Source organism: Rhodanobacter sp. FW106-PBR-R2A-1-15, assembly GCF_058789735.1.
The window spans coordinates 57,672-173,014 of record NZ_JBYTEM010000001.1 but is presented as its reverse complement, the minus strand read 5'-3'; the positions used below and the strand labels follow the sequence as shown (position 1 = coordinate 173,014).

Sequence of the window (115,343 nt, the reverse complement as noted above, 5' to 3'; positions counted from 1 at the left end):
GACTCGCTCACATGAAACAGTCACTGGCGTGACTGTTTCATGTTCGGGCATCGGGCAACCGCTCCCTGCGTTGCCTCAACTCGGGCATCCATGCCCTCGCCATGCCCCCGCCCTGGCCGACCTGAGAGGTTGAAAAAATCACAACCTCTCAGGCCTGTTCGCAGGTCCGCGCGCACGCCGGTGCCGTTGCAGCCACCGGCGGCGCCGGGCGACGGCGCGCATTGGCCAGCACCACGCCGCCGATGGTCACCGCGCCACCGACCAGGATCAGCGCGTTCGGCACCTCGTGCAGCCACAGCCAGCCGATCAGCAGTGCGATCGGCGGCGACAGGTAGATGAAGCTGCTGACCCGCGACGCCGAGGCGCGGTTCACTGCCATGTTCCACGCCAGGTAGCCGACGAAGGTCGGCGCGATGCCCAGCCACAGCAGTGCGCCGATGTGCGCCCACGATGCAACCCGCAGCGCCTGCGGCAGGTGCCAGCCGAACGGCAGCGCGGCGAGCGTGCCGGCGAAGAACGCGAACGCGGTGACGCCCAGCATGCTGTTGCGTGCGAACAGCGCTTTCTGGCCGACGAAGAAGATCGCCGAGACAGCCACGCAAACCAGCACCAACAAGGCATGCGGATCCATCTCCACGCGCTGCCCGCTGGCCAGCACCACCAGCACCGTGCCGAGCAGCGCCACCGCCAGGCCGATCCAGGTGCGCAGCGTCAGCCGTTCGCGCAGCCACAGCGCCGACACCGCCGCGGTCGCGGCCGGCACCAGCGAGATCAGGATCGAGGCGGTGCCGCTGGCGATCCGTGTCTCGGCGTAGTTCAGGCACAGGTGGTAGACGGTGAGGCCGAGCACGCCAAGCAGGGCCAGCAGCGGCCAGTCGCGCCGCGCCGGCAACGGCACGCGCTTCACCCACAGCAGCGCAGCAAAGCACAGCGAGCCGATCAGCAAGCGCGCGAACGCCACCTCGCCCGGGGTGAACGCGGGCAAGGCATAGGCGATCGCGGCGTACGCCGACGACCAGGTCAACAGGGCAATCGCGATGGCGGCCAGGGCGCGGCCATCGAGACGTTCAACGGTATCCATGGGGACGGATTCCTGGGTGGGGGAAGTGCGCATCCTAGTCTTGGCGCTCGGGTCGGGGAATAATGCGCCGAATCGCTTTCCCGCTATTTCGCCAGCGATCGGCATCATTTTTTCGGGGTCCCGCCTTGGAATCGAAAGTCATCGAAGCGAAGCCGGAACTGGACGGCAAGGACTGGCAACTGCTGGAGGCGCTGCAGCAGGACGCGCGTCTGGGCTACGCCGAACTGGGCCGCAAGGTGCGCCTCTCCGCGCCGGCGGTGGCCGAGCGGGTGAAGCGGCTGGAGGAGGCCAGGGTGATCAGCGGCTACCGCGCCAGCGTCGATCCCAAGCGGCTCGGCTACGGCATCAGCGCGATGATCCGCCTGCGCTGCGACGGCGCCGCCTACGCGCGCATCGGCGCGCTGGTGGAGGACATTCCCGAAGTGCTCGAATGCCGCCGCCTGGCCGGCGAGGATTCGGCCCTGCTGCACGTGGTGGCCATGTCGATCGGCCACCTCGAAGCCGTGCTCGACCGCCTGCTGAAGACCGGCGCCAGCACCAGCACCACCACCCTGATCGTGCTGCAGACGCCGCACGAACACCGCCCGCTGACCCGCGCGATGTGGAATGCGGCACGGGCCATGTCCGACGACTGACCCGCACCCCGCCAGCGACCGACCCCATGACCGACCCGACCAAGCCGACCGACGACAGGCGCCCACTTTCGCCCGACGAGGCGCCCGTCGACCCCGAACGCCGCCGCCTGCTCGGCGGCATCGCGCTGGCCGGCGCGGCATTCGCCGTCGGCGGCTGCACGCCGTTCGGCGGGCGCACGCCGGCGCCGACCGCCGCCGAGGCGGCACTCGATGTGCAGCTGCGCCGGCACATCCGCCACGTGGTGGTGCTGTACGCCGAGAACCGCAGCTTCAACAACCTGTTCGCGGGCTTCCCCGGCCTGGCCCGGCCGCTGCAGGCACTCGACTCGCCGGCCTACCGCCAGCGCGACCGCGACGGCCGCCTGCTCGATACGCTGCCGCCGATCTGGGGCGGCATGGTGCCGCGCGCGCAGACTGTCGATGGCCGCCATTACCAGATCGGCGAACACGCGCTCGGCAGCCTGCCGAACCGCCCGTTCGCCCTGGCCACGCCGGACGGTGCGCCGCTGCCGCAGAGCGTAATCACCCGCGACCTGGTGCACCGCTTCTACGAGAACCAGCTGCAGATCAACGGCGGCCGCAACGACGGCTTCGTCGCCTGGGGCAACACCGGCGCGATGACCATGGGCCACTACGCCGATAGCGCGGCCCACCTGCGGCTATGGCGGCTGGCCCGCCAGTACACCCTGTGCGACAACTTCTTCATGGGCACCTTCGGCGGCTCGTTCCTCAACCACCAGTACCTCGCCGCGGCACAGCCGCCTTACTACCTGCACGCCGACCGCAGCCCGGCGAAGTTCCAGATCGCCACGCTGGAAGACGGCCCCACCGGCATCCGTCCGAAGCTGGCCGAGGACTCGCCGGCCAGCGCGATGCAGGGTCGCGCGAAATTCGCTACGGGCGACGCGCTCACCCCCGACTTCTGGGCAGTCAACACCCTGGGGCCGGCCTACGCGCCGGCGTTCGGCCACGACAAGCGCGACCCGCGTTTCGCCGACGCGGACAGCCCGAACACCCTGCCCGCGCAAAGCCACCTCACCATCGGCGACGCGCTATCCGCGGCCGGGGTCGACTGGGCCTGGTACGCCGGCGGCTGGCAACGGGCGCTGGACGGCCATGGCGACGGCGACCACCAGGCGTTTCCGGAAGTGCCCAACTTCCAGCCGCACCACCAGCCGTTCAATTACTTCCGCCAGTTCGCGCCGGGCACGGCGGCGCGTGCGCAGCATCTGCGCGACGCCGGCAGCGGCAGCGAAGCGGCCAGCAACCACTTCATCGCCGCAGCCGCCGCCGGCACGCTGCCGCCGGTGGCGTTCTACAAGCCGCAGGGCGATCTCAACATGCATGCCGGCTACGCCAGCGTGGACGCCGGCGACCGCCACCTGGCGCAGGTGGTCGAGGCGCTGCAGGCCAGCCCGCTGTGGCCGAACATGCTGGTGCTGATCACCGTCGACGAGAATGGCGGTTGGTGGGACCACGTGCCGCCGCCGAAGGGCGACCGCTGGGGGCCGGGCTCGCGCATCCCTACGCTGGTGGTGTCGCCGTTCGCGAAGCAGGGGTCCGTCGACCACGCCGTCTACGACACCGGCTCGATCCTGCGCTTCATCACCCGCCGCTTCGGCCTCAGGAAACTGCCCGGCCTCACGCTACGCGAGGAAGCGATGATCGCCGCCGGCGGCCCGCCGCCGGGCGACCTCACCGCCGCCCTGCAATTCGCCTGACACAACAAGCTCCCTCCCCTGCAAAGCAGGGGAGGGTTGGGGAGGGGTGCTCTTGCTCTTGAGTCAAAAGCTCCACCCCTCCAGCCTCCCCTGCGACCGAAGGAAGTCCCTTTGGGGCACGCAAGGGGGAGGAAAATCCACAAGAGGCCCCGCCATGCGCGAGATGTACCCCGAGATCGAGCCGTATCGCAGCCAGCACATCGCCGTCGATGCGATCCACCGCCTGTACGTGGAGGAATGCGGCAACCCCGCCGGCCTGCCGGTGGTGTTCCTGCACGGCGGCCCGGGCGCGGGGTTATCGGCCTACCACCGGCGCTTCTTCAACCCGGCGTACTACCGCATCGTGCTGTTCGACCAGCGCGGCGCCGGGCAATCCGCGCCGTTCGCCGAACTCACCGACAACACTACCTGGCACCTGGTCGCCGACATCGAGGCGACCCGCGAGCAGCTGGAGATCGAGCGCTGGGTGGTGTTCGGCGGCTCGTGGGGCTCGACGCTCGCGCTGGCCTACGCACAGGCGCACGCCGAGCGCGTGCTGGGGCTGGTGTTGCGCGGCATCTTCCTGGGCCGGCCGCAGGAGCTGCGCTGGTTCAACGAGCTCGACGGTGGCGCCGCGCAGATCTTCCCCGAGCGCTGGGCGCGCTTCCTCGATTTCATCCCCGAGGCCGAGCGCGGCTCGATGCTGGACGCCTACTGGAGCCGCCTCACTAGCGACGACGAAGCCACCCGGCTCGCCGCGGCGCGGGCATGGAGCGCGTGGGAGGGCGGCAGCACCACGTTGCTGCACGACCCCGACGCCGGCGGCGACTTCGAGGACCCGCACAAGGCGGTCAGCCTGGCCGTGATGGAAGCGCACTACTTCCGCCACAATATCTTCCTCGAACCCGACCAGCTGCTGCGCAACATCGGGCGCATCCGCCACCTCCCCGCCGCCATCGTGCACGGCCGCTACGACATCATCTGCCCGATGAAGAGCGCCTACGACCTCAGCCAGGCCTGGCCCGAAGCGCAGCTGCACGTCGTGCTGGCCGGCCACAGCGCCACCGACCCGGCGATCGTCGACCAGCTGGTGCAGGCCACCGACCGCCTGGCGGACCGCTATTGCTGAAGCCATCCGCAGCCAGGGAGGGAAGCATGCGCGTACTGGTCACCGGCGCCTACGGTTTCATCGGCGCACACATCGTCGCGGCGCTCACTGCGGGCGGCCATGAAGTCGTCTGCGCGGTGCGCGGTGCGCGCGTCGACACGCGCTTTCCCGGACTGCGCGCGATCGCCTGCGACATGACGCGTGACCTGCGCTGCGAGGACTGGCTGCCGCGGCTGGACGGCATCGATGCGGTGGTGAACTGCGCGGGCATCCTGCGCGAGCGCGGTGCCGACACCTACGCCGCCGTGCACGAGCAGGCACCGCTGGCACTGTTCCAGGCCTGCGTGCGGCGCGGCGTGCACCGGGCGATCCAGATCTCCGCGCTGGGTGACCCTGCCGACGGCGACTTCGTCGCCTCCAAGCACCGCGGTGACGCGGCACTCGCCGCGCTGAAACTGGATTGGCTGGTGCTGCGCCCCTCGCTGGTCTACAGCGCGCGCGGCTCCTACGGCGGCAGCTCGCTGCTGCGCGCGCTGGCGGCCCTGCCCGGCGCGCTGCCGTTGCCGGCGGGCGGCACCCAGCGCTTGCAACCCATCGCCGCGGAGGACGTCGGCGTCGCCGTGATCGCCGCGCTGGCGCACCCCGATGTCGCGCGCCGCATCATCGAGCTGGTCGGGCCCGAGGTGATGCCCCTGCGCGACTACCTGCTGGCGTGGCGGCGCTGGCTGGGTTTCGGCCGCGTGCGCATCCTGCCGCTGCCGCTGCCGCTGGCGCGCTTCGCCGCCGCGCTGGGTGAGCGGCTGGGCGACGGCCCGCTCGGCCGGACCATGCTGCGCATGCTCGAGCGCGGCAACTTGGGCGCCGCCGACGCCGTGGCGCGCCTGCGCGACACGCTGGGCCTGTCGCCACGGTCGCTGCAACGCGCGCTCAACGAGGCGCCCAGCCAGGTGCAGGATCGCTGGCACGCGCGGCTGTACTGCTGGCTGCCGCTGCTGCGCGTGCTGCTGGCCCTGCTGTGGCTGGGCTCCGGCGTGGTGGGCTGGACGACCTCCGCGCACGAGATGCAGGCGTTGGCCGCCGGCAGCCCGCTGGGCGGCGAGGCGGCGCTATGGCTGACGCGCCTGACCGCCAGCGTCGACCTCTCGCTGGGCGCGCTGTGCCTGCTGCGCTGGCGGCCGCGGCCGGTGCTGGGCGCGATGCTGGCGATGCTGCTGGGCTACACGCTGGGTGTCGGCCTGCTGTGGCCTGCGCAGTGGCTGGCGCCATTCGGCGGCCTGCTGAAGAACCTGCCGCTGATCGCGGCACTGGCGATCCTGCTGGCCACGGACGAGCGCCGATGAACACCTATGTTCTGCTGAAGACCCTGCACATCCTCTCCTCCACCGTGCTGTTCGGCACCGGGCTCGGCACCGCCTTCTTGATGTGGTTCACCCATCGCAGCGGCCAGCTCGCCGCCATCACGGTGGCGGCAAGGCTGACGGTGCGTGCGGACTTCCTGTTCACCACACCGGCGGTGATCGCGCAGCCGGTCACCGGCGTGCTGCTGATGCGCGAGCTGGGTTTCGGCTTCGCCACGCACTGGCTGCAGGCGGCCATCGCGCTGTACCTGCTGGCCGGCGCCTGCTGGTTGCCGGTGGTGTGGCTGCAGTGGCGGGCGCACCAACTTGCCGATACCGCGCTGCGCGACGGCACGGCGCTGCCGCCGGCCTACCATCGCTGCATGCGTACCTGGTTCGCGCTGGGCTGGCCCGCGTTCCTCGCGGTGATCGCCACCTTCTGGCTGATGGTGGCCAAGCCACCGCTATGGGGCTGAGCCTCATCCGCCACGACTCCCGGATGCGACGGCGGCGGCACGCCTTCCCGTGCGCGCGTCAAGGCACCAGCGCCTGCCGGTGGGCGGCGGCCCAGCGGCGGAAGCCGGCGTCGTCGAGCGGGCGGCTGATCAGGTAGCCCTGCAGCCCGTCGCAGCCCATCTGTTCCAGCGCCTGGCGCTGGAACGCGGTCTCCACGCCCTCGGCCATCGCCACCATACCCAGCCGGTGCGCCATGTCGATGATGAAGCCGGCCAGCGGAGTGCCGGCATCGGCCTGCAGCTCGCCGACAAAGGCACGGTCGATCTTGATGACGTCCAGCGGCAGGCGTTGCAGGTAGCTCAGCGAGGAGTAACCGACGCCGAAGTCGTCCAGTGCCAGCTTGAAACCGGCGCCGGCAAGCTGGCGCAGCGTGGCCTGCGCGCCGTCGAAATCCTGCAGCAGGGCACTCTCGGTCAACTCCAGGGTCAGCCGCTCCGGCGCGACGCCGGCTTCGCGCACCTGCGTGACGAGCCGGGCGGCGTAGTGCGGATGGGCGAGCTGCCAGGCGCTCACGTTGACCGCCAGAGTCCTGCCGCAGGGGGCGCCGTCGCGATCCCAGGCGCGCAGGTGGGCGCAGGCCTCATCGACGACCCAGGCGCCGAGCGCGTGGATCAGTCCGGTTTCCTCGGCCAGCGGAATGAACTTCTCCGGCGTCACCTCGCCCAGTTGCGGGTGCCGCCAGCGCAGCAGCGCCTCGGCGCCCAGCAGTTCGTCATCGACGCTGATTTGCGGCTGGAAATGCAGGGCAAACTGCGTGCCCATGCAATCCTGCTCCAGCGCCGCGCGCAGGCCACGCTCCAGGCTCAGGCGGCGGTCGGCCTCCTGCTGCATCGGCGGCAGGAACACCCGCACCGTGTTGCGCCCGGCCGCCTTGGCCCGGTACAGCGCAATGTCGGCGCGGCGCAGCAGGTCGGCCACATCCTCCTCGCCGACGGGATACACCGCCACGCCCACGCTGGCCCCCACCCCGAGCACGCGCCTGCCCTCCATCACCGGCTCGGACACCAGCGCGATCATGTCCTGCGCGACCCGTTCGGCACGTAGCTGCATCTCGGGCGGCGTGCGCTCGCGCAGCCCCAGCATCAGCACGAACTCGTCCCCGCCCAGGCGCGCCAGCATCGCATCGGGTGGTGTCGCGGCGAGCAGGCGCCCGGCCATGGCCTGCAGCAGGCGGTCGCCGACGTGATGGCCGAGGCCGTCGTTGATGGTCTTGAAGTTGTCCAGGTCGATCAGCAGCAAGGCACCGCAACCGCCGTACGCCAGCGCGTCGGCATGCCACTCGGCCAGACGCTTCAGCGCGCTGGCGCGGTTGGGCAGGCCGGTGAGGCTGTCGTGGTAGGCAAGGTGGCGCAGGCTCTGCTCGGCGGCACGGCGGGTATGTTCCTCGACCTCCAGCCGTCGCCGGGTATGTTCGAGCTGTGCCGTGCGCTGGCGCATCTGCGCCGCCAGCGACAGGCTCACCAGCAGCACGAAGGGCAGGAAGGCGAAGGCGTCCAGGTACGGAGCCCGGTACCTGAGCAGGTCGACCGCGATATCGCCCCACAGCAGGGCGATGAACTGCACCAGCAGGCAGCCGCCCAGCAGCACGGCACGCAGCGCATCGCCCCCGCGATACTGCGCCCACGCGCGGCCGAGTGCCCACAGGAAAACCGCGTAGCTGGCCGCATGGAACGCGACGCCCCAGGCCGACCCCGCGCCGGTGACGCGGTACAGCCGCTCGCCCCAGGGCAGCACGATGGGCTGGGCGGCTTGCAGCTGCGAGAAGAACAAGGTGGTCGGCGCCGTCTGGTTGGCCCACAGGAAAACCGCCGTCAGCAGGCTCATCCCGACCAGCGCGCGCCAGCGGGTGCCCGCACCGGTGTAGGCGCGGATGAACACCACCATCGGGACAAAACTGGCGATGGCTGCCGCGATCATCCAGCGCAAGGCGGCGGTGGCCTGCGCCAGGTCGTGGGCGCCGAGCAGCAACACGTTGCACAGCGCCAGCACGGCGATGCACAGGCACAGCGCCGCGTAGGAAAGATAGATGCCCTCGCCCCGCCGCCACAGGCCGATGACCATGAACTGCACGCCGGAGGCGAACGCGATGCCGGTGGTGGCGATCAAGGCCGCGATGAAGTAGCCGGTCGCCGGTGCATCCGCGCCAATCAGCATGCTTCCTCCCCAGGTCCAGGCCACCGACGCGCAGCCGTCGGTCATGCGCCGCTCGCTCGGCAAGCTTGCACCTTTCGCCGGCAAGAAAAAAGTTCGTGCAGCGCGCCCTCCGCCACCGGGCCCGGGGCTTCCGTCGCGGGCCAGCCAAGGCGCCGCGATGGCATACTCACCTTTCCCCCGCACCCGGAGCCGCTGCATGCGCCTGCTTTCCGTCCTCGCCCTCGGCACCCTCGTGCTGCCGTTGGCGGCCCGCGCCAACGACCCGAACTCCTATGCCCAGCCCGAGCAGGTGCGGGTGACTCATCTGGACCTGGACCTGGCGATCGACTTCCCACGCAGGCAGCTCGACGGCCAGGCCACGCTGAAACTGGACTGGAAGAACCCCAAGGCGCAGTCGCTGGTGCTGGACACGCGCGACCTGAAGATCAGCAGGGTCGAGGCGCTGGCCGCCGACGGCAAGACCACCCCGCTGACCTACGCGCTGGCCCCGCGCGACAAGGTGCTGGGCAGCAAGCTGACCATCGCCACGCCGAAGCATCCGGCGCAGGTGCGCATCGTCTACACCAGCTCGCCCGAGGCGTCCGGCCTGCAGTGGCTGACGCAGACGCAGACCGCCGACAAGACGCTGCCTTTCATGTTCTCACAGTCCGAGTCGATCCATGCCCGCTCGTGGGTGCCGCTGCAGGACTCGCCGGCGGTCCGCTTCACCTACAAGGCACACGTGACCGCGCCGAAAGAAGTACGCGTGGTGATGAGTGCGCTCAACGACGCGAAGCATCCGCTGGACGGCGATTTCCGCTTCGAGCAGCCGCACCCGATCCCGTCCTACCTGCTGGCGATCGCCGCCGGCGACCTCGCGGTGAAGGAAACCGGGCCGCGTTCGGCCGTCTATGCCGAACCGTCGGTGGTCGACAACGCCGCGCACGAGTTCGAGGACACCGAGAAACTGATTGCCGCCACCGAGCAGCTGTACGGCCCGTATGCGTGGGGCCGCTACGACATCCTGGTGCTGCCGCCGTCGTTCCCGTTCGGCGGCATGGAAAACCCGAACATGACGTTCGCCACGCCGACCGTGCTGGTCGGCGACAAGAGCCTGGTCTCGCTGGTCTCGCATGAGCTGGCCCACTCGTGGTCGGGCAACCTGGTGACCAGCACCGCGTGGCGCGACATCTGGCTCAACGAGGGTTTCACCACCTACGTGCAGGGCCGCATCACCGAGGCGGTGTACGGCAAGGCGCTGGCCGACGAGGAGGCGCTGTTGTCCGCCCGCGCGCTGCAGAAGGGCATCGGCGCGATGGCCGCCAACGCGCAGAAGCTGGCGCCCGACCCGCGCGGCATCGGCGCCGACGATGCGCTCTCCGACGTGGCCTACGACAAGGGCTCGTGGTTCCTGCGCACGCTGGAGCAGCGCTTCGGCCGCGAGCACTTCGACGCCTACCTGAAGGGCTACTTCCACCACTTCGCGTTCCAGAGCATCACCACCGAGCAGATGCTCGACTACCTGAAGCCGAACCTGATCGAGAAGTACCCCGGCAGGATGGGCTGGGACGAGGTGAAGGTCTGGGTCTACGACGAAGGCATCCCGAAGGATGCGCCGCTGCCGGATTCCCCACGCTTCAACGCGATCGACCGCGAACGCAGCGATTTCCTGGCCGGCTCGCTGGCCGCCGACAAGCTCGACGCGAAAGGCTGGAACACGCAGGAATGGATGTACTTCCTCGACCGCCTGCCCGACGCGCCGCCGCTGGCGAAGATGCAGGAACTCGACGCCGCCTGGCACCTCACCGGCACGCCGAACGCGGAGATCGGCATGCGCTGGTATAGCCACGCCATTGCCGCCGGCGACAAGGCGGTGTGGGACGCCGCCGCCGAGCACATGACACGGATCGGCCGCATCTACCTCTCCACGCCGCTGTACAAGGCCTTCGTGAAGACGCCGGAAGGCCTGGCTTTCGCCGAGCAGGTCTACGCCAGGGCCAAGAGCGGCTACCACCCGCTGACCCAGCAGGTGGTCGAGGGCATCATTGCCAAGGCAAAGAAAGCGAAGTAACCCAAGCTCCTCCCCCTGCTCGGCAGGGGGAGGTCGGGAGGGGGTAGCTTTTGATCTTCGATCAAGATCAAGAGCACCCCACCCCAGCCCTCCCCTGCTATGCAGGGGAGGGCGTGAAATCCGCACCTCACCAAGGAGTGCTCATGCCGCCATCGACGAACAGCACCACCCCGCTCTGGAAACGCATGCTGCTGCGCCGGTTGAAATTCCTGGGCTGGCTGGTGGCGCTGCTGGTCATCGTGCTGGGCGGCAGCTACCTGTTTGCGCCGCAGTGGCTGCTGCAGGCGCACGTCACCCGCGAGGTGATGGCGGCGCACCTGGAGAAACATTCGGTGCAGGCCGGCGACACGCACTGGGTCTACTACGAAGGCGGCCAGGGGCCGACCATCGTGCTGCTGCACGGCTTCGACGCGGACAAGACCCTGTGGCTGCAGACGGCGAAGCTGCTGACGCCGCACTTCCACCTGATCATCCCCGACCTGCCCGGCTGGGGCGAGTCCTCGCGGGTGCCCGGCGCCAGCTACAACATCGACGCCCAGGCCGGGCGCCTCGACGCGTTCGTGCAAACCCTGGGCCTGCAGCGCTTCCTGCTGGTCGGTCACTCGATGGGCGGTGCGATCGCCGGCGTGTATGCCAGCGACCATCCCGAGCATGTGTCCGCGCTGGCGCTGCTCGACGCGTTCGGCCTGAAGGGCAAGGTGAACGCGTTCGACCGCGAGGCGCTAGCCGGCAGGAACCCGTTCGTGTTCGACGACCGCACCGGCTTCGAGCGTGCCACCGCGCTGGCGTTCGACAAGCCGCTCGACCTGTCCGGCCGCTTCGTCGATGTGTTCATCCAGCGCAACCAGCGCGACCGCGCCTTCATCGAGCGCAGCTTCAACGAGCTGCGCGATCCGGGTCAGTACCTTTCGGTGCAGAACCGGCTGGGCCGGCTCAGCATGCCAGTGCTGGGCATGTGGTGCCACGACGACAAGATCGTGGACATTTCCGCGCTGGACAGCCTGCGCAACGGCCTGACCGCCGCCAGCGCGATCAGCACCAGCACCATCAACGGCTGCAACCACATGCCGATGCTGGAAAAGCCCGAACAGACCGCGCAGATCCTCACCGGCTTCGCGCTGTCGCACTGAGCGGGATGCGGCAGCCACCTGCAGGATGCTGAACGGAGCGCCGCCGCCCTGCCATGACATAATGAAACGCGTGTGACACCGTGGGAGAATGCCGACGTGACGCCGCGGCCTGGCGTTCCCGTGCGCAGGAAGGCAGGACGGTGCAGCAAGCGATGAAACGGAATCCCTGGCGCATCTTCGTCGACGCGGTGGTGCGGATGTCCGCCACCCGCGCCAACTACTGGACCGAGCTGGGGGTGGATGTCGTCCTGTGTCTGGCGCTGCTGGTCGCCGGTTGGCGACTGCACGCGGGCGGCGCGTGGAGCGCACTGCTGGCGCTGCTGCTGGGCCTGTTCGCCTTCAGCTTCATCGAGTACTTCTTCCATCGCTGGATGTTCCACACGCGGATCCCGCTGTTCACGCAGGGTCACGACATGCATCATCAGCGGCCACTGGGCTACGATTCGCTGCCGTTCTTCCTGCCGCCGACAGTACTGCTGGCGCTGGCCGGCGTAGTCGCGCTGGTCATGCCGACCGGCTTCGCCCTGCTGCTGGCCAGCGCGATCACCTTCGGCTACATCGTCTACGGCCTGAGCCACTTCATCATCCACCACGTGCGCTTCAAGCAGCCGCTGCTGCGGCGCTGGGCCGGCGCCCACCACGTGCACCACTATCACCCGGACTGCAACTTCGGCGTCACCACGCTGCTGTGGGATGTGCTGCTGGGCACGAAGTACGTGCGCCGGCCCAGGAACCACTGAGCCGGCCGCACGCGGACGTCAGTCGGCCACGTCGTCGACCAGCCGGTCGAGTTCGGCCTTGAGGATCGCGCCGTGCTGGCGCAGCCAGTCGCGCTGCTCGCGCCAGTCCGGAAACAGGTTCTCGACCTGCGCCCAGAACCGCGGCGAGTGGTTGCGTACCTTGAGATGGCACAGCTCGTGCACCAGCACGTAGCGCAACGCCGTCGGCGGCGCCAGCGCCAGCGCGAGGTCGAGATTGATGCGGTCGCGCGTGTCCAGGCTGCCCCACAGGCTTTTCATCGGGCGGATCTTCAGCGCGGTGGGCGCCAGCCCCAGCTGCGGCACGTAGCCGGCCAGCCAGCGCGAGACGTCGCGGCGGATCAGCGCTTCCAGATGCGAGGCGAGCAGGCCGCGGGCGATCGGCAGCGCGCGGGTGTGCGGACGCGGGATCACCAGCGTCAGCCCCGCCGCATGTGGCTCGACCTTCGGGTAGGCGCCTTCGATCCAGTCGAGCGTCGCCGTCTCGCCGCGCAGCGGGAAGCTGCACGGGTAGCCCACGCGCAGCGGCGGCAGCGGCTTCACGATCAGGTTCAGCTCGTCGAGCTTCTGCTCCAGCCAGTCGGCGTGGCTGCGCAGGAACGCGCTGACCTGGGCCGGGTGGGTGCCTAGCGGATAGGTGACCCTCGCGCCCTGCGGCGTCACCGTGAGGCGCAGCCGACGGGCACGCGGATGGGCGGCCTTCAGCACCCGGATGATGCTGCCGCCCACGGTGGCCAGTTCCAGCCAGTCGCCTTCCAGATGCTGCGCCATGATCCTGCCTGCTTCTTGCCCGGCCCTGTGCTGATCAACGGGGGAATCCGCCGCCCGCAAGCGGCCGGACGCCAAGTATGGCGCGCCGGACGTTCCGGCGATATGGCTTTCTCGTTCAGCTATCGGCCGGGCGCGGCAGCCCGAACCACTCCTCCAGCTTGCCCAGCAGACGCTCCAGCTCCAGCGTCAGCAGGGCGAAGCCGGCATCCAGCTCGGCATGGGCGTCCTGCTGGCTGTCGCCCAGCTCATCCATCACCACGTCGAGGAACTTCAGCTTGCGCACGATGAGGTCTTCGCCCAGCACGAAACTGATCCTCTCATCGAAGGTGAGACCGAGCATGAACACCTGCTTGCCGTTGCGCAGGTGCTCCTTGACCTCCTCGGCGTCCAGGTCCTGCCGGCGGCAGCGTGCGATCGCGCCGGTGGCGGTGGCCGGGTCGCGCAGCTCGCACTCATCGCCCAGGGTGAGCCCGGCCGGCAGGTTGCCGGTGGCCAGCCAGTCGGTCATCAGCACGCGCGGGCCTTCCTCCGGCGCCAGCGGCACCGCCGGGAAGCTGCCCAGCGCCTCGCGGATCTGGGTCAGCGCGTTCTCGGCCGACTTGCGGCTGGAAGTGTCCAACACCAGCCAGCCGTGCTTCCGGTCGACATAGGCAGACATGCGCGAGTTGCGCACGAACGCGCGCGGCAGCAGTTCGGTCAGCAGGTCTTCCTTGATCCGCTTGCGCTCGCGGCCGCCGACCTTGCGGCCTTCCTCCTCGGCGATCTTCTGCACCTTGCGTTGCAGTTCGTCGTTGATCACCGCGGCCGGCAGCAGCTTGTCCTCGCCGCCCACGGTCAGCAGCGTGCACTGCTTCACCGTGTGCGTGAGCGGCTCGCCCTCGCCACGGCCGACCGGCGGCACGAAACCCTTGGTGAACATTTCCAGCGGCCCGCACGGGCGCAGCCGGTGCTCGGCCAGCACTTCGTCGATGCGGTCGAGATCGGCGGCGACGGCGGGGGAAAAACGGAACAGCGTGAGGTTGCGAAAGAACATTCGGTATCCGGTTCAATGCTGCGAGAAGCAGCTGGTTTAGCCGTCATTCCGGCGAAAGCCGGAATCCAGCGCCTCGACATGGTCAAAGGCACTGGATTACTGGCCGCTTCCTGCGGCCAGCCCTTCGGGCCGCCTGTGGCGTTCGCTTCGGCATCCTGCCTTCGCGAGCCGGCTTTCGCCGGGATGACGATCAGGAGTATCAGCGGGAAACGGCAGCGACCGCCGCAGCCACCGTGTCGAGGTTGGCCCGGTTCAGTGCGGCCACGCAGATGCGGCCGCTGTCCAGCGCGTAGATCGCGTGCTCGTCGCGCAGCCGGTGCACCTGCGCCTTGCTCAGGCCGGAGTAGGAGAACATGCCGGCCTGGCGGTTGATGAAGCCGAAATCCGCGGCGCCGAGCGCGGCCAGTTTCTCGACGAAGCCCGCGCGCATGGCGTGGATGCGCCCGCGCATGCCACCCAGCTCCTGCTCCCAGCGCGCATGCAGTTCCGTGCTGCCGAGCACGCCGGCGACCAGCGCGGCGCCGTGCGTGGACGGGCTGGAATAGTTCGCGCGGATGGTCTGCTTGATCTTCGACAGCAGCCGCGCCGCCTCGTCGCGGTCGGCGCCGACCACCGACAGCGCACCGACCCGCTCGCCGTACAGTGAGAACGACTTCGAATACGAGTTGGCCACCACGAACGCCTTGATCCCCGACGCGGCCAGCAGCCGCACGCCGGCGGCATCGGCGTCGGCGCCCTGGGCGAAGCCCTGGTAGGCCATGTCGACGAACGGCAGCAGCCGGCGTTCCTTCAGCAGGTCGATCAGCTGCTGCCACTGCGTCGTGTCCAGATCCACGCCGGTAGGGTTGTGGCAGCATGCGTGCAGCAGCACCACGGTGCCCGCTTCGAGCCGGCCGAGGTCTTCCAGCATGCCGGCGAAGTCCAGCCCGTGGCTGGCCGCGTCGTAGTAGCGGTAGTCGACCAGGGCGAAGCCCGCGGTGCGGAACACCGCGTGGTGGTTGCCCCAGCTGGGGTTGCTGATGGCGATCTTCGCGCCCGCCCCGGCCACCTGCTTGAGCAGGTCCGCCGCCACCCGCAGCGCACCGCTGCCGCCGACGGTCTGTGCGGTGGCCACGCGGCCGGCCGCCAGCAGCGGCGAGTCGACGCCGAACACCAGCCGCTGGGTCGCCAGGTTGTACGCCGGCATGCCGTCGATCGGCAGGTAGCCGCGCGGCTTCGCCGCGGCGGTCAGCGCCTGCTCCACTTCGTGCACGCTCGGCAGCAGCGGGATGCGACCCTGCTCGTCGACGTAGATGCCCACGCCGAGGTTGATCTTGCCCGGACGCGGATCGGCCAGGTAGGTTTCGGTGAGACCCAGGATCGGATCGCCCGGGGCCATTTCAACGGATGCAAAGAAGGACACGGCGGTTACTCGACAGGTGGATGGGAAGAATGTCCAGGCGCGGCCGCGGCGTCCGTCGCGTCGGTCGGCCACACGGCCGCTACGCCCAGCGCGAAATCGAACAGCGTGCGGTCCGCCAGGTGCGAGGGCGACACATGGCCCAGTGCGCGGAAGATATTCTCGCTGCGCCCGGGCTGCTGGCGTTCCCACTCGGCCAGCATGCGCTGCACCGCCTGGCGCTGCAGGTTGTCCTGCGAGCCGCACAGGTTGCATGGGATGATCGGGAACCGCTGCTGCGCCGCATACTCGGCGATGTCGCTTTCGCGGCAATACGCCAGCGGGCGGATCACCACGTGGCGGCCGTCGTCCGAGCGCAGCTTCGGCGGCATCGCCTTCAGCTGCGCCTGGTAGAACAGGTTGAGGAAGAACGTGGCGAGGATGTCATCACGATGGTGGCCGAGCGCGATCTTGGTAATGCCGTTTGCCGCCGCCCAGGTGTACAGCGCACCGCGGCGCAGCCGCGAACACAGGCTGCACAGGGTCTTGCCGGCCGGGATCACCCGCGTCACCGTGCTGTAGGTGTCCTGCTCGATGATGTGGAACGGCACGCCGCACGATTTCAGATATTCCGGCAATACGTGCGCGGGAAAACCCGGCTGCTTCTGGTCCAGGTTCACCGCGATCAGCTCGAAGCGCACCGGCGCCTTTGCCTGCAGCTGCAGCAGCAGATCCAGCAGGGTGTGCGAATCCTTGCCGCCGGACAGGCACACCATCACCTTGTCGCCGTCCTCGATCATGCCGAAATCGCCGATCGCCTGGCCGACCTGGCGACGCAGGCGCCGGGCCAGCTTGCCGCTCTCGGCAGCCGACGGACAGGGGATCTCGAACTGGACGGACATGACGACCCATCGGACGGAGAAGAACGCCTATTGTAGCTGCCCGGGCGCCCCGCTACCGCCCCGCAAACGGCGTTAAACTAGGAAAATCGCCCCAGCAGTCGTCATCGCCATGCAGGTTCAGGATCACGCCGAGATCGTTCATCTGCTGGCCGAGTTGCGGATGGAGCACCGCGACCTCGACGCGGCGATCGAGCGGCTCGACGCGGCGATCGGCCGCGATGAGCTGCAGCTGACCCGGCTGAAGAAGCGCAAGCTGCTGCTGAAGGACAACATCGCCCGGCTCGAGAGCAAGCTGATCCCCGACCTCGACGCCTGAACACCGGACTCCCCATGAACCCGTTCGCCCCGCTCCGCCTGCACGACGAGTACGTCGTGCTGGAACCCCTGAGCCTCGACCACGTGCCCGCACTGGAAGCCGCCGCGGCCGACGGCGAGCTGTGGAACCTCGCGGTCACCAGCGTGCCGCCACCGGGCCAGGCGCACGGCTACGTCGAGAAGGCACTGCAGGGCCAGGCCGAGGGGCACATGCTGCCGTTCGCCGTGCGCGAGGCCGGCAGCGGCGAGATCGTCGGCAGCACCCGCTACTACGAGATCGACGCCGCGCTGCCGCGGCTGGCCATCGGCTACACCTGGTACGCCAGGCGCTGGCAGCGGACCCACCTCAACACCGCCTGCAAGCGCCTGCTGCTGGAGCACGCGTTCGAGGCGCTGGACTGCGTGGCGGTGGCCTTCCATACCGACGAGAACAACGAGGACTCGCTGCGCGCGATCGAGCGCCTCGGCGCGCAGCGCGAAGGCGTGCTGCGCGCCCACAAGCGCCGCACCGATGGCAGCCTGCGCAACACCGTCTGCTTCAGCATCCTCGCCGACGAGTGGCCGAACGTGGGGAACTGGCTGGGCATGCGGCTGAACCGGCTCGCCGCATCGTAGGGCGGACACCGCCCGCCCGGCTGAACCGTAGGAGCCCGCTCGCGAGCGATGCTCTTTCGAATCCCGAATCCCGAATCCCGAATCCCGAATCCCGGCTTTCAAGGCATCGCCCGCGAGCGCGCGCCTACAGCAGGCGGTTGACCAGCCGGTCCAGCCGGACACGGTTCACCCGGCGCAGCAGACGGCGCACTTCGGCCGGGTAGCGCCGCGGGCTTTCCAGCGCACGGTCATCGCTCAGCCGCGTGGCATGCCGGCGCAGGGCCGCCCACTCCGCCGCGTGTTTCGCCTGCAGCAGATGCGCCGGGTCGCGCAGTACCAGGCCGTTCTCCAGGTCCAGCGACCATGCGCGCGGGTTGAGGTTGTTGCCGGTCAGCACGGCCACGTCGTCGTCGATGAACAGGCCCTTCAGGTGGTAGCTGTTGTCGCCGTCGCGCCACAGATGCAGGTTGAGCTGGCCGCTGTCGATCTGCCGGCGATGCGCCCGCGCGAAGCGGCGCAGGTTGTTCTCGTACAGGTACGGCAGCAGGCCGATGGTCTTGAATGGCTGCCCCGGCGGAATGTAGAAATCGTTGGCGATCTTGTCGCCGACCATGATGTCGATACGGCAGCCACGCCGCAGCAGCTGGCCCAGCAGCACCCGCACCGGCCGCGGCAGGTTGAAGTAAGGCGTCAGCAGCAGCACCCGCTCGCGCGCGCCGCGCAGCAGGTCCAGCAGCGTCGCGTTCAGCGCGTTGTCGGCGCGGCCGAAGCCCAGCAGCGGCGTCACCGCGACCTCGCCGGCGCCCAGGATATCGGGCGGAATTGCGTACGCGGCGCGCTGCAGGTCCTGGCGCAACTCGCGGATGGCCGGCTGCAGCGATCGCGTGGACGGCACCTCGACCACGTCCAGCCGCTGCACGGCTTCGCTGCCGATAAAGTGCTGCTGCACGAACCCGGCCATCGCATCGGCCAGGCCGGCATGCTGCAGCAGGTGGTAGCGGTCGAGCCGGTAGCGCCCGTGCCGGGCCAGGTAGACATCGTTGAGGCTGGCACCGCTGTACAGTACCGCGTCGTCGATCACGAAGCCCTTCAAGTGCAGCACGCCGAATAGCTCGCGGTTCTGCACCGGCACGCCGTAGACCTCGACGCCCGTACCGAACCGCGCGGCGGCCTCGCGGTACATGCCCGCGTTGCCTGCGCTTTTCTGCTTGCCGATCAGGCCGCGCTGCGCGCGATGCCAGTCGACGAACACGGATACCTGCAAGCCCGGCACACGCCGCTTCGCCTCATGCAGCGCATCGAGCACCTCGCGGCCGCCGTCGTCGTCCTGCAGATACAGCGCCACGATCACGACGCGCCGCGTGGCCTGTGCGATCAGCCGCAGCAGCGTCTGCCGGAACGCGGCCGGATCGGGCAGCACGGCGATGGCTTCGGCGGGCACCGCGAAGAACGGCAGATCGGCGTGTGAGCGCGGTTTGCGCCGGAGCGGCAACATGCGGCGCGCGAGACGACCCGGTGCGGTGAGCAACTTGTTCATGGCGGAGTCGGCAGGCAACAGCGCGCATCATCGCAAACCACGCCTGGCATGCCTACCGCCGCTGCCTGTCGGCCGCGCGCGACTGCACCTCGATGGTGGCGGTCATGCCGGCGGCGATCAGGGTGTCGTCCGGCAGGTGGCTGGTGTCGATCGCGATGCGCACCGGCACGCGCTGGGCCAGCCGCACCCAGTTGAAGGTGGGGTTGACGTCGGCCAGCAGGTCGTTGCCGGTGGGGTTGTCGCGGTCGGTGATGCCGCGCGCGATGCCGGTGATGGTGCCCTTCAGCCTCACGCCGCCGGCCATCAGCCGGATGTCGACCGGATCGCCCACGTGCAACTGCGGCAGCTTGGTTTCCTCGAAGTAGCCGTACAGGTAGTAACTGTGGCTGTCGATCAGCGCCAGCCGCGGACTACCGGTGGCAGCATAGTCGCCGACGCGGACATCGAGGTTGGTGACGTAGCCGTCCACCGGCGCGCGTACCTCGGTGCGTTCCAGATCGAGCCGCGCCCGATCCAGCGCGACCTGCGCCTGCTCCACCGCGGCCTGCGCCTGCTCGCGTACCGCCGACGCCTGGCTGCCGCCGGCCCGAGCCTGCGCCCAGGTGGCGCGGGCGGAATTGGCGACGGCCGCGGCGTCGGTGCGTTCCTCCCGGGTGATGACGTCGCCCAGGTGCTGGCGGCGCGCGGCCTCTTCCGCACGCATCTGGTACTCGGCCTTGCGTGCCGCGGCACTGGCCAGCGCTGCGCTGATGTTGGCGCCGGCGGCACGGGCGCTGGCCTCGGCAGCGTCCAGGTTGGCCTGCGCCTGGTCGACCGCGTAGCGGAAACGGGCGGGGTCGATGGCGAACAGCAGGTCGCCCTTGCGCACCAGCTGGTTGTCGCTCACCGCCACGGCGGAAACCAGGCCGGAGACATCCGGCGCGATCCGCACCACTTCGGCGCGCACGCGACCGTCGCGTGTCCACGGCGAATACAGGTAGTGCTTCCACAGGGCGTGGCCAAGCAGGGCGGCGACGATGACGACGACGCTGGTGACGGCAATGCGCAGCAGCAGGGGTTTGTTGTTCATGGGCATGGACTCAGTGGATCAGCAGCAGTCCGGCGGCGCCGAACAGGCAGACGAACAGCGCCAGCCGCACCAGTGACGGATGCAGTACGTAGCGGTACAGGCCGAGCCGGCCGATCACCGCGTCGAGCAGCCACATCAGCAGCAGGCAGCCGCCGAAGACCACGACAAGGCTGGGCATCATGGCTCCGCCGATCACTATTTCAAGAGGCATGGGCAGGCTCCGCCGCCGTGGGCATGTACGGTGCCAACGCCGACTCGTCGTCGCGCAGCACGCTGCGCAGTTGATGCAGGTGCAACAGCATGCGGCGACTGCCGGACTGTGCGCCCGGCTGGTTGCGCAAGATTCCCATGATCGCCGCGGCGACGGCCTGCTCGGCCTGCTGCCAGCGCACGTGGTCCGGCGCCTCGAACAGCCTTGCCACGGCCTGCACCGCCTGCTGCGCAAGTTGCTCCACCGTAGCCGGCAACAGGCTGCCGGCCATGTCCTGGCGCAGTTCGATCAGGCCGCGGCCGCACTCGTGCACGGTCAGCGCCCAGGCCAGCAGGTCGCGCGACTCGCGGCTGTCCGGCCGGGTATACGTCACCACCTGCAGGAACAGGTCGCGATTGACGCTCTCGAAGCGGTACGCCAACCCCGCCAGCGGCGCACTGGCGGCCTGCACCACCTGCCGGCGCAACTGGCGCAGCTGGCGCGCGCGCTGCCAGCCGCTGCCGGTGATCGCGGGAATCACCATGAAGGCCACCGCGCTGAGCGCGAACCCGGCCAGCTGCGCGATCGCCTCGTTGAGGAAGAACGCCGGGTCGTAGCTCATCTGGTTGGTCAGCAGCATGCTGGAGACGAAACCGATGCCATAGCCCACGCCCGTGGTCGAAACCGCCGGCTTCGACTGCACGTAGTAGCCGGGAATCAGCAACGGCAGCGTGGCCATGACGAACATGGCGTAGCCGTCGCAACTCGGCAGCAAGCCGAACGTGACGACGAATGCCGCCGCCATGCCCAGCCCCTGCGCGAACAGGGTGCGGAACGCCGTCGAAACCGGGTTCGGCGCCATCGACAGCAGGCCGGCGAAGATCGTGGCGATCAGCATCGCGCTGGCCCCATGCGGCCAGCCGCTGGCCAGCCAGAACGCGCTCAGCGCGGTCATGGTGAAAAAAGTGCGCAGCACCGCCAGGCCGGCGCCGACATGGTCGTTGCCGCGGCGGAACTGCACCCGCTCCACGTTGCCGCGCAGGCGCTTGGCACGCAGCGAATTCTCGACCAGGGTGAAATCGCGCAGCTCGTCGGCGAAGCGCTGCAGCAGGATCGCGCCGGTGTCGAAATCGGTCTGCGCGACTTGCGGCAGCGTGGCGCGCAGTTGCTGCGCCAGCGCCGGCACGCTCCGCTCGCAGGCCTGCAGCCGCGGCGCCAGCACCGCCGGGTCGTGCTGCTGCGCCGGTTCCGGCGACAGTGCCTGGCCGATCGGCTGGTACAGCGCGACCAATGCATCGGCGACGTCGGCCCGACCGCTGCGCTGCAGCCGGTTGATCAGGTGATGCACCGACTGGAAGGTGGTGGTGGCCGCCATGTAGAGCTGGTTGATCAGGCGGATGCGACTGCTGCGCGCGCGCGCCTCGGGGTCCTCGAAGATCACCGCGGCGCGCAGGTTTTCCAGCTGCACCGCCGCGCGCACGAAGCGCAGGTAGGCTTGCTCCATGTCGGCGCGGGCGATCGCGCCGCCGGTGCTGTTGCGGGCAAAATCCAGGAAGTGGCCAAACTGTTCGCGCGCACTGCGTCGCAACACCTCGCGCAGGCGGCCCGGCAGGACCAGGTCGCTGACCGCGCCGGCTACGATCACGCCCAGCAGCACCTCGCTCACCCGCATCACCGCCGAATCGAACACGTTGAGCGGGTTGGTGATCGCCGGCATGGTCACGATCGCGGCGCTGTAGCCGGCCAGCATGAAGCCGTAGGACATGAAGTTGCGGTACAGCGTGGCGCCGCCGGCGCACAGCGCCACCCATAGCGACAGCGACAGCAGGAACAGCTCGCGCTGCTGCGGGAACAGCGCCATCAGCAGCACGCCGAACACGCTGCCGGCCAACGTGCCGATCGCCCGGTAGAAGCTCTTGGCCAGCACCATGCCGCTCTGCGGATGCATCAGCAGCAGCACGGTGATCATCGTGGTCGAGGGCTTTTCCAGCTGCAGCCACATCGCCAGCCAGGTCGCCACGTACAGCGCCAGCGCGGCCTTGAGCACGAAGATCCACGACTGGCCCTCGCCGGTGAGGAAGTCGGCCAGCCACGGCTGGCGCGATGGTCGCTGCGCGGATTCGACGGCGGCGGCGGACATGTCTCAGCTCTGTCCGAGGTGATCCAGGAACTTCCTCAGCAGCTTTTCCAGCTGGGCCAATTCGCGCGGCGACAGGCCGGCGCCCTGCCGTTCCAGCAGACTGCAGACCCCGGGCAGGAAACTCTCGACCATCGCCACGCCCGCCTCGGTGAGGGTGAAGGTGACCTTGCGCCGGTCCTCGCTGCTGCCGTCGCGCCCGATCAGCCCCTTGTCGCACAGTGCGTCGCCGAGCCGCGTGATGTTCGCGGATTTTTCGCCCGCCGCCTCGGCCAGCTGCGTGGGGTTCAGCGCGTACCCCTCGGTGCCGTACAGCATCATCAGCAAGTTGTATTCCGGATGGTTGATGCCCCACGGCTTGAGCAGGGCATTGGCGTCGTCATGCAACTGCTTGTAGGCGTGCTTGACCAGCCGCACCAGCACCGCCGGCTCGCGCGGAAATGCGGGGTGGCGGCGGCAGGTGACGGCAAGCCGTTGCTCGGTGGCGAGGAAACTGTTCATGGGATGGTTCAACTAGCTGCTATGGATTCTATCAATTTATGTAATATCAATATGTGTATGTTATGCATGTCCCCGCCGCCAGGCAAGCAGCCGGCGCCGCGGGCATGAAAAAAGGCGCCCCAAGGCGCCTTCCGATGATCGGACGGGAACTGCTCAGCCGCCGTGAATGGGGAATGTCTGGGTCTGTCCCGGCGCCGAGCTGGACCTGGCCGGCACGCCGGTCGGCGCGGGCCGGTTGGCGCCACACTGGTACGCGCCCCACGGCTGCGAGCCGTCGGCCGGTTCGGCCAGCGGCTTGATGGTGTCGGCGTGCATTTTGGCGGCTTCGTTGCGGGCCATCACTTCCAGTTCGTCGCGCACCTTGATGTCGTTGCGGTCGACCGGGCCGACGCGGCTCATCACCGAGACGGTGACCTTGCCCAGCTCGCGGCAGGAGGAGACGTCGCCGCTCCACGCCGTGCGCACGTTCTTGGCGGCGTCGTCCAGGGTGATGCCCCAGCTGCAGGCGCCGAGCAGGAGGACGGGGACGAGCAACAGCAGGGTCTTGCGCATGGGTGGCTCCGCGACGGTGGCTTGGACATGAAGGAGGCCGGGCGTTGCCGGCCCAGCCTCCATCCTAGCGCGGGGACGGCGGCGCGTCCCCCAACCGATGCACAACGCGTGGCGGCGGCGGATACCAGCGCCACGCACGGACTCATTTCACCGGCTTGCCGTCGGCGTCGAGTACCTGCACCTCGCCGAGCTTCAGCGCGCGGATCGGCGCCTCGATCTTGTTGAGGTCGCCGACGATCACCCAGGTCAGCTGGTCGGGGTGGATGACCTGCTTCGCCGCCGCCTCCACCGACGCATCGGTCTGCGCCTCGATGCGCGACTTCAGGGTCTGCACGTAATCGTCCGGCCGCTTGTACAGCGCGATGCCCTGCAGCGCGCCCATCACCGCCGCGGTGGTCTGGTAGCTGCCCGGCATGCTGCGCACGTCGCCGACCTTGATCTTGCCGATCTCCTGCGCGGTCAGCGGCTGGTCGCCGATCACCGCCTTCGCCTCCTTCAGCATCTCGGCCACCGACGGCGCAGTCTTGTCGGTCTGCACCGGCGCATACAGCATGAACGGGCGCTGGCCCTGCGCGTTCTGCAGGAAGCTGAAGGCGCCGTAGGCCCAGTGCTTGTCCTCGCGCAGGTTCATGTTGAGGCGCGAGGTGAAGGTGCCGCCGAAGGCCCCGTTCATGGTCTGGATCTCCAGGTTGTCGGGTGCCTCGGTGGACGGCGCCAGGCTGCCGGCGAGGATCAGGCTCTGCTGCGCGCCGGGGCGGTCGACCAGGTACACGCGCACCTGCTTCGGCGGTGCGACCTTGCCGATGTTCTTCGCCGGCACCTTGCCGACCGGCGCCTTCCAGTTGCCGAACGCGGCGTTCAACGGCGGAATGATCCTGTCCAGCGTGGTGTCGCCGGCGACCAGGATGCGCAGGTTGTCCGGGCGGATGAAGTCACCCATGAACGCGCGCATGTCGGCGGCGGTGATCGACGTGATCGACGCCTCGGTGCCGGTGCCGGTGAACGGGATCGCATAGGCGTGGCCCTTGCCGTACAGCAGCGGCGGCAGGGTGCGCAGCGCGATGCCGGTGGGCTGGCTCTTCTCCTGCGCGATGCGCGCCAGCCACTGGCCGCGCAGGCGGCCGATGTCGGCCTCGCGGAACGCCGGGTTGCGCACGATGTCGGCGAACAGCTCGAGCGACGGCTTCAGCTGGTCGTCCAGGGCGTTCAGCGTGGCGTTGCAGTAGTCCAGCCCGCAGCCGCTGGCGATGATCGCACCAAGCCGCTGCTTGCGCTTCGCGATCTCCACCGAATCGAGCGTTTTGGTGCCTTCGTCCAGCATCGACATGGTAAAGCTGGAGGTGCCGAGCTTGCGGCCCTGGTCGGCGGCGTAGCCGGCGTCGAACAGCAGTTGCAGCTGCACCGCCGGCACCGTGTGGCGCTCGGCCAGGATCACCTCGACGCCGTTGTCCAGCTTGCCGCGCTGCAAGGCGGGGAAGCTGAGGTCCGGGAAGACGCCGACCTCGGGTACGCCCTTGCTGCGGTCGAGATCACTCTTCACCAAGCGGTAGTCGCCCTTCGCCGACAGCACCGGCGCCAGCGCACCGCTGGCTGCGGCGCGGCCGGCCACGGTGGCCATGTCGGTGGCTTCGACCTTGCCCGGCGCCACGGTCAGCGTGTAGTCGCCCCTGGCGATCCACTTGTTCGCCACCGCGCTGACCTGCGCCGGCGTAGCCGCCATGTACTCCCTGAAGTCCTTCAGGTACGCGCCCGGGTCGTCGCGATACAGCTGGCCCTGGGCCAGGATCGAGGCCTGCGTGTTGACCTTCTCCAGCCCGCGCACGAACGAGGCGCGGGTTTCCGTCTTGACCCGCGCCAGCTCGTCGGCGCTGGGGCCGTCCTTCAGGAATTTCCGCCACTCGTCGGCAATCGCTGCCTCGACCTTGGCCGGGTCGGCGCCTTTTTTCACGTCCACCTGCAAGTTGAACAGGCTGGCCAGCACGTGCTGCTCGACGTCGACCGAGACGTCGTCGGCCAGCTTGTCCCGGTAGACCAGCCGCTGGTACAGCCGCGAGGTCTTGCTGCCGCCCAGCACGGCGGCGGCCAGTTCCAGCAGGTTCTCGTCGCGACTGCCGCGGCCGGGCACGTTCCACTCGCGATAGATGCGCACCTGCGCCACGTTGTCGGTCATCGAGCCGCGCGTGGACTGCGTGCGCGGCGCCACCCACGGCTGCGGCCGCGGCACCTGCGGGCCGGCGGCGATGTCGCCGAAGTACGTCAGCATCTTCTCCTTCGCCAGCGCCGGCGTGATGTCGCCGGACAGCACCACCACCGTGTTGGCCGCGCCGTAGTAGTCGCGGAACCACTGCTTGACGTCGCCCAGCGAGGCCGTGTTCAAGTCGTCCATCGAGCCGATGGTGTCGTGGTGGTACGGGTGGTTGGCCGGGAATGCCTCGGCCTGGATCAGCTCGCTGGCGCGGCCGTAGGGCTGGTTCTCGCCCTGGCGCTTCTCGTTCTGCACCACGCCGCGCTGCTCGTCGAGCTGCGGCTGGCCGATCGCGCCGAGCAGGTGGCCCATGCGGTCCGATTCCATCCACAGCGCCATGTCCAGCGCGCTGGTGGGCACCGTCTCGAAGTAGTTGGTGCGGTCGAGCCAGGTGGTGCCGTTCTGGTCGGTGGCGCCGGCCAGCTCGAACGGCTTGAAGAATTCGTCCTTGTGGTTCTCCGAGCCCTGGAACATCAGGTGCTCGAACAGGTGCGCGAAACCGGTCTTGCCCTTCGGCTCGTACGACGAACCGACGTGGTACCACACGCTCACCGCCACCACCGGCGCCTTGCGGTCCTCATGCACCACCACGGTCAGGCCGTTCGGCAGGATGAAGCGGGTCCAGGCGAGCTCGGGGATCTGCTGGGTCAGCGCGACCGCGACAGCGCTGTCGGGAGTGGGAGCGGCCAGGGCCAGCGGTACACCGCCAACCAGGTTGAGCAGGCCGGCGACGAGCAGCACAAGGGGCTTCTTTTTCACGGGTGAACCTCCTTTTCACGGACAAGTCCACGCAGGCTAGCGGCACCCCGATGGCATCGCAAATGACTTGCGGCACAGGTCGCCGCCGACCTGTCCGGCTGTCCGCCGGCGGGCGGACGACTGTCCGCGGACAATCCTGCGCCCGCGCCACCGGGTTGTTGAACCGCGCCAAATCAACAACTTGTACACGTAACGCGACCTGGCACGGGGATTGCTCCAACGGCTTGGCAAGGACTTCCCTTCATTCATCGGAGCCATGACCCATGAAATTCGAGACCTTGATGTTGCACGGCCTGTTCATCGCCTGCCTGGCGGTCTGCGGCCTGATCCTCGGCGCGATGATGACGATCGCCCCGGGTTCGGTGCAGCTCGCTACCCACGGCAGCGTCGCGGCGATCCTGCTGGCCGGGCCGACCAGTTGCGCGTTGCCCGCGGACGGCGTGGTCTGTCCGCTGGTCGGCGGCTGAGCGTACGCCGCAACCCAGCCCGCACACGCGATAATGGCGGGATGCTCCATATCATCCTGTTCCGCCCCGAGATCCCGCCGAACACCGGCAACGTGATTCGCCTGTGCGCGAACACCGGCGCGGCGCTGCACCTCATCCGTCCGCTCGGTTTCGCGCTCGACGACGCCCGCCTGCGCCGCGCCGGGCTGGACTACCACGAGTACGCCAGCGTCGCGGTGCACGACGACCTGGCCAGCTGCCTCGACGCGATCGGCGCGCCGCGGGTGTTCGCCTTCAGCACCCGCGGCCGCGTCGCCCACGTCGACGCCCATTTCGCCGACGGCGACGCGCTGCTGTTCGGCTGCGAAACCGCCGGCCTGCCGGGTGAGGTGCTGGAATCCATTCCCGCCGAACGGCGCCTGCGCCTGCCGATGTGTCCGGACAGTCGCAGCCTGAATCTGTCAAACACCGTCGCCGTGGCCGTCTACGAAGCGTGGCGCCAACTCGGCTTCGTTGGAGCGGCTGGGAGCAGGGAATAGGGAATGGGGAATAGGAAATAAGAGCAGAAGAAAGAGCGCCGGTACTCGCGGCATCTTTCAGGCTGGCCATAAAGCACTCTACCTATTCCCTATTCCCCATTCCCCATTCCCTCTTACCGCGGCGCCCGCGCCGCCCCGCTACAATCGCCGCATGAACGCCGCCACTCCCAACTCCTGGTTGCCGCAACCGCTGCGCAAGCTCGCTGGCCGCGCGCTGGAAACCGCGCTGAACCATACCTTGTCGCTGGACCCCGACACGCAGCAACGGCTGGCGGCGTTGAACGGTCGCAGCGTGCAGTTGCACCTGCGCGGGCCGGAAATCGCGCTGGCGGTGACCGTCGACGACGCGCGGCTGAAGGTGGGCCCGCCGCACGAAGACAGCCAGCTGAAGGTGGCCGCCACGCCGGGCAGCCTGCTGGCGATGATGTTCCGCCGCGACGACGGCGGCGTCGCGCCGGGCAAGGTGGAGATCGCCGGCGACGCCGAGCTGGCACGCCGACTGGAAAAGCTGGCCGGCAAGTTCGCCCCGGATTTCGAGGAAGCGTTCGCGCGCACGTTCGGCGACGTGCTCGGCGTGCCGCTGGCGGCAGCCGTGCGCAAGGGCCTCACCCACGCCCGCGAGACCGCCAGCCATCTCACCGAGGACAGCGCCGACTGGCTACGCGACGAGGTTCGCGTGGCCATGGCGCCAGGCGAAGTCGAAGGGTTCCTCGACGGTGTGGACGACGTACGCGAACGCAGCGAACGGCTGGAATCGCGCGTGCAGCGCCTCTTGCAGCGCCTGCAGGACCACGCCGCGTGACGCCGCTGAAGGTGGTGCCGCGCCTGCTGCGGGTCGCCTCGGTGCTGCTGGCGTACCGGCTCGACGAACTGGTCGATGCCACCCACCTGTACCGTCCGCTGAAGCTGCTGCGCCCGCTGGTGGCGCGTCCGCGCATCGACATCCGTGGCCTGCCGCGCGGTGCGCGCCTGCGCCACGCGCTGACCGAGCTGGGGCCGATCTTCGTCAAGGCCGGCCAGGTGCTGTCGACCCGCCGTGACCTGGTGCCGTCGGACATCGCCGACGAGCTGGCGCTGCTGCAGGATCAGGTCGCGCCGTTCCCCGGCAGCGAAGCACGGGCCATCGTCGAGGGTGAACTGAAATTGCCGATTGGCCATCTATACGCCCAATTCGACGAAATGCCGCTGGCCTCCGCCTCGATCGCCCAGGTGCACGCCGCCACGCTGCACGACGGCCGCGAGGTAGTGGTGAAGGTACTGCGCCCCGGTATCGACGCGCAGATCGCCCGCGACGTGAAGCTGCTGCGCTCGCTGGGCGAGCTGGCCCAACGCTGGCACCCGAACGCCGACAAGATCCGCCCGCTGGACGTGGTGGCCGAAGTCGAAAAGATGCTGGAGAACGAGCTGGACCTGCAGCGCGAAGGCGCCAGCGCCAGCCTGCTCAAGCGCAATTTCGCCAGCGGCACCGACCTTTACGTGCCCGAGGTGCACTGGGAGCTGACCAGTGCGCGCGTGTTGACGCTGGAGCGCGTGCACGGCATCAGCTCGGACGACATCGCCGCGATCGACGCCGTCGGGCTGGACCGCAAGGCGCTCGCCGCCAAGGGCGTGCGGGTGTTCTACGAGCAGGTGTTCCGCGACAACTTCTTCCACGCCGACGCCCACCCCGGCAACATCTGGGTCGACCCGTCGCGCGTCGGCGAACCGCGCTTCATTGCGCTGGACTTCGGCATCATGGGCTCGCTGCCCGAGGCCGACCAGTACTGGCTGGCACAGAACTTCATCGCGCTGTTCGAACGCGACTACGCGCGCATCGCCAAGCTGCACGTGGACGCCGGCTGGATGCCCGCCGACGTGCGCCTGGACGAGCTCGAAGCGGCGGTGCGCACGGTGTGCGAGCCGTACTTCACCCGCCCGCTGGCACAAATCTCGCTGGCCGAGCTAGTGGTGAAGCTGTTCCAGACCGCGCGCCGCTTCCAGCTGACCCTGCAGCCGCAGCTGATTCTGCTGCAGAAGACCCTGCTCAACATCGAGGGCGTCGGCCGCATGCTCGATCCGGAGATCGACATCTGGGCGGTGGCGCATCCCGTGCTGAAACGCATCCTGCGCGAACGCTACAGCGTGCGACACACCTTGCGCGAGGTGCGCAGGCGGCTGCCGGAATGGCTGCACGAGGCGCCGCAATTCCCCGGGCTGGTGCGCGACGCGCTGGGCCGGCTCGCGCGCGGCGAGCCACGCGTGGCGAGCGATCCGCTGGCGCTGAAGCTGAGCCTGGACATCGCCCGCCGCCAGCACAAGCTGCTCGCCTGCGGCCTGCTCGGCAGCGCCTCGCTGATCGGCTCGACCCTCTTGTGGACACTGGCGCCGCAACACGGTATCTGGCTCCCGCTGGGCGCCGGCATCGCAGGCCTGCTCGCGTTCGCGATCGGCTGGCCACGCTCGCGCTGACCGCTTCCGTAGGAGCCCGCTGGCGGGCGATGCGGTTGCCTTTGCGAATCCCGAATCCCGAATCCCCAATCCCGGCTTTCAAGGCATCGCCCGCCAGCGGGCTCCTACACACAAAAAGCTCAGGCAAATGCTCGACATTCTCTACCAGGACGATGCGCTGATCGCGGTGAACAAGCCCGCGAACCTTGCCGTGCATCGTTCGAAGATGGTCGGCAACGCGGAGGAGTTCCTGATCGACCTGCTGCGCGAACAGGTGGGTGACAGCGTGTACCTGGCGCACCGGCTCGACCGCGCCACCAGCGGCGTGCTGCTGGTGGCGCGCAGCAAAGAAGTCGCCGCCGCGCTGGGCGGGCAGTTCATGGGCCGCCTGATGCACAAGCGGTACCTCGCCGTGGTGCGCGGCTGGCCGGAACCAGCCGAAGGCGTGATCGACTACCCGCTGCCCGGTTCGCGCGAAACCGGCCCGCGCCGCGAGGCGCGCACGCACTACCGGCGGCTGGCCACGGTCGGGGTGCCGATCGCGCTGGGCCGCTACCCGCAACAGCGTTACGCCCTGCTGCTGGCCGAGCCGGAAAGTGGCCGCTTCCGCCAGATCCGCAAGCACCTGGCGCACATCCACCACCCGGTGATCGGCGACTGCCAGCACGGCCGCGGCGACCACAACCGGCTGTACAAGCAACACTTCGGCTGCCACCGGATGCTGCTGCACGCGTGGCGGCTGGACTTCCGCCACCCACAGACGAGCGAGTCGATGTCGCTGCAGGCGCCGCTCGATGGCGAGTACCGCACCTTGCTGGAGCGCTTCGACTGGTCGACTGCGCTGAAAAATCCGTAAGAGCCCGTTGGCGGGCGATGCCTTGAAAGCCGGGATTCGGGATTCGGGATTCGGGATTCGCAAAGGCAACCGCATCGCCCGCCAGCGGGCTCCTGCCGCACCAGCGGCATCCCCGTTTCGGCCCACCGATTCGATCCCCTACACTTCCCGCATGCTGACCATCAGCCGCACCCTCACCCTGCCCGAATCCGAACTGGTCGAGCGCTTCCTGCGCGCGGACGGTCCCGGCGGGCAGCACGTGAACCGCACCGAAAGCGCGGTGGAGTTGCGCTTCGACGTGGCAAGCTCGCCCTCGCTGCCGGACGAAGTGCGCGAGCGGCTGCTGGCCCGGCGCGATCGCCGGCTCACCGCCGACGGCGTGCTGGTGATCCAGGGCCGCCGCTTCCGCGATCAGGGGCGCAACCGCGATGACGTGCGCGAGCGGCTGGCCGAACTGATCCGCGGCGCGCTGCTGCCGCCAAAGAAGCGCGTGGCCACCAAGCCGACCCGCGCCTCCAGGGAGCGCCGCCTGGCCGGCAAGCAGCAGCGCGGCAAGATCAAGCAGACGCGTTCGCGCAAACCGGACCTCGAATGAGGGGACGCCTGTTTACGCCGGACCAGTTGCCGGCGCAAATGCCCAGGTTGCGCGACGGCTGGCAACGCAAGACCTGCCGCGCCGTGCTGCGCCTGCGCGGCTGGAGCCTGGCCGGCGAGTTTCCCGATGTGCCGAAACTGGTGCTGATCGTCGCGCCGCATTCGTCCTGGTGGGACGGCGTGTGGGGCCTGCTGCTCAAGGTGGCGATCGGTGCCGACGTGCACTTCATGGCCAAGCAGGAACTGTTCCGCGGACTGCTCGGCGGCCTGCTGCGCCGGCTCGGCGGCATGGCGATCGACCGCGGCGCCGCCAGAGGCGTGGTCGAGCAGATGATTGACCAGTTCCGCCAGCGCGAAAAACTCTGGCTGGGCATTGCGCCGGAAGGCACGCGCAAGCCGGTGAAGCGCTGGAAGAGCGGCTTCTGGCGCATCGCCCGCGAGGCCGGCGTGCCGATCTTCCCGGTGGCATTCCATTACCCCGACAAGACCATCCAGCTCGGTCCGCTGTTCGACACCAGCGCCGACATGGAAGCGGACCTCGCCCGCCTGCGCGCGTTCTACGCGCCGTTCCGGGGCAAGCACCGCAACATCTGACCACCACGCGGCGACCGGTTCAGGACTGGAACTGGCGTTTCCGCAACGCCGCGGGGTTGTTGCTCAACGCCCCGAATGCCCAGGCTCATCGTAGTCGCGGTGGGTCAGCAGGCCGGGGCGGATCAGGTCGACGAAGGCGCGCGCCTCGGCGCTGAGGAACTTGCCCTTGCGCATCACCACGCCGTAGCCGCGTTGCGGGAAGTACTGCTTCATATTGCGTACGGCGAGCTGCGCGTGGTCGGCGGCGGTGATGCAGATGCCGGTGACGATCGAGATACCCATGCCCATCGCCACGTACTCCTTGATCACGTCCCAGCCGCCCACCTCGATCGCCACGTGGTAGGGAACCTGGCGCTGCTGGAACACCAGGTCGACCAGGCGGTAGGTGGACAGCCGCTGCGGCGGCAGGATCAGGCCGTACGGCGAGATGTCCTCCAGCGTGATCTTCTCCTTCGCCGCCAGCGGATGGTCCGGCGGCATGATCAGCATCGGGTCGTAGTGCTGCACCGGCGCCCAGGCGATGTCGTTGGGCACGTCCAGCATCGAGCCGACCGCAAAGTCGGCCTCGTCCGCACGCAGCAGCGCCAGGCCGTCCTTGCCGGTGACGTTGGCCAGCTGCAGTTGCACGGCCGGGTACTGCTCGCGGTAGCGGCGTACCAGCTCGGGCAGCAGGTACTGGATGGTCGAGGTGCCGGCAGCGATGGTCAACCGGCCGGCCTGCAACCCCTTGACCCGGGCCTGGAAGTCACGGTCCAGCGTATCCCAGCCCTCGACCAGCGGTCGCGCCAGCTCGTACAGCGCCTCGCCCGCGTCGGTGAGGTTGATGCGCCGCCGACGGCGTTCCAGCAGGCTCACCCCCAGTTCGCGCTCCAGCGCCTGCAACTGCAGGCTGATGGTGGGTTGCGACAGGAACAGCGCCTCGGCGGCCCGGGTCAGCGTGCCCAGCTTCACCACGCTGACGAAGGCGCGCAGCTGCTTGTGGCGGTTGCCCTTGTAGTAGAAGCGGCCCGCGTCGGCGGGCTCGCCGCCAGCGCGCTTTTTTGCTGCGCTGCGGTGTATTTTTTTTGACTTGTTTGGCGTGCCCGCGTGCTTTTTCATCGAATGATTTCAGTCAATTGTGTTACAGATTGAATTTATCAATATTTATGATTGAAACATTCACTTTGTCAAATACATGATTGCTGGCCTAGCTTCGAGTCACCCACGACACGGAGCAAACCCATGGCAGTCCCACAGGAACGGCTTGACCTCGGCACCGTCGAGATCCACGCCGATCCGGCACGTTACGCAGGCATCCTGACCCCCGCGGCGCTGGACTTCCTGGCCCGGTTGCACCGCCGCTTCGAGCCCACCCGGCAGCAGTTGCTGCAGGCCCGGCGCGAGCGCCAGGCCGGTTATGACGCCGGCGGCCTGCCGGATTTTCGTGCCGACACGGCATCGATCCGCGCAGCCGAGTGGACGGTGGCGCCGATCCCGGCTGCGCTGCAGGACCGCCGCGTCGAGATTACCGGCCCGGTCGAGCGCAAGATGATCATCAACGCGCTCAACTCTAGCGCGAAGGTGTTCATGGCCGACTTCGAGGATTCCTCGGCGCCCACCTTCGCCAATCAGCTGGACGGCCAGCTCAACCTGCGTGACGCGGTGAACGGCACGATCGATTTCACCTCGCCCGAGGGCAAGAGCTACCGCGTCAACGACAATCCGGCCGTGCTGGTGGTGCGCCCGCGCGGCTGGCACCTGCACGACAAGTTCTTCAGCGTGGCCGGCGAACCGATGGCCGGCGCGCTGGTCGACTTCGGCCTGTTCGCGTTCCACAACGCCCGCGCGCTGCACGGCAGCGACCGCGGCCCGTATTTCTACCTGCCGAAACTCGAAGCGATGGAGGAAGCCGCGCTGTGGGACGCGGTGATGGCGGCCACCGAGGAAGAGCTGCAACTGCCGCTGGGCAGCATGAAGGCCACCGTGCTGATCGAGACGCTGCCGGCGGCGTTCCAGATGCACGAGATCCTGCACGCGCTGCGCCGCCGCGCGGTCGGGCTCAACTGCGGCCGCTGGGATTACATCTTTTCCTACCTGAAGACTTTACGCGGCCACCGCGACCGTCTGCTGCCGGAGCGCGGCCAGGTGCAGATGACGGTGCCATTCCTGAGGGCATATTCCGAGCTGCTGATCCAGACCTGCCACCGCCGCGGCGCGTTCGCGATGGGCGGCATGGCGGCGCAGATCCCGATCAAGGGCGACGAGGCCGCGAACGAGGCCGCGCTGGCCAAGGTACGCGCCGACAAGCTGCGCGAGGTCAAGGCCGGCCACGACGGCACCTGGGTGGCGCATCCCGCGCTGGTGCCGGTGGCGCAAGCGGTGTTCGACGAATACATGCCCGCGCCGAATCAACTCGGCGTGCTGCGCGAGGACGTGCGGGTGAGCCGCGAGCAGTTGCTCGCCGCGCCGGCCGGCACGGTCACCCGCGCCGGCTTCGACAACAACGTCGAGGTCTGCCTGCGCTATACCGCCGCCTGGCTGGATGGCCTGGGCTGCGTGCCGATCCACCACCTGATGGAGGACGCTGCCACTGCCGAGATCGCCCGCGCGCAGCTGTGGCAGTGGCTCCATCACGGAGATCTCGAATTCCCCGACCACGCGCCGATCGACTTCGCCCTGTTCGACCACGCCGTCGCCGCGCACACCCATCGCCTGCGCGACAGCCGGCACCCCGGCGCCGCGCGCGCCGACGCCGCCGCCGCGCTACTCGGCGCAATGACCCATGCCGACCAGCTCGGCGACTTCCTCACCGTGCCCGCCTACGAACAACTCTGACGATTACCCCTTCTCCCTCGGGAGAAAAATCGGCAGGACTGCCGATTTGCACGGCGCAAGCCGCCCGAAGGATGAGGCACAGGGATGTGCCGAATGAAGGTGCCCGAAGGGCAGATGAGGGTACGCACGGGGCGAATCAGCACGCTTCGCCCGAACCCTCTCCCAACCCCTCTCCCAGCGGGAGAGGGGCCTAAAACAACCGGAGCCACGCCATGAAGACCACCACCCTGCCCACCGCCGAACAGATCACCCTGGACTGGAACAACAACCCGCGCTGGACCGGCGTGCAGCGCAATTATTCCGCCGAAGACGTGGTGCGCCTGCGCGGCACCGTCGCAGTGGAACACTCGCTGGCCCGCCGCGGCGCGGAGCGGCTGTGGAAGTCGCTGCACCAGGAAGATTTCGTCAACGCGTTGGGTGCGCTCACCGGCAACCAGGCGATGCAGCAGGTCAAGGCCGGCCTGCAGGCGATCTACCTCTCCGGCTGGCAGGTCGCCGCCGACGCCAACGTGGCCGGCGAGATGTATCCCGACCAGTCGCTGTACCCGGCCAACTCGGTGCCGCTGGTGGTCAAGCGCATCAACAACACGCTGCTGCGCGCCGACCAGTTGCACCACGCCGAGGGCAAGGACGACTGCGACTGGCTGGTGCCGATCGTGGCCGACGCCGAGGCCGGCTTCGGCGGCGTGCTGAACGCGTTCGAGCTGATGAAGGCGATGATCGAGGCCGGCGCCGCCGGCGTGCACTTCGAGGACCAGCTGGCCTCGGTGAAGAAGTGCGGCCACATGGGCGGCAAGGTGCTGGTGCCGACCCGCGAGGCGGTGGACAAGCTGAACGCCGCGCGCCTGGCCGCCGATGTCGCCGGCGTGCCCACCCTGCTGGTGGCGCGCACCGACGCCGACGCCGCCGACCTGCTCACCTCGGACGTCGACGCCAACGACCGCCCGTTCATCACCGGCGAGCGTACCGTCGAGGGTTTCTTCCGCGTGCGTTCCGGCCTGGACCAGGCGATCAGCCGCGGCCTCGCCTACGCGCCGTACGCCGACCTGATCTGGTGCGAGACCAGCAAGCCGAACCTGGATGACGCGCGCCGCTTCGCCGAGGCGATCCACGCGAAGTTCCCATGCAAGATGCTGGCCTACAACTGCTCGCCCAGCTTCAACTGGAAGAAGAACCTGGACGACGCCACCATCGCGAACTTCCAGAAGGAACTGGGCGCGATGGGCTACAAGTTCCAGTTCATCACCCTGGCCGGCTTCCACAGCCTGAACTACGGCATGTTCGACCTCGCCCACGGCTACGCGCGGCGCCAGATGAGCGCGTTCGTGGAGCTGCAGGAGAAGGAGTTCGCCGCCGCCGAGCGCGGCTTCACCGCGGTGAAGCACCAGCGCGAGGTGGGTACCGGCTACTTCGACCAGGTGACCCAGGCGATCCAGCAGGGCCAGTCCTCGACCACCGCGCTGAAGGGTTCGACCGAAGAGGCACAGTTCAAGCAGGCCTCGGCGGCGTGAAGGGCACGCGGGAGCGCACTCTGTGCACGATGCTCTTCGTCACGTGGCGGAAAGCTTGCGCACAGGGCGCGCTCCTGCCTGCTGTACCGGCGCGAAAGACCAGGAGCAAGTGGAGAGGAACGAGAAGTGAGAGAAAGGCATGTACCTGCTTTTGCTCACCGCTAGGTACCGACCGCGTCCAGGGATGCTCTGATCAAGTTCCTGTTCGTCATCCCGGCGAGGCGCCTTTCAACAGCCGGAGGCTGGTCAAGCTGGGATGAGGGCTTGTTCAGGCCTTACCTAGAACCGCCGGTACTGCAGCGCCTCGGCCAGGTGCTCGCGCTCCAGCAAGGCGGCGCCGCCATCGAGGTCGGCGATGGTGCGGGCCACCCGCAGCACGCGATGGTAGGCACGTGCGGACAGGCCCAGTCGTTCCAGCGCCGACTCGAACCAGCGCCGCTCGGCCGGCCCCAGCGCGCAGTCGCGCTCCAGCTCGCGCGTGCTGATCTCGGCGTTCGGCCGGCCCGCGCGCATCAGCGACTGCCGGCGCGCCTTGAGCACGCGCGCACGCACCGTGGCGGAATCCTCGTCGCGTTGGTTGCGCGGCGTGCCCAGTTCAGCCAGCGGTACCGGCGGCACTTCCACGCACAGGTCGATGCGGTCGAGCAATGGCCCGGAAATGCGCGCGCGGTAGCGCTGGATCTGGTCCGGCGTGCACTGGCAGCGCGGGTCGCCGGCGTAGCCGCAGGGGCACGGATTCATCGCCGCCACCAGTTGGAACTGGGCGGGAAACGTCGACTGCCGCGCCGCCCGCGAGATCACGATGTGGCCCGACTCCATCGGCTCGCGCAACACTTCCAGCACGTGCCGGCTGAACTCCGGCAACTCGTCCAGGAACAGCACGCCGTTGTGCGCCAGCGAGATCTCGCCCGGGCGCGGATACGGACCGCCACCAACCAGCGCCACCGCCGACGCGGTGTGGTGCGGCGCGCGGAAGGGCCGCCGCCGCCAGTGCTCCGGATCGGTGACCTGGCCGGCCACCGACAGCACGGCGCAGGTTTCCAGCGCCTCCGATTCGGACAGCGGCGGCAGGATGCCGGGCAGGCGCTCGGCCAGCATGGTCTTGCCGGTGCCGGGCGGCCCTATCAGCAGCAGATGATGGCCGCCCACTGCGGTGATCTCCAGCGCGCGGCGCGCCTGCAGCTGGCCGCGTACGTCGGCCAGGTCCGGGCCGCCGTTGGCGCCGCCGTCGCTGGGAATGCCCACCGGCATCGACAGCTCGTGCGCGCCGCGCAGCCAGCCGCACACCTCGGCCAGCGTGTCGGCCACGCGCACGTCCATGTCGGACACCAGCGCCGCCTCGCTGGCGTTTGCGCGCGGCACCACCACGCGGCGGCCGCGCGTGCGCGCGCGCAGCAGCGCCGGCAGCACGCCGGACACGCCACGCAGGGAGCCGGTCAGGGCCAGCTCGCCGAGGAACTCGCAATCGTCCAGCTTCTCGCGCGGCACCTGTCCGCTGGCGGCGAGGATGCCCAGCGCGATCGGCAGGTCGAAACGGCCGCCATCCTTCGGCAGCTCGGCCGGCGCGAGGTTCACCGTGACGCGACGGCCGGGATATTCGAAGGCGGTGTTCTGGATCGCCACCCGCACGCGGTCGCGCGCCTCGCGCACTGCGGCCTCGGGCAGGCCGACGATGCTGGTGCTTGGCAGGCCGCCGGAAAGGTGTACCTCAACCATCACCTGCGGTGCGGCGATCCCTTCCTGGGCGCGACTGAGGGTGACGGCAAGACTCATGCAACCCCGGACTGGCATTGCATGGGGGATCGGTCGCTGACAGGCACGGGCATCTGGCGGCTCCATCAGCAGCGCTGAATAAATAACCGCCTCCGATCGTTCTCGGGGTGAGGGTGACGGATCGGAGGCGGCTCCCGGGAGGCGGTAGTCACTGACCCGCGCGGGCAGCCAGCGTGGCCTCCAATTCGGCCACGCATCGCTCCAATTCGTCGACCTTGGCGCGGGTACGCGCCAGCACCTGGGACTGGACTTCGAATTCTTCGCGGGTGACCAGGTCGAGGCGGCGCAGTCCTTGCGCCAGAACATCCTGGAAGTTGGTTCGCAAATCCTGATGCGCCTGTGCCACCCCTGGCGGTACCAACGACACAAGTCGCAGGGCAATCTTGTCGATATCCTGCCTATCCATCATGGATAGCGCCTCGAACTCGTCGAGGTAAATACTAGGTGAACGGAAATTGGACGCGCCATCGGTATGCTCCATCAAAAACTGTAGGGATTGTCTTACACGTGCCACGCGCGGCGCGACAATGATGCACCGTGCAGGCAAAATGCAGCCTCGACCCAACCGATACCTTTCAAGGAAGCCTCCATGAAGCTGGTCGTGGCGATCATCAAGCCGTTCAAGCTGGACGATGTGCGCGAAGCGCTGGCCGAGGTGGGCGTGCAGGGCGTCACGGTTACCGAGGTCAAGGGCTTCGGTCGCCAGAAGGGCCACACCGAACTGTATCGCGGCGCCGAGTACGTGGTCGATTTTCTGCCCAAGATCAAGCTGGAAGTGGCGGTGGTCGACGACCAGCTCGATCGCGTGATCGAGGCGATCCAGGCCTCCGCCCGCACCGGCAAGATCGGCGACGGCAAGATTTTCGTCAGCACGCTGGAACAGGTGATCCGCATCCGCACCGGCGAGCTGGATCACGACGCGCTGTAACCCACGCCGCCTGCGCAGGCACTCGCCGCAGGCGGCACGCATTCGACTTATGCACAAGTTGTTGGGTCGACCCTGCTCTGGTCACCCGATATGTTGTGCCTGTCGGTGCCCGACCAGATGCGACATCGGTCGGGCTTAAAAGGGAATCCCGGTATAACTCCGGAACTGCCCCGCAGCGGTAAAGCGGAAACGAACGCACCCACATGCACTGGCCCTCGGCGGCTGGGAAGCAGGAGCAAGTAGGCGGATCGCCTCGATCCACGTCCGCAAGTCCGAAGACCTGCCGGCACAGCGGGACGAACGTGTCCTGCTGCGTAGTGACGGCTTCCGCGGGGAAGTGCGTCGTGAAGCCGGTCGCCGTCGGGCCAACGGCTGGCGCGTCGCCTCCGGACTCCGTCGCTATCAGGCCCTGCGCGCGGGAGCAGGCGTTTGATGTCCAGCCGGAGCCACCTGCCATGCAAGCCCTCGATACCGCCGAACGCGAGCGCGCCGTCGCGCCCGCCGAATCCCCCGTCGCCAGCGAAGCCGACACCACGTTCGCACTGACCCCGCCGCACAGCGCGGCCTCCATGCACGTGACCAAGCGCAATGGCGGCCAGGAAGCCGTCGACGTCAACAAGATCGTGCGCGCGGTGACGCGCAGCGCCGAAGGCCTGCACGGTGTCGACCCGCTGCGGGTCGTCCTGAAGACCATCGGCGGCCTGTACGACGGCGCCACTACGGCCGAGCTGGACCAGCTGTCGATCCGCACCGCCGCCGCACTCACCGCCGAGGAACCCGAGTACGGCCAACTGGCCGCGCGGCTGCTCGGCGCGTACATCGACAAGGAAGTCAGCGGCCGGGAGATCCAGAGCTACTCGCAGTCGATCGCACGCGGCGCGGAGTTGGGCATCCTCAACGACCGCCTGCGCGATTTCGTGGGCGCCAACGCGCGCAAGCTCAATGACGCGATCGACCCGCTGGCCACCCGCCGCTTCGAATACTTCGGCCTGCGCACGGTGTACGACCGCTACCTGCTGCGTCATCCGCAAAAGCGGCTGGCGATCGAGACGATCCCGTCGATCCGGCAGAAGGGTGCGTTCTGCTTCAAGTGGATCGACTCGATCCAGGACCTGCACCGGCTGCAGACGCGCGAGCATCGTCGCCAGTTCCTGCTCAACCTGATCTGCTTCGCCGCCTGCATCGAGGGGCTGTTCTTCTACGCCGCGTTCGCCTACGTCTACTACCTGCGCTCGCGCGGGCTGCTGCATGGGCTGGCGGCCGGCACCAACTGGGTGTTCCGCGACGAGAGCGGGCACATGGCGTTCGTCTTCGAGGTGGTACGCACGGTGCGCGCGCAGGAACCGGAGCTGTTCGACGACGCCATGCGTGCGCAGGTCGAGGCGATGATGGAAGAGGCGATCGCCTGCGAAACGCAATTTGCCAAGGACGTGCTGTCGGGCGGCGTAGCCGGCATGTCGGTGAAGGACATGCGCCAGTACCTCGAATACTGCGCCGACCAGCGCCTGGCCCAGCTCGACCTGCCGAAGCAGTACGGCGCTAAGAACCCATTCGACTTCATGGACCTGCAGGACGTGCAGGAGCTGGCCAACTTCTTCGAGCGCCGCGTGTCCGCCTACCAGGTCGGCGTGCAGGGCAAGGTGGCGTTCGACCTGGCGTTCTGACGCCTGCGGGACTGGCCCGCGACTTGCCTCCCTCACATGCGGTTGTCACAATCCGTACCCTAAGATGCGCCTCGCCGCTGGCGGCAGCCGGCGCATCGTCATCGACCGCCTCCCTCCGTGGGAGGCGTTGTCGTTCCGGGGGACACACACAAAAACCATTACGAGGGAACCATGGCTTCCATGATCCGCGTCCGCACGCTTCCGCTCGCCGTCGCCTCGCTGCTGGCGATCTCTCCCGTCTTCGCGCAGAACATCACCACCTCCGGCGCCATCGGCCGCGTGCTCGATGCGCAGGGCAAGCCGGTGGCCGACGCCACCGTGACCATCGTGCACGTGCCTTCGGGCACCACCAAGGCAGTGAGCACCGACGCCGACGGCCGCTATGCGGCACAGGGTCTGCGCGCCGGCGGCCCGTATACGATTACCGCGTCGAGGCCGGGCGAGGCGGGCGCCGAGCAGGACAACGTCTACCTGCAGCTGGGCCAGCCCTCCGCGATCAACCTGGCGCTGGGCGGCGGCAGCGAGTCGGCACGCACGCTGGGCGCGGTGACGGTGAGCGCCTCGACGCTGGCGCAGACCTTCACGTCCGAGAACAAGGGTCTCTCCACCAACATCTCGCAGCGCCAGCTGCAGGCTACCCCCCAGGGCAATCGCTCGATCGACGACGTGGTGCGGCTGGACCCACGCGTGAGCGTGACCGACCAGGGCACCGGCGCGATCTCCGCCGCCGGCATGAACAACCGCTACAACAACATCGCGGTGGACGGCGTGACCCAGGGCGACCCGTTCGGCCTGAACGCGAACGGCCTACCCTACCAGAAGTCGCCGATCTCGCCGGAGACCATCGCCGAGTACAACATCTCCACGGCGAACTATGACGTCGTCTCCGACGTGGTCGGTGCCGACGTCAACGCGGTGACCAAGTCCGGCACCAACGACTTCCACGGCGCGGTCTACTACAGCTACCGCAACGCCAACCACCTGGTGGGCGATGCCGGCTGGCTGCCCAGCGGCAACCCCGGCTACCACTACAAGGGCTACCGGAAGGACGCCACCTACGGCTTCAACGTGGGCGGCCCGATCCTCAAGGACAAGCTGTTCTTCTTCGTCTCCGCCGAACACGAGAAAACCACCGGCATCGGCGCCGATTCGGCCAATGGCCTGGACGACTCGCTGGGCAACGGCCCGTCCACCAGCAACAAGGTCTCGCCGGGCGACCTGCAGAAGATCATCGACACGGCCAAGCAGCTGGGCCTCACGCCCGGCGGCTTCGGCGGCCCCACCGGGCTGACCTACGACGACAAGCGCTACCTGGGCAAGATCGACTGGAACATCTCCAACAACCACCGCGCCAGCTTCACCTACCAGCGCACCAAGGAGATGCTGCCGGCGGTAGGCGGCAACAGCCCGTCCAGCGTGGGCCTGACCAGCTACACCTACACCAAGGCGATCACCACCGACAATTACGTCGCGCACGTGTTCGACGACTGGACCGACAACTTCTCCACCGAGGCCAAGGTCGGCTACCAGAAGTACGTGCAGGACACCACCGCGCCGTTCCAGCAGCCGGCGGTGAACGTCAACCTGTCGCCCACCGGCAAGGGTCCGTCGGTGAACCTGGGCGAAGAGCGTTACCGCCACTACAACCACATCGACACCAAGAAGACCTCGGTCTTCCTGGCCGGCACCTATGTCCTGGGTGACCACGCGATCAAGGGCGGCATCGACTACCAGCGCAACAAGATCAACAACCTGTTCGGCCAGGCCGAGTTCGGCGTCTACACCTTCTGGGGCCTGACCAACTTCGCCGCCGGCAACTACAACAAGTACGAGCTGTATCACCCGGCGCCGGGCTACGCGTTGAACGACATCGCCGGCAAGTGGACCTACAGCCAGTACAGCCCGTTCCTGCAGGACACCTGGCAGGTCAACGACGCGCTGTCGGTGCAGTACGGCGTGCGCGTGGACATTCCGCATACCAGCGACAAGCCGGTCTACAACGCGGCTTTCGCGCAGGCTTTCGGTTTCGCCAACAACTACACGGTCGGCTCCTCCAACCGCATCGTGGAGCCGCGCCTGTCGTTCAACTACCTGTTCGACAGCAGCTACAAGACCCAGCTGCGCGGCGGCGTGGGCCTGTTCCAGACCAACCCGCCGACGGTGTGGATGACCAACCCGTTCCAGAACAACGGTGTCACCCTGCGCAACTACACCTCGTTCAACCCGGCCAGCGCGCCGTTCAGCCCCGACCCGCTGCACCAGAACATCCCTGCCGGCGGCGGCGCGGGCTCGATCGACACCATCGACCCGAACTTCCGCCTGCCCAGCGTGTGGAAGATGAGCCTGGCGCTGGATCGCGAGCTGCCGTGGTGGGGCATGCTGGCCTCGGCCGAATACCAGCACATCAAGGTGCGCGACGGCATCCTGTACGAGGCGGTGAACTATGGCGACCCCACCGGCACGCTGCCGGACGGCCGCCTGCAGTTCTGGAAGACGCCGGGCGAAGCACCCACGTCCAAGGATGCGCTGGCCAATCAGAACCGCGCCTTCAGCACCTCTTCCACCTTGCTCACCAACACCCATCGCGGCAAGTCCGACAGCCTGACGCTGGCGCTGGCCAAGCCGTTCTCGGACAGCTGGTCCGGCAATGTCAGCCTCACCTTCAACCATGCCACCGACGTCGATCCGGGCACCGATACCATCGCCTACAACGGCTACCAGCGCGTGGCGCGACTCAACCCCAACAGCAACGTGCTGGCCACCTCCAACTACAACGTGGCCAAGGTGCTGAAGGCCTCGCTGACCTGGCAGCACGCGTTTTTCGGCGACTACCAGACGCAGGTGTCGGCGTTCTACAGCGGCCACACCGGCCTGCCCTACACCTGGGTGTTCCAGAACGATGCCAACGGCGACAGCGTCTCCGGCTGGGATCCGGCCTACATCCCGTCGGCCAACGACCCGAAGGTGGCCTACGCGCCCGGCACCAGCCAGCAGGTGATCGACCAGTTCCAGGCCTTCCTGGCCAGCGAGAAATACCTCAAGGACCACCGCGGCCAGATCGCCGGCCGCAACGGCACGCGCACCGCGTGGGTGAACGAGCTGGACATGAGCTTCTCGCAGGAAGTGCCCGGCATCTTCAAGGGCAACAAGGGCGAGCTGCGGCTGGACGTCTACAACATGCTCAACCTGCTCAACAAGGACTGGGGACAGCAGCGCAACACCGGCATCTACCCGACCCGCACGCTCGCCAGCTACGCCGGCGTGAATGCGCAGGGTCAGTACGTGTACACGCTGCCCACCGACAAGAGCGGCAATTACCAGCCACAGCAGCTGCAGACCTACGACGGCGGCTTCTACGACCCCAGCCGCGTGGTGTCGCGCTGGTCGGCGATGCTGACGCTGCGCTACAAGTTCTGAGCGACCCGCCGCAGCACGGAAAAGCCGGCGCCTCGATGGCGCCGGCTTTTTTTTCGGACCAAGGCAAGGCCGTGCCGCCGCCCACGGGATGGCAAGCCTACGATGTGGTTCTGCCGAGGCGGCAAGGCTTACCTGATCGACGACCCCGCCTACGTGCAACACGCCAAGGTCGCGGGGTCGCTCTTCGTCAAGTCGAGATCAAGAGCGTTACCCCCTCCTGACCTCCCCCTGCTGCGCAGGGGAGGAACCGGGTGCGGCGCCCAGCGCCACAAGCGAGACCAAGGCGTCCCACCGGGCTGCCTCCAGCAAGAACCGGGCATAACGCTCAGCGCCAGGGCCACGCCTTCAGCTGGTACTCGTGTGGCGGGGTGCTGCCGGCGAGGTACTGCACGAAGTAGTCCCAGCGTCGGCGGGTGGCGTACGGGGTAGCTTCGGCGTAGCCGTGGTGGACGTTGGGGATCAGCAGCAGGTCGAAATCCTTGTTCGCCTTGATCAGCGCGTCGGCCACCAGCAGGGTCTGGTAGGGCGGCACGTTGTCGTCCATGGTGCCGTGCACCAGCATCAGCCGGCCCTTGAGGTTCTTGGCGAAGCTCTGGTTGGCCTGGGCGTCGTAGTTGGTCTTGCCGTCCTTGTCGGTGACCAGCAGGCCCTGCCACTTCTCGGCCCAGTCGTCCTCGTAGTTGCGGTTGTCGTGGTTGCCGCTCTCGGCCCAGCCGACCTTGAAGAAGTCGGGGTAGTGGAACATCGCCGCGGCGGTGGCGTTGCCGCCGCCGGAGTGGCCCCAGATGCCGACGCGGTCGAGATCGATCCACGGGTACTTCCTGCCGAGTTCTTTCAGACCAAGCACCTGGTCAGGCAGGGTGTTGTCCTGGACGTGCTCGAAGTAGGCGTCGTGGAACGCCTTGGAGCGCCACGGCGTGCCCATGCCGTCAAGCGCGATCACGATGAAGCCCAGCTCGGCCATCGCCTGGTGGTCGGCACGCGCGGAGGAGAAGCTGCGCCCGCGCACCGAACCGGTCTGCGGGCCGGGATAGATGTAGTCGATGATTGGGTATTTCTTCGCAGGGTCGAAGTGCGTCGGCTTGAACATCATGCCGTACAGATCGGTCTTGCCGTCGCGGCCCTTCACCGTGAACGGGATCGGCGGCACCCAACCCGCAGCCTTCAGGCGCGTGATGTCGGCGACGGCTACGCTGGTCAGCGTGCGGCCGCCCTGCGCATCGCGCAGCACGGTGACCGGCGGCGTGGTCGGGGTGGAGTACACATCGACGAAGGCCTTGCCGTCCGGCGACAGCGTCACCGCGTGGTCGGCCGCCTCCGGCGTCAGCAGCACCGGCTTGCCGCCGTCCAGGCCCACCTTGAAGAACTGCTGGTAGTACGGGTTCACACCCGCGGTGCGGCCGACGCCGCGGAACCACACGGTGCGCATCTTCGGATCGAGCTTCAGTACCTCGGTGACATTGCCGTCACCACTGGTGATCGCGCGCTTGAGCTTGCCGGTAGTGAGATCGTACAGATACAGATGGCCCCAGTTGGTGCGCTCGGAGAACCAGATCGCCTCTTGGGTTTCCGGCAGATAGCGCCAGTTCACCGCGCCGTTGCCACTTTCGTAATACGTCGGCACCACTTCCTCGAACACCGTGCGCACCTTGCCGGTGGCGGCATCGGCGATGCGGAACCACTCGTGCTTGTGGTCGCGCGAGGTGGAGACGAAGGCCAGCGTCTTGCCGTCCGCCGCCCACTTCACGTCGTCCCAGCCACCGTCGGGGCCGCAGCTGGCGTCATCGCACAGGCTGGAGCGGTGCTGGTCGGGCGGCATCTTGAGGCGCGTGACCTTCTTCGCGGCGACATCGATGATCACGCGCTCGATCATCGTCACGTCCTTGTCGCCGACCAGCGGGTACTTCCACTTTTCCAGCTTCGGGTGGCCGACGTTGGTGCCGACCAGGTACATCTCGCCGGTCTTGCGCTGATCCTGCTGGAAGGTGGCGATCCGCTTCGAATCCGGCGACCACTCCACGATCGCGTTGTCGGTGTGCTTCCAGCCGGCGTTGTCGGTGGCGTAGCCGAAGTCCTCCACGCCGTCGGTGGTGAGCTGGGTTTCCTTGCCGCTGGCGACGTCGCGCAGCCACAGGTTCCAGTCGCGGATGAACGCCTCGCTCTGCTTGTCCGGCGACAGCGCGCCCGGCTCCTTGCCGGTCTTCACCAGCGTGGCGCGATCGACGCAGCTCGCCTCGACCGCGGCGAGGTCGCATACATAATGCTTGCTGCGCACGGCGACATCGATCTTCCCGTCCGGCCGCGCCTCGTAGCCGGTGACCGACAGTTTCGCCGCATCGGCGGGCTTGCCGTCGGCCTTGCCCAGCGCGGCGGCCAGCTTCGCCTGGTCGAACAGTGGCGTGGTCTTGCCGCTGGCCGTGTCCATCCGCATGAAGTGGTCGCCATTGGCGTCGTGGTCGACGTACCAGAAGTGGCCGTCGTCCAGCCACGTGACCTTCTGCACCGCGTGGTCGACCAGCGGCACGGTGTTGTAGCTCATGAAGCGCTCCGCCCGCGCGTAGTCGTCGGCGCTCAGCGTGCGCGTCTGCGCTGCGACGCCGGCCGACAAGACGCCCAGGACCAGCGCGCCAAGCACGCGCAAACTGCCGGTTTTCAAACTCATGCTGCGTTTCCCCTGCGAAAGCGTATTTCTGCGGTTGCCGGCCCTGGCGCGGACTCCACTCGACCACCCGATGCTAGCGCGGGCATGACCAATGGCACCCCTGCCATTGGTCCCGATCCGGTCCGATACGCCGACGCATGGACGACCGCGCCCTGCGCTTGACGCGCAGGCGCCGGCCATCGCACGCTGCGCCCTCCGTATTCCCGGAGTCGCGTCATGCCGCAGCGCCTCAGAGTCATCGGCAACTACCTCTCACCCTACGTGCGCAAGGTGCTGGTGTGCCTGGAGCTGAAGGGGCTGGAATACGAGATCGACCCGATCGCGCCGTTCGTCGGCAACGACGAATTCACCCGGCTCAGCCCGCTGCGCCGCATCCCGGTGCTGATCGACGGCGGACTGGAGCTCAACGACTCCTCGGTGATCTGCCAGTACCTGGAGGATCGGCAACCCACGCCCTCGCTCTACCCACGCGACATCGCCGACCGCGCCCGCGCCCGCTGGCTGGAGGAATACGCCGACACGCGGCTGGCCGATGGGCTGGTCTGGCGGCTGTTCAACCAGCTGGCGATCAAGCGCCACGTCTTCGGCGAGACGCCCAACGAGGCGGTGGTGCAGCATGCGCGCGAGGTGGAGATCCCCGCCGCGCTCGACTACCTGGAACAGCAACTGCCCGAGGACGGCTTCGTGTTCGGCTCGCTGTCGATCGCCGACATCAGCATCGCCAGCTTCTTCCGCACCGCCGCGTTCGTGCGCTACGCGATCGACGCCGCACGCTGGCCGCTGACCGCCGCGCTGGTGGCGCAGGTGCAGGCGCTGCCGGTGTTCCAGAAGCTGGCCGCCCTGGAGGACTGCATGCTGCGCCTGCCGCTGGCCGAACAGCGCGGCGCCCTGCTCACCGCCGGCGCGCCGCTGACCAGCGACACCCTCGGCACCAGCGCGCCACGCCCCGGCCCGCCGCGCGCGTCGTGATGACTCCCTCCCCTGTGAAACAGGGGAGGGCCGGGGTGGGGTTCGCTCTTGATCTTCCGCCTCCCGCACACCGGAGCAACCCCCACCCGACCTCCCCCTGCGCGCAGGGGGAGGAGCGGAAAGTTCGCAAGCCCGAGAGTTCGCAAGCATTTATCCGACCGCCGTCACCGCGCACCATGCGTCCACCTTTACCCACCGGAGCCACCCCATGCAGACCCGAGCGCTCGGCAACAATGGTCCCAAGGTTTCCGCCCTCGGCCTCGGCTGCATGGGCATGAGCGCGTTCTACGGCGCCCACGATGACGCCGAATCCATCGCCACCCTCCACCACGCACTCGACCGCGGCCTCACCCTGCTCGACACCGCCGACATGTACGGCCCGCACACCAACGAAGTGCTGCTGGGCAAGGCGCTCAAGGGGCGGCGCGAGCGGGCCTTCGTGGCCACCAAGTTCGGCATCGTGCTCGACCCGAACGACCCGGCCACGCGTGGTGTCAACGGCCGCCCGGCCTACGTGCACGCCGCCTGCGATGCGAGCCTGAAGCGCCTTGGCATCGACACCATCGACCTGTATTACCAGCACCGCGTGGACCCGGACGTGCCGATCGAGGAAACCGTCGGCGCGATGGCCGAACTGGTCGCCGCCGGCAAGGTGCGTTACCTTGGCCTGAGCGAGGCCTCTGGCGCCACGCTGGAGCGCGCCTGCAAGGTGCAGCCGATCGCCGCGCTGCAGAGTGAGTTCTCGCTGTGGACGCGCGACCCGCAGAGCAACGGCATGCTCGACGCCTGCCGCCGACTCGGCGTCAGCCTGGTCGCCTACTCGCCGCTGGGCCGCGGTTTCCTCACCGGCGCGATCCGCTCGCCGGACGACTTCGACACCGACGACTACCGGCGCCACAGCCCGCGCTTCATGGGCGACAACTTCGCGCGCAACCTGCGGCTGGTCGAGCAAGTGAAGACGCTCGCCACCGGCAAGGGCTGCTCGCCCGCGCAGCTGGCGCTGGCCTGGGTGCTGGCGCAGGGCGACGATGTGCTGGCGATCCCCGGCACGCGCAAGCGCAGCCGGCTGGACGAGAACCTGGGCGCGCTCGACGTGCGACTCAGCGCCGCCGAGCTGGAGGCGATCGACGCCGTGTTCCCGCTCGACGCCGCTAGCGGCGGGCGCTACGTCGAAGCGGGGATGCACATGGTGAACGTGTGATGCCGCCCTGCTCCCTCCCCTGCTCTGCACACAGGGGAGGGTTGGGGGTGGGGTGTTTTTGACTTTACGGTGATCCGGGGCAACCCCCTCCCGACCTCCCCCTGCATGCCGGGGGAGGGGCAAAGACCGAAGCGGAAGAACAGCTAAACTCCGCCGTATGAGCACCCCTGAACACTCCCCGCTCGGCAAGGACACCATCTACGCCGACCGTTACGACCCGCGCCTGCTGTTTCCGATCCCGCGCGCGGACAAGCGCGCGGAGATCGGCATTGCCGAATCGCTGCCGTTCCATGGCGTGGATGTCTGGAACGCCTACGAGTTGTCATGGCTGGACCTGCGCGGCAAGCCGCAGGTGGCGATGGCCGAGTTCCGCGTGCCGGCGGCGTCGCCGCACATCATTGAGTCGAAGTCGTTCAAGCTGTACCTCAACGGATTCGCACAGGAGCGCCTCGCCGACGCCGCCACGCTGGTCGCCATCCTGACGCACGACCTGTCCGCGGCGGCCGGCGCGGTGGTCGGCGTGCACTTGCGCGACGCGCGTGCCGACGCGTTGCCGGTGGTCGATCTGGACGGCCATCTGCTCGACGACCAGGACATCGCGATCGACCACTACGGCCCGCCGGATGCCGATTTCCTGCAGGCCGACAGCGCCGCGACGCCGGTAGCGGAGACCCTGCTCTCGCACCTGTTGCGCTCGAACTGCCCGGTCACCGGCCAACCCGACTGGGGCAGCGTGCAGATCGCCTATCGCGGCGCGCCGATCGACCATGCCGGGCTGCTGCGCTACCTGGTCTCGTTCCGCACCCACAACGAATTCCACGAGCAGTGCGTGGAACGCATCTTCGTCGACCTGACCCAGCGCTGTGCGCCGCGGCAGCTCACCGTCTACGCACGCTACACCCGCCGCGGCGGGCTGGACATCAACCCGTTCCGCAGCAGCGCACCGGCCACCCCCGGCAACCCGCGCACGGTGCGGCAGTAGGCCGCCAGCGCGCGCTGACGCCGCGTGGGCGCCGTGGCCGGCGCCGCCGGTAATCGTCGCTTCAGATCGGCCGCGCTAGCCTCGTTTTTGACCACCGGCCACGGGCCGGCATCGACAGCGGAGTTCCCATGACCCGATCCATGTATTCCGTCGCGCTGTACGGCACCCTCCTGACCGGCCTGCTGCTCGGCGGCTGCGGCAAGAACACACCGGCCCCCGCCAGTGCGCCGGCCCCGGCCAGCACCGCACCGGCTGCCACCACGTCCGCGCCGCCGCCCGCCGCCAGCACGGCGGTGCCGCCGGCTGCCGGCACGGTCGGCACGGCCAGCGCAACCTCGGTGGCCGCGCCGCCGGTCGTGCCGTTCACGGTCGCCAAGCTGACCCTGGGCAGCGCGGTCAACGCCGAGCATCAGGTGGTACGCGCCAGCGACAGCTTCGCCACCAGCGACAAGACGCTCTACGCCACCGTCGCCACCGAGGGCAGCACCCAGGGCGCCACGCTCAACGCGAAGTGGAGCTACCTGGAAGGCGAGGGCCAGCTGGTCAGCAGCATCAGCCAGTCGATCGCCACCGACGGCCCCGCCATCACCACGTTCAAGGTGCAGAACCCCGACCTGTGGCCGGCAGGCAAGTACAGGGTCGAGATCTCGCTCGACGGCAAGCCGGTGGCCAAGCAGGATTTCCAGATCGGCAAGAGCTGAGCTGGCGCAGCCGGCATCGCGAAGGCGCCGGCGGGTGCCTTTTTACGCCGCGGCTCGGCCTCCCTCCAGCGCCTTGCGCCCGATTGCCGGATCGTCGGTGAAGAACGCATCGATGCCGGCGGCGAGATAGGCGCGGATCTCGGCGATCGAGCCGGCCTCGCTGACACCGTGCAGGTCACTGCCTTGCCACAGGCTCCGCGGCAGGAAGCAGTTTTGGGGCGGAACGTGTACGGGTGCACTTCCAGGCCGGCGACATGCGCGTCGCACACCAGCGCGGTGGGCGTGCCGAGATGGCCGTCCGGCGCCAGCGGAATGATCGCGCGCACGTTCGGGCCGATCGCGTCCGCATAGGTGGTGATGGCGGGCAGCCCGGCCGGCACCATCATCTGCGCGTAGTCGAGGGTGCCGCCCGCGGCGGCAACGTCGTACGGCCATGTCGTACGGCCGCTCGCCGGCGTCGCCCAGCAAACGCAGCAGGCGGATGTTGCCGTGCGTGCCGTCGGCGAGGTGGCCGCGCATACGCCGCCAGCGTGAGCACCTGCCGGAGCACACGCTGGCGATGCGCCCCGCCTTCACTCCCGATGCCGTTCGATCCAGTTGCGGTAAGTGCGGTAATGGTGGATGGCGAAGCCGGCGAACGACGGATCGGCGCGCAGGGCCTGTTCCACCGTGCCCAGCGCCTGCTCGAATACTTTCGGCCCGACCTGGTCGAAGGTGACCTTGTCCAGCTCGTTGGGCGAGACCTCCAGCCCGATCACCACCTTCTTGCCGACGCGGTCGGCATAGGCGATCTCGCTGGCGGCGTGCGAGAGGATGCTGTCGCTGCCCGCGGCCCTGTGGCGGTAGTCCATCAGGGCGACGTAATCGAACAGCTCGATGGCATGCTCGCTCGCCGGGCGCCGGACGCCTTTCCATTCCAGCTCGATGCCGTCCAGCCAGAACGGGATGGCCGGCCCCACGACCAGGCTGGCGTGGTGCGCGCGCTTGAGCTTCATCAGCGCGTCGCCCATGTCCAGGAAACTGGTCAGCAGGCGCTCGCGGCTGTGCTCGTTCCACTCGTCGAGGATGTGCGGCTCAATGTCCAGGTTGACGCCGTCGAATCGCGCCTGCGCCGGCACGACGGCGTTGTACTGCAGCACGCGACGGAACATCTCCTCGGCCTGCTCGCGATAGGCGGGCAGCACGTAGTTCTCGGTGTGCAGGTAGGCCGAACCCAGCAGCGCGTACACCTTCATGTGCCGACGGTGCAGCCGCTCGATGAAAGCGCGATACAACTCGGGCCGCTCGACGATCAGGTTGTGCCCCCGGTACGCATCGGCATAGAGATACACCGTGTCGATGTGCTGCGACTGCAGGTAGCGCACCGCTTCCTGCGCGACGGCCGGGTCCTCGACCATGGCGTAAGACTCCGCCTCCCAGGTCCACACGGCGCGGCTGGCCTGAGCCATGGCGTCGATCGGCAACGTGCACAGCGCCAGCAGCAGGCACAGGCGGGAGAGGCGGATCATGGCGCGTTTCCTGCCGTGGCGTGGACATCCAGCGGCACATGGTATCGCCCCTGCCCGATCGCCCGGCCGGTTTGCGGATCGGACGGGAACACCGAAACGTAGCAGCGGCTGCCGCAGGCGCCGGGTCGCTGCAGGGTCAGCCGCACCTGCTGCTGTCCGCCCGCCGGAAGCTGCAGCGCGCGACCGGAGACTTCCTGCAGTTCGCGGCCATCCTCGGCAGTGAGCACCGCCAGCGGCACGAAGGTGCGGCTCGCTTGCGCATCGCCGTTGCTGAAGGTGGCCGTCAGCTGTACGCCGTCGCCGGCAATGGCCATCTCGGCCGAAGCCGTCGACAGGCCGCGCATGACCGGTGCCTCGCCAACGGGCTGCGCTTCCTGCGCGGCCTCCCGATAAGCCACCAGCGGCGGCGTGGCGCCGTCGGGGGCGAGCTTCATCTGTTGCAGGAAGGTCGCATTGGCCTGCTCGTAGCGTTGCAGGCGACGCACCACCCAGTCGCGCGTCCGTGCATCGTCGACCGGCGCCAGATGCATGCCCTCCTGCAGTTCGGACAGCTTTCCCTCATGCAGCCACCAGCGGCTGGCCAGGTAGTCCGGCGCGCTGGTTTTGGTCTGCTGCAGTGGCAGTTGATGCGTGTTGCGGAAGCGGTCGTCCAGGTCCAGGCCGGTGCCCAGCCACGGCGTGCGCGCCGGCCGCTGCAGCCCGTAGGCATGCGACAGCAGCGCCAGCAAGGACGGCGTGACGTCCAGTTGCGAGGACACCGCGCGGATGCGCCTGGCCTGCCTGAGCAGTGGCGAGTAGATGATCAGCGGCACGTGGTAGCGGTCGAGGTGCTCGCCCATCGGGAGTTCCGGCAGGCGATGGTCGCCGGTGATCACGAAAAGCGTGTTCGCGTACCACGGCAGCTTGGCCACCGCGTCGAAATAGCGGCGCAGCTGCTCGTCGGTGTAGAGGATGGTGCTGTAGATGTTGGCGTCGGCCCGGTAGGCCGCGAGCCGTGCGTCGTCGATGCGCAGCTCGCGCAGGCGCCGTTCGAAGCGCGCGAGGTAGGCGTCCTGTCCGGGAAATTGGTAGGCGGTATGCATGGAGATGGTCTGCATCGCCAGCAGGAACGGCGTCTGCAGCTGCGCGCTGTCGGCCAGCACGCGCGACACCAGCTCGCGGTCCGGGTAGCCCCATTCGCTGAAGGGGTTGCGCTGGTAGCCGGCGCCGAAGCTGTGCAGGTCCACCAGATGCTGCACGCCCTGCAGCTGCAGGAATGCGCGCTCGTTGTCGAAGCGGGTATCGGTGCCGTTGTAGAACGCGGTGTGGTAGCCCTGCTGCCGCAGCAGGCTGAACAGGCCCGGGCCCGGCGGCATGCGCGCGCCCAGCGCGGTGAAACCTGCCCTGGCGAACGGCGCCGAGTTGAACAGGCTGGGCAGCACGCCGAAGGTGCGGCCCTGGTTGGCCAGGAAGTTGTCGAAGTACAGGCTGCGCGCCGCCAGCTCGTCGAGGAACGGCGTGAAGCTGCCCAGCGACGCCTGCGGACCGGAGAACGAACGCCCCAGCCCCTCGACCACGATCACCACCAGGTTGGGCGGGCGGCCGTCGGTGGTGGGCGCGAAGTACGGCCCGAGCGTGTCCGGCGTCTGCTCCGCATGCAGGAACGGGAACTGCGGATCCAGCGGCGGCTCGTCCGCACCGGCGACGGCGGTTGCGGCGCCGGTGGCCGGCACCACCGCGGCGCCGCGTCGGGACCAGCGCCAGACATCGGCACAGAACCACGCCAGCTTGTTGCTGGCCAGGTCGCGTGCCGCGTCGTCCCTCAGCACGCTCGCACCCGTCGGCAGCGGCAACAGCCATGCCAGCAGGCCTGCCGTCAACAGCCACGTCGTCCACCGCCCGGAGCCGCCTGCCCACCAGCGCGCACACGCGTGCAGGCTGCCCCACAACACAAGCAGCGGCAGGGCGTAGGCCAGCACGCTGCGCGGATCGGACGGCAGGCCGCCGGACAGTGTGGTGCGGATTTCCGCGACGCTGTAGCCGAACAGGTCCGCGCCCAGCGGTACCCGCGCCACCTGGAAATACTGGTCGAGCGCGACCTGCATCGCGATGAACAACGACCAAAGTACGGCCACCGCCGCGACGCGCAACCGCGGCCGCTTCAAGGCCAGCAGCGGCAGCGACAGCAGCAGCAGGATCGGCGCCGCGCGCAGCAGCGCCAGGGCTGCCTGCGCAAGCGCGACGCCGGCCACCACCCACTGCTGGCTGTCGCCGCGCGCGATGCCGGCGACGCCGTGGGCGACCGCGCCTGCCGCCAGCACGAACTGCGCGGGCAGCAAGGCGGGGAACACGGCGGAAAAGCGGGACCAGGCCTGGCCGTGACGCGCGGCGCTCATCGACGCGGCGCGCTCACCAGCGCGCATACAGCGTCAGCCACAGTCGCCGTTCGTCGTAGCCGTCGTCGTCGCTGGCGTAGCCCGCACCCAGCTTGAATCCCCAGTGCGGCGAAAGGTAGTGCGCCCAGGACACGCCGATGGCGGCATTGCTGTTGCGCACCAGGGTGCCGAAGCGATCCATGTCGGTGCTGCGGCCGCTGCTGGCGCTCAGCTCCAGGTAGTCGTCGGCATCGCCGCGGTAGTAGTTGCGCAGCACGAAGCGGTTGCTCCAGCTGCCGGAGCCGACACCCGGCACATACTGCAGCTTGTAGCGGGCGTACCAGTTGCCGACGTAGCGGCCCACGCCGATGCCGTAGAAGTCGGTGTTGCCGCTGAAGCGCAGCTGGTCGATGCTGGCCGACAACTCCCAGCCGCTGCCCACGCCCTGGAACACTTCCACGCGCCACGCCTGCTTCGGCAGGATGCCGCTGGCCGGGCCCTGCTGGTAGCGCAGGTTGGCGTAGGCGCGCGACCACAGCGACACGTAGCCGTCCAGTGCCCAGGCCGTGTCGTTGCGGCCGAAATGGTCGGCACGCAGCAGTTCCAAGGCAAGCGAGCCGCGGTCGAAGTAGCGCCGCAGCGACAGGTCGTTATCGTTCCAGTCCTGCCGGCCGCCACTGAACCCGGTATAGGCCCAGCCGGCGGTGACGCCCCAGCGATAGCCCCGGCTGGCATAGACCGCACGCGGCAGCAGGCTTTGCTGCAGGCCGGCGATCTCGTCGGGGTTCGCCCCCAGTGCCGCGGCAGCGTCGAAATCGGCACGGGCGGCCGCGGGCTGGCCGGCATCGCGCAGGGCCGCGCCATGCGCCATGCGCGCCGCCGGATCGTCCGGCGCCAGCGCCACCCAGTGTGCATAGGCGTCGGCGGCCTGCTGCGGGCGACCGCTCCAGCGATAGGCGTCGCCCAGCGCCGACCAGGCGTCGGCGTAATCCGGACTCTTCTGCACCACCTGGCGCAGGTCGCCTTCGGCCGCGGCGTACTGCCCGTCCCAGGCGTAGGTGCGTCCGCGCGCCAGCAGCAGGTCGCCGTTGCCGGGGTGTTCGGCCAGCAGGGCGGTGTAACGCTGGATGGCCAACGGCCGCTGGCCGCCGGTGGCGAGCTGGCGTATCTGCACCAGCTGGGTCGTCAGCGCGTCGGCGGCGGTCTGCGCCATGAGGCAGGGCGAAGACGCCGCCAGGGCCAGCAGCAGCGGCCAGCGGATACGCGACCTGCGGGATGGGTTCCTGCGCTTCATGCCTGCTTGCTCCCTTCGGAAACCTGGTCGATCGGCATCGTTTCGTTCTCCGCCTGGCCGTGGTGCCACGAGCCGTCGCGCCGGATGTGGCCCCACCGATGGTGCTTGCGCAGTCCGAACAGCCACAGCAGCGTGCCGTAGAAGCGCCAGCAGGAGTTCATCTGCCGGTAGCCGAAGTTCTCCAGCACCGCGACCGCGAACAGCCGCAGCTGCTGCACCGGCCGCGCGTACAGGCCGAAGGACAGTTCCTCCAGCAGCATCGCGTTGACCGACAGCAGCACGCCCATGCCGATCGCCGCCGCCAGGAACACCAGGAACACCTTCAGCGGCACCAGCCCGGCCAGGGCCAGCACGATCATCGAGACATAGCCGACCACCTCGATAATCGGGCCGAGGAACTCGAACAGCAGCATGAACGGGAACGCCACCCAGCCGACCACGCCGCCGCGGCGGTTGAACATCAGGCCGATGTTCGACCACAGGCTTTCGGCCAGGCCGCGCTGCCAGCGCACGCGCTGGTTGCCAAGCGAGGCGACGTCGGTCGGCACCTCGGTCCAGCACACCGGGTCCGGTACGAACACGATGCGGTAGTCGCGCTTCTCCTCGCGCAGGTTGCGGTGCAGGCGCACCACCAGGTCCATGTCCTCGCCCACGGTATCGTCGCGGTAGCCACCGATGGCGATCACGCGCTCCTTGTAGAACACGCCGAAGGCGCCGGAGATGATCAGCAGCGCGTTCATCGGCGACCACCCCATGCGCCCGAACAGGAACGCGCGCAGGTACTCGATCACCTGGAAGCTGGGCAGCCAGCGATCGGGCAGGCCCACCCTGGACAGCATGCCGTCGGCGACCTTGCAGCCGTTGAGCACGCGCACCACGCCGCCGGTGGCCGCCACGCGCCGATCCTCCAGGAACGGACGCACCACCCGCGAAAGGCTCTCCGGTTGCAGGATGCAGTCGGCGTCCACCACGCAGAACAGCGGATAGCGCACGCAGTTGATGCCGGCGTTGATCGCGTCGGCCTTGCCGCCGTTGGCCTTGTCCACCATGCGCACGTGCGGGTAGCGCGCCGACGCGTACACGCCCTCGACCTGTTCGGTGTGCAGCCGCGCGCGATAGGCCTCGGGCACCTTGACCAGACCGAAGGCCTCGATCAGCGCGTGGCGGGTGCGGTCGCTGGAGCCGTCGTTGACCACGACGACCTCGAACTCGGGGTAGTTGGTCTTGAGCAGCGAGTGCACCGAGGCCACCACCGACTTCTCCTCATTGTGCGCGGGCAGCACGATGCTCACCGGTGGCTGGTATTCGCGCAGGCCGGGCGGCAGGTAGTTGGCCCGGTACTCGCGCATGTAGCGCACGATCTGGTAGGCGGAGATGTAGTTGAGGATCAGGTAGGCCAGATTGATCGCCACGAAGTAGATCATGAAGATCCACTGCATCGAGACCAGCACATGCTCCCAGGAGCCCAGCTGCAGAAAGGCCGGGACCGCGCTCCAGTACGTGTTCATGCCACGACTCCCATGTCGTGCTCGGAAAGCACCTGGTCGATGATGTCCCGCCCGTAGGCGTCGTCCTGCCGCTGCTGCAGCTGGCGCAGCGCGGCCGTGCCCATGCCCGGCAGCGCCAGCAGCGCCTGCGCGGCGCGGTAGCGCACCCACCACACCTTGTCGGCCAGCATCGGCTCCAGTCGCTCGGCGTCGGTCGCCTCGCCGAGGCGGCCCAGCGCCGACGCTGCGTGCATGCGCACGTGCCAGCGCGACGCGTCGAGGAAACCCGCCACCCGCTCGCGGTCCTGCCGGTCGTTCACCAGCTGCAGGCAGACCGAGATCGCGTGGTCGTCGACCGAGCTGTCGAGCAATTGCCGGATCACCGCGGCGGCACGCGCGGAATCGATCTCGGCCAGGAACCGCACCAGCTTCGCCATGGTGCTGGTATTGGCATGCAGCAAGGCGCTGTCGAGTTCGCGTGCCGCGCTGCCGTCCTCGTTCCGGGCCAGAATGCGTGCCACGCTGCCCGGCATCCAGTCGTCGCGCTTCAGGATCATCGGCACGAATATCGCCATCGCCCGGGGCGGATCCACCTGTCCCAGCGCATGCGCCGCGCACAGCGAGACGATCGGGCTGTGGTCGTTGAGGAACGGCACCAGCTCGTCGAACATGTCCTGCTCACGCAGGTGCCCCAACGCGATGATGGCCATCGCGCGATCGTGGTAGTTGCCTCGCAGCATGCGTCGCGCCGCATCCGCCAGGCCCACGCGCTGCCCCAGCGGCAGCAATCGCGCCGACTCCGCGCGGGACAGCGATTCGTGGGTCGCGTTCCAGGTTTCGATGAAGCCGGCGACTTCATCCTGCCCCAGCGGGCGCAACTGCAGCTCTTCGCCCGCCAGCATGCGCTGCATCAGCTGCGACCAGTGCAGCCGCGCATGCCGGTCGCGCCGCTCGCGCCGGCGCGAACGCGCACGCAGGAAAACAATGACCGACAACAGGCTGAAGGCGAGCACCAGGGTGAGCACCGCCACCCAATACGCCACGATCAGCAGTGTCGCCTCATTGACAGGATTGTCCATCACGGTCCCCTTTGGTCGCTTTTGCGGCACGTGGCCCAGCCCATGCCCGATCCATGCACAATTCGTTCCACCAACAGAGGCAGCGGCGCGGCAGCTCGCGACCCGGCTGGCCACGCGGGGCGCGGCCACGGCGTGCCGGCCCGAGGCCGGGGCGTGGACAACAACGTGGGTCCTGCACGCGGCAGGAAATTGCATGCGCTCGGGACATGGGCCCCTGTTCCCATGGAAGGCATGGCCGATCGCCATGTAACTATTTTGTGACTTGGATCACATTAATGTAGATCTAAGCCAAGATAAAGGCACTCACCGGACTGTTATTTCCGGATCGAACGTGTTAGGCAGCAAACCATTGCCGGATCTCCCGAGGTCTCGCGGGACAAGGCCGGCTGCGGTGGATTCTGGAATGGTGCGCCCGGCGGGATTCGAACCCACGACCCCTGCCTTCGGAGGGCAGTACTCTATCCAGCTGAGCTACGGGCGCATGTAAGGCCGCGCGGCAGGCAGGCCGGAGGCCGCTGCCGCGGGGAGCGCAGTATAGCGGAGTTGCCGATGGCGGTGGATGGCTCCCGCCCGCCCGCGCGGAACGGGGCGGGAGCGGCGGCCTCAGCGTGCCTTGAGCAGCTCGCCCAGGGTGTCGGGCTTGCTGTTGTCGCGGACCAGATGCGGATACTTCAGGCCATCGTGGTAGTCGATGCGCACGGTCTGGTATTGGTCGAAGTTCTTCACCAGCAGCTCGACCGGCTGGCTCTTGTCCTTGGCCGCGGCGGTGACGGCGTCCTTCAGCGCGTCGGCGTCGTAGTCACGGCTGTTGACCGCGACCAAGGTCATGCCCGGCGAGATGCCGGCCTTGAACGCGGGGCCGTCCCACAGCACGTCGGCGATGTCGCCGCCCTTGCCGATCGAGAGGCCGAGCGAGTAGGTGAGGTCGGCGGAGTGCCGGCGTGCCTCGATCGCCTTCACCGCGGCGGACGGCTGGTCGGTGTAGACCAGCTTCCAGCCGTGCGCCGCGATGCCGCCGGTCAGCGGGCCGTGGCCGTCCAGGCGCGTGCGCAGGTAGCTGGCCCAGTCGAACGGCTGGAACTGGTCGAGCGTCTTCACCACGTCCTCGAAGGTGTAGGTGTTGACGTTCCACTGGCCGTTGCCCATGCCGAAGAACACCTTGCCGAAATCGTCGATGGAATGCTTGCCGCGGCTCAGCTCGCGCAGCTTGGCGTCGACGTCGAGCCAGATCATCTGGCCGGCCGAGTAGTAGTCCTCGCTGGCCTGGTAGTTGCGGTACGGCAGCGGCGCGCGCTGGGCGATGATCGGGTCATTGGTGGTGTCCTGCACGTTGCGCCAGCTGGCCAGGCCGGGCCGACCGCGGTCGTAGGTGGCGGCGACGAAGGCGAGCATGTCGCGCGTCTGCTCGCCGCTCCACAGGCCCGAGCGCGCCGCCATCACCTGGCCCCAGAACTGGGTCTGGCCCTCGTACACCCACAGCAGAGAGTCTTCCATCGGCACGTTGAAGTTCGGCGTGGTGAGGTCGGCGCCGCGGCGGTACTTGCCGTCCCACGAATGGTTGAACTCGTGCGGCAGCAGGTCGCGGCTCAGTGCGTTCTTGTCCCACTCGGTGAAGTAGCCCGTGCTCACGCCGTTCTCGCTGGAGCGGTGGTGCTCCAGGCCGTTGCCGCTCATCTTGTCGCTGAGCGAAAGCAGGAAGTCGTAGTGGTCGTAGTGGTGCGCGCCGTACAGCTTGTACATCTGCTGCACCAGGTTCTGGTGCAGCTTCAGCTGCTGCGGGGTGATCTCCAGGTACTTGGGCGCGTCGGCCACGATGTCGAGGTGCACCGGCGCCTTCGCGCCCGGGTCCAGGTCGACGCGCTTGAAATACTTGCCGGCGTAGATCGGCGAGTCGACCAGCTCGTTGTACGCGAGCGGCTTGAAGTGCACCGTGTCGCCGTCGCGCGAGGCCACTTCCAGCGCGCTGCCGAACTGCCAGCCGGCGGGGAAGGTCACGCTGGCCTCAGTCATGATGCGCTTGCTGAAATAGCCGGCCGGATACACCGTGTTGGCGTTCCACTGCAGGTTCAGCATTTCCGGCGTCATCACCACGCGGCCCTGGCGGGTGTTCTGCGGCGACAGGAACTGGAACGACACCTCGACGCTGCTGGCGCCCGCGGGCACCTCGACGTGGAAGGCGTAGACGTTCAGGGTGTCGCGCTTCCACGGCAGGGTCTTGCCGTTGGCGGTCACCACCAGGCCGGCCAGCTTGTCGATCGGGCCGCTGGGCGAGTGGTGCCCCGGCAGCCACTGCGGGTACAGCAGGGTCAACGGCCCCGGCTGCGCCGGAATCGTCTCGTGCACGCGGAAGATCCGGCGCGCCACGTCGGTGGCGTCCAGCTTGATCTTCAAGGTGCCCTGGTAGGGCACATCCTGCGGCGCCGGGACATCGGCAAGGGCGGCGAAACTGGCCAGGCCGAGAGCGGTGGCGGCGAGGGCGAGGGCGAGGCGGGTGGCTTTCAAGGTGGTCTCCGGTGAAAAAAGGCGCGCGCCGGACCGGCGGCGGGAGGCCGCCCGGACGGGCCCAGAAGCTGCCGCGGCAGGCATGCGAGCGGTCGATGCTAGACCGGCGGCGGCGGGCTTCACCCCTGCCGAAGGTCACGAACTTAGCCGCGCATGAATCCGCAGCGACCGCAGGCCGCGGCCTGGCATCCATCTTGCTCGGTCTGGGGCAAAGGCTCCCGGCCTCCCTTCCGGCAGAACCCGCATGTACGCCTTGTTCAAGCATCTGCGACAGGTCCGCGACGACGGGCAACGTCGCGAGTACAGCCGTTATCTGGCGCAGCAGATGGGGCCGATGATCCATGCCCTGATGCTGGTGGGCACGCTGGCCTACCTGGTGGCGGTGATCGCCGGCACCCTGGTGCACCCTTCGCCGTTGCCGCTGTGGCTGCGCCTTGCTCCGCTGCCGCCGCTGCTGCTGATTGCCGCCTCGACGCGGCGGGTGCGCCAGCCCGGCCTGCTCAGCACGCTGACCCTGCTGTGCGTCGCGCTGCTGGAGATCGGCATCAACCTCAACGGCGCGGACGACCTGCACCGGCAGTCGGTGGTGCTGCCCGGGCTGCTGCTGCCGGTGGCGTCCTCGGTGATCTGGCTGGGCCGCTGGGACTTCATCGCCGCCATGCTGCTGTGCGCGCTGGGGCCGCTGCCGATGCTGCTGTCCGGCAACATCGACAGTGCGCTGGTATTCCAGTACCTGGTCTACATGGCGATCGCGATCGTGCTGTCGACGGTGCTGCGCGCATTCATGGCGCGCACCTTGTTCGAGCAGTTCCGCCTGGAACGCCAGCTGCGCGAGCAGGCCAACACCGACGGCCTCACCGGCCTGCTGGTGCGCAACCGCTTCCTGGAGCTGACGCGCTCCGCGCTGGCCGAGTTGCACCGGCAACGGCAGCCGGCCTGCATGCTGTTCGTCGATGCCGACCGCTTCAAGCAGCTCAACGACCAGTACGGCCACGCCGCTGGCGACGCGGCGCTGGTCGCGCTGGCCGCGACGCTGCGTGGGCAGACCCGCGCGGGCGACCTGATCGGTCGCATCGGCGGCGAGGAGTTCGCCATGCTGCTGCCCGGCAACAGCCTGGAACAGGGGTGCCGGCGCGCCGAGCAGCTGCGCCAGTCGATGCACGAGATCCAGCGCCCCGACGGCCCGCTCACCACCAGCATCGGCGTCGCCTGTTCGCCGCGCTGCCGCGACGACATCCAGACCCTGCTGGCGCGCGCCGACCAGGCCATGCGCCAGGCCAAGAACGCCGGGCGCGACCGCGTGGTGTGCAGCCCCGACGACTGCTGAAAGCCGCTGGCGTTATGTCCGCCCGCGCTGCGCTAGCTTGCTGTGCCGGATGCCGTAGGCGAAATAGATCAGGCAACCCAGCGCCATCCACCAGATGAAACGCTCGTAGGTTTTCTGCGGCAGGCCGTAGATCAGTACGGCGGAGAACACGATGCCCAGCGGCGCGGTGAACCACACCGCCGGCGTACGGAAATTGCGGCGCAGGTCGGGCCGACGCACGCGCAGCAGCATGATCGAGGCGCAGATGACGATGAAGGCGCTGAGCGTGCCGATGTTGACCAGCTCGGCCACCTCGCCGATCGGCAGCAGCCCGGCCACCAGCGCGGTGAACGCGCCCAGGATCAGGGTCGGCCGTGCCGGCGTGCCGAAGCGCGGGCTGACCCTGGCGAACCAGCCCGGCAGCAGGCCGTCGCGGGCCAGCGCGAACCAGATCCGCGCCGCGCCCAGCATGAACGCGAACAGCACGCTGGTGACGCCGATCACCGCGGCCGCCGCGATGGTCACGCTGAGCCAGTGCAGGCCGATCTGCTCGAACGCGTCGGACACCGAGGCCTCGCCGCCGAGCGTGCTGTAGTGGGCGATGCCGGTGAGCACCAGCGACACCGCCAGGTACAGCACCATCGCGATCGCCAGCGACAGCAGCACCGCGCGCGGCAGGTCGCGCTGCGGGTTGCGCGACTCCTCCGCCGCGGTGGTCAGCGTGTCGTAGCCGAACACCGCGAAGAACACCACGCTGGCGCCGGTCAGCACACCTTGCCAGCCGAAGCGGCCGACGCCGGTGGCGGCATCGACCACCCGCGGCGGCACGAACGGGTGCCAGTTCGCCGTGTCGATGTAGAACACGCCCACGCCGACCACCAGCAGCACGCCGATCACCTTGATCGCCACCACCGCGGTGTTGAAGCGCGCGCCCCACTCGGTGCGCACGGTCAGCAGCACGGCGACCGCCAGCGACACGCCGGCAGCGATCACGTTGAAGCGATGGCCGTCGCTGGGCCCGGCAATCGCCGTCGAACCGTGCAGGCCGAACAGCTGCTGCAGGTAGTACTGCATGGTCTGTGCGCTCATGCTCTGCTGCGCCCACTCCGGCAGGTGCACGTCGGCCGAGGCCAAGAGCACCTGCACGTAGCCGGACCAGCCGATCGCCACCACCGCGACCACCAGCGCGTATTCCAGCAGCAGGTCCCAGCCGATGATCCACGCGGCGAGCTCGCCGAGCACCGCGTAGCCGTAGGTATAGGCGCTGCCGGTGACCGGGATCAGCCCGGCGAACTCGGCGTAGCACAGCGCCGCACACGCACTGCCGACGCCGGCAATGAGGAAGCTGAGCGCCACCGCCGGGCCGGCGTTCATCGCCGCCTGCTGGCCGGCCAGCACGAAGATGCCGACGCCGATGATGCCGCCGATGCCGATCGCGGTGAGCTGCCACAGGCCCAGCACGCGGCGGAAGTCGCCGCGCGTGCCGGCCTCCGCCTGCAGTTGCTCGACCGTCTTGTGGCGCACCAGCTTGCCGAGGAATCCCATCGCCTGCCCCTGAGTCAAACAAGCGGCGATCATAACGAATACCTGCTGCCGTGTTGGCGCGTACGCATGTTGCGCCGCACCTGTACACCCGCGCGCGAGGCGGGCGAACATACGTCCACGTATCCACGACCCGTCCGACAAGCGGGCGGCGCTGGACACGACCATGACCAGGGGAATACATCCATGCTCATCCGCACCCATCGACTGGCTGCCGGCATCGCCGGTGCGCTGCTTGCCGGCACGCTCGGCGTTTCATCCACCGCTTCCGCGCAGGACACCGGCCAACCGCCGGCGCCGGCCCGCTCCGCCGCCAACGCCACCGAACTGGGCAAGATCACGGTGACCGCGCAGAGCCGCACGCAGGAAGTGCAGGACGTGCCGATCGCGATGAACATCGTCACCGCCAGGCAACTCGACATCATCGCCGCCACCGACCTCAGCCAGACCAACCTGTTCGTGCCCGGCGTGGTGGTCGATGGCAGCGACCCGACCCAGCCGACCTACCGGATGCGCGGCATCGAGACCAACGACTTCGGCATCGGCACCGACTCGGCCGTGGGCGTCTACGTCAATGGCGTCTACCAGACGCGCTCCGGCGGCGCGCTGATGGCGCTCAACGACGTGGCCCGGGTCGAGGTGCTGAAGGGCCCGCAGGGCACCCTGTTCGGCCGCAACACTGCCGCTGGCGCGATCTCGATCGTCACCAACGAACCCACCGACAAGCTCGAAGGCAACGCGCGCGTCCGCTACGGCGAGTACGGCAGGCGCTACGGCGATGCCCTGCTCAACATGCCGGTGAACCAGGACCTGGCCGTGCGGATGAGCTTCCTGGACAACCAGAGCCATGGCTACCTCAAGGATGCCGTCACCGGCCAGCACTACGGCAAGGACGACGAATGGGGCGCACGCATGGTGGCGCGCTGGCAGGTCACGCCCGACAGCACCGTGCATCTGTCATGGGACCACGATCGTCTGAAGCAGCCCTCGCGCATGGACGTGGGCCTGATCCCGCTGTCGCCCACCAACCTGTATCAGCGCGCGCCGTTCCCGGCCGATCCGTCGAGCTACTACGACCCGCGCCACGCACCGTTCTTCAACGACAGCAACGGCGGCCGCGAACGACGCCAGTACAACGGCTGGACCCTGGCTTTCGACTACGGCTTCGACTGGGGCAGCTTCACCTCGACCACCAACTACGCCGCCTACAACATCTCGCATGTCGAGGACGGCGACGGCACCAACCACATCACCACCCACCTCGACACCGGCGTGATCAGCGAGGGGCGCACGCTGTACCAGGAGTTCAAGCTCAACGGCAGCAACGAGCTGGTCGACTGGGTCACCGGCGCCAGCTATTACATGGAGCGCGCCAAACAGACCAGCCTGGCCACGGTCAACACCGACACCTACGACACGCTGGCGATCAACAGCGGACTCGGCGCCAACTTCACCCCGGACGGCACGCTGTTCCACTACTTCGACTCGCTGCTGCAGGCGTTCGGCCTGCCCTACCGGCTGCTCGGCGACCCGTGGACCGAGACGATCAGCAACAACGGCCACTTCAACTCCCGCGCCATCTACGGTGATGCGATCTGGCATGTCACCGACAAGCTCAACATCACCACCGGCCTGCGTTATACCCATGACCGCAAATATTTCGACTGGTACACGCCGGTCCGCTACGCGCCGCAGCTCGATGCGACGGTCAGCCAGCTCGACGCCGCCGGCATTCTGGCTCTCGCGCCGCTGCTCACCGGTGGTGCGCTCAGTACCGATGCCCTGCGCGCCATCCTCACCCGGAACCAGATCTTCCCCAATGCGGTGGGACAACTGGTCAGCAAGGACAAAAGCTGGAACGACCTGAGCCCGCGCCTGGTCGCCGACTACAAGTTCACGCCGCACACGATGGGTTACGTGTCACTCGCCAGGGGCTACAAGGCCGGCGGCTACAACGGCACCGAGCCCGGATCGCAGTTCGCGCCGGAGAAAGTCTGGAATGCCGAGCTCGGCATCAAGAGCACCTTCCCCGACCAGCACCTGCTGCTGAATGCCTCGGTCTACCACTACCGCTACACCGACAAGCAGACCCTGGTGGTGGTGCCCTCCACCGACGGCCTCGGCGTGCCGACCTATCAGGTCAGCAATACCAGCCAGGACGCCACCGGCGTGGACCTGCAGGTGCAATGGATACCGGTGGACGACCTGCGGCTGGGCTTCAACGGCAGCTACATCGATTCGAAATACTCCACCGCGCGCGTGCCGGCCGGACTCGACGCCCAGGGCAATGCGCTCTATCTGGACGTCTCCGGACAGCCGGTGGACGAACCGAAGTTCTCCTACAGCCTCAGCGGTGACTACACCTTGCACGGCGTCGCCGGTGGCGACCTGAGCTTCCACGCCAACTACGGCTACCGTGGCCGCATGCGCTGCAACGACGCCTCGGTCTACCAGGGCAAGTGCGCGTTGCCGACCAACTTCGATCTGGGCCAGCCGCAGCAGCGCACTGACCTGCGCGTCGACTGGAACGCGGCGAACGGTCGCTGGGGCCTCGGCGCGTACGTGCAGAACCTGTTCGACAAGCGGTACGTCAGCGGGCTGGGCACGATCTCGCAGTCGGTGCTGGGTACGCCGTACGCCTACGTCACCCCACCAAGGATGTGGGGCGTGGAAGCCCGCGTGAAGTTCTGACCCATCCTCTGCAGCTCCCCCACTCGCGGGGGAGCTGCCCGCGGGACCGAGGGGGCTCCTGATCCCGATCGAAGACTGGCGTCAGCCCGTCGCGACGTCGTGACGCAACGAAGACGGCCGGCGCATGCCACCCAGCCACGGCAAGGCCACCGCACTGAGCCCGAACACCACCGCGATCGCCAGCGCGACATGGCCATCCAGATGGGCAAGCCCGAACCAGCGCCCGCTGAGCAGTGGCACCGTGGCGGTCGCCAGCACGCGGATGCCTTCCGCCCACCACGCCCAACGACGGCCCTCCATCAGCGCACCGATCACGCACAGGCTGGCGACCAGGTAGAGCGCGTAAAGCAGCAGCGTCGGCAGGCTGGCCGCACCGGCCATGCCGAGGAACTGCGTGGTCATGCCCAGCAGCAGTGCGAACTGCGCCAGCACGTAAAGCTTCAGTGGCCGCGACAGCGGCGGGTCGAAGCGTTCGCCGGGCATCACGAAGTCCGGCCTCGGGTAGCGCGCCGCCACGTCGGCGGGACGCCAGCCCGGCGGCTTCAGCCACACCAGCAGCTTGTCGCGCCAGCGCCGCGCGCGCCATGCGTCCTGCGCGGTCTTCCAATACACCTCGGCGTTCGCCCACAGCGGATTCCAGCTGCGCAGCGGCGAGCGCGTGCCGTATACCGGCGGGTCGTTGGCGTCTTCCTCGACGAAGCTGCCGAACAGGCGGTCCCACACGATCAGGATGCCGCCGTAGTTGCGGTCGAGGTAGCGGTCGTTCACTGCGTGGTGGGCGCGATGGTTGGACGGCGAGCAGAACACGCGGTCGAACCAGCCGAGCCGGCCGATCTGCTCGGTGTGCACCCAGAACTGGTACAACAAGTCGATCAGCGCCACCACCACGAATACCTTCAGCGGCACGCCGAGCAGCGCCAGCGGCAGGTAGAACAGCCAGCCCAGCAGCGCGCCGCTGCCGGTCTGGCGCAGCGCGGTGGACAGGTTGTAGCGCTCGCTCTGGTGGTGCACCACGTGGGCGGCCCACAGGATGTTCACCTGGTGGCCCATGCGGTGCAGCCAGTAGTAGCAGAAGTCGTACAGCAGCAACGCGCCGATCCAGACCCCCAGGCTGTTTTCAGGCAACGTGAACAGTGCCAGGTGCTCGACGCACCACGCGTAGATGCCGATCGTCAGCAGCTTGCTGAACACGCCGACCAGCTGCGAGATCACCCCCAGCCCGATGCTGTTGATCGCGTCGTTGCTGGCGTAGGCGTCGCGTCCGCGCAGCTTCGCCACCAGCAATTCGATGCCGATCAGCAGGAAGAACACCGGGGTGGCCCAGGTGATGATGAGTTCCTGCGTGTTCATGCCGCCTCGTGTTCGACCGGTACGCCCTGCACCGAGCGGGCGATCCACCACAATGCCAGATAATACGCCGCCAGCACCCACAGGCTGGCCAGCGGCACGGGGCCGCGGAAGCGGCCCCAGGCCAGCACGCTGTCGCTCAGTATGAACACCAGCGCGCCGCGCGCCGCCAGTTGCGCAGCCGCATCGCTACGTCTCGTCCGCGCCCGCGCCCATGCCTGTCCGCCCATCGTGGCCAGCACCGCCACGTAGACGATCACCGGCACGCGCAGCGACGCGCCGATCGCGCTCCACAGCAGCGCGAGGTTCGCCGCGCCATACGCCAGGCACGCCGCCAGCGGCCACGCCGGCGCGGCGAAGCGGCTGTCGGCGAGGAACGCCGCGATGAAGCAGGCGTGGGCAACGAGGAACGCCACCAGCCCCGGCACGAACAGGTCGCCCGGCAGCATCAGCAGTACGTCGCCCGCCAGCGAGGCGGCGATGCCGGAGAGTATCCAGCGTCGATAGCGCGGCGACGGCGACGGCCGCGCCTGCCAGGCCAGCAGGAAGATCAGCGCGGTGGCCAGCGGCTTGGCGATCCAGTGCAGCCACAGCCAGCCGTGGCCCGCCTCGCCCGCCGCCAGCAGCGCGCCGACGATGGCCGCAGTCGCCGTAGCCGCGGTGGCGAACGCGAGCCGGCGTACGCCGGCGGGCAACGGAGAACGGAAGACCATCGCGACCATGCAGGGCACCGTGGAGGATACCCGGCCGATCATAGCCAAGGCGCCGCCGTCGTGGCGACGGTGGCGCCCGGCGTCAGCGGCGGCCGGTCAGAAGCGCACGGTGGCGGTCAGCATCGCCGCGCGTGGCGCGCCCACCTGCAGGGTGGCGTACTCGCCGGTCGGGTCCGTCGCGGTGAAGCCGTTGGAACCGATCGTGCCGTAGTAGTGCTTGCCGGCGAGGTTGGTGACGTTGAGCGCCAGCTTCAGGTCCTCGGCCACGCCGAGCTTGCCGAAGTCGTACGCCGCGGCGGCGTTGAACAGCCAGTACGACGGTACTGCCCCGTCGTTGACGTAGGTGTAGTAGCGCTTGCCGGTGTAATTGGCGGACAGGCGCAGGTCCCACGCGCCCGGCGTCCAGGCGATCTCCGAGGAGAACAGCTGCTTCGGGCTGTCGACCACGGTCTTGCCCCGGGTCGCCACCACGGTGGTGCCGTTGAGGTAGTCGCTGTCGTAGCGCGAGCGGTTGTACGACAGCGCGTTGTACCAGCGCAGCTCGCTGGTCGGCTTCAGGATGAAGGTCAGCTCGGCGCCGCGGCTGGTCACCGAGCCGACGTTGGCGTACGCCGACGGGCAACCCTGGATGCCGGACGAGCACTGCTGGATCGCCAGCAGGCGGTGGTCGAACTTCACGTCGTACAGCGCCAGCGAGCCTTCGAACAGTTCCTCGGCATGGCGCACGCCGGCCTCGACGGTGCGCGACTCCTCCGGCCTGAGCTTGCCGCGGATCACGTCGAACGCGGCCTGGGTGGTGGCGAACGGGCCGCTGATGCCGGCCTGGAACGCGGCGATGTTCTGCGCGTAGGAGGCGAACAGTTCGTTCTGGCCGTCCAGCTTGTAGCTGGCGCCGAGCTGCGGCAGCAGCGACTTGTCCGCGGTCAGCTCGCCGTTCGCGTAGCTGCCCACCACGGCGTGCGTGCGGGTGCGCGTCTGCGGGCTCTTGACGCCGACGTCGAGGTGCAGCCTGCCGTCGAGCAGGCTGATGGTGTCCTGCAGGTAGAGCTGGTGCGTCTCGGTTTCGTAGCGCTGGTAGAACTTGCGGATGCTCGGGTTGTGCAGGAAGTACTGGTCGTCCACCGGGCCGGCGATGAAGTAGAAGTTGCGCTGCACCGTGTGGTGGCTGTTCTCGTACCAGAAGCCGCCTTCGAGGTGGTGGTTGCCGAGGTCCCAGCCCAGCGAGGCGATCGTGCCCCAGCGATCGATGCCGTACTCGGTGGTGCGGATCGCGATCGGCGTCTCCTGCGGCGTGCCGGCGAACGAGGTCTGGTACGGCGTGAACCAGTGACCCTGACCGCGGTTGCTGTGGTAGTAGCCGGTGGCCTTCAGGCGCACGCCCTCGGCCAGGCCGAAGTCGCCGAACAGGCCGGCCAGGCTGTCGTCGCGCAGGCCGCGGCCGGCGTAGTACGCATCGTCCATGTTGTTGACGCCGCCGGTGAAGATGCCCTTCGCCGCGTTCACCGCGCGCTGCCAGTCCGGCGCATAGTTGTCCCAGTTCCAGCCCAGCCGCTTCTGCATGTCCAGCGACAGGTCCTGGTAGTCGGTCTCGTTGCGGCTGGAGGTGTTCAGCATCGCGGCGACGTGGTTGTCGCCGAAGTCGTACACCGCCTTGCCGTTGAACTGCTGCTGCTTCTGCGCACCCTTGCCCTTCCACTTGTCGCTGTCGGCGTAGGCGCCGGACAGGTACATCGCGAAGCCGTTGTGGTCGCCGGTGTCCAGCCGCGCGTAGGTGCGCAGCGCGCTGTCGCTGCCGGCGCTCTGCGCCAGCGTCACGCCGTAGGTGCTGGACGGGTCGGCCGAGTAGAACTGTACGGTGCCGCCGAGGTTGCCGGTGGAGGCGGTGCCCAGCGCGCCGATGCCGGCGGCCAGTTCGGCGCCGCCGAGGTTCTCGGCGATCAGCGCGCGACTGATGTGCAGGCCGTTGTTGTTGCCGTAGCTCATGTCGCCGAGCGGGATGCCATCCAGCGTGAAGCCAAGCCGGGTCTGGTTGAAGCCGCGCAGGCTGATGCGGGTGGACCACTCGTAGTTGCCGAACGAATCGGCCGACTCGAAATGCACGCCGGGCAACTTCGCCAGCACCTTCAGCGGGCTGGACCCCGGCGGCAGCACCTTCACGTCCTGCACGGTGATGCGCTGCACCTGGCGCGACTCGCCCTGGCCAATCACCGAGACGGCCTCCAGCGTCCTGGTGCTGTCTGATTCCGCCGCCCCCGCCGTCGCGGCCGGGGTGGCGGCGGCCGGCGCCGGCGCATCCGCACTGGTGGCCCATGCGGCACCGCCATGCAGCACCGCAAGCAGTGCCAGCACGAGACTGGTCTTGCGGGTCGAGATCATTGGTACGGACATGCGTGAATATCCTTCGCGCAGCAGTCCGCCTGCGCGGAGCGCCACGACATCGTCGTTGAGGAAACCGCCCGCATCCCACCCAGGCGGCAGTCCATGCAAGCGTGAACGCACTTCATGAAGCCCGTCTTACGACGACATGTCATTCGTCATTTGGATGGCCGTTTGAAACGACACAAAACGGGCGCTTCAAGGCAACCGGAATCGCATCAGCGCGTGGCGACCGGCAGTGCCTTGCCCTGCGCCTGGGGCAGACGTGCGCCCAGCAGGCGCGCCAGCGTCGGCGCGATGTCGCGCATGTCGATCTCGCCGAGGTTCCTGCCCGCAGGCACGTCCTTGCCGGCCAGCAGGAAGGTCGAGCGCATCTGCGGCAGCGCCGGGTCGTAACCATGCATGCCGCGATAATGACTGGCGGCAGGCAGCGGCGTCTCCGGCGTGCTCGCCATCTTGTAGCCCGGTTTGAACAGCACGAACCATTCGGCTTGCGCGGTGCCGCCCTGCGCAACCAGCTGCGGATGCCCAAGCACGTGATCGATGCCATATGCGGGGTCGTGCCGCAGCTGGTCGAGCAGCGCCGCCACCCGTGCCCTGACGCTCGCGTCGGCGGGATCGTGCAGCACGATCGCCGCACTGCCACCGTCATTCCATGGCATGGCCTGCCAGTCCGTCACCGCACCATTCTTGAACGTGGCCAGGCCCGCCTCGATGAAGGGCTGGTACAGATTCACGTCCTGCTGCACGGGCAGGAATCCGTGATCGGAGACCACCGCCACCACGCCATCGGGATGCACCTGTTGCGCCGCGGCCACCAGTTCGCCGATCAGGCCGTCGATGCGTTCCAGCACCGCCCGCGACGCCGGCGTGTCCGGCCCGCTGGCGTGCTGTTCGTGATCGAGCGCCGCCAGATACACCGTCATGAAATCCGGCTTGTGCGTTTCCAGCAACTTCACCGCGAAGCGCGTGCGCGTCTCGTCGCCAGCCACACTCTCGTCGATGCCGTCGGCATAGGGACCGAGCTCCTGCTCCATCGCCGGCAGCAGGCCGGGCGTGGCCAGCGCACCCAGCAACTTGCGGTCATCGGCCGTGCCGGTGCGCCAGATCTGCGGCAGGTTCCAGTCCACCGGCGCACCCACGCTCACCGGCCAGTGCACGTTCGCGGTGGTCAGGCCTGCGGCGTGAGCGGCATCCCACAACGTCGCTACGCGGATGTCGCTGGCGTACCAGTACCAACCCTGCTGATTCTTGTTGATGGGGTCGAAGGTGAGATTGCCGCCGATGCCATGCTGATTCGGCGACACGCCGGTGATCAAGGTGGTGTGGCTGGGATAGGTCAGCGTGGGCAGCACGCCGCGCACGCCTTCGGCATGGGCGCCGCGCTGCAGGAACGCTCCGAGATTCGGCAGCTCGAGTCCGCGCTGGTGCGCCTGCAGCACGTCGATCGGGCGCAGGCCGTCGATCGAGATCAGCAGCAGTGGTGCCGCCACCGCGCGCATGGCGGGCAGCCAGGCGAGCAGCACGAAGGACAACGCAAACAGCAGACGGCGCATGCAGGTTCCAGAAGGCGGCGAAGGAGCCATGCATGCTCGGCCCGCACCACTGCATCCGCATGACAGCGCCGCGGCGGGTTCGCTCAACGGGCGTCGAGCGCCTTGCGGCCGAGTGCCGGATCGTCGGTGAAGAACGCATCGATACCGGCATCGAGATAGGCGCGGATCTCGGCGATCGAGCCGGCCGCGTTGAACGCCTTCGGATCGCTGCCCTGCCAGAAGTTTCTCGCCTGAAACTGGTTCTCCGGACGGAACGTGTAGGGATGCAGCTCCAGCTTCGCCGCGTGGGCGTCGTGCACCAGCGGCGTCGGTCGGCCGAGCGTACCGTCCTTCGCCAGCGGGATGATCGCGCGGATGTTCGGACCGATCGCATCGGCATAGGTCGCGATCGCGCGCAGGCCGGCCGGCGTGCACATTTCGCCGTAGGTCAGCCGCCCGCCGGCGGCAACCACGTCGTACGGCCGCTGGTCGGCGTCGTCGATCAGCTGCAGCAGGCGGATGTTGCGGTGACCGTTGCCGAGCTTGCCGCGCAGATACCTGAGGTTGGCGATCTCGAACGACTGGATCTCCACCGGCGCCGTGCGGGTGTACGCGTGTGCGGCGAGGATCGCCAGCACGCGGTCCTCCAGCGGCAGGCCGGCGCGCTGGAAATAGGTGCCGTGCTTGATCTCCGGGATGATGCCGATTAGCCGCCCCCGCGTCGCCGACTCGGTGGCGACGAAATCGATGATCTCGTCCAGTGTCGGGATCTGGAACGCGCCGTCGTACTGCGTGCTGCGCAGCTCCGGCAGGCGCTCGCGTGCGCGCAGCGTCTTCAGCTCGGCCAGCGTGAAGTCCTCGGTGAACCAGCCGGTGACAGCCTGGCCATCGACCGTCTTGGTGGTCTTGCGCGCGGCGAACTCTGTATGGCTGGCGACATCGGTGGTACCGCCGATCTCGTTCTCGTGGCGCGCCACCGGCACGCCGTCCTTCGTCATCACCAGGTCCGGTTCGATGAAGTCGGCGCCGTCGGCGATCGCCTTGCCGTAGGAGGCCAGCGTGTGCTCCGGCCGCAGCGCGCTGGCGCCGCGGTGGCCGATCACCAGCACCTTCGTGGCCAGCGGTTTTTCATTCGCGTGCACGGCGAGAGGCATAGCCAGCGTTCCGGCCACCAGCAGGGAGACGAGCCAGCATAAGACTTTCATGGATGCATTCCTTCCTGCATGCCCACGTTCCATGACGGAGCGGGAGTGGGTGCGGATTCCGGTGGCGGAGGGGTCGTCAGGCAGGCGCAGCCTTGCGCCTGCCGGGACAGCAGATCGGACAGCAACCCCTGGATGCAGGCGCTGGAGAACAACGCCAGGCCAGCATGTAGGCTGCTGCGCATCAGAACTTCACGTTCAGCGTGAGAAAGCCCTGCCGCGGCGCGCTGGCATGGAACGCCAGCCGGCGACCCGTCGGATCGCCATTGGCGAACGCGCTGAGGTTCGACTCGTAGCGGCGGTCCGTCAGGTTGGTGACGTTGAGCGACAGCCGCACGTCCTTCGCGAACCAGGCCGGGCCGAAGTCGTAGCCGGCGCCGAAGTCGAACGCGGTATAGCCGCCGAAGCCCTGGTCGTTGGTATACGTGTAGTAGCGGCGGCCGGTGTACTTGCCGCGCAGGCTCAGGTTCCACGGGCCGTCGTGCCAGCTGATCTCGCTGGCCAGCATCTTCTGCGGCGTATCGACGGTGATCTTGCCGCGGGTAGGCACCAGCGCACCGTTCTGCGTGTAGTTGTTGTCGTAGGTGGAGCGGTTGAACGAGGCCGAGTTGTACCACTGGACGTGATCGAACGGTTTCCAGATGAAGGTGAGCTCAGCACCGTGGCTGCTCACGCCGCCGACGTTGTAGAAGCGCGTGGTGCAGGCCGGGGTGGTGCCCTGCTGGATGCTCGAACACGGGTTGAGCGAGAGCAGGCGGTTGTCGAACTTCACGTCGTACAGCGCGACGGAGGCCTCGAACGCCTGCTGGGTGATGCGATAGCCGCCCTCGATCGTACGCGACTGCTCGGGCTTGAGGTTGCCGCGGCTGGCGTCGAACGAGGCCTGCGTCACCTGCAGCGGGCCGCCGGCGCCACCGCCCTGGAAGGCGGCGATGTTCTTCGCATACGAAAGGAACACTTCCTGCCCGGCGGCCAGCTTGTAGCCGAGGCCGAGCTGCGGCAGCAGCGACTTGCCCGCCTTCAGCGCACCGTTCGCCACCGGCGCCTCGACCGCCACACCGACCGTCTCGCCCGCGCTCATCGTGGTGTGCGGGCTCTTCACGCCCACGTCCACACTGAGCCGGTCGTCGAACAGCTTGAAGCTGTCCTGCAGATAGGCCTGGCGGGTGGTGATCACGTAGTCCTGGCTGAACAGGCGGCGGTTCGGGTTGGCCAGGAAGGTGTCGTCGTTGATCGGGCCGCCGATCCAGTAGAAATTGCGTTCCACGTGGTGGTTGTTCCGCTCGTACCACACGCCGCCTTCGAGATGATGCGCACCCAGCTCCCAGACCAGCGAGGCGATGCCGCCGGTGCGGTTGATCGTGTAGTTGGTGCTGCGGATCGAGATCGGCAGCTCCTGCGGCGTGCCCGGATACGACTTCTGCCCCGGCGACCACCAGTGGCCCTGGCCGGCGTCCTCGTGGTGGTAGACCTGCGCATGCACGGTCACGCCGTCGCTGGGGAAGAAGTCGCCGGCGAGGTAGTACAGGTCGTCGTTGCGCAGCGCGCGGCTCTGGTAATACGCATCGTCGATGTTGTCGACGCCGCCGGAAAACGCGCAGCGTGGATCCTTCACGCCCTTGATGGTGTACGCCGGTGCACAGTACGCCGCGGCCAGCGCGCGCTTCCAGTCCGGCGCATACAGGTTCCAGTCCCAGCCCAGCCCGCGTGCCATGCCGCTCTTCGAGAGATAGGCGTAATCGGCCTGCGAGGTGCGCGAGGTATCCGCGAATGCGGTGATCCGGCCGCCGTCGAACTGGTACACCGCCTTCGCGTTGAACTGTTTCGTCGTGGTCGGCGAACTCGGCGGTGCCCACATGTCCGCAGTGGCGCGGATGCCGGACAGATACATCGAGAAGCCGTGCCAGTCGCCGGTATCCAGGCGCAGATAGGTGCGGCGATTGTTGTCGCTGCCGACGGTCTGGCCGAAGCGGCCGCCGAATGTCGTCGCCGGATCGTCCGAGTAGTACTGGATCGAACCGCCGAGGTTGCTGGTGGATGCCGTGCCGAGCCCGCCAATGCCCTGCGCCAGCTCGGCGCCGCCGAAATTCTCGGCGATCAGCGCGCGGCTGATGTTGAGGCCGTTGTAGTTGCCGTAGGCATTGTCGCCGAGCGGCAGGCCGTCCAGCGTGTAGCCCAGGCGGGTGGTGTTGAAGCCGCGCAGGCTGATCGTCTGCGACTCCTCGTTCGCGCCGAACGCATCATTCGACTGCACGTTCACGCCAGGCATCCGGTTCAACACCTTCTGGATGCTAGTACCGGCCGGCAGCACGGCCACGTCCTTCGCGGTGACACGCTGCACCTGGCGCGTCTCGCCCTGGCCGATCACCGACACCGATTCCAGCGTGCGGGCCTGGTCGGCGGTGGCATCCGGCCCTGCCGCTGGCGTGGCGTTGTCGAGCGGTGCGGCGATCGTTACGCCGTTGAGCGCGGCGAACAGCGCCAGGGCGAGACCGGTTCTGCGGCAAGAGCGTTCGCTGACGGACATGCGCGTGCATCCTCTGCGCAGCCTCCCGCGATCGCGGGGAGCCACGGCATCAATGTGGGGAATGGGAGAATGGCCGCCCTGAGCGACCGTACGCACAAGCATGGACGTGCTTTGTGTAGGGAGCCTTACAGCCGAATGTCAGTTTTTCGGATGAACGTCCATACGGTCGGCGCGAACTCGGCGCCGCGTGCACGCGAACCCGCGCGGGCTGACGCTCAGCGCCCGTCGGGCGCCTTGCGCCCGATCGCCGGATCGTCGGTGAAAAACGCGTCGATGCCGGCATCGAGGTAGGCGCGGATCTCGGTGATCGAGCCCGCCTCGTTGAATGTCTTCGGATCGCTGCCCTGCCAGAAGTTCTTCGCCTGGAAATGGTTCTCCGGGCGGAACGTGTAGGGATGCAGTTCCAGCTTCGCCGCGTGGGCGTCGTGCACCAGCGGCGTCGGCGCACCTAACGTGCCGTCCTTCGCCAGCGGCGATGATCGCGCGGATGTTCGGGCCGATCGCGTCGGCATGGGTCGCGATCGCGCGCAGGCCGGCCGGCGTGCACATTTCGCCGTAGCTCAGCCGTCCGCCGGCGGCGGCACGGGCGAGGCGCCGACTCTGCCGGCCGCATGTGTAACGGTTTTTACAGCGCCGTGGCGGTCGCGGCGGAGCCGAGCTTCAGCCATTGCTGCCAGTCCGGTCGATCCACCGGCACGCTGTCGGCGTTGCAGCTGCCGAGCCGGCACAGTTCGGCGCGCAGCCGCGGCGTGTGCTGCACCATCACGTGGAAGATCACGTTCTGCTCCAGCTCGCCGTGGAATGCCGCGGCGCCGGGGCCGCTGGCGAAGATCGCCACGTCCTCGCCGCCGTGCGTCTCGGCCTTCAGCGGCACAGCCGCTTCCTGCATGTAGTCCGGATCGGTGGTGTCGAGCTGGCGCAGGTCGGGCCGACCCTTGCCGATCGCCTCGTACTCGCGCGGGTTGTGCGGGTAGCGTTTGCTGCCTTCCGGCTGCCGTTCGCTGGCGCCGGTGTAGCCGGGGCCGTTGGCGAAACCCAGCGTGGTGTACGGCAGGCCGGTGGCGTCGCGCGCCAGGCCCGGCGCGCTTTCGTCGTCGTAGCTGTCGGTGTGGCCGGTCACCTTGCCCAGGATCGGATTGCCGCGGCGCGGGTAGCCGGCGAAGGTCATGGTGTGGCTGTGGTCGGCGGTGACCACGATCAGCGTCTCGGCCGGGTCGGTGTGCTGCAGCGCGACCTGCACCGCGTCGGCGAAGGCGATCGTCTCGTCCAGCGCGCGGTACGCGTTGCCGGCGTGCAGCGCGTGGTCGATGCGGCCCCCCTCGACCATCAGGAAGAAGCCGTTCGGGTTGCGCTGCAGCACCTCGATCGCGCTGGCGGTCATCTCGGCCAGGCTGGGCTCGCCGGCCTTGTCGTGCGCGCGCTCGTGCTCGTAGTTCAGGTGCGAGGGCTCGAACAGGCCGAGCAGGCGCGGCGTTTTCGCCAGGTCCAGCGCCTTCAGCTGCGCCGCGTTCCACACGTACTTGCCGTCCGGATGTCTGGACGTCCATTCGCCGATCAGGTCGCGGCCGTCGAGGCGCTGGCCCACGCTGGTGGCGTATTCCGGATCGTCCGCGCCGGCCGGCATGAACTCGGTGCGGCCACCGCCCATCGCCACAGTGAGGCCGCCGGCGACCGGGAAATCGATCAGCTGCGCGGCGAAGTCCTTGCAGCCGGCGGCCTTCGCCGCCTCGCTGAGGTCGGCGTCCACCTCCCAGTTGCGCTCGGGCAGGTGGCCGTAGGTGGCGGCCGGGGTGGCGTGGGTGATCCGCGTGGTGGTGACCGCGCCGGTGGCCATGCCGGCGGAGGCGGCCAGCTCCAGCGCGGTGACCAGCTCCTGTCCGCGGCTGCCGGCGCAGTCCTGCCGCTTCGGCAGCTGCGACACGCCGATGTAGCCGGCGCGCGTCTTCACCCCCGTCATGATCGCGGTCATGGTGCCCGCCGAGTCGGGCGTCTGCTGGTCGGTCTCGTAGGTGCGGCTCAATGCGCTGAACGGAAACTTCTCGAAGCTCAGCCGGTAGCTCTCGCCGTCCACGCCCGCGCGCTGCCCGGCCAGCACGTGCGCGGCGGCGATGGTGGGGATGCTCATGCCGTCGCCGAGGAACACGATCACGTTCTTCGCGCGCTGGCCGCCCGCCTTCGCCTGGGCGGAAGCCAGCGCCGCCTGCGCCGCGCCGCTACGGAACCACCACGACGGCGTCTCGCCCTGCGGGCGCTGGATGGCGGGCACCGCGATCGACGACGTGGCGGCGGGTGCCACGGATGGCAGCTGGCTGGCGCAGGCGCCAAGCGCGGAAAGCATGGCGCCCAGCAGAATCGGGCGCGCGGCGAACGGGAAACGGGGCATAGGGATCTTCCGGGCTGTTCCGTGCGGGCGTCCACGCGGATGGCCTGGGATCCTAGCCGGAGCATGCGAACGTTTCGTGGCAACGGCGCGGTCGCGCCTAGGAGCGTGGGCGGCAGAAACACAAGCGGCTGCGGCTGCGCCGTTTTGACCACCTTCCGCGCCGATTTTTGGCCCATAGAACCACTATGGGCCGGCAAACCGTCACGCAAGCTGGCTCAAAACGGCTTTGCCTCGCCTGCTTGGTTTCTACCGCCCACGCTCCCAGGGCACGCCTCAATCCCTGCGATGCGCCCGCTTGCCGTACATCCGGCGGTACACCGCGCTCACCCGCTGTTCCAGCGCGCCGCCTTGCTGAGCCTGCTCGAACGCTTCGTTGAGCTGCTTCTCGGCGGCATGCAGGTCGCGCAGGAACCGGCGGTCGTCGCTCGACAGGCCGCAGTCGGCCATCTGCCGCTCCAGGCTGGCGCCGGCTTTTTCCGGGGGTGGCGGCTTGCGCGCGTTCATATGTCGGGCAAAGCAAGACACCTGCCAGTGCCGTCAGGCCCGCCGGTACGCGGCCCGTGCCCCGCGCCTGGGCGTCTTCACGGCCGATCGGGGCGCAAACTGCCGCTGCCGGTCAGCCGCGGCCAGCGCGCCTACTCGTACACGTGCAGCCGGCCGATGGTCCAGGCGTGGTAGGACGCGAGCAGGCCCGGCACGGCGCAGTCGTCGTACAGGCCGTGGCAGCGTTCGCGCAGCTCGATGGCCGCGGTGAAGTAGGCGTCGGTGGGCACGCCGGCAGCCTGCAGCACCATGCTGGGCAGGAACGCGATGTCGAGCAGCGGATATTGCGGCAATGGCGGCCCGGCGAAGTTGCTTTTCAGCATGTAGTAGGTGAGGTAATCGCGGTAGGGCCGCAGCGCGGGCGGCAGCCGGCGCGGCAGGTCGCGGATCAGGCCGTTGAACGACGGCTGGTGGTCGCCGAAGTGCAGCAGCACGGTGGCCTGCGGGCGGTCGAGGAAGCTGTGCTCCAGCGCACGCATGGCCAGGTCGGAGGCATGCAGGCGCGCGAGATAGGTGTCGAAGTTCAGCGCCGTGTCGGGCGGCAGTCCGCGCAGCAGGTTGCGGTACGGCCGCGGCAGCTTCGCCATCGGCTGGTGGTCGTGCGGGCCGTGCTGGTTCAGCGTCAGGATCATCAGGAATACCGGCTGCCCCGGTTTCTTCACCTTGTCGTAGATGCGCCTGGCGGCCGCGAACATCTGCGCGTCACTCTCCTCCCACTCCTCCAGGCCCAACTCGTCGGCGCCGTACAGGTGGTCGAAACCGTAGGCCTGGTACGCGTTGCGACCGTTGATGAAGTCGGCATTGGTCGGGTAGATGCCGATGGTGAGGTAGCCAAGCCGGCGCAGCTGCAGCGCCAGCGCATCGTGCACGTTCGGCGCCAGCACGTACGGCGCGTACATGCCGCCGGGGCCGAAGATGTCCTGCGGCATGCCGGTGAGCGCGGCGAACTCGCTGACCCAGGTGCCGCCACCGAAGGTATGCACGCGCAGCATGCCGTGCGCGCGGGTGCGCGCATCGGCACGGAACATCGCAGCCCGGCACGGCGGCACGCTGCAGGCGTCGTAGACCGACGGGTCGAACGTACTTTCTTCCAGCACCTGCACGATGTCCGGGTACGGTGGCGGCATGCGGCCGGGCGCACCGGTGGCGGTGGCGCCCCAGTCCGGCTCGGCCACCGCGTCGTCGGCCATCGCCGGCAGCTCCACGTCGGCGTCGTGCAGGTTGACGAAGAAGTTGGTCAGCTGCGCATCGTCGGACATCTTCTGCCAGGCGTTGCGCGAGTGCACCTGCGCGAACGGCCCGGCGGGCAGCATGCACAGCCACAGCGCCAGCGCGCTCAACGCGGCGCCGCCGAGGCGCATGCCGGCGCCGCGCCGCGGCGGCGGCCGCTCCAGCACCCGCCAGTCCCAACGCCATACCAGATACAACAGCGGCGGCAGCAGCACGCCCAGGGCGAGCCCCACCGTGTACAGGTGCGGATAGTGGCGCAGCGTATCCAGCAGGCTGCTGCGCACGTAATAGACGAAGTCCGACGGCATCAGCTGCGAGTCGAGATAGCGCAGCTTCAGCACCGCCACCGACTTCAGCAGCAGGAACAACCCGCCGCCGACCAGCAGCGCCATGCCAAAGCGGCCGAACGCGAACAGCAGCACGCCGAACGTGCACAGCATCAGCCCGAGGATGAAGCCGCGCTGCAGCGGCAACGGCTCCTGCCACGCGGTGAGCGCAATGCAGGCGGCGAAGAAAACCAGCGCGCACAGCACCACCGCAACTGCCCGTGTGGGGTGCAACGAGATTCGACGCATGGCTGGAAGTCCCCCCGCGGGACCGCTGTCATCCTGGTGACATCTTACGGTCTTGCAGGCGTCACGCGCTGCGGCGCCAGCGCGCCGTTCCACCGGCGTTGAGCTTGGCGGGGTGGCCGAGGCCAGGGCCGCGGCCGGAGCGATGCGCAAGCACCCGGTCACCCCGATCTGCTAATTTCCGCGATCCGAACCCGCCTTTCCCACGGACTCCCATGTCGCCTCGCCCGTTGCCGCTCGCCGCCCCGCTGCTCGTCCTCGGTGCCGCCCTGCTCGCCGGATGCTCCAGCCTGCCCTGGGCGGCTGGCAGGACGCCCGACGGCGCGCGCGCCAGCGTGGCGATCCTGGAAACTACCGACGTGCACGCGAACGTGCTCAGCTACGACTACTACAAGCTGAAGCCGGACCCCTCGCTAGGCTACGAGCGCACCGCCACGCTGATCCGCCGCGCCCGCGCCGAGTTCTCCAACACCTTCCTGTTCGACAGCGGCGACACCATCCAGGGCAGCGTGCTGGCCGACTACCAGGCGCTGGTGAAACCGGTCGCCTGCGACCAGGAGCTGGCCATCTACCAGGCGATGGACGCGATGGGCTACGACGGCGGCACCGCCGGCAACCACGAGTTCAACTACGGCCTGCGCTTCCTGTCGCAGGTCACTGGTACGCCGATGAACGTGGACGGCGGCCACCACGACCGTTGTGCCGGCCCGCGTTTCCCGCTGGTGCTGGCCAACGTGTACAGCGCGCGCGACGGCAAGCCGATCTTCCCGCCGTGGACGGTGGTCACCAGGCAGATCGAGGCCTACACGCCCGACGGCAGCAAGATCAAGGTGCCGCTGAAAGTCGGCATCATCGGCTTCACCCCGCCGCCGATCATGGACTGGGACAAGCAGAAGCTGGCCGGCAAGGTCACCGTCAGCGGCGTGGTCGAGGCGGCGCGGAAATACCTGCCCGAACTGCAGGCGCAGCACCCCGACCTGGTGGTGGCGATCCTGCACGGCGGCCTGAACACCGCGCCGTACACCCCGGACATGGAGAACGCCGGCTGGTACCTGGCCGGCGTGCCCGGCATCGACGCGCTGCTGCTCGGCCACTCGCACACGGAATTCCCCGGCCCGTACTACGCCGGCATGAAGGACGTCGACGCACGGCTCGGTTTCGTGCGCAACGTGCCCGCGGCGATGGGCGGCTTCTTCGGCAAGGACCTCGGCGTGATCCAGCTGGTGCTGAACCGCAAGGGCGGCCGCTGGGTGGTCGACCTGGACAACACCCACAGCGAGGTGCGCCCGATCTGCAAGACGAAACACGATTGCGTGCCGGCCGACCCCGCGATCGCGCCGCTGGTGCGGCAGGCGCACGAGGCGACCATCGCCTACGTCAACACGCCGATCGGCGAAAGCGCGCTGCGCCTGAGCAGCTACTTCGCCGACGAGGGCAACATGACCGCGCTGGCGCCGGTCAACGCCGCGCAGATCGACTACGTGCGCCGCGAACTGCCGCGCACGCACCCCGAGCTGGCGAATCTGCCGGTGCTGGGCGCCGCCGCCGCCTTCCGCACCGGCTTTGGCGGCCCCGACGACTACACCGACGTCGCCCCCGGCCCGCTTACCCTGCGCAACGCCGCCGACCTGTACTTCTACCCGAACACGCTGGCCGCGGTGAAAACCGACGGCGCGGGAGTGAAGGCGTGGCTGGAAGAATCCGCCAAGCGCTTCAACCGGATCGAGCCGGCGAAAAGCGGCGAGCAGGCGCTGATCAACAGCCGCTTCACCGGCTACAACTTCGACCAGATCCAGGGCGGCATCCACTACGTCATCGACGTCTCCAAGCCGGCCGGCCAGCGCATCACCACGCTGACCTTCCAGGGCAAGCCGATCGAGCCGGCCCAGCCGTTCATCGTGGTCACCAACAACTACCGCGCCAGCGGCGGCGGCCACTTCCCCAGCCTCGACGGCAGCAACATCGTGCTGACCGCGCCCGATGGCACTCGCGAGATACTGGCGAAGTGGCTGGAGAGCAAGAAGCGGATCGGCGCGAAGGATCTCGAACCGACGTCATGGACCTTCGCTCCGCTGAAGACCCGCGGACCGGTGGTGTTCACCGACGCCAGCGGCAAGCAGCCGGTGGCGCGCGAGGCCGGGCTCGACAACATCCGCCAGCTGAAGGATCACGGCGACGGCACCGCGACGTATGCCATCGACCTGTCGCGTTGAACGATGTGTTTTTGTAGGGCGGGCACTGCCCGCCGCCCTGGCTTTCTGCTGAGTGCCGCAACGCGTCAGGAGCAAGAGCTTTCGTCCTCCTGCGGAGGCCGAGGTACTTCTCTTTTGCTTGTCCAAAAGAGAAGTACCCAAGAGAAAACGACACCCCGCTTGGCGCTTGCCGGGCATCCTGCCCGGCAAGTCCGTGAGCCGGGGCCGGGCTTTTCGAGCGGGCATCGTGCCCGCGCGAAAAGGCGTTGCCATCCCTGGCAACGCCCGCTGCGCGGCCTGTCGTCCCCGCCTCACCGCCGCGCAAGGGACCCCGGGTAGAGCAGCGGGCCATCGTGGCCCGCACTATTCAGAGGAGCCAAAACCGCGCCACCCGCGCCTTTGATGCAGTTGGCAGTTGCCGCCCCTCGCGTCACACGTGCGAAAAACGTCTCGCGCCGCGCCCCTTAAGTCGATCTCAGGATCGGCTTGCAGGAGATCTGCCACGGTACTGACTTGATCGGCCCGAAGGGCCTGCTCTCGACCCAAAGCAGACACTTCCATCTGCGGAAGTGAACCTAATGGCAGCCTCATATCGAGGCCATCATTCCGCTCCACTGCCAGCTCCTGCGCTGCATCCAAGCGACTCGTAACCACCGAACTGGAAGTTGGCCGGCTCGACGGACTTAATTTCTTATCGCGCGCCTGCTCTAGACTGCAATCACCAGACACCACAGCCGAGGTAGCAGTGAAAAAGATCGCGTTCTTCAACCACAAGGGGGGCGTTGGCAAGACCACCTTGACCGTGAACGTCGCAGACGCCCTTGAAGACCTCGGCAAGACGGTCTTGCTCGTCGATGCGGACCCGCAGTGCAACCTGACGGCTTTTTACATATCTGAACCAGATCTTGAAGGCCTTTTCGACGACGACGGGTTGGGAGACCACGCTGGCAGCCTCTGGTCAGCGATCAAGCCGGTAGTTGCTGGTCGCGGCGGCGTCAGGAAGGTGCAGGTATGGGATGTAGGCAGTAACGAGGGTGGAATTCTCCTGGTACCGGGCGACGTGATGTTGTCTCAATACGAAGAAGAACTTCCTCAGGCGTGGCTCGACAGTTTCGCTCGCAAAACGCGTGGCTATGACGTGATGACTGCCGTCGCTCAAGTAGCGAACAACAGCGCCAAGGAACATAAGGCCGATGTCATCCTCTATGACGTGGGCCCGAACGTGGGCGCACTAAATCGCGCAGTGTTGTTGGACTGTGACTATTTCATCACGCCAGTTGCAGCCGACCTGTTCTCACTTCGTGCTCTGAGCACTGTGGGCCTATCAGTTGGCAAATGGGTGGGTGATTGGAAGACAGTTCTTTCCCTCGCGAGCGATATAGACAAGAAGCGTCTTCCAAAAGGAATACCCAACTTCCTCGGATATGTCACCTCTGCTTATAAGGTAAAGAAAGGTCGTTCCGCAGCATCGCCACACGCCGATTGGGAGTCAAAGATCGCACCCCGCGTTCGGCATCAGGTTGTCGACGCGTTGCGTGCTATTGATCCCAAGCTTGCTTCGGCAGGCAGCAACAAGCTGGGGGCAATCAAGCATTTCCAGAGCCTGCCGTCTGAGGCTCAAAAGCACGGCGTTGCCATCGGAAAACTGCATGGCCATGTCAACGGCGGACACAACGTCACGCTGGACGAGGCGCGCGATGAATTCGCTGAGCTTGCGCGCGAAATCGTGAGGCGAACGGGCATCTAGGTCTTGGCGGTGACTCAGCGGACATTTGCATCAGCTGAGTGACCGTTATTGGCCGAACCGAGACATTCGCGGCATTGAAAAGTCCCGCTGGCCGCGGGACTCTTTCGCTTCTGGCTTTACGGCTTTCGCGACTGCGCAGCGGTCGCACACCGAGTGCGCGCGGGATGCGCGCTGCTCTACCGGGGGGCCCCTCTGCAGCGGCGGGCGGGCGGAGGAAAGCCCGCAGGGTGGCCGGCAAGGATGCCGGCCAGTTTTTCGCCAGCACAGGATGTGCTGTCGAAAAACCCCGTAGCCCGCACGCGAACCTTGCGGGCAGGATGCCCGCAAGGCGCGGAAGCGGGGTGGCCTTTCTCTTTGGTTATCTTTCTCTTTGGCCACGCAAAGAGAAAGTAACTCGGCTGCCGCAGGCAGACGAAAGCTCTTGCTTGAAAGCTCTTCGCTAGAACGTGGAGATAAGCCAAAGCATCGCCCGCGAGCGGGCTCCTACAGATGCCAGGGACGAAGGCCTTTCGCGCGGGAGCAACAACAAGCCAGACATCGATGCGACCGGGCAAGGACCCTGTGGTGGCGATTCGATGGCCGCCTCAGCGGATCAACACGAACACCGTGACGATCGCCAGCAGCGCCAGCGGATACAGGCTGGCGCGGTCGAACAGGCGCGCCGCCTGGCGGCCGTCCAGCGTGCGCGCGAGGCGGATCGCCGGCAGCAGCAGCAGGCCGGCGCCGGCGGCGACGATGGCCAACTGGAACGGCCAGCCGCCATCGAGCGGCGACAGACGCGGCAGCAGCGCACTGGCGAGCACGGCCACGCCCAGGCAGACCACCACCAGCACGCCCGCCGTGCGCAGGTCGAACACCAGCGGAATGGTGCGCGCGCCGATGCGGCGGTCCTCTTCGATGTCGTTCCAGTCGGCCGGAATGTTCTGCCCGCCGATCTCCCACAGCATCAGCCACGCCAGCAAACCCAGCAGCCCAGACCACGACGGCTCGGGAATGACCGCGAACACCGCGGCGATCGGCCCGGCCGACTTGACCAGGCCGCTGACCACGGTGCGCCACCAGGTGACCTTGAGCAGCTTGACGTAGACCACTTCCAGCGCCGCGGCGGCGAACACGATGACGAGGATCCGCGGGTTCAGCAGCCAGGTGCCGAGCACGGCCAGCGCGAACCAGCAGCCGAACCACGCCAGCGCGCCCTTCATGCTGATCAGGTTCTGCGCCAGCGGGTAGCGCATGGCGGAAGCCTCGACCGCGTAGCCCGGGGTGATCCCGCCGGCGACCTTTTCCTTGTCGTCCTTCACCCCGATCAGGTCGTTCAGCGCGTAGATGGCCGTATAGCCGGCCAGCGCGGTCGCCAGGGACAGCGCCAGCACCCGCCACGAGGGGAAGTGCCCCAGCCACAGCAGCGCGACGAAGCCGGGCATGGCGATGTCGAGCACGCCGTGGAAGGAGCGCGACAAGGCGAGAAAGCGCCGCATGGGTTTCAGCCCTTCCTGACGAAGCAGGCCATGTAGTTGATGTCTTCGCGGTTCGGCGCGACCCGGAAGCGGCGCGTCAGCGGGTTGTACATGAGGCTGTCGACCGCCCTGAATTCGAGCCCCGCCGCACCGGCCCACGCGCGCATCTCCACCGGCCGGATCAGCTTGCTGTAGTGGTGGGTGCCGCGCGGCAGCAGGCCGAGAATGTACTCGCCGGCCACGATGGCGAAGGCGAACGCCTTGAACGTGCGGTTGATGGTGGAGAAGAACGCCACGCCGCCCGGCTTGAGCAGGGCCGCGCAGGCGGCGATGACCTGCTCCGGATGCGGCACGTGCTCGAGCATCTCCATGCAGGTGACGGCGTCGAAGCTGCCGGGCTCATCGCGCGCGAGGATCTCCGCATTGAGCTCGCGGTAGTCGATGGCCAGCCCGCCGCGTTCGGCATGCTGGCGGGCGATGTCCAGCGACAGCCGCGACAGGTCGATCCCGGTCACCCGTGCGCCGGTTTTGGCCAGCGCCTCGGCCAGGATGCCGCCGCCGCAGCCCACGTCGACAATACGCGGCGCCGGTGCGCCGATGCGGTCGGTGATGAAGCGCAGGCGCAGGTCGTTGATCGCGTGCAGTTGCCCCATCTTGCCGTGCGGGTCCCACCACAGCTGGGCGATGCGGTTGAAGTGGGCGATTTCCCCGGCGTCAACATTCGGCGATTCGGTCATGGCTGCTCGTGGTCCGCTGGTTCAGGGTATGGATGGAGGCTTCGATTTCCGCGCGCGCGATGTCGTTGACGAACACGCACTCGCCCAGCCCCGCAGGCAACGGCACGCGCTGCAGGCCGTTGCGGTGCTCGACGCGATCGAGCAGCGACTGCCACATCAGTTCGGCGTCGAGCAGGGCGAGCTCGGGGGCGAGCTGCAGGCGCTCGACCAGGGCGAAGATGCGGCCGGCCGCGGCCGCGTCGAGCAGGCCGCGCCGACGCGCGATCGCGGTCGACACCAGGATGTCCAGCAGCACCGCCTCGCCGTGCAGCAGGTCGTCCCCGTAGCGGGTTTCCAGGCCGTAGCTGAAGGTATGGCCGAAGTCGACCTTGCGCGCCAGCTCTTCCTCGTGCAGGTTCGGCGCCAGCTCTTCCAGCATGCCGCCGATGGCGCGGTCGAGGATCTCCCCGCCGCGCGCATCCTGGAAGGCGCTCGCCAGCGACGCGGCACCGTGGCGTTCCAGCAGACCGAACAGCGTGGCGTCACGGATCACCGCCAGCTTGACGATCTCGCACACGCCGTTGCGCAGGTGCCGCGGCGGCAGGCTGCGCAGCAGGCTGCGGTCCAGCAGTACCCGGCGCGGCGGCTCGAAGTTGCCCAGACGGTTCTTGTGGTCATTGAAGTTGATCCCGGTCTTGATCCCGACCGCCGCGTCGACGTAGCCCATCAGCGTGGTCGGCACCTTGATGTGCGGCACGCCGCGCCGGTAGCTGGCCGCCGCGTAGCCGACTACGTCGGTCAGCACGCCGCCGCCGATGGCGATCACCGGCTCGTCGCGGCGATGGATCGGGAAGCCGTCCAGCTCGCGCAGTACCGAAAGCCACGCGTCCAGCGTCTTGCCGCCCTCGCCGCCCGGCAGGGTGATGATGCGCGCATCGACCTGGTGCTGGGCGAAATAGGCGCGGATGCGTGCGCCGTGATGCGCGTGCACGCATTCGTCGACCACCACGAAGCGGCGCCCGTCCCGCACGCGGCCCATCGACAGCAGCGCATCGCTGCGCGGATCGAACACGTCGGCCACGTTGAGCAGGTCGTATTCGATCCGACGCGTGGCGCTGACCTGCCAGCGCGCGCCCTCCGCCGCGCTCATGTGATGTCCTGCCACGCCGCGCGTTGCGCCAGTACCTCGCGCGCCACGGCCTGCGCCCGCGCCAGGTCGTGGTGGCGCCAGTGGCCGCACTGGTCGATGCGCGCATACGGCACCGCGTCGGCCACGAGCACGCCTTCGAGGATGGCCTCAAGCGCGCCCTCGACGACCGCGCGGCGGCCTTCGCCGAGCAGGGTGAGGTAGAAGCCGGTCTGGCAACCCATCACGCCGACGCCGATGAAATGCCGTGGCAGCAGGCGGCCGTAGCCTTCGAGCAGGAAGTGCTCGATCGAATGCAGCTCGGTGCTGGACAGGCAGGCGTCGGCGTTCGGCCGGCGCAGGCGCAGGTCGATGCTGTAGACGACGTCGCCCGCGGCGCCCGCACGGGCGCCGCGCAGCTTGACGCTGGGCGCCTTGAGCAGGCGGTGGTCCAGTTCGCCGACGGTATCGCTGCGCCAGCCCAATGCCTCGAAGTCGATCATGATGGTTGCTCGGTGGAACGGCCGGACGCGCTCATGTCGGCTGCGCGATGGCGGCCAGGTGGCGGTAGCTTTGGTCGAGCGCCTGCTGCCAGCCATCGACGTGGTGATAGAGCTCGACCGAGCCGAAGCCGTCGAAGCCGTGCGCGTTCAGCGCCCGGAAACTGGCGGCCAGGTCCAGCGTGCCCTCGCCGGGAATCTCGTGGAAATGCACGATGCCGGTGCGCGTGTTGGCGACCATCCGCTCGAACAGCGCCGGGCCGCGCACGCCGCGCAGGTGGGCGACGATCGGCCAGGCCCGTTCGAGCACGTCGAAGCTCAGCCCCGGCACCGAGATCAAGTAGGTGAAGATCTCGTCGTCCAGCGGCGAGGCGCCGGCGTACAGGCTGGCGTAGTCGACCAGGCCCGCCGCCTGATCGATGCCGGCCTGCGCCAGCAGCGCGTCGATGCGCCGGCGCCGCGCCGGGTCGGGCGCGCGGTCGGCGAAGTACAGCGGGTGGCGACGATCCAGCAGCAGGTAGTCCGCCGTATCGGGGAAGTACACCAGTGCGCTGGCGGCATCGAGGTCGAGCGCCGGCACGGCATCGTCGCGCACGATCCTGAGGTTGTGGCCCTGGCGCGCATCGGAGATGTGCAGGTAGCGGGCATGCGGCGCGGCTTTCGCCAGCGCGCCGATGTAGTCCGGCTCGGAACAGTAGGCGTGGCAGATGTCGATGTGCAGCGCGAAGCGCGGCGAGCCGACCGCGCGGATCAGCGCCAGCCCCTGCTCCAGCGTCTCGACATACATGCCCGGCTCGGGTTCGATCAGCAGCGTGATGTCCTCGTCGTCGCGGATCTCGCGCAGGCATTCGCGGATGCTGTCGGCCAGCAGCTCGCCCGGATCGACCTGCGGCTGGCGCACGTGCTCCTCGCGCAGGAACCCGCTGCCGAAGGTGACCAGCTTCACGCCCAGCCGACGCGCCACGCGGATGCCACGCTTGACCAGGTCGATGCGGCGCTTGCGCCCGGCCACGTCCAGTGTCATCAATGACGGCTCGTGCGGCCGCGACGGGGTGAAGAAGTGCGAGGCGGTGGCCACGCAGGCCGGCACGATGCGCGCTGCATCCAGGCGCGCGCGCACGGCGTCGAGGTCGGCCTCGTCGAGGTTGAAGGGGTTGAACTGGTCGCGGTGGAAGGACAGCTCGATGCCCGCGTAACCGGCGCGGGCCACGGCGTCGATGGCGTCCAGGAACGGCAGCTGGGTGAGGCCGAAGGTGCTGTAGCTGAGCTGGATCATGCCCGTGAACCGTGGTGAGCAAACGGTGGATGGCTATCCCGCGCAGCGTGCAGGCGCGACGGCACGCTCGCCATGACCCACGTCAAATCGCGCCCGCCGGGGGCCTGCGTTCGGACGCCGCAGTGCGCCGGCAACCGGTCACTGCAGGGCCAAGGTACTTCGTCGGGACGGTAGAAAGATCAAGAGCGGACCCCACCCCGGACCTCCCTTGCAAGCAGGGGGAGGGAGCAACACGTGGCGTGGACAAAACTCCGGCCACAGCTCAGTCGACCGGCGTGTTGCGGTAGTTGCCGACGTCGGCTGGTTGCACCGCAGCGGCCTTGTTCGACCACGACTGGCGGATATAGCTGACCACCGCGGCGACGTCCTTGTCGCTGAGCGACTGCGCGAACGGCGGCATCGAGTACGGCTGCGGGTTGCCGGCGGTGGCTGGGGCGAAGCCGCCGAGCAGCACGCTGCGGATCGCGTTGATGCCGGTCGGTTCGGTGACCGAGGTGTTGCCGTCCAGCGGCGGGTAGACGCCGGCCACGCCGCGGCCATCCTTGCCGTGGCAGTCGGCGCAGCGCTGCGCGTAGAGCTGGCCGCCCTGCTCGTGGCTGGCCGCCTGCGTGAACGGCGCGGTCACGGGCTGCGGGCGCGGCGGCAGCGACTGCAGATAAGTAGCCACCGCCTGCAGGTCGGCATCGCTCAGGTGCTGGGTGCTGTTGCGCACCACGTCGGCCATCGGCCCGAACGCGGTGCCCTTCGCCGACTGGCCGGTCTTCAGCAGGTCGACGATGTCCTGCGCGCGCCAGCCGTCGAGGCCGCCGCCGGCTTGCGTGCTGAGGTCCGGCGCGTACCAGTCCAGCTGCGGGATCTGTCCGCCGGTGAGGTGGCGCTCCGGCGCAATGCCGCCGAGCGAATCGCGCGTGGTGTGGCACTCGTTGCAGTGACCCAGGCCCTGCACCAGGTAGGCACCGCGGTTCCATTCGGGCGGCTTCGCCGGATCGGGCCTGAACTCGCCCGGCTTGAAGTACAGCGCGCGCCACGCCACCAGGCTGTTGCGCACGTTGTAGGGAAAGCCCAGCCCCAGCTCCGTGTCGGGTCGATGCACCGGCGGCAGCGATTTCAGGTAGGCGAAGATCGCCAGCGCGTCGTCGCGGCTCACCTTGGTGAACGAGGTGTAGGAGAACACCGGGTACAGCAGCTCGCCCTGGCGGCCCTTGCCTTCGTGCAGCGCGCGCCAGAAATCGTCGACGCTCCAGCGGCCGATGCCGGTGTCCGGATCGGGCGTGATATTCGGCGCCGGTACGTCGCCGAACGGCGTACCCAGCGAGCGGCCGCCGGCGTAGCGCTGGCCGTCGCGCGCGGTGTGACAGGCAGCGCAATCGCCCACCGTGGCCAGGTATTCGCCGCGCGCGATCAGCGCGGGGTCGCGCAACGCCGCGGCATCCGCCTCGCGCTGCGCCGGCGATGACGCCGACTGGCCGGCGTGGCCGAAGTACAGCCAGCCCACCCCGACCACCGCCAGCAGCGCCAGCACCCATCCTCCGCGTCGCCACCACGTCATTGACCTGCTCCGCTCTTGCCCATCACGCACCAGCCCGGCAACGGTTCGGTGTGCGCGCTGGCCGGCACCGGGTGCAGGTCGGCCGGCGGTTCCTGGCCGGCCAGCCACGCGGATACCGCGGCGATGTCCGATTCGCGCATGCGGTTGGCGACCACGCCCATGCAGTACGGCCCTTCGGCCGCGCGCTGGCGCGTGCGCCACGACACCAGCTGGGTGTTGAGGTAGTCGTAGGACAGGCCCATCAGGCCGGGCATCATCGGTTCCACGCCGGTGAGCTTGGCGCCGTGGCAGCTGACGCACGACGGCACGCCGCGGGTCGAGTCCCCGCGCAGCACCAGCTGCTCGCCGCGCCGCAGGATCTCTGCCGACACCGCCGGCACCGGCTGCCTGCGGTAGGGCACGTCCTGCTGCGCGAAGTAGGCGGCGATATCGCGCAGGTACGCCGGGCTGAGCTGGCGCACCACGTATTCCATCGGCGCGTGCCGGCGCTGGCCGGTCTGGAAGTATTCGAGCTGCTGCACCAGGTAGCCGGCCGGCTTGCCGGCCAGGCGCGGGATCGCCACGTTGTCCGCCGAACCCTCGCCGTGCACGCCGTGGCAGCTGGTGCATGCCGCCACGCGCTGCTGCATGGTGTCGGGTACGCCCGGGGCGGCGCCGGCCTGCGGCGGTGTGGCGGCCATCGCCGCGCTGCCCATGCCGAGCACAAACAGCGCAAAAGCCGCACACGGCGCCTGCCCACGCAGTCGCCGGCACAGTGAAACGAACCTATTCATCCGGCGAATTGTAGGCCTCGCGAGCAGCGTCGGCCGACGGCAACCAGCTTGCCGCGACAACCTGCCGCAGGTGTGGCGCTGCACGAAAGTTGCAAATGCACCTGTTGACCGCAGTGCAGCATAGGCTTTAAGGTCGAGTCCATGTCGCCGCTTTCCGCGCCAGCACGCATGCATCCTGTCCCGCTCCGCAGCGGGCGCATGGCCATGCACGCCGGCGTCATCGCCGTCATTACCACCACGATTACCACCGGTACCACGGGTCCCGGGCGGAGCGTCGTGCGTAGCTGAGTTTTCCCACGCAACGGCCCGCCCTCGAAGAGGCGGGCCGGCCCATGCCGACACGCCAGCGAGAACGGGCCTCCACCGGAGAGGCCACCGTGATCACCTGTGCACCCGAGCAAGTCCAGCACTCCCTGCCGCCGCCGTTGTCGCTGGCCCGCACCGGCACGACCCGGCGACGCGTGCTGGCGGTCGGCGTGATCGGCCCCGGCCGCGTCGGCAGCGCCTTGCTGGAACAGCTGCGTGCCGCGCAACCACGGCTGGCTCGCGACGGCGCGCTGGAACTGAAACTCTGCGGTGTGGTGGCCAGCAAACGCATGTGGCTGGACTGCGACGACGCCGAGCTCAACGCCCGCCACGGCGGCGCGCAGATCTGGCGGCCGAACGACCTGGACGCGTTCGCCGACCACGTGCGCGGCAGTGACGGCCGCCACGCGCTGCTGATCGACTGCAGCGCCAGCGACGCGGTGGCCGCGCACTATCCGCGCTGGCTCGCCGCCGGGCTGCACGTGGTGACGCCGAACAAGCTGGCCGGCAGCGGCCCGCTGCCGCGCTGGCAGGCGATCCGCGCGGCCTGCGCCGGCGGCGCGCGCTTCCGCTACGAAGCCACCGTGTGCGCCGGCCTGCCGGTGGTGCAGACGCTGCGCGACCTGCTCGACACCGGCGACGAACTGTTCGCGGTGCACGGCATGTTCTCCGGCACGCTGGCCTGGCTGTGCAACCGCCACGACGGCCACCAGCCGTTCTCCGTGCTGGTGCGCGAGGCGCACGCGCTGGGCTACACCGAGCCCGACCCGCGCGACGACCTGTCCGGGCTGGACGTGGCGCGCAAGCTGGTGATCCTCGCGCGCGAGGCGGGCTGGCCGCTGTCGCTGGAGGAAGTCGATCTGGAAAGCCTGGTGCCGAACGCACTGGCCGCGTTGCCGCTGAGCGACTTCATGCAGCGGCTCGACGCCCTCGATGCGCTGATGGCGGCGAAACTGGCCGAGGCGCGCGCCGAAGGCGGCGTGCTGCGCCACGTGGCGCAGCTGGACCGGCACGGCCGCGCCAGCGTGCGGCTGCAGGTGCTGCCCGCCTCCCACGCGTTCGCGCACACCCGGCTGACCGACAACATCGTGCAGTTCAGCACCCGCCGCTACTGCGATAATCCGCTGATCGTGCAAGGCCCCGGCGCCGGCCCGGAGGTAACCGCCGCCGGCGTGTTCACCGACCTGCTGCGCATCGCCGAGTCGCTGGAGGCACGCGCATGAACACCCCGCTACTGGAACCCGTCATGGCTGCACCGCGCCGCGCCCATCCTCCACAAGCCGCCTGCGCGTTCGCGCCGGCCAGCGTCGGCAATGTCGGCGTCGGCTTCGACCTGCTCGGCCACAGTGTGGCCGGCGCCGGCGACCGCGCCGAGGTGCGCCGCATCGGTGAGCCGGTGGTGCGCATCGCGTCGATCTCGGGCTGCGTCACCGAACTGCCCACCGACCCGCGGGCCAACACCGCCGGCACCGCGCTGCTCTCGCTGCGCAAGGCGCTGGGCTTGCGCCACGGCTTCGAGCTGGTGCTGCACAAGGGTATCGCGCTCGGCTCGGGCATGGGCGGCTCGGCCGCCTCCTGCGTGGCCGCGCTGATCGCCGCCAACGCACTGCTGCCCAAGCCGCTGCCGCGCGAGGCGCTGTACGGCTTCGCGCTGGACGGCGAAGCGGTGGCCAGCGGCAGCCGCCACGGCGACAACCTCGGCTCGATGCTGCTCGGCGGACTGGTGCTGGCCACCCACGACCGCCTGCTGCGCATCGACGTGCCGGCGGCGTGGCACTGCGCGCTGGTGCATCCGCACGTGGTGCTGGAGACGCGCCGGGCGCGCGCGGCGTTGGCCGGCCATTACGCGCTGGGCGAGTTCGTGGCGCAGAGTTCGAATCTCGCCCTGGTGCTGGCCGGCTGCTGGCGTGGCGACGCGGCGCTGGTGCGCGAAGGCCTGAAGGACGTGCTGGTGGAACCGCGCCGCGCGTCGCTGATCCCGCACTTCGCCCAGGTGAAACAGGCCGCGCTCGACCACCGTGCGCTGGGCGCCAGCATCTCCGGCGCCGGCCCCAGCGTGTTCGGCTGGTACGACAACCGTACCGACGCCGAAGCGGCCGCCGCGGCGATGCAGGCCGCGTTCGCCGAGGGCGGACTGGACAGCGACGCGTGGGTGTCGCCGGTCAACGGGCCGGCTGCCGCGTTGATCGACTCCCTCGACGTGGAGCCGCAGCCATGACCGGCGTAGGGCGGGCAGCACCCGCCCTACGGCTGCTGCCGCGTTGATCGCAACCCTCAAGGCCGACGAATGAACGCTCTTATAGGGCGGACACTGCCCGCCACTCTCGCCGCCAAGCATCAAAAACCGGCGGGCAATGCCCGCCCTGCACACGAGTCAGGCATATGAGCGAACTGCTTCGCTACCACAGCACCCGAAACGCCGGACTGGCAGTACCGATCGGGCAGGCGATCGCCGCAGGGCTGGCGCCGGACGGTGGCCTGTACGTGCCCGAGTCCCTGCCGCGACTCGATCCGGCCGCGTTCGACCCGCACGGCACGCTGGCGGATACCGCCGCTACCCTGCTGGCGCCGTTCTTCGCCGGCGATGCGCTGGCCGATGAACTGCCCGCGATCTGCGCCGAGGCGCTCACCTTCGACACGCCGCTGCGCGCACTGCCGGCGCATCTGCACACGGCGATGCTGGAGCTGTTCCACGGCCCCACCTCGGCCTTCAAGGACGTCGGCGCGCGCTTCCTCGCCGCCTGCCTGCGCCGGCTGCCGCGCAGCGATGCACGGCCGCTGACGATCCTGGTCGCCACCTCGGGCGATACCGGCGCGGCAGTGGGCGCCGCGTTCCATCGCCAGCCGCATGTGCGCGTGGTGATCCTGTATCCGGACGGCCTGGTCTCGCCGCGCCAGGCGCACCAGCTCGGCTGCTTCGGCGACAACGTGACCGCGCTGCGCGTGGCCGGTCGCTTCGACGACTGCCAGCGCATGGTCAAGGCCGCGCTCAACGACGCGGAACTGCAGGCGGATGTGCCGCTGTCCTCCGCCAACAGCATCAGCCTGGGCCGCCTGCTGCCGCAGATGAGCTATTACGCGCACGCCGCGCTGGGCTGGTGGCGCGAACACGGCACGCCGCTGAACTTCATCGTGCCCACCGGCAACCTCGGCAACGCGATGGCCTGTCTGTGGCTGCGTGGAATGGGTTTGCCGGTCGGCGAAGTACGGCTGGCCTGCAACGCGAATGCCACCCTGCCCGAGTTCTTCGCCGGCGCCGACTACCGGCCGCGCGAAGCGGTCGCCACCCTCGCCAACGCGATGGACGTCGGTGCGCCGAGCAACTTCGAGCGGCTGCGCTGGACCTTCCCGAATGAATCCGCGTTGCGCCGACTGCTGCAGGCCCACGGCGTGGACGATGCCACCATCCGCCGCACCATCGCCACCCATGCGCGCGAACACGGCGAAGTGTTCTGCCCGCACACCGCCACCGCGATGCACCTGCTCGACCGCCTGCGCGCGGATGGCGACGAGGCGCCGTGGGCGGTGGTCGCCACCGCCCACCCGGCCAAGTTCGAGGGCGTGGTGGAGCCGCTGCTCGGCCACCCGCTCGACCTGCCCCCGGCGCTGGCCGCGATGCTGGCGCGCAGCGCCAGCGCCGAACCGCTGGCGGCCAGTGACACCGCGTTGCGGGACTGGCTGATGCCCTAGCAGCGTTGGCGGTAGCACGCGGCGATCTGGTCGGCGGGGTGGCGGATCGGATCGGCCAGCGAGGTCAGGTAGCGTCGCCCGGACGAGCAGATGATCAATCGCGCTTCCCAGAACGCTGGCAGGTGGGGATGTTGCCGGCGCGCTTGCGGCGAGACGGGTAGCCGCACCCAGACATCGCCTTCGCCCAGCGGACGGATCACCTCGTAGCGCAGTGAGCTCTTGGCTCGCATCAGCCAATGACGTTGTTCGCCGGCCTGCTGCCAAGCCCATAGGAACGCGGCCGAATAGTAGGCACGATCGAAGATCGTCAGGGAATGATCGGGCGTGGCCGCCCTCAGGTCGTGGGCATAGCTGAGCTCGCCGGTGGTATAGGCCCCCAACGCTGCCGCTCGGATCAGATGGGTATGCACGTCCATCAGACAGACCGCGCGTACCTGCGGCCGGCTCCCTTCGCCGTGTTGCGAATGACCGCCACCGAAGACGTCACGATGTTCGGCGGTATCTTGCGTCGACCACACCACGCCATCGACAGCGAGCAGGCGCAGTCCCTGGAACAGTCCGGTCGCAGGAAGCGGCGCGGCACACCATGCACGGCTGATCTGATCGAACAGATGCGCCAACGGCGCTTCGCCCAGCCGCTGGCGTCCTTGCACCGTCGCGCTCGGTGCGGGTGCCACGCGCGTCTCGCTGTCCAACGCCAAGCCCAGCTGGCGCACGATGTGCCATACCGGTTCATTGCGAAACAAGGCCAGCCCGATGACCAACCAGATCAGCCGTTCGGCAGGTAGGCGGCGACGGCGTAGCGAGGCCGTGCCGGTGGCCTGCAGGGCGTGCTCGATCCAATCAGCAGGAATCAGCTGCCCGAAACGATCGAACGCCTCCGGGGATAACCTCGTTACCGAGCACAACTCGGCTCCTGATTCCCCACCTTACGCAGCCAACGTTGCGAGCCGATAGCTCAGCGGCGGCGTCCGCGCCGCGGCGACGATGAGGCGCGGTACCAGGGCGGCCAGGTCGAAGCGGCGATTGAAGCGGTAGCAGAACTCGGACAAATAGCGCTGCAGGTACTTCGGACGCAGCGCATGGTAGGTGCCATGCAGCGCGTTCTTGACGTTACCCAGCACGGTGTTGACCCCCGTGAAGATGGGATGCCCCCGAGTGGGGACGCCGCCGCCGGTGGGCATGGCGGTATGCGTGCAATCGGCATCGGTCACGCCCGGAAAACACTTCAGCCCATCGGTGACAACCGCCGTGCCCGGCGCCAGGTGGCGTTGGGCCCATGCCGCCAACGCCTTTTTGCGAAACCCGGCCACCTCATCCATCCGCATGGCGATGGGGTGCCCCTCGGCGGTGCACTGCACCGCCGCCACAAACGGCGTCTTGCCAGGGCTGCCGCGGCCCACGCCGCCGCCGTGGCGTTCGCTGCCCCAGTACGCATCGTCCATCATCACGATGCCGCCCAGGACCTGCTCGCTGTCGCGCTCGACCATCGCCTGCATCAACTTGTGCTTGAGCAGCCACGCCGTGTGGTACGACACGCCCAATTGCCGCCGCAGCGCCAGCGCCGAGATGCCATTCTTGTGCTGGGTCAGCAGGTAAATCGCCAGAAACCACCTCCGCAGCGGCAACCTGGTTTCGGCGAGCAGCGCGCCGCTGGTCAGCGACACCTGCCGCTTGCAGCGATTGCACTGGTACACGTCGCGACGCTTGAGATGGCCATGACTCGTATGACCGCAGTCCAGGCAGCGCCATCCCTTCGGCCAGCGTGCCTTCATCAGCGCCTCGCGGCACTGCTGCTCGCTACCGTAACGGTCAAGAAAGGCCGTCAGACTCAGGCCGGGTTGGAACTGCACTTGATTCTTGGCTGCCATGGGACTTCCTCCTTCGCAGCAGGAGGTTGCAGCATCTACCCACGACGTATCATGGGCGGCGACAGGTGGGGAATCAGGATGCGAAATGGTCGCACTGCGTGCGATGGGCAAGAGTTGGCCGGGTCAGCCGAACCGGCGCGCAAACAACCGGCGCGGCACACCACCTCGAAACATTGCAGGGCGCGCCATCCAATCCGTGATGCAGTGCGTCATACACGATAGGCGACTGCCTGTGCCTGCAACGCCCTGCACGGATTGCAGCCTCACGGCCTGCAGGTTCCGAGCCGCCGCGCCACGTCGGAGGCCAGTTGCCACGGATCGCCCTGTGGCGTCGTTGACTCCAGCTTTTGCGAGGCCGCCCAGGCATATTCCATCGCGTACCAGTCGATCGGTTCGGGCGGCTTGCCGGTCGCCAGCGACTGCTCCAGCGATGCGAAGAAGCGCCGCCAGCGCGGTTCATACAGGCCGCTCACCAGGCCGGACAATTCGCGGTTCGCGTAGTCGTGCAGGCCGCCGCGGTCGGCACCGCCGCGATCGCCCCAGATGGTGACGAGCGTGCGCTGGTCGTATTCGAACTGCGCTGCCTCGGCGGCATTGCCGGCCGCCGCACGCGCGGGCGCCAGCCAGTTGCCGAGCAGGAAATGCGGATCGCTGGCGAGCAGGCGGTCGAGCAGGACCATGTCACCCAGCCATTCGGCGTCGAGGGCGTGCAGGCGTGCGGCGTCCTCCGCCTCGTAGGCCGCCTTGACCCGTGGCAGCAGCACGCGGGCGTGGTTGACCAGCGCCTGCCGCGCGACGTCCACCACGTCGTGGCGGTAGGCGCTGGTGGCACGTAGCGCGGGCGCCACCTGCAACAGTTCGCAGATGGCTTGGTCGAAATGCCCCGCGTCGTAACGCATCGCCTTCGGCGACCAGCTCGCCGCCGTGGCCACGTCCCGCGAAGGGCGCGCTTCGAACAGGCTGTCCTGCGGCTCCGAGTCGCCGTCCGAGGGCATGGCGTAGGCGGTTCCGCCGAGGATGTGCCACGCGGCCTCGGCATGCGCGTCGGCGCCGCCGTAGCGGCTGTCGGCATAAGCCTTGAACCATGCAGCTTCATCGTGCGGCACCGGCTCCCAGGCCAGCGCAGTGAACAGCGCGAACGCCGCCGGGTCGATGCCGCTGGCCTCCGGCATCCAGGCGATGCCGCGCAGCGTGCTTCCCGGCTTGTCGCGCCACGCGGCGAACCGCTCGAGCCACACGCCGGCATTCGCGCCAAGCGTGCTGTGGCCGCCGAAGTTGGGAATGCTGCCGAAGGCGTATGGCGCGCCGTGCCAGTCCTTCTCGCGGTCCAGCCCGTCGTAGCGGTCCGACAGGCCGTCGACGATCAGCAGGCTCCGGCGATCAACCGCGTCGATCACCGCCGGCAGCGGGTTGTGCTGCCAGCCCAGCAGTACCCAGCGCGCGCCCGGATGCGCGGCCTGTAGCGCCTTCATCACGCCGTGCACGGCATCCGCCACCGGCACGTTGCCGGCGCGGCCGCCTTCGTGCAGCAGGTCCATCTTGTACATCGTGCCGTCGCCGAACAGCACGCGCTGCCGACGATAGAAATCCGCCGCGACCTTCGCGTAGAGCGGATCGCGCGGGTCGAGCCAGCCTGGCCGCGTGAACCCTGCCCACTGGCCCTGCGACACCACGTTCGCACCGGGATGCTTCGCCGCGAAGCCGTCGGGCACGGTGCCGAAATAGCCGGGGAATACCGGCGTCATGCCCAGCGCGCGCAGGCGCGCCACGATCTTCTGCGTCAGCGCCACACGCCGTGCGTACTGTCGCGGCGACATTGGTGCATCGAAACCGGACATGTTCTGCAGCAGCCACCACGGCTGGTGCGCGGCGGCGGGAATCCACGCACGCATCTCCGCGTCGCTGTAGCCGAAATCCTGGAAGGTGCGGCGGTACACCTCTTCCGTGCCGACCGGCATGAACACCTCGTCGATGCCGTGTAGGGCGAGCAGGTCGATCTTGTGTTCCCATGCCGGCCAGTCGAGATAGGCGTTCGAGTAGCCGTCGTCGGTGTCATTCAGCGCGTAGCGATCCGGCACGACGGCACGGTGTTCTATAGGCGAGGACGGCGCCGGCAACGTGGCCGGCAGGCGCGAAAGGCTATCGCCAGGCCAGCCGATGCCGACGTGTGCCACCTGCTCCAGGTACGTTTCCACGCCGGTCAGGATGATCGCAGGCGAGGTGCCCGCCACCACGATGTGCCCCGGCGCGCCACTGATACGGAAACGATCCGCACCCTGCCCGCGATCCAATGCGACGAGGGCGAACTGCGCCTGTTGCTGCTGCAGCAGGCGTTGCAGGGCCGCCCGTGCCGGCGCAGTGTCGAAGACCGGTTGCGCAGATGCGGCGGCGCGCCCGCCGCAAGGCCACGCCAGGCACATCCCAAGCACCAGCATCGCCCATGCCCGATTACCCAGTTTTACGTCACGCGCGGCGCTTTTTTCACGCATGTTCGGAATCCCGTTTTCATATCGCGCACCGCCGACGCGCTGCACGCCCCTATCCAGCCCAGTCACGCATCGAGCCGACGGAGACAGGCGCGCCCCACGGGTCACGGAGCAAGCACACCGTTCACAGCTTCAGATAGACATGCCGCCGATCCATCGCATACACGATCAACCACCACAGCGCCACGAACGCCAGCCCGAACGCCAGCGAAGCGACGCGCAGCCCGGCCAGCGGTGCGATCCAACTGGCGAACAGATGCTGGTAGATCGACTGCTGCCAGCCCATGGCCGGCAGCACAACCAGCACCAGCTCGGATCCGGCGTAGGCGGCGATGGCGTTGACGCCGAAGCGACGTCCCCAGGCTGGCCAGCCGCGCACGTCCACCAGCCAATGAAACACAAGCATGGCAAGCATCGCCCATCCCCCCGTCCACAGCACGAAGGATGGCGTCCATAGGTTCTTGTTCAACGGAATCCACTGCGACCACAGCCAGCCCAGCGCCACTGCGGCCGCACCCGCCATCAGCAGGAACCCGAGCTTGCGCGCGCGCAGCCACACGCCTGCACACAGACCAAGCAAGCTGCTGGCAATGGCGGGCAAGGTGCTGAGCAAGCCTTCGGGATCGTGCACCTGGCCGGTGATCGCGTTGGTTTCCCACACATGGCGACCGAATACTGCACCGTCCACGTGATCGACGATGCTGTCCCATTTCGCCAGCGTGCCCCTGGAGAGCAGCAGCGCGGTGTAGCCGGCAAGCAAGGCCACGATGGCGATCCACCAAGCTCGCCTTGGCGTGTAGACGGCCATCATTGCCGTCACCGCGAAGCACACGCCGATCCGCTGTAACACGCCTGGCCAGCGCAGCTCGTGGCCGGGCGGCCACCAAGCCGCCAGCGCATTGAGCGCCACCCCCAGCGCAACGATGCGAAGGGCCCGCCGCAACGCCGCGTTGCGCAACGACGCAGGCGCCACGCCTTGCTCCAGCCGCGGCAAGATCGCCAGCGCCACCGATACGCCCACTAGGAACAGAAAGAACGGAAACACCAGGTCGGCGGGCGTACAGCCATTCCATGCGGAATGACTCAACGGCCAGAACACGTGGTCCCAGCTGCCGGGACCGTTGACCAGCAGCATGCCGGCCACGGTAATGCCGCGCATGGCGTCGATGGAGGGAAACCGCTTAAATGAGCCCATGTGAACCCGCGTGTCGTCGAAATCGGGAAACACCACCCGCACAAATCCGGCTGGCATCAAGGCTTCCGTCGGAATACCGCCAGTGCCACCGAACCTTCTGTCTTGTGCGCACCGGGCTTGCATCGCTCAAGCGAGCGTAAACGTTCCCATGGAAACCTGCAAAGCGGTGGTGCCGCATGCGATGCAACCGAAGCGCGGTCCCACCCGTGGACCGTTACGAATCATTGCCGGCCGAACGGATCCGCTTCTTGCCGAAAGGGTTCTCGAACCACGCGGGCTCAACCATCACGACTCAGGCCAGTATGTCCGGCAGCGTCGCGGTGATGACCGCCATCGCCGCCCGCGCCGGCGCAGCGATCGGCTCCCTGTACCAGTTCTTTCCCACTAAAGAGGCGCTGACGGAAGCGCTGCAGGAGGACTGCACCGGGGCGCTGTTCCAGCAGCTGGAGACACTGCAGGCACAGGCCGAAGGGAGGGACATCGACTGGCTGGCCGCCTTCCTTGTCGCGTTCCGCTGGCGTCATCCGGTGCTCGCGGTGCTGGTCGACCCCGTGTCGATACCCTCCGGTCACAGCATGGCCATCCGCCGTCGCCTGCGGGCCGAGCTGCAGGCCTTGCTGGGTCGCTACCTGCCGCGGCTGTCGCCCGGTGCGCTGCGTGCAGCCACGGTGGTCGTGCAGCAACTGATGAAAGCCGCCGTAGCGGTGAATGCAGAGCCTGGCCTGTCGGGCCGCAAGGCGGCGCTGGAGCAGCTGAAAACCATGTTGCGCCTCTATTACTGCACGCCATCGCCGCGCACTGAAGACCACACGCGGGCGTATCGTTCAGACGTCCAGCCGTCCGTATCACGTTTCCGCAGCGTCAGGAAAAATTTTCATGAGAAAATGGTTGACACCCACGACCGGCTGCCGTAGGGTCGACTACATGCCGCAGCGCAACAGCCACCGCCGCACCGCCGAAATGACCCGTCCCGCGACGGGCGCCGGCCTGCTGCGGCTTCGCGGCACGCTCATTATTACCCTTGTACTCGTACTCCTTATTACCAACGGAGGTGCGGGCTGAGGGCAAGTGTCCAGGTAGCTAGAAAAACCTGAAAACACCCGAAGAACCCCGCACCCGGTGACGGATGCGGGGTTTTTTTGTGCCTTCGGCGCCGCCCACAGCGGAGCCATGATGAAAACCCCCGACCAGCAAAGCGGCCCCGCCAGCGACGACGACGTAGTCGCCGGACGCGTGCGCATCTTCGACACCACCCTGCGCGACGGCGAGCAGGCGCCGGGTTTCTCGATGGACCGGCGCGCCAAGCTGCGCATGGCGCAGCAGCTCGAGGTGCTCGGCGTGGACGTGCTCGAAGCCGGCTTTCCGCAGGCTTCCCCGGACGATTTTGCTGCAGTCGCGCAAATCGCCGGGGCGTTGCAAGGCACCACGGTGTGCGCGCTGGCGCGCTGCCAGGACGGCGACATCGACAGCGCCGCCCGTGCGCTCGAAGCGGCCCGCCATTCGCGCATCCACCTGTTCCTGTCGACCAGCCCGCTGCATCGCGAGCACAAGCTGGGCATGAGCAAGGCGCGGGTGCTGGAGACTGCGGCGCGTGCGATCGAGCGCGCCCGTGGGCTGTGCCACGAGGTGGAATTTTCCGCCGAGGACGCGCTGCGCACCGAACCCGAGTTCCTCGCCGAGGTGTTCAGCGCCGCGGTCGCCGCCGGCGCCAGCACGCTCAACGCGCCGGACACGGTGGGCTACACCACGCCGACCGAGATCGTCGAGCTGTTCGAGTACCTGCGCCGCCACGTCGTGGGCGCGGAGCGGGTGGTGTTCTCCAGCCACTGCCACGACGACCTCGGCATGGCGGTGGCGAACAGCCTGGCTGCGGTGAGCGCCGGCGCACGCCAGGTGGAATGCACCATCAACGGCATCGGCGAGCGCGCCGGCAACGCCGCGCTGGAGGAGGTGGTGATGGCGCTGAAGGTGCGCGCGCCGCACTTCGGCGTGGATACCCGCATCGACACCCGCCAGTTGTACCCCGCCTCGCGCCTGCTGGCCGAGCTGACCGGCCAGGCGGTGCCGCGCAACAAGGCGATCGTGGGCGCCAACGCGTTCGCCCACGAATCGGGCATCCACCAGCACGGCATGCTCAAGCACCGCGGCACCTACGAGATCATGCGGCCGCAGGACGTCGGCATCGCCGAGACGAAGCTGGTGCTGGGCAAGCACTCCGGCCGCGCCGCGCTGCGCCAGCGCCTGCAAGCACTGGGCCACACGCCGGACGACACCGCGCTGGACGACATCTTCGGCCGCTTCAAGACGCTGGCCGACCACGGCCGCGAGCTGCACGACGAAGACCTGGAAGCGCTGGCGCTGGGCCACGACCCGCACGCCGGCGGCCCGTGGCAGCTGGTGCAGCTGCACGCCAGCTCGCACCTGGGCGGCAGCGCGTCGGCCTCGGTGAAGCTGGCCCACGACGACGGCCGCGAGGTCGGCGAGGCGGCGATCGGCGACGGCCCGGTGGACGCAGTGCTGCGCGCGATCGAACGCGCCACCGGCACGCCGCTGGCGCTCACCCGCTTCCAGATCGACGCGCTCGGCGAAGGCGCCGACGCCCAGGGCCACGCGCAGCTGAGCGCGCGCCACGCCGCGCGCGACTGGCGCGGCCACGGCAGCAGCACCGACATCGTCGAGGCCGCCGCGCTGGCCGCGCTGGTCATCGTCAACCGGATCGAACGCCAATCCACGTTGCACCTACAGACCAACAAGCGGCCTTCCATGGCCGCGCGCCCGGACGCGCACAAGGAGACCACCGCATGAACACCCCATTCGTCTGGCACAACGGCCGCATCAAGCCGTGGGCCGAGGCCAACGTCCACGTCAGCACGCACGCGCTGCACTACGGCTCCTCCGTGTTCGAGGGCGAGCGCGTCTACGCCACGCCGCGCGGTCCGGCCTACTTCCGCCTTGCCGACCACACCCGCCGCCTGTTCGAGTCGGCCCGCGTCTACGAGATCGACGTGGGCTACAGCGAGGACGAGATCAACGCCGCCTGCCTGGAGCTGATCCGCGCCAACGCGATGCCGTCAGCCTACGTGCGGCCGATCGTGTTCCGCGGCGCCGGTGGCCTGGGCGTGCTGGCGAAGGACGGCGCGCCGGTCGAGGTGGCGCTGATGGCGATGGCCTGGGGCGCCTACCTGGGCGAGGCGGCCGAACGCGGCGCCGACGTGTGCGTGTCGTCGTGGCACCGCCCCGCGCCGAACACCATCCCGAGCTGGGCCAAGGCCGGCGGCAATTACCTTTCGAGCCAGCTGATCGGGCTGGAGGCGCGCCGCAACGGCTACGACGAAGGCATCGCGCTGGGCCACGGCGGCCTGCTCAGCGAAGGCGCCGGCGAGAACGTCTTCCTGGTCAAGCGCGGCAAGCTGCTCACGCCGCCGTCCAGCGCCGGCATCCTGGCCGGGATCACCCGCGACAGCGTGCTCGCGCTGGCCGCCGACCTCGGCATCGCGGTGGAAGAACGCGAGCTGCCGCGCGAGGCGCTGTACTCGGCCGACGAGGTGTTCATGACCGGCACCGCCGCCGAAATCACCCCGGTGCGCTCGGTCGACCGCAAGGTGATCGGCAAGGGTGCGCCCGGCCCGATCACGCAACAGCTGCGGCAGGCGTTCTTCGGCCTGTTCGACGGGCGTACCGAGGATCACCACGGCTGGTTGGCCATGGTCAGTGCGGTCATCCCTGACCGCGAAGATCAAGAACCGGCCATCCATGGCCGGACTCCTCATCAACAGCCTGCCCCCATGGAGGCATCGGCATGAGTGCGCGGACGCTCTTCGAGAAAATCTGGGACGCCCACGTGGTCGCCGCCGAGACTGCCGACACGCCGGCGATCCTCTACGTCGACCTGCACCTGGTGCACGAGGTCACCTCGCCGCAGGCGTTCAGCGAGCTGCGCGAGCGCGGGTTGAAGCTGCGTCGGCCGGATCGCATGCTGGCCACGCTGGACCATTCCACGCCAACCCTGCCCGCGAACGCCGACGGCAGCCGTCCCTACGCGAACGCCGAGGCGCAGGCGCAGGTCGCGCAGCTGGAACGCAACTGCCGTGAATTCGGCGTCGAGCTGCACGGCTGGGACAGCGCCGAGCGCGGCATCGTGCACGTGATCGGCCCCGAGCTGGGCGCCACGCAGCCGGGCATGACCATCGTCTGCGGCGACAGCCACACCTCCACCCACGGTGCGTTCGGTGCGCTGGCGTTTGGCATCGGCACCACCGAGGTCGGCCACGTGATGGCCACGCAGTGCCTGCTGCAGCGCCGGCCGAAGACCATGGCGATCCATGTGGACGGCCAATTGCCCGCCGGCGTCGGCGCGAAGGACCTGATCCTGCACATCATCGGCAGCATCGGCGTCGATGGCGGCACCGGCCACGTGCTGGAGTACCGCGGCGCGGCGATCGAGGCGCTGTCGATGGACGAGCGCATGACCGTCTGCAACATGTCGATCGAGGCCGGCGCCCGCGCCGGGCTGATCGCGCCGGACGAGACCACGTTCGAATGGCTGCAGGGTCGCCCGCGCGTGCCGCAGGGCGCGGCGTGGGACGCGGCGGTGGCGCAGTGGCGCACGCTGAAGAGCGACGACGGCGCGCACTACGACCGCGAGGTGCGCATCGACGCCAGCGCGGTGAAGCCGACTGTCACCTACGGCACCCATCCGGGCATGGCGATCGCCATGGACGCGCCGGTGCCGGCCGCCACCAATGCGCAGGAGCGCCGCGCACTCGACTACATGCAGAGCAAGCCCGGCCAGCCGATGCAGGGCACGCCGGTGGACGTGGTGTTCGTCGGCAGCTGCACCAACTCGCGCCTGTCCGACCTGCGCGAAGCGGCGCGCGTGCTGCACGGCCGGCACATTGCCAGTGGCGTGCGCATGCTGGTGGTGCCCGGCTCCGAGTCGGTGCGCCGCGACGCCGAGCGCGAAGGCCTGCACCACGTGTTCACCGCCGCCGGCGCCGAGTGGCGCGTGCCCGGCTGCTCGATGTGCATCGCGATGAACGGCGACCTGGCCCAGCCGGGCCAGCTGGTGGTGAGCACGTCCAACCGCAACTTCGAGGGCCGCCAGGGCAAGGGCGCGCGCACCGTGCTGGCCAGCCCGGCCACCGCCGCCGCGAGCGCCGTCGCCGGGCGCATCGCCGACCCGCGCGAGTACCTGGTGGAGGTGGCGGCATGAATACCGACCGCTGCACCTGTCGCCCTCCCCTGCTTCGCAGGGGATGGCTGGGGTGGGGTCCGCTCTTGATCTTGAAGTCAAGAGCGTTACCCCCTCACCTGAAGGACTTCCCTTCGGTCGCCAGCCTCTCCCTGCACGCAGGGGGAGGAGCAGAAGCCGCCACGAGGAAACCCGCATGAAACCCGTCACCCGCCTCCACTCCCGCACCGCCGTGCTGGCCGACGAGAACATCGACACCGACCGCATCATCCCGGCGCGCTTCCTCACCACGACCACGCGCGAGGGTTTGGGTAAGCTGTGCTTCAACGACTGGCGCTACCAGGCCGACGGCAGCGACAACCCCGCCTTCCCGCTGAACCGACCGGAAGCGCGCGGCTGCTCGATCCTCGTCGCCGGGCGCAACTTCGGTTGCGGCTCCTCGCGCGAGCACGCGCCGTGGGCATTGCTGGACTACGGCATCCACGCCGTGCTGTGCAGCGAGATCGCGGACATCTTCCGCGGCAACGCGCTGAAGAACGGCCTGCTGGCAATCGTCATCGACGAACTGGAACACCGCTGGCTGCTCAGGCACCCGGGCATCGAGCTGGCGATCGATGTGCGCGAGCAGTACATCGCGCTGCCAGACGGCGGCCGCATCCCGTTCCGGCTGGAACCGTTCGCACGGCACTGCCTGCTCAACGGCGTCGACCAGCTCGGCTACCTGCTGCAGCACCGTGACCAAATTGATGCGTTCGTCCGTGAACGCGAACGTCAAGAAGCGGCCATCCATGGCCGCACTCATCAACAAAACCCGCTTCGATCGAACGGAGTAACCGCATGAAAGCCCGTATCGTCACCCTGCCCGGCGATGGCGTCGGCCCCGAGGTCACCGCCGCCGCGGTGGCCGTGTTGAAAACCGTGGCAGCGCGCTACCAGCACGTGTTCGCGTTCGAGGAGCAGCTGATCGGCGGCAGCGCGATCGACGCCACCGGCGAACCGCTGCCGGCCGCCACGCTGGCGGCGTGCCAGTCCGCCGATGCGGTGCTGCTCGGCGCCGTGGGCGGGCCGAAATGGTCCGATCCGAACGCACCGGTGCGGCCCGAGCAGGGCCTGCTGGCCTTGCGCGCCGCACTCGGCGTGTACGCCAACCTGCGCCCGCTGCAGGTGCACCCGACGCTGGCCAACCTGTCGCCGCTGAAGAACGACAAGCTGAAGCACGTCGACGTACTGTTCGTGCGCGAGCTCACCGGCGGCATGTACTTCGGCGCGCGCACGCGCACGGCCGACGCCGCCACCGACGAGTGCAGGTACACCGTGACCGAGATCGAGCGCGTGGTGCGCCGCGCGTTCGAGCTGGCGCGCGCACGCCGCCGGCAGCTCACCTCGGTGGACAAGGCCAACGTGCTGGAGACCTCGCGGCTATGGCGCAGCACGGTGCAACGCGTCGCCGCCGACTACCCCGACGTGAAGGTCGAGCACCAGCTGGTCGACTCGATGGCGATGCTGCTGCTGACCCGCCCGAACCGCTACGACGTGGTGGTCACCGAGAACCTGTTCGGCGACATCCTCACCGACGAAGCCGCCGCGCTGGCTGGCTCGCTCGGCCTGCTGCCGTCGGCCTCGCTGGGCGAAGGCCGGCGCGGCCTGTACGAGCCGATCCACGGCTCGGCGCCGGACATCGCCGGGCAAGGCGTGGCCAACCCGGTTGGCGCGATCCTCTCCGCCGCGCTGCTGCTGCGCCACTCGCTGGGCCTGGAGGCCGAGGCGATTGCGGTGGAGTCGGCAGTGGAGCAGGTGTTGCGCCACGGCCCGCACAGCCGCGACATCGGCGGCGATGCCGGCACCGACGAGGTGCGCGACGCGGTGATCGCCGCGATCGACGACCACGCCGACACCGCCGCCGCGTTCTTCGCCGGAGCGCGCGCATGCGGCTGATGCCCTTACCCGGTTTCCCCAGCGGCCACACGGACGTGTCCGCGTTTTCTGCTGCCCCCTGCGCGCATGCGGCGCGGACGGTTCCTGCACGCCGCGATGGCGCCGACTCCCTGGCCGTCCCGTCGACCTCCCTCGCGCGCAGGGGGCGCTTTCTTATTCGCTTTCGACCGGCTTCATGGGGAGCACCCGCCCCTCACCTCAATCCTCTCCCCAAGGGGGAGAGGCGGCTAACGCAAACGGCTGTCCTCCGGAGCTTTCTTCATGCGCAGTGACCTGATCAAGAGCGGCCCCGACCGTGCCCCCGCCCGCGCCATGCTGCGCGCCACCGGCCTGGACGACGCCGCGCTAAAGAAGCCGCTGGTGGCGGTGGTGCACACCTGGTCGGACGTCTCGCCGTGCAACTTGAACCTGCGCGATCTCGCACAGGCGGCGATGGAAGGCGTGCGCGCTGCCGGCGGCACGCCGGTGGAGTTCAACACCATCGCGGTCACCGACGGCATCGCCATGGGCACGCCGGGCATGCGCTATTCGCTGGTCAGCCGCGAGGTGATCACCGACTCGATCGAAGCGGCGGTGGAAGGTCACCTGTGCGACGCGATGGTGGTGCTGTGCGGCTGCGACAAGACCATCCCCGCCGCCGCGATGGCGATGGCGCGGCTGGACATCCCGGCGGTGGCGCTGTACGGCGGCACCATTGCGCATGGCCTGCACAAGAACCGGCCGATCACCATCCAGCAGGTGTTCGAGGCGGTGGGCGCGCATGGCGCGGGCAGGATCGACGACACCGAGCTGCGCCAGGTGGAATGCGACGCCTGCGGCGGCGCCGGCGCCTGCGGCGGCCAGTTCACCGCCAACACCATGGCGATGGTGCTGACCACGCTGGGGCTGTCGCCGATGGGCCTCAACGACATCCCCGCCACCCATCCCGACAAGCGCGCCGCCGCACGCCGCTGCGGCGAGCTGGTGATGGACTGCCTGCGCACCGGCCGCACGCCGCGCGCGCTGATCAACCGCGACTCGCTGGCCAACGTCGCGCGCATGGTGGCGGCCACCGCCGGCTCCACCAATGCGGTGCTGCACACCCTGGCGATCGCGCGCGAGGCTGGCGCCGAGTGGTCGCTGGAGGATTTCCAGCCGGCCACCGAGGCCACCCCGGTGATCGCCGATCTGCTGCCCTCCGGCCGCTACACCGCGGTGGAAATGTTCGACGCCGGCGGCGCCGCGCGCGTGGCGCAGGAACTGATCGAAGCCGGCATGCTGATCGACGCGCCCACCGTCACCGGTCGCAGCCTGTTCGCGGAAGCCGCCGCCGCGCCGCGCTTCGCCGACCAGCCGGTGATCGCGCCGGTGAGCGCACCGCTGAAGCCGCACGGCGGCTATTCCATCCTGTACGGCAACCTGGCGCCGGACGGCTGCATCCTGAAGATCCCCGGCAAGCACTCGGCCGGCCACGGTGGCACCCACTTCGAGGGCAGCGCACGCGTGTTCGAGAGCGAGGAAGCCGCCTTCGCCGCCGTGCAGGAAGGCCGCATCGCGAAGGGCGACGTGGTGGTGATCCGCAACGAAGGCCCAGCCGGCGGACCCGGCATGCGCGAGATGCTCGGCGTCACCGCCGCACTGATCGGCCGCGGCCTCGGCGACGACGTGGCGCTGATCACCGATGGCCGCTTCTCCGGTGCCACCCACGGCTTCATGGTCGGCCACATCGCGCCGGAAGCGGCGCGTGGCGGCCCAATCGCGCTGCTCGCCGACGGCGACCGCATCCGCATCGACGCGCGCACGCGCGAGATCGCCACCGATGCCGACCTGGCCGCGCGCCGTGCGACGTGGCAGCCGCCCGCACCGAAAGTCAGCCGCGGCGTACTGGCCAAGTTCGCCCTGCTGGTGGGCTCGGCCTCCGATGGCGCCACCACCTCACTCACCACAACTGCACAGGAAACGCCCTTCTCCCAACGGGAGAAGGTGGCCCGAAGGGCCGGATGAGGGTACGGCACCGCCGCAGCCTCCATCGACAACCGAACCCTCACCCCAACCCCTCTCCCGACGGGAGAGGGGCTCAATCAGGAGACACCACGTGAGCCCGCAAACTTCCAACCCCCTCGCTTCATCCCGCATTGCCGTGCTCGGCTACGGCAGCCAGGGCCGCGCGCACGCGCTGAACCTGCGCGATTCCGGCCTCGACGTGGTGGTCGGACTGCGCCCGAACGGCCCGACCTGGCACAAGGCGAAGGCCGACGGCTTCAAGGTCGCCGAACCGGCCGACGCCGTGAAGGGCGCCGACCTGGTCGCCGTGCTGACCCCCGACATGGTGCAGCCCGCGCTGTACAAGGAAGCGATCGAACCGAACCTCAAGCCCGGCGCGGCGTTGCTGTTCGCGCACGGCTTCAACGTGCACTTCGGCCAGATCAAGCCGCGCGCCGACGTCGACGTGATCCTGGTGGCGCCGAAAGGCCCCGGCGCGCTGGTGCGCAGCGAGTACGAGCGTGGCCGCGGCGTGCCGTGCATCTGGGCGGTGCACCAGGACGTCAGTGGCCAGGCCGAGGCGAAGACGAAAGGCTACGCCGACGGCATCGGCGGCGGCCGCGCGATGATCATCCAGACCGACTTCAAGGAAGAGACCGAGACGGATCTCTTCGGCGAGCAGGCGGTGCTGTGCGGCGGCGCCAGCGAGCTGGTGATCAAGGGCTTCGAGACCCTGGTCGAGGCCGGCTACCAGCCGGAGATCGCCTACTACGAGGTGATGCACGAGCTGAAGCTGATCGTCGACCTGTTCTACGAGGGCGGCCTGGCGAAGATGCTGCAGTTCGTCTCCGAGACCGCGCAGTACGGCGACTACGTCAGCGGCCCGCGGGTGGTCGACGCCGGCACCAAGGCGCGCATGAAGGAGGTACTTCACGACATCCAGGACGGCACCTTCGCGAAGAACTGGATCGCCGAATACCAGGCTGGCCTGCCGAACTACAAGCGGCTGAAGCAGGCCGACCTCGAGCATCCGATCGAAGTGGTCGGCGCGAAGCTGCGGGCGCAGATGCCGTGGCTGCAGCCGAACCCGGCACCCGCCTCCGCACCGCTGAAGAAAGCTGGCTGACGCTCTTTGGCTCCTCCCCCTGTGGAACAGGGGGAGGTCGGGAGGGGGTTGCGCTTTTGACTTTGACTTGAAGATCGAGAGCAACCCCACCCCAGCCCTCCCCTGCGATGCAGGGGAGGGAGCACGACACACCATTTGGGGATCCACTCGTGAATGCACCCGCACTGAAAGCCGAAACCACCACCGACCGGCACCCGCTGGCCGGCCACAGCATGAGCGGCGCCGAGGTGATCGTGCAGGTACTCGCCGACGAGGGCGTCGGCGTGCTGTTCGGCTACTCCGGTGGCGCGATCCTGCCGGTGTACGACGCGGTGTTCCGCCACAACGCGGAACATCCGCATGCCGATGGCAGCGAATCCATGCCGCTGGTGGTGCCGGCCAACGAGCAGGGCGCCGGCTTCATGGCCGCCGGCTACGCGCGCGCGTCGGGCAAGGTCGGCGTAGTCATCGTCACCTCCGGCCCCGGCGCCACCAACACGGTCACCCCGGTGCGCGACTCGATGGCCGACTCGATCCCGCTGGTGGTGATCTGCGGCCAGGTGGGCACCGCGGCGATCGGCAGCGACGCGTTCCAGGAGGCGCCGGTCAGCAACATCATGGGCGCCTGCGCCAAGCACGTGTTCCTGGTCACCGACGCGGCGCAGCTGGAAGCGACCATGCGCACCGCGTTCACTCTTGCCCGCAGCGGCCGCCCCGGCCCGGTGGTGGTGGACGTGCCCAAGGACGTGCAGAACACCACCCTGGCCTGGCGCGGGAGCGGCGAGCTGGCGCTGGCCGGCTACCGCACGCGGTTGCGTGCGGTGGAACAGGCCGTGCTCGGCGACGCCGACTGCGCCGCGTTCTTCGCCGCACTGCTGCAGGCGCAGCGCCCGCTGATCTACGCCGGCGGCGGGGTGATCGCGGCGGAGGCCGCGGACGCGCTGCGCGCCTTCGTCGACGCGTTCGGCCTGCCGGTCGCCACCACCCTGATGGGACTGGGCGGCTTCGACAGCACCGACCCGCTGGCGCTGCACCTGCTCGGCATGCACGGCACCGCCTACGCGAACTACGCGGTGGAGGATTGCGACTTCGTGCTGGCGCTGGGCGCGCGCTTCGACGATCGCGTAGCCGGCGTGCCGGACAAGTTCGCACCACGGGCAAAGTTCATCGCGCAGGTCGATATCGACCCGGCCGAGATCGGCAAGGTGAAGCACGTCGACTGGCAGCACGTCGGCCCGCTGAAACGCGCGCTGGAACGGCTCACCGCCTACGGCCGCGCGCACGGCCTGAAACCGCAGCTGGCCGCCTGGCATGCGCACGTGGCCGAACTGAAGCGCGCGCACGCGATGAACTACGACCGCGCAAGCGCGCTGGTCCAGCCGTATGCGGTGATCGAGGCGATCAACCGCCATGCGCAGGGCCGTGCCATCGTCAGCACCGGCGTCGGCCAGCACCAGATGTGGGCGGCGCAGTATTTCGACTTCCGCACGCCGCGCCACTGGCTCACCTCCGGCTCGATGGGCACGATGGGCTTCGGCCTGCCCGCCGCGATCGGCGCGCAGTTCGCGCATCCGCACAAGCTGGTGATCGACATCGACGGCGACGCCAGCATCCGCATGAACCTCGGCGAGCTGGAAACCGTCACCACCTACGGGCTGCCGATCAAGGTGGTGGTGCTGAACAACGTCGGCGACGGCATGGTGCGGCAGTGGCAGAAGCTGTATTTCAAGGGCCGCTTCGCCGCCTCGGACAAGAGTCTGCACAAGAAGGATTTCGTGCTTGCCGCGCAGGCCGACGGCTTCGGCTGGGCGCAGCGGCTGGAACGCATGGATGAACTGGAACCGATGATCGCCGACTTCCTCGCCTACCCCGGCCCGGCGTTCCTGGAAGTGATGATCGACCCGGACGCCGGCGTGTACCCGATGGTCGGCCCCGGCGCCAGCTATGCACAGATGATCACCGGCGATTTCATCGCCTCGCGCGCGGCGCCGGCCGCACGCAAGGACTCGCCATCGCACATGTTTTGAGCTTTCGATTTTTCCCTTCTCCCCTTGGGAGAAGGTGGCCCGAAGGGTCGGATGAGGGTACGGGCGGAGCGAGGTATCGATGCCCGCCCGTACCCTCACCCACCTGTCGGCACACTCTCTCCCGCAAGGGGACTTCCTTCGGTCGCCACGGGAGGGGGATTCACCATCGGAGTCCCGCCATGAACCACACCCTGTCCATCCTGCTGCAGAACGAAGCCGGCGCGCTGGTGCGCGTGGCCGGGCTGTTCGCCGCGCGCGGCTACAACATCGACACGCTGACGGTGACGGCCACGCACGACCCGGCCGTCTCGCGGCTCACGCTGAGCCTGCAGTGCGACGAAGCGGCACTCGGCCAGATCCTGCAGCAGACGCGCAAGCTGGTCGACGTGCTGCAGGTGGCGCACCCGGCGACCGCGCTCGCCGCATGAGCGCGGTCGCCCCGCTCACCGGGCACGACCACGGCGAGCTGCTGGCGCAGATCCGTGCCGCGCGCGTGTACGAAGTGGCGCAGGTCTCGGCGCTGGAAGCGGCGCCGCTGCTCGGCGAGCGGCTGGGCCGGCCGGTGCTGCTCAAGCGCGAGGACCAGCAAAGCGTGTTCTCGTTCAAGCTGCGCGGCGCGTACAACCGCATGCTGCAGCTGGATGCGGCGCAACGCGCGCGCGGCGTGGTCGCCGCCTCCGCCGGCAACCATGCGCAGGGCGTGGCGCTGGCCGCGGCCAAGCTGGGCATCCGCGCCACCATCGTGATGCCGGTGACCGCGCCACCGGTGAAGGTGGACGCGGTGCGCCGCCTCGGCGGGGCGATGGTCGAGCTGCTGCTGACCGGCGATTCCTACAGCGACGCGCAGGTCGCCGCGGCGCAGCTGCAGGCCGAACGCGGCGCGGTGTTCGTGCACCCGTTCGACGACCCGGCAGTGATCGCCGGCCAGGGCACCATCGGCCTGGAGATCCTGCGCCAGCATCCGGGCCCGCTGGAGGCGGTGTTCGTGCCGGTGGGCGGCGGCGGCCTTGCCGCCGGCGTGGCCGCGTGCATCAAGGCGCTGCGGCCGGAAGTGCGCGTGATCGGCGTGCAGGCGGCGGATTCGGACGCGATGGCGCGCTCGCTGGAAGCCGGCGAACGCGTCGCGCTGGATGAGGTCGGCCTGTTCGCCGACGGCACCGCGGTGAAGCAGGTCGGCGCGCTGACCTTCGCGCTGTGCCAGCGGTATGTCGACGCCATGCTGCGGGTGGACGCCGACGCGATCTGCGCGGCGATCCGCGACATCCACCAGGACTGCCGCAGCGTGGCCGAGCCCGCCGGCGCGCTGGCGCTGGCCGGGCTGAAGCAGTACGCCGCCGCGCACGCGGGCGACGGCGCGCTGGTGGCGATCGTCTCCGGCGCCAACATGAACTTCGACCGCCTGCGCTTCGTGGCCGAACGCGCCGAGCTGGGCGAGCAGCGCGAGGCGGTGTTCGCGGTGACCATCCCGGAGGAACGCGGCAGTTTCCGCCGCTTCTGCGCCACGCTGGGGCGGCACGCCATCACCGAGTTCAACTACCG

General features: G+C 68.5%; 87 protein-coding genes, 1 tRNA gene, 2 pseudogenes and 1 riboswitch (1 of these 91 only partly in view). Of the genes and pseudogenes, 44 read left to right on the top strand and 46 right to left on the bottom strand.

Annotated elements, in window-relative coordinates:
• Positions 1-148 precede the first annotated feature (148 nt).
• On the bottom strand, positions 149-1,081 hold the full coding sequence (locus tag AC3WTD_RS00675) for a DMT family transporter (RefSeq protein WP_492612714.1): 933 nt from the start codon (positions 1,079-1,081) through the stop codon (positions 149-151).
• Positions 1,082-1,221: 140 nt separating this feature from the next.
• Between AC3WTD_RS00675 and AC3WTD_RS00670 the strand changes: the two genes are divergently transcribed.
• The 5 genes from AC3WTD_RS00670 (at position 1,222) to AC3WTD_RS00650 (ending at position 6,337) form a co-directional block, all read left to right on the top strand.
• Entirely contained in the window at positions 1,222-1,716 is a 495-nt protein-coding gene (locus tag AC3WTD_RS00670; protein WP_492612765.1) for an Lrp/AsnC family transcriptional regulator, read from the top strand.
• 26 nt (positions 1,717-1,742) lie between these two features.
• Positions 1,743-3,437 carry an acid phosphatase gene (acpA, locus tag AC3WTD_RS00665; protein ID WP_492612713.1) on the top strand — a complete coding sequence of 565 codons (1,695 nt, stop codon included), beginning with the start codon at positions 1,743-1,745 and terminating at the stop codon, positions 3,435-3,437.
• 154 nt (positions 3,438-3,591) lie between these two features.
• Positions 3,592-4,545: a prolyl aminopeptidase gene (gene pip, locus AC3WTD_RS00660; protein WP_492612712.1), complete on the top strand. Its 954-nt coding sequence runs from the start codon at positions 3,592-3,594 to the stop codon at positions 4,543-4,545.
• Between the two features lie 26 nt (positions 4,546-4,571).
• Positions 4,572-5,864: an NAD(P)H-binding protein gene (locus tag AC3WTD_RS00655; protein ID WP_492612711.1), complete on the top strand. Its 1,293-nt coding sequence runs from the start codon at positions 4,572-4,574 to the stop codon at positions 5,862-5,864.
• The gene (locus AC3WTD_RS00650) at positions 5,861-6,337 is read left to right on the top strand and encodes a DUF2269 family protein (protein ID WP_492612710.1); all 477 of its coding nucleotides are present in this window, start codon (positions 5,861-5,863) and stop codon (positions 6,335-6,337) included. Before AC3WTD_RS00655 ends, AC3WTD_RS00650 begins: the two co-directional genes overlap by 4 nt.
• Positions 6,338-6,395: 58 nt before the next feature.
• On the opposite strand, the gene AC3WTD_RS00645 is transcribed toward AC3WTD_RS00650, so the two are convergent.
• Entirely contained in the window at positions 6,396-8,576 is a 2,181-nt protein-coding gene (locus AC3WTD_RS00645) for a putative bifunctional diguanylate cyclase/phosphodiesterase (RefSeq protein WP_492612709.1), read from the bottom strand.
• Between the two features lie 151 nt (positions 8,577-8,727).
• On the opposite strand from AC3WTD_RS00645, the gene AC3WTD_RS00640 reads away from it, so the two are divergent.
• The 3 genes from AC3WTD_RS00640 to AC3WTD_RS00630 all read left to right on the top strand — a co-directional run bounded on the left by AC3WTD_RS00640 (position 8,728) and on the right by AC3WTD_RS00630 (position 12,451).
• Positions 8,728-10,581: a M1 family metallopeptidase gene (locus AC3WTD_RS00640; RefSeq protein WP_492612708.1), complete on the top strand. Its 1,854-nt coding sequence runs from the start codon at positions 8,728-8,730 to the stop codon at positions 10,579-10,581.
• Between the two features lie 185 nt (positions 10,582-10,766).
• Entirely contained in the window at positions 10,767-11,711 is a 945-nt protein-coding gene (locus AC3WTD_RS00635) for an alpha/beta fold hydrolase (RefSeq protein ID WP_492612764.1), read from the top strand.
• Positions 11,712-11,863: 152 nt separating this feature from the next.
• Complete coding sequence (locus tag AC3WTD_RS00630; protein WP_492612707.1) at positions 11,864-12,451, top strand: sterol desaturase family protein; 588 nt, start codon at positions 11,864-11,866, stop codon at positions 12,449-12,451.
• Between the two features lie 18 nt (positions 12,452-12,469).
• Here the strand turns inward: AC3WTD_RS00630 and AC3WTD_RS00625 are convergent, their stop codons facing one another.
• The 4 genes from AC3WTD_RS00625 to ttcA form a co-directional block, all read right to left on the bottom strand.
• Complete coding sequence (locus AC3WTD_RS00625; protein ID WP_027491324.1) at positions 12,470-13,240, bottom strand: M48 family metallopeptidase; 771 nt, start codon at positions 13,238-13,240, stop codon at positions 12,470-12,472.
• Between the two features lie 115 nt (positions 13,241-13,355).
• Positions 13,356-14,273 carry a recombination-associated protein RdgC gene (locus AC3WTD_RS00620; RefSeq protein ID WP_027491325.1) on the bottom strand — a complete coding sequence of 306 codons (918 nt, stop codon included), beginning with the start codon at positions 14,271-14,273 and terminating at the stop codon, positions 13,356-13,358.
• Positions 14,274-14,472: 199 nt separating this feature from the next.
• Positions 14,473-15,675 carry an amino acid aminotransferase gene (locus AC3WTD_RS00615; protein ID WP_027491326.1) on the bottom strand — a complete coding sequence of 401 codons (1,203 nt, stop codon included), beginning with the start codon at positions 15,673-15,675 and terminating at the stop codon, positions 14,473-14,475.
• A gap of 5 nt (positions 15,676-15,680) precedes the next feature.
• A complete protein-coding gene (gene ttcA, locus AC3WTD_RS00610; protein WP_492612706.1) occupies positions 15,681-16,553 on the bottom strand; it encodes a tRNA 2-thiocytidine(32) synthetase TtcA in 873 nt (290 codons plus the stop codon).
• Between the two features lie 109 nt (positions 16,554-16,662).
• Between ttcA and AC3WTD_RS00605 the strand changes: the two genes are divergently transcribed.
• Both AC3WTD_RS00605 and AC3WTD_RS00600 read left to right on the top strand, forming a co-directional pair.
• On the top strand, positions 16,663-16,869 hold the full coding sequence (locus AC3WTD_RS00605; RefSeq protein WP_027491328.1) for a YdcH family protein: 207 nt from the start codon (positions 16,663-16,665) through the stop codon (positions 16,867-16,869).
• Between the two features lie 14 nt (positions 16,870-16,883).
• A complete protein-coding gene (locus AC3WTD_RS00600) occupies positions 16,884-17,483 on the top strand; it encodes a GNAT family N-acetyltransferase (RefSeq protein ID WP_027491329.1) in 600 nt (199 codons plus the stop codon).
• A 124-nt stretch (positions 17,484-17,607) separates the two neighbouring features.
• On the opposite strand, the gene pssA is transcribed toward AC3WTD_RS00600, so the two are convergent.
• The 7 genes from pssA to AC3WTD_RS00565 form a co-directional block, all read right to left on the bottom strand.
• Complete coding sequence (pssA, locus tag AC3WTD_RS00595) at positions 17,608-18,999, bottom strand: CDP-diacylglycerol--serine O-phosphatidyltransferase (RefSeq protein ID WP_492612705.1); 1,392 nt, start codon at positions 18,997-18,999, stop codon at positions 17,608-17,610.
• 52 nt (positions 19,000-19,051) lie between these two features.
• Positions 19,052-20,068 carry an HlyD family secretion protein gene (locus tag AC3WTD_RS00590; protein WP_492612704.1) on the bottom strand — a complete coding sequence of 339 codons (1,017 nt, stop codon included), beginning with the start codon at positions 20,066-20,068 and terminating at the stop codon, positions 19,052-19,054.
• Positions 20,069-20,078: 10 nt separating this feature from the next.
• Positions 20,079-20,279, bottom strand: a complete 201-nt coding sequence (locus tag AC3WTD_RS00585) for a DUF1656 domain-containing protein (RefSeq protein WP_027491332.1) — start codon at positions 20,277-20,279, stop codon at positions 20,079-20,081.
• Positions 20,269-22,398 carry an FUSC family protein gene (locus tag AC3WTD_RS00580; protein WP_492612703.1) on the bottom strand — a complete coding sequence of 710 codons (2,130 nt, stop codon included), beginning with the start codon at positions 22,396-22,398 and terminating at the stop codon, positions 20,269-20,271. The genes AC3WTD_RS00585 and AC3WTD_RS00580 overlap by 11 nt, the downstream gene beginning before the upstream one ends.
• A gap of 3 nt (positions 22,399-22,401) precedes the next feature.
• Positions 22,402-22,896 carry a MarR family transcriptional regulator gene (locus AC3WTD_RS00575; protein WP_027491334.1) on the bottom strand — a complete coding sequence of 165 codons (495 nt, stop codon included), beginning with the start codon at positions 22,894-22,896 and terminating at the stop codon, positions 22,402-22,404.
• Positions 22,897-23,049: 153 nt separating this feature from the next.
• Positions 23,050-23,448, bottom strand: a complete 399-nt coding sequence (locus tag AC3WTD_RS00570; protein ID WP_027491335.1) for a DUF4156 domain-containing protein — start codon at positions 23,446-23,448, stop codon at positions 23,050-23,052.
• 142 nt (positions 23,449-23,590) lie between these two features.
• Positions 23,591-26,452: a M16 family metallopeptidase gene (locus AC3WTD_RS00565; RefSeq protein WP_492612702.1), complete on the bottom strand. Its 2,862-nt coding sequence runs from the start codon at positions 26,450-26,452 to the stop codon at positions 23,591-23,593.
• 263 nt (positions 26,453-26,715) lie between these two features.
• Here AC3WTD_RS00565 and AC3WTD_RS00560 point away from each other — a divergent pair, with 263 nt between their 5' ends.
• From AC3WTD_RS00560 to AC3WTD_RS00530, 7 genes are all read left to right on the top strand, one after another.
• Positions 26,716-26,919: a hypothetical protein gene (locus tag AC3WTD_RS00560; protein WP_492612701.1), complete on the top strand. Its 204-nt coding sequence runs from the start codon at positions 26,716-26,718 to the stop codon at positions 26,917-26,919.
• A 41-nt stretch (positions 26,920-26,960) separates the two neighbouring features.
• Complete coding sequence (trmL, locus tag AC3WTD_RS00555; protein WP_492612700.1) at positions 26,961-27,437, top strand: tRNA (uridine(34)/cytosine(34)/5-carboxymethylaminomethyluridine(34)-2'-O)-methyltransferase TrmL; 477 nt, start codon at positions 26,961-26,963, stop codon at positions 27,435-27,437.
• Between the two features lie 151 nt (positions 27,438-27,588).
• Positions 27,589-28,239: a ubiquinone biosynthesis accessory factor UbiJ gene (locus AC3WTD_RS00550; RefSeq protein ID WP_492612699.1), complete on the top strand. Its 651-nt coding sequence runs from the start codon at positions 27,589-27,591 to the stop codon at positions 28,237-28,239.
• Positions 28,236-29,885 (top strand): ubiquinone biosynthesis regulatory protein kinase UbiB, encoded by a 1,650-nt coding sequence (ubiB, locus tag AC3WTD_RS00545; protein ID WP_492612698.1) that lies wholly within the window; start codon positions 28,236-28,238, stop codon positions 29,883-29,885. Before AC3WTD_RS00550 ends, ubiB begins: the two co-directional genes overlap by 4 nt.
• Before the next feature lie 127 nt (positions 29,886-30,012).
• Positions 30,013-30,720 (top strand): pseudouridine synthase, encoded by a 708-nt coding sequence (locus AC3WTD_RS00540; protein WP_027491341.1) that lies wholly within the window; start codon positions 30,013-30,015, stop codon positions 30,718-30,720.
• Positions 30,721-30,871: 151 nt separating this feature from the next.
• A complete protein-coding gene (arfB, locus tag AC3WTD_RS00535) occupies positions 30,872-31,294 on the top strand; it encodes an alternative ribosome rescue aminoacyl-tRNA hydrolase ArfB (RefSeq protein ID WP_027491342.1) in 423 nt (140 codons plus the stop codon).
• Entirely contained in the window at positions 31,291-31,887 is a 597-nt protein-coding gene (locus AC3WTD_RS00530; protein WP_492612697.1) for a 1-acyl-sn-glycerol-3-phosphate acyltransferase, read from the top strand. Before arfB ends, AC3WTD_RS00530 begins: the two co-directional genes overlap by 4 nt.
• Positions 31,888-31,950: 63 nt before the next feature.
• On the opposite strand, the gene AC3WTD_RS00525 is transcribed toward AC3WTD_RS00530, so the two are convergent.
• Positions 31,951-32,985, bottom strand: coding sequence for a LysR family transcriptional regulator (locus tag AC3WTD_RS00525; protein ID WP_027491344.1), 1,035 nt, complete (start codon positions 32,983-32,985; stop codon positions 31,951-31,953).
• A gap of 123 nt (positions 32,986-33,108) precedes the next feature.
• Here AC3WTD_RS00525 and aceB point away from each other — a divergent pair, with 123 nt between their 5' ends.
• Positions 33,109-34,701: a malate synthase A gene (gene aceB, locus AC3WTD_RS00520; RefSeq protein WP_492612696.1), complete on the top strand. Its 1,593-nt coding sequence runs from the start codon at positions 33,109-33,111 to the stop codon at positions 34,699-34,701.
• Positions 34,702-34,913: 212 nt separating this feature from the next.
• Positions 34,914-36,212: an isocitrate lyase gene (gene aceA, locus AC3WTD_RS00515; protein WP_027491346.1), complete on the top strand. Its 1,299-nt coding sequence runs from the start codon at positions 34,914-34,916 to the stop codon at positions 36,210-36,212.
• 279 nt (positions 36,213-36,491) lie between these two features.
• On the opposite strand, the gene AC3WTD_RS00510 is transcribed toward aceA, so the two are convergent.
• Both AC3WTD_RS00510 and AC3WTD_RS00505 read right to left on the bottom strand, forming a co-directional pair.
• On the bottom strand, positions 36,492-37,985 hold the full coding sequence (locus tag AC3WTD_RS00510; RefSeq protein ID WP_492612695.1) for a YifB family Mg chelatase-like AAA ATPase: 1,494 nt from the start codon (positions 37,983-37,985) through the stop codon (positions 36,492-36,494).
• A gap of 148 nt (positions 37,986-38,133) precedes the next feature.
• Positions 38,134-38,394: an accessory factor UbiK family protein gene (locus AC3WTD_RS00505; protein ID WP_027491348.1), complete on the bottom strand. Its 261-nt coding sequence runs from the start codon at positions 38,392-38,394 to the stop codon at positions 38,134-38,136.
• Positions 38,395-38,574: 180 nt separating this feature from the next.
• Here AC3WTD_RS00505 and glnK point away from each other — a divergent pair, with 180 nt between their 5' ends.
• The 3 genes from glnK to AC3WTD_RS00490 all read left to right on the top strand — a co-directional run bounded on the left by glnK (position 38,575) and on the right by AC3WTD_RS00490 (position 43,994).
• Positions 38,575-38,913, top strand: coding sequence for a P-II family nitrogen regulator (gene glnK / locus AC3WTD_RS00500; RefSeq protein WP_008437572.1), 339 nt, complete (start codon positions 38,575-38,577; stop codon positions 38,911-38,913).
• A gap of 87 nt (positions 38,914-39,000) precedes the next feature.
• Positions 39,001-39,215, top strand: a riboswitch (cobalamin riboswitch).
• Between the two features lie 153 nt (positions 39,216-39,368).
• The gene (locus AC3WTD_RS00495) at positions 39,369-40,577 is read left to right on the top strand and encodes a ribonucleotide-diphosphate reductase subunit beta (RefSeq protein ID WP_492612694.1); all 1,209 of its coding nucleotides are present in this window, start codon (positions 39,369-39,371) and stop codon (positions 40,575-40,577) included.
• 171 nt (positions 40,578-40,748) lie between these two features.
• On the top strand, positions 40,749-43,994 hold the full coding sequence (locus AC3WTD_RS00490) for a TonB-dependent receptor (RefSeq protein WP_492612693.1): 3,246 nt from the start codon (positions 40,749-40,751) through the stop codon (positions 43,992-43,994).
• A 325-nt stretch (positions 43,995-44,319) separates the two neighbouring features.
• Here the strand turns inward: AC3WTD_RS00490 and AC3WTD_RS00485 are convergent, their stop codons facing one another.
• Positions 44,320-46,656, bottom strand: a complete 2,337-nt coding sequence (locus AC3WTD_RS00485; RefSeq protein WP_492612692.1) for a S9 family peptidase — start codon at positions 46,654-46,656, stop codon at positions 44,320-44,322.
• Positions 46,657-46,872: 216 nt separating this feature from the next.
• Here AC3WTD_RS00485 and AC3WTD_RS00480 point away from each other — a divergent pair, with 216 nt between their 5' ends.
• The 4 genes from AC3WTD_RS00480 (at position 46,873) to AC3WTD_RS00465 (ending at position 50,509) form a co-directional block, all read left to right on the top strand.
• Positions 46,873-47,625, top strand: coding sequence for a glutathione S-transferase family protein (locus AC3WTD_RS00480; protein WP_027491351.1), 753 nt, complete (start codon positions 46,873-46,875; stop codon positions 47,623-47,625).
• A gap of 208 nt (positions 47,626-47,833) precedes the next feature.
• On the top strand, positions 47,834-48,826 hold the full coding sequence (locus AC3WTD_RS00475; protein ID WP_492612691.1) for an aldo/keto reductase: 993 nt from the start codon (positions 47,834-47,836) through the stop codon (positions 48,824-48,826).
• A 157-nt stretch (positions 48,827-48,983) separates the two neighbouring features.
• On the top strand, positions 48,984-49,808 hold the full coding sequence (queF, locus tag AC3WTD_RS00470) for an NADPH-dependent 7-cyano-7-deazaguanine reductase QueF (protein WP_492612690.1): 825 nt from the start codon (positions 48,984-48,986) through the stop codon (positions 49,806-49,808).
• 128 nt (positions 49,809-49,936) lie between these two features.
• On the top strand, positions 49,937-50,509 hold the full coding sequence (locus AC3WTD_RS00465; protein ID WP_492612689.1) for a hypothetical protein: 573 nt from the start codon (positions 49,937-49,939) through the stop codon (positions 50,507-50,509).
• A gap of 572 nt (positions 50,510-51,081) precedes the next feature.
• On the opposite strand, the gene AC3WTD_RS00460 is transcribed toward AC3WTD_RS00465, so the two are convergent.
• The 7 genes from AC3WTD_RS00460 to AC3WTD_RS00430 all read right to left on the bottom strand — a co-directional run bounded on the left by AC3WTD_RS00460 (position 51,082) and on the right by AC3WTD_RS00430 (position 60,733).
• The gene (locus AC3WTD_RS00460) at positions 51,082-52,017 is read right to left on the bottom strand and encodes a hypothetical protein (RefSeq protein WP_492612688.1); all 936 of its coding nucleotides are present in this window, start codon (positions 52,015-52,017) and stop codon (positions 51,082-51,084) included.
• Positions 52,014-54,392 carry an LTA synthase family protein gene (locus AC3WTD_RS00455; protein ID WP_492612687.1) on the bottom strand — a complete coding sequence of 793 codons (2,379 nt, stop codon included), beginning with the start codon at positions 54,390-54,392 and terminating at the stop codon, positions 52,014-52,016. Before AC3WTD_RS00455 ends, AC3WTD_RS00460 begins: the two co-directional genes overlap by 4 nt.
• A 13-nt stretch (positions 54,393-54,405) precedes the next feature.
• Positions 54,406-55,665: a YaiO family outer membrane beta-barrel protein gene (locus tag AC3WTD_RS00450; protein WP_492612686.1), complete on the bottom strand. Its 1,260-nt coding sequence runs from the start codon at positions 55,663-55,665 to the stop codon at positions 54,406-54,408.
• Positions 55,662-57,173, bottom strand: a complete 1,512-nt coding sequence (locus AC3WTD_RS00445; protein WP_492612685.1) for a glycosyltransferase family 2 protein — start codon at positions 57,171-57,173, stop codon at positions 55,662-55,664. The genes AC3WTD_RS00450 and AC3WTD_RS00445 overlap by 4 nt, the downstream gene beginning before the upstream one ends.
• Complete coding sequence (locus tag AC3WTD_RS00440; RefSeq protein ID WP_027491359.1) at positions 57,170-58,231, bottom strand: HEAT repeat domain-containing protein; 1,062 nt, start codon at positions 58,229-58,231, stop codon at positions 57,170-57,172. The genes AC3WTD_RS00445 and AC3WTD_RS00440 overlap by 4 nt, the downstream gene beginning before the upstream one ends.
• 404 nt (positions 58,232-58,635) lie before the next feature.
• Positions 58,636-58,712, bottom strand: a tRNA-Arg gene (locus AC3WTD_RS00435).
• 122 nt (positions 58,713-58,834) lie between these two features.
• Complete coding sequence (locus AC3WTD_RS00430; RefSeq protein ID WP_492612684.1) at positions 58,835-60,733, bottom strand: M61 family metallopeptidase; 1,899 nt, start codon at positions 60,731-60,733, stop codon at positions 58,835-58,837.
• Between the two features lie 244 nt (positions 60,734-60,977).
• On the opposite strand from AC3WTD_RS00430, the gene AC3WTD_RS00425 reads away from it, so the two are divergent.
• Entirely contained in the window at positions 60,978-62,060 is a 1,083-nt protein-coding gene (locus tag AC3WTD_RS00425; RefSeq protein WP_027491361.1) for a GGDEF domain-containing protein, read from the top strand.
• A gap of 12 nt (positions 62,061-62,072) precedes the next feature.
• Here AC3WTD_RS00425 and AC3WTD_RS00420 read toward each other — a convergent pair whose 3' ends face one another.
• Positions 62,073-63,584, bottom strand: coding sequence for an amino acid permease (locus AC3WTD_RS00420; protein ID WP_492612763.1), 1,512 nt, complete (start codon positions 63,582-63,584; stop codon positions 62,073-62,075).
• A 183-nt stretch (positions 63,585-63,767) separates the two neighbouring features.
• Here AC3WTD_RS00420 and AC3WTD_RS00415 point away from each other — a divergent pair, with 183 nt between their 5' ends.
• Positions 63,768-66,272, top strand: coding sequence for a TonB-dependent receptor (locus AC3WTD_RS00415; protein WP_492612683.1), 2,505 nt, complete (start codon positions 63,768-63,770; stop codon positions 66,270-66,272).
• An 81-nt stretch (positions 66,273-66,353) separates the two neighbouring features.
• Here the strand turns inward: AC3WTD_RS00415 and AC3WTD_RS00410 are convergent, their stop codons facing one another.
• From AC3WTD_RS00410 to AC3WTD_RS00365, 10 genes and pseudogenes are all read right to left on the bottom strand, one after another.
• Entirely contained in the window at positions 66,354-67,622 is a 1,269-nt protein-coding gene (locus AC3WTD_RS00410) for a sterol desaturase family protein (RefSeq protein WP_492612682.1), read from the bottom strand.
• Positions 67,619-68,374, bottom strand: a complete 756-nt coding sequence (locus tag AC3WTD_RS00405) for a lysoplasmalogenase (RefSeq protein WP_492612762.1) — start codon at positions 68,372-68,374, stop codon at positions 67,619-67,621. Before AC3WTD_RS00405 ends, AC3WTD_RS00410 begins: the two co-directional genes overlap by 4 nt.
• A 54-nt stretch (positions 68,375-68,428) precedes the next feature.
• The gene (locus AC3WTD_RS00400; protein ID WP_492612681.1) at positions 68,429-70,720 is read right to left on the bottom strand and encodes a TonB-dependent receptor; all 2,292 of its coding nucleotides are present in this window, start codon (positions 70,718-70,720) and stop codon (positions 68,429-68,431) included.
• Positions 70,721-70,926: 206 nt separating this feature from the next.
• Entirely contained in the window at positions 70,927-72,264 is a 1,338-nt protein-coding gene (locus AC3WTD_RS00395; protein ID WP_492612680.1) for an alkaline phosphatase family protein, read from the bottom strand.
• A gap of 83 nt (positions 72,265-72,347) precedes the next feature.
• Entirely contained in the window at positions 72,348-73,448 is a 1,101-nt protein-coding gene (locus AC3WTD_RS00390; RefSeq protein WP_492612679.1) for a glycerophosphodiester phosphodiesterase, read from the bottom strand.
• A gap of 181 nt (positions 73,449-73,629) precedes the next feature.
• A complete protein-coding gene (locus tag AC3WTD_RS00385; protein WP_492612678.1) occupies positions 73,630-75,972 on the bottom strand; it encodes a TonB-dependent receptor in 2,343 nt (780 codons plus the stop codon).
• Positions 75,973-76,187: 215 nt separating this feature from the next.
• Positions 76,188-76,551 (bottom strand): annotated as a pseudogene (locus AC3WTD_RS00380) (glycerophosphodiester phosphodiesterase family protein); the annotation flags it as partial.
• Between the two features lie 46 nt (positions 76,552-76,597).
• Entirely contained in the window at positions 76,598-78,355 is a 1,758-nt protein-coding gene (locus tag AC3WTD_RS00375) for an alkaline phosphatase family protein (RefSeq protein ID WP_492612677.1), read from the bottom strand.
• Between the two features lie 273 nt (positions 78,356-78,628).
• Positions 78,629-78,859, bottom strand: coding sequence for a hypothetical protein (locus AC3WTD_RS00370; protein ID WP_027491673.1), 231 nt, complete (start codon positions 78,857-78,859; stop codon positions 78,629-78,631).
• Between the two features lie 131 nt (positions 78,860-78,990).
• The gene (locus AC3WTD_RS00365) at positions 78,991-80,703 is read right to left on the bottom strand and encodes a sulfatase-like hydrolase/transferase (protein ID WP_492612676.1); all 1,713 of its coding nucleotides are present in this window, start codon (positions 80,701-80,703) and stop codon (positions 78,991-78,993) included.
• A gap of 212 nt (positions 80,704-80,915) precedes the next feature.
• On the opposite strand from AC3WTD_RS00365, the gene AC3WTD_RS00360 reads away from it, so the two are divergent.
• Entirely contained in the window at positions 80,916-82,913 is a 1,998-nt protein-coding gene (locus AC3WTD_RS00360) for a bifunctional 2',3'-cyclic-nucleotide 2'-phosphodiesterase/3'-nucleotidase (protein WP_492612675.1), read from the top strand.
• 724 nt (positions 82,914-83,637) lie between these two features.
• Positions 83,638-84,639: a ParA family protein gene (locus AC3WTD_RS00355; protein WP_492612674.1), complete on the top strand. Its 1,002-nt coding sequence runs from the start codon at positions 83,638-83,640 to the stop codon at positions 84,637-84,639.
• Positions 84,640-85,223: 584 nt separating this feature from the next.
• Here the strand turns inward: AC3WTD_RS00355 and AC3WTD_RS00350 are convergent.
• The 7 genes from AC3WTD_RS00350 to AC3WTD_RS00320 form a co-directional block, all read right to left on the bottom strand.
• Complete coding sequence (locus tag AC3WTD_RS00350) at positions 85,224-86,117, bottom strand: UbiA family prenyltransferase (protein WP_492612673.1); 894 nt, start codon at positions 86,115-86,117, stop codon at positions 85,224-85,226.
• Between the two features lie 5 nt (positions 86,118-86,122).
• Complete coding sequence (ubiG, locus tag AC3WTD_RS00345; protein WP_027493591.1) at positions 86,123-86,833, bottom strand: bifunctional 2-polyprenyl-6-hydroxyphenol methylase/3-demethylubiquinol 3-O-methyltransferase UbiG; 711 nt, start codon at positions 86,831-86,833, stop codon at positions 86,123-86,125.
• A complete protein-coding gene (locus AC3WTD_RS00340) occupies positions 86,811-87,962 on the bottom strand; it encodes a sedoheptulose 7-phosphate cyclase (RefSeq protein WP_492612672.1) in 1,152 nt (383 codons plus the stop codon). The genes ubiG and AC3WTD_RS00340 overlap by 23 nt, the downstream gene beginning before the upstream one ends.
• Positions 87,959-88,441 carry an S-ribosylhomocysteine lyase gene (locus AC3WTD_RS00335; RefSeq protein WP_492612671.1) on the bottom strand — a complete coding sequence of 161 codons (483 nt, stop codon included), beginning with the start codon at positions 88,439-88,441 and terminating at the stop codon, positions 87,959-87,961. The genes AC3WTD_RS00340 and AC3WTD_RS00335 overlap by 4 nt, the downstream gene beginning before the upstream one ends.
• A 31-nt stretch (positions 88,442-88,472) precedes the next feature.
• Positions 88,473-89,714: a sugar phosphate isomerase/epimerase family protein gene (locus AC3WTD_RS00330; RefSeq protein WP_492612670.1), complete on the bottom strand. Its 1,242-nt coding sequence runs from the start codon at positions 89,712-89,714 to the stop codon at positions 88,473-88,475.
• Positions 89,715-89,976: 262 nt separating this feature from the next.
• Positions 89,977-91,263, bottom strand: coding sequence for a c-type cytochrome (locus AC3WTD_RS00325; protein ID WP_492612669.1), 1,287 nt, complete (start codon positions 91,261-91,263; stop codon positions 89,977-89,979).
• Positions 91,260-92,036 carry a c-type cytochrome gene (locus AC3WTD_RS00320; protein ID WP_492612668.1) on the bottom strand — a complete coding sequence of 259 codons (777 nt, stop codon included), beginning with the start codon at positions 92,034-92,036 and terminating at the stop codon, positions 91,260-91,262. The genes AC3WTD_RS00325 and AC3WTD_RS00320 overlap by 4 nt, the downstream gene beginning before the upstream one ends.
• Positions 92,037-92,413: 377 nt before the next feature.
• Here AC3WTD_RS00320 and AC3WTD_RS00315 point away from each other — a divergent pair, with 377 nt between their 5' ends.
• The 3 genes from AC3WTD_RS00315 (at position 92,414) to thrC (ending at position 96,032) form a co-directional block, all read left to right on the top strand.
• Positions 92,414-93,565 (top strand): homoserine dehydrogenase family protein, encoded by a 1,152-nt coding sequence (locus AC3WTD_RS00315; RefSeq protein ID WP_492612667.1) that lies wholly within the window; start codon positions 92,414-92,416, stop codon positions 93,563-93,565.
• Positions 93,562-94,560, top strand: coding sequence for a homoserine kinase (locus tag AC3WTD_RS00310; RefSeq protein WP_492612666.1), 999 nt, complete (start codon positions 93,562-93,564; stop codon positions 94,558-94,560). The genes AC3WTD_RS00315 and AC3WTD_RS00310 overlap by 4 nt, the downstream gene beginning before the upstream one ends.
• A gap of 164 nt (positions 94,561-94,724) precedes the next feature.
• A complete protein-coding gene (gene thrC / locus AC3WTD_RS00305; protein WP_492612665.1) occupies positions 94,725-96,032 on the top strand; it encodes a threonine synthase in 1,308 nt (435 codons plus the stop codon).
• Here thrC and AC3WTD_RS00300 read toward each other — a convergent pair.
• The 4 genes and pseudogenes from AC3WTD_RS00300 to AC3WTD_RS00285 all read right to left on the bottom strand — a co-directional run bounded on the left by AC3WTD_RS00300 (position 96,029) and on the right by AC3WTD_RS00285 (position 101,584).
• The gene (locus AC3WTD_RS00300) at positions 96,029-96,940 is read right to left on the bottom strand and encodes an IS4 family transposase (RefSeq protein ID WP_492612664.1); all 912 of its coding nucleotides are present in this window, start codon (positions 96,938-96,940) and stop codon (positions 96,029-96,031) included. The two genes, thrC and AC3WTD_RS00300, sit on opposite strands and share 4 nt — an antisense overlap.
• Before the next feature lie 27 nt (positions 96,941-96,967).
• Positions 96,968-97,903, bottom strand: a pseudogene (locus AC3WTD_RS00295) (IS1595 family transposase); the annotation flags it as partial.
• 263 nt (positions 97,904-98,166) lie between these two features.
• Positions 98,167-100,392 carry an alpha-N-acetylglucosaminidase gene (locus tag AC3WTD_RS00290; RefSeq protein ID WP_235642491.1) on the bottom strand — a complete coding sequence of 742 codons (2,226 nt, stop codon included), beginning with the start codon at positions 100,390-100,392 and terminating at the stop codon, positions 98,167-98,169.
• Between the two features lie 121 nt (positions 100,393-100,513).
• Entirely contained in the window at positions 100,514-101,584 is a 1,071-nt protein-coding gene (locus AC3WTD_RS00285) for an acyltransferase family protein (RefSeq protein WP_027493292.1), read from the bottom strand.
• Positions 101,585-101,790: 206 nt separating this feature from the next.
• On the opposite strand from AC3WTD_RS00285, the gene AC3WTD_RS00280 reads away from it, so the two are divergent.
• From AC3WTD_RS00280 to ilvA, 11 genes are all read left to right on the top strand, one after another.
• Positions 101,791-102,498 (top strand): TetR family transcriptional regulator, encoded by a 708-nt coding sequence (locus AC3WTD_RS00280; protein ID WP_492612663.1) that lies wholly within the window; start codon positions 101,791-101,793, stop codon positions 102,496-102,498.
• Positions 102,499-102,754: 256 nt separating this feature from the next.
• On the top strand, positions 102,755-104,389 hold the full coding sequence (locus AC3WTD_RS00275) for a 2-isopropylmalate synthase (RefSeq protein WP_492612662.1): 1,635 nt from the start codon (positions 102,755-102,757) through the stop codon (positions 104,387-104,389).
• Positions 104,386-105,387: a branched-chain amino acid transaminase gene (locus AC3WTD_RS00270; RefSeq protein ID WP_492612661.1), complete on the top strand. Its 1,002-nt coding sequence runs from the start codon at positions 104,386-104,388 to the stop codon at positions 105,385-105,387. The genes AC3WTD_RS00275 and AC3WTD_RS00270 overlap by 4 nt, the downstream gene beginning before the upstream one ends.
• Positions 105,384-106,796 (top strand): 3-isopropylmalate dehydratase large subunit, encoded by a 1,413-nt coding sequence (gene leuC / locus AC3WTD_RS00265; protein ID WP_492612660.1) that lies wholly within the window; start codon positions 105,384-105,386, stop codon positions 106,794-106,796. Before AC3WTD_RS00270 ends, leuC begins: the two co-directional genes overlap by 4 nt.
• Before the next feature lie 175 nt (positions 106,797-106,971).
• A complete protein-coding gene (gene leuD, locus AC3WTD_RS00260) occupies positions 106,972-107,616 on the top strand; it encodes a 3-isopropylmalate dehydratase small subunit (protein WP_051257604.1) in 645 nt (214 codons plus the stop codon).
• Entirely contained in the window at positions 107,613-108,710 is a 1,098-nt protein-coding gene (gene leuB, locus AC3WTD_RS00255) for a 3-isopropylmalate dehydrogenase (protein WP_492612659.1), read from the top strand. The genes leuD and leuB overlap by 4 nt, the downstream gene beginning before the upstream one ends.
• Before the next feature lie 261 nt (positions 108,711-108,971).
• Positions 108,972-110,693 (top strand): dihydroxy-acid dehydratase, encoded by a 1,722-nt coding sequence (ilvD, locus tag AC3WTD_RS00250; RefSeq protein ID WP_492612658.1) that lies wholly within the window; start codon positions 108,972-108,974, stop codon positions 110,691-110,693.
• A 91-nt stretch (positions 110,694-110,784) separates the two neighbouring features.
• Positions 110,785-111,798 carry a ketol-acid reductoisomerase gene (ilvC, locus tag AC3WTD_RS00245; RefSeq protein WP_027493285.1) on the top strand — a complete coding sequence of 338 codons (1,014 nt, stop codon included), beginning with the start codon at positions 110,785-110,787 and terminating at the stop codon, positions 111,796-111,798.
• 212 nt (positions 111,799-112,010) lie between these two features.
• Entirely contained in the window at positions 112,011-113,804 is a 1,794-nt protein-coding gene (gene ilvB / locus AC3WTD_RS00240; RefSeq protein WP_425504547.1) for a biosynthetic-type acetolactate synthase large subunit, read from the top strand.
• Between the two features lie 179 nt (positions 113,805-113,983).
• Positions 113,984-114,232 (top strand): acetolactate synthase small subunit, encoded by a 249-nt coding sequence (gene ilvN / locus AC3WTD_RS00235; protein ID WP_008436893.1) that lies wholly within the window; start codon positions 113,984-113,986, stop codon positions 114,230-114,232.
• Positions 114,229-115,343, top strand: partial view of a threonine ammonia-lyase, biosynthetic gene (gene ilvA, locus AC3WTD_RS00230; protein ID WP_027493283.1) — the 5' portion only. The gene runs 436 nt beyond the window's last position; 1,115 of the gene's 1,551 nt are visible here — the first part of the coding sequence; its start codon is at positions 114,229-114,231; its stop codon lies off the right edge, out of view. Before ilvN ends, ilvA begins: the two co-directional genes overlap by 4 nt.

Coding starts and splice junctions, on each gene's coding strand:
- ilvN (WP_008436893.1), top strand. CDS start 113,984: ATGAACCACACCCTGTCCATCCTGCTGCAGAACGAAGCCGGCGCGCTG.
- AC3WTD_RS00450 (WP_492612686.1), bottom strand. CDS start 55,665: ATGAAGCGCAGGAACCCATCCCGCAGGTCGCGTATCCGCTGGCCGCTG.
- AC3WTD_RS00445 (WP_492612685.1), bottom strand. CDS start 57,173: ATGAACACGTACTGGAGCGCGGTCCCGGCCTTTCTGCAGCTGGGCTCC.
- AC3WTD_RS00405 (WP_492612762.1), bottom strand. CDS start 68,374: ATGATCGGCCGGGTATCCTCCACGGTGCCCTGCATGGTCGCGATGGTC.
- pssA (WP_492612705.1), bottom strand. CDS start 18,999: ATGAACAAGTTGCTCACCGCACCGGGTCGTCTCGCGCGCCGCATGTTG.
- AC3WTD_RS00490 (WP_492612693.1), top strand. CDS start 40,749: ATGGCTTCCATGATCCGCGTCCGCACGCTTCCGCTCGCCGTCGCCTCG.
- ttcA (WP_492612706.1), bottom strand. CDS start 16,553: ATGTCCGTCCAGTTCGAGATCCCCTGTCCGTCGGCTGCCGAGAGCGGC.
- AC3WTD_RS00675 (WP_492612714.1), bottom strand. CDS start 1,081: ATGGATACCGTTGAACGTCTCGATGGCCGCGCCCTGGCCGCCATCGCG.
- AC3WTD_RS00630 (WP_492612707.1), top strand. CDS start 11,864: ATGAAACGGAATCCCTGGCGCATCTTCGTCGACGCGGTGGTGCGGATG.
- ubiG (WP_027493591.1), bottom strand. CDS start 86,833: ATGACCGAATCGCCGAATGTTGACGCCGGGGAAATCGCCCACTTCAAC.
- AC3WTD_RS00505 (WP_027491348.1), bottom strand. CDS start 38,394: ATGATGGATAGGCAGGATATCGACAAGATTGCCCTGCGACTTGTGTCG.
- AC3WTD_RS00425 (WP_027491361.1), top strand. CDS start 60,978: ATGTACGCCTTGTTCAAGCATCTGCGACAGGTCCGCGACGACGGGCAA.
- AC3WTD_RS00275 (WP_492612662.1), top strand. CDS start 102,755: ATGATGAAAACCCCCGACCAGCAAAGCGGCCCCGCCAGCGACGACGAC.
- AC3WTD_RS00350 (WP_492612673.1), bottom strand. CDS start 86,117: ATGCGGCGCTTTCTCGCCTTGTCGCGCTCCTTCCACGGCGTGCTCGAC.
- AC3WTD_RS00655 (WP_492612711.1), top strand. CDS start 4,572: ATGCGCGTACTGGTCACCGGCGCCTACGGTTTCATCGGCGCACACATC.
- AC3WTD_RS00330 (WP_492612670.1), bottom strand. CDS start 89,714: ATGATCCAGCTCAGCTACAGCACCTTCGGCCTCACCCAGCTGCCGTTC.
- AC3WTD_RS00525 (WP_027491344.1), bottom strand. CDS start 32,985: ATGAAAAAGCACGCGGGCACGCCAAACAAGTCAAAAAAAATACACCGC.
- pip (WP_492612712.1), top strand. CDS start 3,592: ATGCGCGAGATGTACCCCGAGATCGAGCCGTATCGCAGCCAGCACATC.
- AC3WTD_RS00640 (WP_492612708.1), top strand. CDS start 8,728: ATGCGCCTGCTTTCCGTCCTCGCCCTCGGCACCCTCGTGCTGCCGTTG.
- AC3WTD_RS00650 (WP_492612710.1), top strand. CDS start 5,861: ATGAACACCTATGTTCTGCTGAAGACCCTGCACATCCTCTCCTCCACC.
- AC3WTD_RS00420 (WP_492612763.1), bottom strand. CDS start 63,584: ATGGGATTCCTCGGCAAGCTGGTGCGCCACAAGACGGTCGAGCAACTG.
- AC3WTD_RS00415 (WP_492612683.1), top strand. CDS start 63,768: ATGCTCATCCGCACCCATCGACTGGCTGCCGGCATCGCCGGTGCGCTG.
- AC3WTD_RS00340 (WP_492612672.1), bottom strand. CDS start 87,962: ATGAGCGCGGCGGAGGGCGCGCGCTGGCAGGTCAGCGCCACGCGTCGG.
- AC3WTD_RS00620 (WP_027491325.1), bottom strand. CDS start 14,273: ATGTTCTTTCGCAACCTCACGCTGTTCCGTTTTTCCCCCGCCGTCGCC.
- AC3WTD_RS00370 (WP_027491673.1), bottom strand. CDS start 78,859: ATGAACGCGCGCAAGCCGCCACCCCCGGAAAAAGCCGGCGCCAGCCTG.
- AC3WTD_RS00335 (WP_492612671.1), bottom strand. CDS start 88,441: ATGATCGACTTCGAGGCATTGGGCTGGCGCAGCGATACCGTCGGCGAA.
- ilvD (WP_492612658.1), top strand. CDS start 108,972: ATGCGCAGTGACCTGATCAAGAGCGGCCCCGACCGTGCCCCCGCCCGC.
- AC3WTD_RS00575 (WP_027491334.1), bottom strand. CDS start 22,896: ATGAACAGTTTCCTCGCCACCGAGCAACGGCTTGCCGTCACCTGCCGC.
- AC3WTD_RS00310 (WP_492612666.1), top strand. CDS start 93,562: ATGAACACCCCGCTACTGGAACCCGTCATGGCTGCACCGCGCCGCGCC.
- AC3WTD_RS00320 (WP_492612668.1), bottom strand. CDS start 92,036: ATGAATAGGTTCGTTTCACTGTGCCGGCGACTGCGTGGGCAGGCGCCG.
- glnK (WP_008437572.1), top strand. CDS start 38,575: ATGAAGCTGGTCGTGGCGATCATCAAGCCGTTCAAGCTGGACGATGTG.
- AC3WTD_RS00550 (WP_492612699.1), top strand. CDS start 27,589: ATGAACGCCGCCACTCCCAACTCCTGGTTGCCGCAACCGCTGCGCAAG.
- aceB (WP_492612696.1), top strand. CDS start 33,109: ATGGCAGTCCCACAGGAACGGCTTGACCTCGGCACCGTCGAGATCCAC.
- AC3WTD_RS00530 (WP_492612697.1), top strand. CDS start 31,291: ATGAGGGGACGCCTGTTTACGCCGGACCAGTTGCCGGCGCAAATGCCC.
- AC3WTD_RS00625 (WP_027491324.1), bottom strand. CDS start 13,240: ATGGCGCAGCATCTGGAAGGCGACTGGCTGGAACTGGCCACCGTGGGC.
- AC3WTD_RS00635 (WP_492612764.1), top strand. CDS start 10,767: ATGCTGCTGCGCCGGTTGAAATTCCTGGGCTGGCTGGTGGCGCTGCTG.
- AC3WTD_RS00400 (WP_492612681.1), bottom strand. CDS start 70,720: ATGTCCGTACCAATGATCTCGACCCGCAAGACCAGTCTCGTGCTGGCA.
- AC3WTD_RS00270 (WP_492612661.1), top strand. CDS start 104,386: ATGAACACCCCATTCGTCTGGCACAACGGCCGCATCAAGCCGTGGGCC.
- aceA (WP_027491346.1), top strand. CDS start 34,914: ATGAAGACCACCACCCTGCCCACCGCCGAACAGATCACCCTGGACTGG.
- acpA (WP_492612713.1), top strand. CDS start 1,743: ATGACCGACCCGACCAAGCCGACCGACGACAGGCGCCCACTTTCGCCC.
- leuB (WP_492612659.1), top strand. CDS start 107,613: ATGAAAGCCCGTATCGTCACCCTGCCCGGCGATGGCGTCGGCCCCGAG.
- thrC (WP_492612665.1), top strand. CDS start 94,725: ATGAGCGAACTGCTTCGCTACCACAGCACCCGAAACGCCGGACTGGCA.
- trmL (WP_492612700.1), top strand. CDS start 26,961: ATGCTCCATATCATCCTGTTCCGCCCCGAGATCCCGCCGAACACCGGC.
- AC3WTD_RS00440 (WP_027491359.1), bottom strand. CDS start 58,231: ATGGACAATCCTGTCAATGAGGCGACACTGCTGATCGTGGCGTATTGG.
- AC3WTD_RS00325 (WP_492612669.1), bottom strand. CDS start 91,263: ATGACGTGGTGGCGACGCGGAGGATGGGTGCTGGCGCTGCTGGCGGTG.
- AC3WTD_RS00285 (WP_027493292.1), bottom strand. CDS start 101,584: ATGGGCTCATTTAAGCGGTTTCCCTCCATCGACGCCATGCGCGGCATT.
- AC3WTD_RS00600 (WP_027491329.1), top strand. CDS start 16,884: ATGAACCCGTTCGCCCCGCTCCGCCTGCACGACGAGTACGTCGTGCTG.
- AC3WTD_RS00590 (WP_492612704.1), bottom strand. CDS start 20,068: ATGAACAACAAACCCCTGCTGCTGCGCATTGCCGTCACCAGCGTCGTC.
- AC3WTD_RS00410 (WP_492612682.1), bottom strand. CDS start 67,622: ATGAACACGCAGGAACTCATCATCACCTGGGCCACCCCGGTGTTCTTC.
- ilvB (WP_425504547.1), top strand. CDS start 112,011: ATGAGCGGCGCCGAGGTGATCGTGCAGGTACTCGCCGACGAGGGCGTC.
- AC3WTD_RS00385 (WP_492612678.1), bottom strand. CDS start 75,972: ATGTCCGTCAGCGAACGCTCTTGCCGCAGAACCGGTCTCGCCCTGGCG.
- AC3WTD_RS00585 (WP_027491332.1), bottom strand. CDS start 20,279: ATGCCTCTTGAAATAGTGATCGGCGGAGCCATGATGCCCAGCCTTGTC.
- AC3WTD_RS00290 (WP_235642491.1), bottom strand. CDS start 100,392: ATGCGTGAAAAAAGCGCCGCGCGTGACGTAAAACTGGGTAATCGGGCA.
- AC3WTD_RS00645 (WP_492612709.1), bottom strand. CDS start 8,576: ATGACCGACGGCTGCGCGTCGGTGGCCTGGACCTGGGGAGGAAGCATG.
- AC3WTD_RS00510 (WP_492612695.1), bottom strand. CDS start 37,985: ATGAGTCTTGCCGTCACCCTCAGTCGCGCCCAGGAAGGGATCGCCGCA.
- AC3WTD_RS00580 (WP_492612703.1), bottom strand. CDS start 22,398: ATGTCCGCCGCCGCCGTCGAATCCGCGCAGCGACCATCGCGCCAGCCG.
- arfB (WP_027491342.1), top strand. CDS start 30,872: ATGCTGACCATCAGCCGCACCCTCACCCTGCCCGAATCCGAACTGGTC.
- AC3WTD_RS00570 (WP_027491335.1), bottom strand. CDS start 23,448: ATGCGCAAGACCCTGCTGTTGCTCGTCCCCGTCCTCCTGCTCGGCGCC.
- leuC (WP_492612660.1), top strand. CDS start 105,384: ATGAGTGCGCGGACGCTCTTCGAGAAAATCTGGGACGCCCACGTGGTC.
- AC3WTD_RS00390 (WP_492612679.1), bottom strand. CDS start 73,448: ATGAAAGTCTTATGCTGGCTCGTCTCCCTGCTGGTGGCCGGAACGCTG.
- AC3WTD_RS00395 (WP_492612680.1), bottom strand. CDS start 72,264: ATGCGCCGTCTGCTGTTTGCGTTGTCCTTCGTGCTGCTCGCCTGGCTG.
- AC3WTD_RS00365 (WP_492612676.1), bottom strand. CDS start 80,703: ATGCGTCGAATCTCGTTGCACCCCACACGGGCAGTTGCGGTGGTGCTG.
- AC3WTD_RS00465 (WP_492612689.1), top strand. CDS start 49,937: ATGACCCGATCCATGTATTCCGTCGCGCTGTACGGCACCCTCCTGACC.
- AC3WTD_RS00495 (WP_492612694.1), top strand. CDS start 39,369: ATGCAAGCCCTCGATACCGCCGAACGCGAGCGCGCCGTCGCGCCCGCC.
- AC3WTD_RS00605 (WP_027491328.1), top strand. CDS start 16,663: ATGCAGGTTCAGGATCACGCCGAGATCGTTCATCTGCTGGCCGAGTTG.
- AC3WTD_RS00560 (WP_492612701.1), top strand. CDS start 26,716: ATGAAATTCGAGACCTTGATGTTGCACGGCCTGTTCATCGCCTGCCTG.
- AC3WTD_RS00475 (WP_492612691.1), top strand. CDS start 47,834: ATGCAGACCCGAGCGCTCGGCAACAATGGTCCCAAGGTTTCCGCCCTC.
- AC3WTD_RS00460 (WP_492612688.1), bottom strand. CDS start 52,017: ATGATCCGCCTCTCCCGCCTGTGCCTGCTGCTGGCGCTGTGCACGTTG.
- AC3WTD_RS00375 (WP_492612677.1), bottom strand. CDS start 78,355: ATGCCCCGTTTCCCGTTCGCCGCGCGCCCGATTCTGCTGGGCGCCATG.
- AC3WTD_RS00485 (WP_492612692.1), bottom strand. CDS start 46,656: ATGAGTTTGAAAACCGGCAGTTTGCGCGTGCTTGGCGCGCTGGTCCTG.
- AC3WTD_RS00480 (WP_027491351.1), top strand. CDS start 46,873: ATGCCGCAGCGCCTCAGAGTCATCGGCAACTACCTCTCACCCTACGTG.
- queF (WP_492612690.1), top strand. CDS start 48,984: ATGAGCACCCCTGAACACTCCCCGCTCGGCAAGGACACCATCTACGCC.
- AC3WTD_RS00540 (WP_027491341.1), top strand. CDS start 30,013: ATGCTCGACATTCTCTACCAGGACGATGCGCTGATCGCGGTGAACAAG.
- leuD (WP_051257604.1), top strand. CDS start 106,972: ATGAAACCCGTCACCCGCCTCCACTCCCGCACCGCCGTGCTGGCCGAC.
- AC3WTD_RS00360 (WP_492612675.1), top strand. CDS start 80,916: ATGTCGCCTCGCCCGTTGCCGCTCGCCGCCCCGCTGCTCGTCCTCGGT.
- AC3WTD_RS00455 (WP_492612687.1), bottom strand. CDS start 54,392: ATGAGCGCCGCGCGTCACGGCCAGGCCTGGTCCCGCTTTTCCGCCGTG.